Origin of the sequence: Streptomyces sp. NPDC050416 (genome assembly GCF_044458845.1) — a bacterium.
Classification (GTDB): domain Bacteria; phylum Actinomycetota; class Actinomycetes; order Streptomycetales; family Streptomycetaceae; genus Streptomyces.
This window is the reverse complement of the sequence record NZ_JBITII010000002.1, coordinates 730,419-843,720: the sequence shown is the minus strand read 5'-3', so window position 1 is coordinate 843,720 and position 113,302 is coordinate 730,419. Positions and strand designations below refer to the sequence as shown.

Below are 113,302 nucleotides of genomic sequence, written 5' to 3'. Positions count from 1 at the left end.
CCCCGACACCGGCCGCAGCTACCGGGCCGAGCCGGACAAACTGAACGCGGCGTTCTCCCTGGGCGGCCCCGACCTGCTCGTACGGACCGTGGAACGCAACACCGGCGTGCACATCGACCACTACGCGGAGATCGGCTTCGCCGGCTTCGTGGGGGTGGTGGACGCGGTCGGCGGCGTGGACCTGTGCCTGGACAAGCCCGTACGGGACGAGGACTCCGGCGCCGACCTGCCCGCCGGCTGCCAGACCCTCGACGGCGCCGAGGCGCTGGCCTTCGTACGGCAGCGCAAGCAGGAGGCGCAGGGGGACCTGGGACGCACCCGCAACCAGCAGAAGTTCCTCGCCGCCCTCGCCCGCAAGGCGGCCACCCCCTCCACGCTCGCCGACCCGTCCAAGTCCTTCCCGACCCTGCGCGCCGGCCTCGACACGCTCATCGTCGACGAGAGCACGGAGCTGCCCGACCTCATGTCGCTGTTCGAGGCCATGCGCAAGGCCGCGTCGGGCGGGGGCAGACAGCTCAACGTGCCCGTGGCCGACCCGGACCTGCGTACGCCCCAGGGCAGCGCGGTGAAGTGGGACGACCGGCGTGCCCGGGCCCTGTTCACGGCCCTGCGCGAGGACCGGCCGCCCGGCTGATCAACGAGCCCTCCGTCCGGCTGTGCAGCGAGCCCGCCCACCTGGCTGACCAGCAAGCCCTCCGTCCGGCTGAGCAGCGAGCACTCCCACCTGGCTGACCAGCAAGCCCTCCGCCCGGCTGATCAACGAGCCCTGGCGCGACGGGAGGTGAAGCCGTCCAGCAGCGGCATCAGCGACCCGTACCCCGTCGCCGACCACACGCTCCGCCCGGCCGGGAGCTCGAAGTAGGGGACGATACGGCCGTTCCCCGCCCGGTCGGTGAGCACCTCCGGGGCTCGGCGGCCCCGCAGCGCGTCCGCGCAGTCCTGGCACACCACCACGTCGAGCCGGTCCCGGCGGCCCAGCGGACGCCAGCCGGTGCGGAGGGCGGCACGGCCGTGCAGGGGGTTGAAGAAGCAGAGGGGAAGGCCCGGGGAGCCGGCGAGGGCGTCGCGGCCCTCCTGCGCCAGGGCCAGGGCGCCCGCCAAGTCCGGCACGCCCCGGGCCTCGTCGAGGACCGTGCCGGCGGCGGCGTAGGCGTCGAGGGCGCGCTGCAGATCGGGTGTCGTGGTGGCGTCGGCGGCCTGGGTCGCCTCGCCGAGTGCCAGCACCTCCGCCTCGGCCCGGCGCCGCAGCCTCGCCTCGTCGGCGGCCCGGGCCGTCGCGAACACGAGCTGGGGGACGGCCGAGGGGGTCCTGCGGGAACGGACCAGGGCGCGGGTCGCGAGGGCGGTCAGGGCCAGGGCGGGCACGGCGATGAGCGGCCAGAGCCACCACCCCCCGGTGCCGTCCGCAGACGACTCGGACGCCGGTGACCCGGAGGCCTGCGCATCGGGTGCTGCCGAGCCGTCCAGCTCCTTCATCGCCTCCTCGTACCGCTGCCGGCCCTTGCCCTCCGCCACCAGGTCAACTGCCTTCGCGGTCAAGTCCGCCAGCCCCGCGTTCCGCATCTCGTCCAGGAATCCGGTCGTGGCCACGGCATCATGCGCCTGGTGGGTGTCGGCGGGCCACTCGTAGCCCTCCAGGGAGTCGGGGAAGTCGCTGTCCGTCGTGATGAGGATGAGTTCGCGCTGGTCCGGGAACCGGTCACGGACGATTCCCGCCAGCACCTCGGAGTCGCCGTCGAACGCGTCACCCTTGGTGAGCGGTGTGAGAACGACCTTGATGGGCAGGCCCGTGCTGCGGATCCGGTCCGCCAACTGCCGCTGCCGGGACGGTGGTACGGCATCGGTGTAGGCGTCGTCGACGTAGACGGGGGAGGTGCGCAACGCGCTCGCGATGCGCTGCCCGGCGCTCGGGCCGTGGCCGTCGGCCGCCCGGGCGGTGGCCGTGGTGAGCGCCGCCAGCAGCAGCGCCGCGAGGACGGTGATCAGGCGCTTGACGTCAGTGGACACCTGCGGTCTCCCTCACTTTGTCGACGAGCCGGGCGATTCCGTGGGGCAGGGCGGTCAGCGGTCCGTCGGTCACGGCGTAGTACGGCAGGCGGTTGTTGCCCGAGGACGGGTCGGGCAGCTTCAGCAAACTGCCCGGGATGCCGCTCGGGTCGGCGATGGCCGTGTTGCGGCAGAACTCGCAGACGGGGAGCAGGCGGCGGGCGACACCCTCGGTCGAGACGCGGACGTGGTGGCGGCTGACGCCGGGCCCATGCAGGGGGTTGACGCCGCAGCACAGGTCCGTCGTGTCGCCGGCGAGCGCGGCACGGCCCGCTCGAGCGAGCACGATGACCGCGACCAGGGTCGCGGGGTCGGTGCCCGGCTCCCTGACGCGGTCGAGGTCGCCGTCGACGAGGAGCAGCGCCGCGTCGAGGTGGTCCCAGGCGCGACCGCGTTCGTCCCGGTCGGCGAATTCCTCGGTGAGGGCGGTGAGTTCGGCGTAGGCGGTACGCCGGAGGTAGGACACCGACGGCTCGGTCGGGGCCGTGAGGGGCAGGCGGTGGGTCGGCTCGGGGGCGGGAGAGCGCCACCGCAGCAGGCCGCCGAAACCCCACGTCAGTCCGGCCACCACACCGGACAGCAGGAGAGCCAGGAAGGCGCCCACGAACAGGCCGGGCCAGAAGTCGGTGGCGAACAGGGGAGGGAGGGTGTTCTCGTCGGCGGCCCTCGGGGCGGGGGCCGGGGCGGACTCGGATTGCGGCCGGTCAGTGCGTGGGGTCTTGTCGATGAACGTCATGAGCTTGTCGAGGCGCTCGCCGAGGAGGTGGTCGTCGGCCTCGTCCGCCCTGCTGTCGCCCAACGTGACGGAGTCCGGCAGGTCGAAGGAGAGGCGGGTGGAGTCCAGCCGCAGGCCGTGGTTGTAGACGTCGATCGTGCCGTCGTCCGGATCGGCGACGACGTACACCCCGTCCTCGCCCACCTTGGCGTGCACCGCCGCGGCGAACAGCCCCGAGTCGCCGGCCGACTCGCTCTCGGGCGTCTGCGGCACGAGGGAGAGGTACACCGGGCCGCCGCCGTCGGAGCGCCGGAAGTCCCGGATCCGGTCGTGCAGCCGGTCGAGTTGGCGGGAGTCGAGTACGCGAGGGCTCTCCGGGTCCGCATAGACCGGGTCCTGCTTCAGTCCCGACGCGACGCGTTCCACACGGGCGGTCAGATCGGTGGGGGTGGGCGGCTTTGCCGCGCTCGACCTGGTCTGGTCGAAGACGACGGGAGCGGTGAGGGCGATCGCCGTGGCGGTGAGGACGGCCGCCCCGGGTACGACCCACCGGGGGACGCGCCGCTCCGCCCCGGAACGCCGACGGCGGCGCCGCACGTACCAGGCCCCCAGCACGATCAGCAGTGGTACGCCGGTCAGCAGGCTCCCCGTGAGGAACGACTGGTTGCGGCGGTCGGACGGGCCGATGTACATCTCGGCGGGTTCGTCGTCCTGGTATTTCCGGCGAGCGGCCTCCGCACGGGTGGTGGCCTTCTCCTCGCTCTGCGCGATGACGTCGACGAAGCGCTCGAAGCTGCGCAACGGGCCCGCGTCGTAGGGGAGTTCGTACAGAGCGACGGTGGCGGCGGCGTCCGCAGGGGCGCGGACGCCGTAAGCCGTGGCCTCCGCGAGATCCGTCCCCTCGAACAGGACGTACAGCCCATCTCGCCCGAGCCGGTCGTGCACCGCGCCGAGCAGCTGCTTGCCGTCCGTGCTGCTCTGCATGGGCAGGACCAGGACGTAGGTCGGGACGCCGGTCTTCTTCGCGAGCCTGGCGAAGTCGGGGGCGGTGGACCGGGGGACCTCGCGGGGGAGTTGGTCGGTGACGTGGACCGGGTTCTCGCGGAGGCGGTCGGCGAGGTAGGCGGCCTGGGTGGCGGGGATCGTGTCCGCTGCTCGGGCCGGGGTGGCGGTTGCGAAGACGGCCGTCAGCGCCCAGAGGGCGAGAAACAGCCAGAGGACACGCGTCCCGCCACCGCTTCTCGCCCAGGTCTGTCCTGCGTAGGACTCGTTTGCCGTGACTGCCCTCACCGGTGTGGCCCCCCGCGGTCCGATCACTGTCCGCGCGGCACTCTACTCGGGGCTTCGCGAGTGCTACAGGTCGGCTGGTTGCGGCTTCGCCCGGCCCCGGGGCGCCAGGGGGGCGAGGGACTGGTACTGGTGCCCGAGGACTCGTACCGGCGGCCTCAACCCAGCTTCGCGTTCTGCGCCTTCACTACGTTCGTGGGGATCTTGGCGTCGCTGGGCCGGATGCCGTCGGCGATGGCGAAGCCGTTCGCCGAGAAGTAGACGGCGAGCACGTCACCGTGGCGGACGGCTTCGGTGCGCAGAGTGTGGCTGACGCCCTGGAACGTCATCGTCGACCGGAAGGCGACAGCACCGGTCGTCGTGCCCTTCTCGGCGGTGACCGAGTCGTAGGCCGAGGTGTTCTTGCCCGCCTTGGCGGTGAAACCGTCGCCGCACTCGGACACGGCCTTCGCCAAACCGGCCAACACCGACTCGGCCTTGGCCGCCGGCTCGTACGAGGCGAGAGTGATGGACGTGATCTCCTTGCCGTAACCAGCCCCGGCACTGCGCGTGAGGTCGGCCTGCGGTTCACCGAGTGGGAGTTGGTTCATCGCGTAGGCCAGCGGGGTGCAGCCGGGCTTGTCGACCGTGACCTCGTCCGAGGACTTGGCGAAGGCGTACTGGGCGTCGGGCTTGGACACGTTGTATCCGGGCAGGTCGTCCTTCGTCACCATGACCTTCGCCAGCCGCTGCGCCGGGGTGACCGGCTTGGCCTTCGGCGCCGACGGCGAACTGGCGGGCGCGTCCTCGCTGCCCGAGCAGGCGGTCAGTGCGGAGGCCAAGGCCAAGAGGGAGACGGCTGCCAGGGTGACGCGCTTCACGGGGGGATTCCTCCTGGGGGGATGGTGACCGAGACGAGGTCGCCGCCGCACTCTACTGAACCCACTGTCCGCTCCCGACTGGGAACCTCCCGCCTTGTGTGTGAATCGTGCAGGCATGATGGCCGGGAGGTGTTGACCGCCTCAGGGCGGGTGCGCACCCGCTGCCGCGGCGAGTTCGCTGCAGCACACCTGACCTGATAGTTCGCTCCTTGACTCAACGGGCTTTCACATGCCTGAAGTTGCAGATGGATAAAGGTGCGGGTGGTGTGCTCTCCGAGTTCGGACGCGCCTTGAGGGGCTTATGTACGGCTGATACGGTGCCATGGCTTGACACTCACTTCGGCGCTGGCTATTCGGCCAGCTCAGGCACCAATCCAATGGGCCGAGAAGTGCGAAGTGTCCTATTTGGTAAATAACTTCTTGGGTGTACGGGGAGCGGTTGCGTGAAGATCCAAGAGCGTACGGGGGCGGGCGCCGGTCGTTCCGCCGCTCCGGCTCAGCCGTCGGTCGGTGACCGGCTTCCCACACCACCTCGCGAGCGCAAACCGGCACTGGCGGCGCTCGCCGTGCTGCTCATCCTGGTGGGTGCGCTGGGCGCGACGATGCTCGTGCTCCAGGCCGGTGACCGGATCGAGGTCGTCAAGGTGACGGACGACATCCAGGCCGGGGAGTCCGTCGGTAACAACGTGACCTCGGTGATGGTCGCGGCCGACGACAGCATCAACTACATCAAGTGGTCGCAGCTGGGCACGCTGAAGACCCTCAAGGCCAAGTCCACGATCTACAAGGACACGGTCGTGATGGGCCAGATGTTCGCCAAGAAGGCCAGCCTCCCCGCCGGCAAGGCCGCCGTCGGCCTCGCCCTCAAGGAGGGCCAGTACCCGTCCGACATCAAGGCCGGTGACGTCGTCTCCGCCTACCGCGTCGGCACCAGCGGCGCCGGCTCGAACAGCTCCGACGACAGCACCGGTTCGAGCGGCACCTCGTCCTCCGGCGGCGGCATCGTCGACAACGCGCGCGTGAACGCCGTCAACGACGACAGCGACGCCACCGTGAGCACGGGCAACCTCTCGCTCACCCTCCTCGTCGACCAGGCCGACGCGGCCGCGCTCGCCTCCGCGGCGGCCGCGGGCGAGGTCGCCATCGTGCACGTCCCCGGCAACTAGAAGGCGGCACCCGACCCATGGCGCTCATCGCTCTCGCCGCCGACAAGGGTTCCCCCGGCGTCACCACCGCGGCCGTCGCCCTCGCGGCGGTCTGGCCGCGGCGCGTCCTGCTCGCCGAGACGGACCCGGCGGGCGGTGACCTCGTCTACCGCAGTGCCGCCGCGCACGGCGGACCGCTCAACCCCAACACCGGCATGCTGTCCATCGCGGCCACCGCGCGCCGCGGACTCGTGCCTGACCAGCTCTGGGACCACGTACAGCCGCTGAGTGGGGGACTGGAGGTGCTCGTCGGACTCGGCATCGCGGAGCAGGCCGCCGGGCTCGCGGGGCTGTGGCCCACCCTCGGGCACGCCTTCGCCTCCCTCGCCGACTCCCCGAACGCCGCCGCCGACGTCATCGCCGACTGCGGACGCATCAGCGGGGACACCCCTGCTCTCGAGCTGTTCCCGCACGCCTCGCTCGTGCTGCTGCTCTCCCGCACCGAGCCGGAGGCGATCGCGCGGGTGCGTGACCGCGCCGCGGCGCTCGCCGGGAAGCTGCACGGCGGACCGCGCGGTGCCGCGAGCCTCGCCAACCCGGTGATCGGCGTCGTCCTGATCGCCGACACCGGCACCGCCGGCAAGCTCGCCTCGCAGGTCAACGACATGCTCGTGCATGCCCAGACCGGCGCCCGCGTGGTCGGCACCATCGCCGACGACCCGGCCGGCGCCGACCAGCTCGCCGGCCGCAGGCGCGGCCGTCTCGACAAGTCGCTGCTGATCCGTTCGGCCCGCAAGGTCGCCGCCGACCTCTACCAGCAGTACGGCGCCGCCTGGGCCGCCTCCGCACAGGCGAACCAGGCCCACCACGTTCAGCAGGCCCACCACGTCCAGCACGAGCACCCGGGCCAGATGCAGGGCCACGCGGGGGCCGGCACATGACCGCTGTCGACCACCAGTTGGTCAAGCGGTTCCGCCAGGACGCCGGCGACCGCATCGCCGAGCAGCGCCGGCAGGACCAGATCAACAACGTCACTCCGATGTCCACGGAGGACGAACGGCAGTACGCACGCGCCGTCATAGCCCAGATCCTGGAGGAGTACGCCCGCGCCGAGATCAACGCGGGCCGTACGCCGCTGGACGCCGAGACCGAGGAGCAGTACGCGGCCGCCGTGCACGCGGCGCTGTTCGGCGTCGGCCGGCTCCAGCCGCTGCTGGACAACCCCGAGGTCGAGAACATCGACATCAACGGCTGCGACCAGGTGTTCGTCGGCTACGCCGACGGGCGGGAGGTCAAGGGCGACCCGGTCGCCGAGACCGACGAGGAGCTCATCGAGCTCATCCAGGTCCTCGGCGCCTACTCGGGTCTGTCCTCGCGTCCCTTCGACTCCGCCAACCCGCAGCTCGACCTGCGGCTGCCCGACGGTTCACGTCTGTCGGCCGTCATGGACGTCGCCCGGCGCCCCGCGCTGTCCATCCGCCGCGCGCGCATGGGCAAGGTCTTCATCTCGGACCTCGTCGGCAACGGCACGCTCACCCCCGAGGTCGCCCACTTCCTGGCCTGCGCGGTCCGCGCCCGCAAGAACATCATGATCGCCGGTGCCACCAACGCCGGTAAGACGACGCTGCTGCGCGCCCTCGCCAACGAGATCCCGCCGCACGAGCGCCTCATCACCGTCGAGCGCGCCCTGGAGCTCGGGCTCGACACCTTCCCCGACCTGCACCCCAACGTCGTCGCCTTCGAGGAGCGCCTGCCCAACTCCGAGGGCCAGGGCGCCATCTCCATGGCGGAACTGGTGCGCCGCTCGCTCCGTATGAACCCCTCCCGCGTCATCGTCGGCGAGGTCCTCGGCGACGAGATCGTCACCATGCTCAACGCGATGTCGCAGGGCAACGACGGCTCGCTGTCCACGATCCACGCCAACAGCTCCAGCGAGGTGTTCAACCGTATTTCCACCTACGCGTTGCAGGCCTCCGAGCGGCTGCCCATCGAGGCCAGCCAGTTGCTGATCGCGGGCGCGGTGAACTTCGTCGTCTTCATCCAGCGGCGCAACGACTTCGGCAACGGCGGCCGCCTCCAGCGCATGGTCACCTCCGTCCGTGAGGTCAACGGCGTCGACGGACGCGTCCTGTCCAGCGAGGTGTTCGCCGAGGCCCCCGACGGCCGGGTCGTGCCGCACGCCCCACTGGCCTGCCTGGAGGAACTGATGGCACACGGCTACCGGCCGTCCGGGACCTGGGGGTGAGCCGGGGATGAACACGACTCTCGCAGCGATCGGCTCCCTCGGTTCCATGGGCGGCCTGTTCTCCACCACCGTCCTGTACTCGATAGGAAGCGGCGTCGCCGTCGGCGGCGGCCTCGCCCTCCTTCTCATCGCCGTACGCGGGCTGCCCGTCAAGCCCGACCACGAGAAGCAGAAGGCCGCCGAGCGGGCGAGCGAACTCATCCGCTTCGCCGGCCGGCGCGGCTCGCTCGCCGCCATCGTCGGCCTGGTCGTCCTCGTCCTCACCCGCTGGGCGGTCGCGGGCATCGCGGCCGGCGTCCTCGTCTTCTTCTGGGACCGCCTGTTCGGCGGCGCCGGCGAGGAGCGGGCCGCCATGCGCCGCGTGGAGGCCCTGGCGTCCTGGACCGAGTCCCTGCGCGACACCATCGCCGGCGCCGTCGGCCTGGAGCAGGCCATCCCGGCCTCCGCCCGCGCCGCCGCCCCGGTCCTGCGCCCCCACCTCGACGCCCTCGTCGACCGCCTGCGGGCCCGCACCCCGCTGCCCGAGGCGCTCCAGCACCTCGCCGACGAGATCGACGACGCCTCCGCCGACATCATCGTCGCGGCCCTGATCCTCAACGCCCGCCTGCGCGGACCCGGTCTGCGCCAGGTGCTGGGCGCGCTGGCCAAGTCAGCACGCGAGGAAGTGGACATGCGGCAGCGGGTGATGGCGCAGCGCGCCTCGACCCGCCGGTCCGTGCAGATCGTCGTGGCGGTCTCGATCGCCTTCGTCCTCGGCCTGTCGATCTTCAACCGTGACTTCGTCGAGCCGTACGGCACCGCCGTCGGCCAGCTCGTCCTGGCCTGTGTCTGCGGCCTGTTCGCGCTCGGCTTCTGGTGGCTGCGCAAGCTGTCCACCATCGAGACGCCCGAACGCTTCCTGGTCCGCGACGAGGCAGCCGTCCAGTTCGTGCGTCCCAGGACGCCGTCGCAGCAGCAGTCCCAGCAGCGACTGCCGCAGGAAGAGGGGGCACGCTGATGGACCTCACGATGCCGCTCGTCGTCGGCGCCGTCCTCGGCCTGGGCGTCTACGCCCTCGTACGCGCCCTCATGCCCAGCAAGCGCAGCCCGATCTCGCAGGTCGCGCGGATCGACGCGATGCGGGCCCGCGGTTCGGCCTACGAGTCGGCGCGCACCGCACGGGACAAGGGCCGCTTCGGCTCGCTGCGGGCCGAAGTCGGCCTGCGCGTCTCCGAGTTCTACCTCCAGCAGGGCTGGGAGCAGCGCTCGCTGCGCGCGGACCTGGCGGTCCTGGACCGCAGCTGGGAGAAGTTCCTGGCGACGAAGGTGCTGCTGGGTGTGGCAGGCCTGTTCTTCGGCCCGTTCCTGTTCGCCATCGTCTACACGCTGGGGGTCGGCCGCAGCCCGATCATCCCGGTGTGGCTGGCGCTGCTCTTCGCGGTGATCTTCTTCTTCCTGCCCGACCTGGAGGTACGGCGGGACGCGGCCCAGAAGCGGCGCGACCTCAGGCGGGTGATCGGCGCGTACCTCGACCTGGTGTCGATGAGCCTCGCCGGCGGACGCGGTCTGCCCGAGGCTCTGATGGCGGCGGCCGAGATCTCCGACGGCTGGGCCAACCAGCGCATCCGCAACGCCCTGTCGGACGCACGCATCACCGGCGTCAGTCAGTGGCAGGCGCTCGGCCAACTCGGGGAGGAGATCGGCGTGGAGGAACTCAAGGACCTCTCCGCCTCCCTGGCCCTGGTCGCGGACGACGGTGCGAAGGTGCGCGAGTCCCTCGCGTCCCGGGCCGAGACCATGCGGCACCGCGAACTCGCGGAGATCGAGGGCAGCGCGGGTGAGAAGTCCCAGTCGATGCTCGTGGCGCAGCTGCTGCTGTGCGCCGGGTTCCTGGTGTTCCTGATCTTTCCGGCGGCGATGCGGGTGTTCCAGGTGCAGTGAGCCGTGCAGTGAGCGGCGCAGGGCGCCGTGCAATGAGCCGTGCAGTGAGCCGACCTTCACAACTCCAGAACTTCCCGGACTGATTCGACCGGACTGATTTCGAAAGGACAAGTCGTCATGATCGGACGCAACTTCCACACGGGCATCCCGGCCGTGGACTTCCTGGTCACCTTCCTCCAGGCCCGTACCGAGCGCGCCCGCTCCGGCGAGCTGGACCGCGGCGCCTCCGCGGTCGAGTGGGTCATCATCTCGGCGGTCGTCGTGGCGATCGTCGGTGTCGTGGCCGCCATCATCAACGCCGCGCTGAGCGAGGGCGCCAACAAGGTCGGCGACTGCATCAAGGGCGCGGACGCGGGCAAGACCTGCTGATCCGTCACAGGGACGGTCGCAGGGCAGTCACAGGGACAGTCGACGGACAACGGGGTTCACGGGGATGCCGGCAGACGTGAGCAGACGGATACGCCGCAGGGTGCGGGCCGCGCGGAGAGCGGCGGCCGCCCGCGGTGACTCCGGCATGACCGCGATCGAGTTCGTGCTGCTCACTCCCGTACTGTTCTTCATGATCTTCGCGACCGTGCAGTTCGCCCTGTACTTCTTCGCGGACCACGTCGCCCAGGCGGCGGCCCAGGCGGGAGCGCGCAAGGCGCGTGCCACGGCCGACGAACAGCCGGGCGCGTGGCGGGGCGAGGCCCAGGACGTGGTGGACAGCTACATCCGCCAGCTGGGCCCGCAACTGGTGCTGGCGCCGGACGTGAAGATGCTCCAGCCGGACCGGAACACGGTCGGTGTGGAGATCGCGGCGCGGGTGCCGACGGTGTTCCCGGGGCTGGACCTGACGGTGCACGCGCAGTCGGCGGGCCCGGTGGAGCGGTTCGTACAGGAGGAGAACTGATGACTCTCTCTCCTGCGGCGCCGTCGACGGACAACCGACGGGCGGACGACCGGGGCCTGTCCACGATCGAGGTCGTGATCCTCGCCCCGGTGATGATCCTGTTCATCCTCGTCCTGGTGGCCTTCGGCCAGCTCGTCGACGGCCGCGGGGCGCTCGACGGAGCGGCCCGGGACGCGGCCCGCGCGGGCTCGATCCAGAAGGACCACGCCACCGCCATGGCCGAGGCCAAGAAGGCCGCGGAGGCCAACCTGGGGGACGTCTGCTCCGGCCCCGTGTCCGTCGTCCAGACGAGCCAGGGCTTCGAGCCCGACACCATCTTCACGGTCGAGGTGAGCTGCCAGGTGCGGGGCCTCGCCACGCTCGGCCTCGACGTCCCGACGACGCTGTCGTCGAGCTTCAGCTCCCCGCTCGACCCCTTCCGGAGGTCGGCGTGAGACACCTCCCGCCGTACGGGCGGTCGTGGTGGGCGGCCCGTCGCGCACGCCTGGACGACCGAGGCTCCGGAGCCGGCGCGGTCATCATCTTCGCGCTGGTCTTCCTCTCCCTCTCCGCGTTCGTGATCGACGGCGGCCTGTCCATCTCCAAGCGGGAACGGGCGGCCGACATCGCGGAACAGGCGGCCCGCTACGCCGCCCAGGACATCGACCGCGACGCCCTCTACGAGAACGAGGGCGGCCCCGCCCCGATCAACTTCGAGAACTGCAACGCCCGCGTGAAGACCTTCGCCCGCGAGATGGACATGACGGGCGCGGACATCGCGGCGACCCACTGCGTGGCGGCGGACGCCCAGCAGGTGCAGGTCGAGGTGCAGCTCACCTACTCCCCGGTCTTCACGGGGACGTTCTACGGCGGCGACGTGGTGGTCCACGGGCAGGCGGTGGCGGAGAACGAGGTCGGCTGATGCCCGCCGCGCCCGTTTCCCGACCCTCCCGGCTCCGCTGAACACGGAGCACTGAGCACGATTCCCCCCACGGGAGGTACAACTCCATGCGCACACGCACGACCACGGCGGCCGCGACCGCCCTGACCGCGGCGGTGGCGCTGCTGCTGACGGGCTGTGGCGGCTCGGACTCGTCGGACCCGAAGGACTCGGACAAGATCGCGGGAGCGGATGCGGGTTCGGGGTCGTCGAAGCCGTCGGCGTCCGCGCCGGGTGACGGCATCGAACGGCCGGAGATCAAGCTGTCGTCCGACGTGGAGAACGTCTTCGAGGGGGTACGACCGGGAACCCGGTGAAGGATGCGGTGCTGGCGGACAACGAGCGGCGTATCAACTCCATCGACGAGGCGATCACCGTCGACGCCAAGAAGTACCCCGCCCTCAAGTTCTACTCCAAGGGCGACGCGCTGGTGTCGGCGGCCTCCTACATCATGTCCTTCCGTGACGAGAACCGGGGCTTCACCGGCAAGACTCGGTACTACGACCGCGAGGTCACCCTCCACAAGGCCGGCGCCGAGGGCGTCTGGCAGACCACCACTGTCTCGTCCACGGAGGCCGCCAAGAGGTGCATGTGATGCGGCGTACGACTCTGTCGCGCGCAGTCGCGGCATAGGCTCTGGCCCTCGCCGTGGCGGCTGTGCCGTCAACGGCCACGGCTGGTGGCGGTCGTGGCGGCGGTGAGAAGGTCGGCTACGAGGGCAGCGCGGAGGGCTCCGCGAACGACCGTGTGATCAGGGCCCAGACCAAGATCCGGGTCACCACCGACGGCGGTTCCCGACCCTCCACGGGAACCCTGACCCCGACGGTCAACCTGCCCACCTGGATCTGGCTCGACAAGGCCAAGTTCAAGAAGCTCTCGGTGACGGCGAGCCTGCCCGGCACGGGACTGTCCGCGACCACCACCGCCGAACCTGTCTCCCTGCACATCGAACCGGGCACGGCCGACGCCCAGACGTACCCGGCCTCCGGCGAATGCGCGATCAACGCGGACGGCAACATCGGCGCACCGTACGCTGGAAGATCAGCTGGACGAGCACGAACGGCGAGGGCGGCGACCTCCCGGACGGCACATTCGGTACGACCCAGGACGTGACGGTGCAGGAGATTCAGTCGGTGAACCGCTGATCCGGAACATTCGACGGATCTGCACACCGTTCACCGTGAGGTCGTGAGAAAGCACAGCGGGAGCCGAGCACCGCTCGCTCACCCCATCCCGTATTGCACTCCGATACCGCACAGTGGCGGAATATGTGAAGGTGACGGGTATTTCGGTGACCGAAGGTTCACACTCATGACTTCGGTCACCGAATTCCGTCGCACCCCGGTAACCACTGACTGGCCGACCCTTCTCCCCGCGTGCTTTGATCGGTCGCGCTCAAGCACTTCGAATTATTGAAACGAAGGGAACCGCCCTCCATGGCCTTCACCCCGCAGATCCAGACCGCCCCCATGTCCGACGCCGAGCTGGACACCATCGCCGGCGGCCAGGCGGGCGGCACCGCGGGTGCCGGCGCCGCAGCCGGTCTCTACGTCGAGACCTCGGCCGTCGGCGTCAACGCCGGTGTCGGCGGCGGCGTAGGCCTCGCCGTCTCGCCCGAGGGCATCGCGGCGGACCTGCACCTCAACGCCGCGGTCGCTTCCTGACCCCAGGCGCGCGAAAGGCCCCGGATCTCTGGGTCCGGGGCCTTTTCACGTCAGGAACACGGCCTTACTTGCCGCCGCCACCGTTCCCGTTGCCGCTCTTCCCGCCCCGCTTGTCCTCGGTCTTCATGGCATCGTTGACCTGCTTGGCGAGTTCGTCATCAAGCTTCTTGAACTCACGGACAACGGCATCGGACATACTCGCCAGCGCATCGAGCTGCTGCGTGATGTCCTCGCGGCCGTCCTCCCAGTTGGACTCGAAATCCCCGAGCGCGTCATTGACACTGCCGTCGCCGATGTCGTCCCTGTAGGACTCGAAGAGCTTCTTGGTGTGATTCAGACGGGTCTTGATGGAACGCAGCCGGCGGCCGTAACCCTCCAGCTCGCTCAGCGGGAGTGCGAGGTCGCTCTTGCCGTTGCCCATGTGGAGTCCCCCGGCAGGTTCAGACGGTTCAATGAAACGTAACGTACTCCGTACTGGCAAACCAGTTTCCATGAGGGCATCCTGCCGGCCGTACTTCGACGGCGATGATCAAGCTTCACTGCCACAGGACGTCGGAAAGGCGTCCCGGTATCGGTCCCGGACCTCGGCGAGTTGCCGGAAGCCGGCTGACTCGTACGTAGCGACGGCGCCGGCATTGGAGCTCGGGGTGCAGACGATCGCGCTGGACGAGCCCAGCTCCTGGAGCGTGGCCGCCGCGGCGACGCTGATGGCCTTGCCGTAGCCGTGTCCGCGATGTTTCCGGTGCACGCCCATCGGTTCGAGCAACCCGGGCTTACCCGGACCGGCGGACCACACCGTCACCGCCGCCACCGCGTCGCCCTGGCCGTCGTACGCGACCAGACACCGTGCGTCGGCGTACGGCAGTCCGGCCGCCATCGCGTGCCAGCGCTCGTCCGTGAACCTCGACCCGTCCCACGCTGCCCGATGGACGGCCACAAACTCGTGCGCCCGCTCCGGCCCGACCGCCACGATCCGCACGCCTGGGTCCTGCACCGGCACCGTGAGGTCACGGCGTAGCGGCGTCCAGGGCTCGTCGGTGTTCCAGCCGTCCTCGGACAGCAGATCCTGGAGCAGCGCACCCATCGGCGCCTCGATGTTCACGTTCCCCTCGGGCAGTACGCCGCGCTCCGGTTCGGTCACGTCTCGAACCAACTGCTGCGCCAGTTCCTCGTCCTGGTGAGCGTCCGGCGCGATCGTCAGCCGCAACAGCCCTGGACCGTCCAGCAGTCCGACGGCGAGGATCCGTCCGTCCCGGCTCCACGTCCGCACCGCGGCGGCGGTCGCTTCCGCACCGGACCGCCAGAACCAGCCCAGGTCCCCCGGATGCAGTTGCATCGGCGCCCCCTCGTACTGCCAGTCGCGCAGCACGCCCACGGCCTCGCTCAGACCGTCAACTCCCGGCTTGCCCAACACAATCGCCATGCCCTGATCACACAGCACCGCGGAGACAGTCCGCATCCGGGTTTCGGCCGGCGGGTGTGGTCACCTGGAGCATGCCCCTCGCTCGGAGTGCACCGACGCGTTCTGCCACACGCCCTGCTCGTTCTTCGCCAGGGAGACCGAGTAGAGGACGTAGGGGTCCGTGCCTGCCGGGTTCCCCTCGACCTTGCCGGTCTTGCGGCTCCTGGTCTTCGCCGCGCTCTCGTCCGTGCAGTAACTGAGCGATGCTCCCTTGCCGTTCTTCGCCAGGCTGACCTTGGGACTGAAGACGGGCAGTTTGCCGATGACGGTGACGTTCTTGTCCGTGTAGGACTTGATCCACTTCTTGGTCAGCCCGCGGACCCCTTCTGTGTCGTACAAGGCGACAGCCTCGCTGTCGGGGTCGTTCTCGATGATCGCCGCGTACCCGGCCCGGATTTCCTCCTTGCCGTCATTGAGCACGGCCTGCTCGACGGGGTCGCTGTTCGTCCAGTTCTCGAAGGTCAGCCGGAAGGTGCTGGGGAGCTTGATCACAGGGCGCTTGGCCTCGGGCGCCGCAGAGGACGCCGAAGCGGAGGCCGACGGGTTGCTCGACCCGCTGCCCGCTCCCTTGATGTCGTCCGATGGCGAATCGCCACTACCGCACGCGGTCAGAAGCAGCGCCGCCGTCACGGTCAGCAAGGCGGCAGTGGAGGTCAGGGGGCGGCGGGCCACGGTTCATCTCCCCCGGTGTTCGGTGTATGCGGCAGAGAACGAAGTTATTAGAGGTCGGGATGGGGCCTTGAGAGGCTGTGGTGGGTTGTGTGGAGAACGTGAGGCCATGGAACGACTCGCGAAAGGCGTCCGAATGCGCTGGTTGAAGAGTCAGCGGTTGACCGACTGGATCTCCTGGACGTTCATGTCCTGGGTCGTCTCGAAGGTGCCATCCGGGAGATCGCCGTTCGCGCCGCCCGTGCCTTCCCATGAAATCTGCCAGGTGATGCTGGCCTTCAGCTGGTACGGCTCACCGTTCGTGGCGCGCAGGTACCTGATACCGCAAGGCGGGGTCTTGTCGGCGTCGCCCTTGGCGTAGGGCGTTCCGATCGAGCCGTCCTCGTTGATCTCACAGTCACCAGAGGCCGGGAAGGTCTCGGCGTCGTCCGTGCCCGGTTCCAGGTGCAGGGCCACCGGCTTGGCCGTCGTCTCCGCCCACAGCCCCGTGTTCGGCAGTTCGGCTCGGACCTTGACCTCCTTGAAGGTGCCCTTGTCCAACCACACCCAAGTGGGCAGGTTCACCGTGGACTTGGCCTCGGGCTTGACGTCGATCTTGGTCTGGGGCACCTCGATCTTGTCGTAGGCGTAAGCCGCAAGCGTCTCAGGAGTCGGCGCATGCTCGTCGTCCGGGATCGTGCCGGCGTCCTGCCAGAACATGATCCGGCCGCAATCCCAGGCCTTGATGTCGTTCTCGTGACCCTTGCGGACAACACTGCGCCAGAACATGCCCTCCTTGCCGATGTTGTAGTTGTTGTACCCCTCGGCGGTGCTGTTCGTGGGCGACTTGAGATCGAAGTTGTCCTGCGGTTCACCCTTGTCGTAGTGATCGACGAAGATGCCCGAGGTCCACCACTCGTGGGCGTTGACGGCGCCCATCCCGCCGTTCTTCTGCAAGTCCTCGACCGCGGATTTGAGCCCGTCCGGAGTGAAGACCGGCTCGTACCAGCAGACCGGGGGCTCCCAATCGGGGTCGACGGACGTCAGTTCGTCCATGGAATCTTGTTCGGTTCGGCCGTCGGGGTGGCTGACCTGGATGCGGGATTGCGAGACGGACGCCAGCAGGGTGCGACCGTCGGAGTCACCGGAGGGCTTCTCGGCAGGCTGACTGGGCGTCGTGGGCGCCGGTACTTCGTCGGCGAAGGCTGCGCCCGGCGAGCACAAGAGCACGGTGGCGGTCAGCGCGGCTGTCCATGCTGCGCTTCGGCCGGTCCCCGTCACTGCTGACACTCCTTGGCCTTGCCCGCGACCTCGATCTGCTGCGCCTGCCAGATGCCGGGGGAGTCGGCCGAGGGCTGCATCAAGATGCGGTACTTCAGGTAACTGTCGAGGCTTTCCTTCGTGTAATGGATCTTGTTGGTCTTGATGTCCTTGCTGTACGACTTGGCCTGGTTGCGGCAGAAGGTGACGAGGACGGCTTTCGCGTCCTCGGACTTGCTCGTAGCGGCGTCGTAGTACTGGTCCTCGCCTGTCGGGGTCCAGCCGCCCTTCACCCACGCCTCGATCTGTGACTTCGCGTACTTGGCAGCTCCGGCTCGGGAGTAGAACCTGTAAGCCGAGTCGTTCGGGTCCTGGGCGACGACGGCGTGCTTCAGCGCCCGGATGAAGTTGGCGGAGTCGTCCAGCGCAGCCGCCTCATCGCTGTCGGACGGCTTGTCGAAGTCGAAGACCATCTTCAGGTCCTTCGGCAGGCTGAGATCCGGGCGGTCCGCATCCGCGGCCTTCGACGGTGAAGCCGACGGACTCCTCGCCCCCTGGTCCGCCCCCTCGATGTCGTCCGAAGAGTCTCCGCCACCTCCGCCGCAAGCGGTGAGCAGAAGCGCCGCTGTCGCGGTGAGTGCGGCGGCGGTGGTGGTCAGGGCGCGGCGTGCCACGGTTCGTCTCCCCCGGTGTTCGGTGTATGCGGCAGGGAACGAAGCTATCAGGGGCGGGTAATGGGCCCTTGAGAGGCCGTAGGGGATTGCGTGGGGAATGTGAGGAGCGTGCATGGCAATCGCGAAGGGGGCGAACCCTGCCGCCCCGTCGCAGACCGCAAGCGCACGCCACTGCGAGGGCAAAACGGACGTCAACGACCCTCGCCCCCTGCGCCCTTCGACGACCTCAATAAGAGTCAATAAGATCTCTGTAGGCTCAGCACACCTCTCGGCCCCCAGTTCGCCTCACCGCGCTCACACACGACCCCAGGACACCCGCCATGCCGCGACGCCGCACCTCAAGCTCGTCAAGCTCGACGGGAAGTACGTCGGGAACGACGGGAACGACGGCTGCTCCCAGGAACCGGACGCCGCAGCCGGTGAGGATCCGGCGGCGGTCGTTCGGGGACTTCGTCAAGGCGTTCTTCGCGTTCCTCGCCCTGGCCGTGCTCCTCGTCGGCGTGCCCGGCGCGCTGGCAACGCAGATCGGGTGGCCGTTGCCGAGCGGGGTGCCGAGCCTCGACTGGCTCCAGCAAGAGATCACCGTCGAGACGTTCCTGAACATCCTCACCGTCGTGGTGTGGCTGGCGTGGGCCCAGTTCACCGCCTGCGTGCTGGTGGAGATGAAGGCCGCGCTGTCCGGTGTCGGGGTGCCGGGGCGGGTGCCCGGCGCCGGGCCCAGTCAGTTGCTCGCCCGGCAACTCGTCGCCGCGCTGCTGCTCGTCGGCGCCACCGCGGCCAGCTTCACGCCCGGCCTGTCGCAGCTCGGGCAGGGCGGCTACGACGCCCATCAGAAGCCGACCGTCGCCTCGGCCCAGCAGACCCCGGGGTTCTTCGCCCAGCAGCAGGAGCAGGCCGCCGGCACCGCGGCCGCCCTCGCCGAGCAGGCCTCGCACGCCGCCTCGCACGCCGACGCCGGCGGCAGCACCGCCAAGCAGGGCGACACGAAGTACTACCGGATCCAGCCGCCCGAGGGACGTCACCACGACTCCCTGTGGGAGATAGCGGAACGGCACCTCGGTGACGGGCGTCGCTACAAGGAGATCTTCGAGCTCAACAAGGACCGCGTCCAGCCGGACGGGTCCAAGCTCTCCGAGGCCAGTCTCATCCGGCCCGGATGGATCATGGAGATGCCGGGCGACGCGCGCGGCGGCGAGCTCGTGGAGATGCCCGATGAGGCGCCCAACGTGTCGCCCGACGTGCAGCAGCAGATCAGCGACTACGCCCAGACCGGGGACCACGCCCAGGGCGGAGGGGGCTCCGGCGTCCAGGGCGGTGGACACGAGCACGCCGGTGGTGGCGCCACCCAGGTGTCCGTCCCCGAGCAGCGGCCCGCCCCCGACTCCGGTCACCAGCAGGCCACCTCCGTCGACGCCGAGTCCGGCAGCTCCTTCGGTCTGCCCGAGGCCCTGCTCACCGCGCCCCTCCTCGCCGCCGGTCTCCTCGGCGCCCTGGGGCGGCGGCGCCGGCAGGCGCTGTGGCAGTCGGCGTTCGGGGCCGTCGGCGGGCGGCGCGGTATGGAGCCGCCCACGCCGAGCGGGGACGCGCAGGACGTCCAGGACGCGCTGCTTGTCGGCGCCGACCCCGAGGGCGTGCGGCTGCTCGACCGGTCGCTGCGCGGTCTCGCCGCCTCCCTCGCCGAGGAGTCGCGCGCGCTGCCGGTCGTGTACGCCGCCTGGCTGAGCAACGGCGACCTGCACCTCCAGCTCGCCCAGCCCGCCGGGAAGCCGCCCGCCCCCTGGCAGCAGGGGCAGGACCAGACCTTCTGGATGCTGGCCCGGACCGACGCCGAGCGCTACGAGGACGTCGACACGGCCGCGCCCTACCCGGGACTCGTCAGCCTCGGCACCATGGACGACTCGCGGCTGCTGCTCAACCTGGAGGCCGTCCCCGGCATCGTGTCGCTGAGCGGCCGGGAGGCCGACCGGGCCGCCGTCTTCGCGTCCGTCGCCGCCGAGTTGGCGACCAACGGCTGGTCCGACCGCATGACCATCACGCTCGTCGGCTTCGGGCAGGACCTCACCCCCCTCGCCCCCAACCGGATCCGGCACCTGGAGGACGTCGAAGCGCTCGTCGAGACCATGGAGGCCGAGACGCGGCAGCGGCGCGGAGCGCTGGGCGCCGCCGGGCACGACTCCGTCCTCACCGGGCGCACCGGGCCCGCCCAGCACACCCGCTGGGCCCCGCACCTGGTCCTGCTCGCCGCCCAGCCGTCCGCCGAGGACGCCGTCAAGCTCGCCGAACTCGCCGCCGACGCCAGCCGGCTCGGCATCGGCTACCTCGTCGGCACCGAGACCGGCGACCTGCCGGGCGCCGCCTGGGAGATGGAGATCACCGGCCAGGGCAAGCTGCTCGCGCCCCTCCTCGGCCTCGAACTCGACGCCCAGATGCTGCCCGCTGCCCAACAGCAGGCCGTCGTCGAGCTGTTCGTCGACGCGGACCCGGAGCGCGAATCCAACAGGCCCGCGAACACCCCGCCGTTCCTCGTCGACATCAGCGAGCAGGGCCGGCCGGCCGTCTACGCCCGGCTCGTCGGGCCGTACGAGATCATCGGCCTCGGCACCCCGGACGGGGACCGCAGCGCCCTCCTCCACGAGGCGCTCGCCCTGCTGCTCCTGCACCGCGAGGGCGTGCACCCGCGCGTGCTGTCCTCCGCGCTGTGGCCGCGCGGCGTCACCGACGACGTGCGGGGCGCGCTGCTGGACCGGCTGCGCGACTGGCTCGGCGCCGATCCCGACGGCACGCCCCGCCTCGGCACCGACGGCAGCGGCCGGCTCACGCTCGCCAAGTCCGTCGTCTCCGACCTGGACGTGCTGCGGTCCCTCTACCACGAGGCCACGCAGGGCAAGGGCGTCGGCAGCCGGGCCGTGCGCGGGCGGCTGCTCACCGACGCGCTCGTGCTGGTGCGCGGGCCGCTGCTCGCCGACCGGCCCGAGGGCCGCTACCGGTGGCTCACCCACGAGATCGTCGACGCCCAGCTGCCGCTGCTCGTCGCGGACACCGGGCTCGCGCTGTGCGAGTTCCACATGGAGAAGAACCGCGCCGAGAAGGCCATCGAGGCCCTCAACGCCGCCCTGCGCACCGCCCCGGCCGACGAACGCCTGTGGCACGAGCTGCTGCGCGCCACCCACGCCACCGGCGACACGTCCCGGCTGACCTCGCTCGCCACCGACCTCATCGGCCGCAGCGGGGCCCGCGGGCTGCCGCCGCGTACCGAGGCACTGCTCGACGAGCTGCTGCCGACGTGGCGCGACGCGATCGCCGCGGTGGGATGAACACCGGGGTCCTGGTCATCGCCGCCGCGCTGTGGGGCGCGGCGGCGGGCGCGTTCCTGCCGCGCGCGGCCTACCGGTTCTCGGCACCCTCGGGGGAGCCGTGGCGGGAGCGGTGCCCCGGCGGCCACACCCTCAAGGGCTGGCTCAAGGGCTGGCTCGGACGGGCCTCCTGCCCGGAATGCGAGGATCGCGAGGAGGCCGGATACGGGCCGCGTACGACACCCCTGGTGATCGCCACCGCCCTCGTCTGCGCCGCCCTCGCCGCCGCCACCGGCACCCGGCCCGAGCTCGGCGTCTGGCTGCTGCTCGCGCCCGTCGGGGTGCTGCTGACGGCCGTCGACTTCCGGGTGCGGCGGCTGCCCGACCCGCTCACCCTCCCCTTTGCCGCGGCCGCGCTCGTCCTGCTCGGCCTCACCGCGCTCGTGCCCGAGCACGCGGGACAGTGGACGACCGCCCTGCTCGGCTCGCTCGCGCTGGGCGGCGGCTACTTCGTGCTGTTCCTCATCAACCCCGCGGGGATGGGCTTCGGCGACGTCAAGCTCGCCCTCGGCGCGGGGGCGGTGCTCGGCTGGTACGGCTGGCCGACGGTGATGCTCGGCACCTTCGCCGGGTTCCTGCTGGGCGCGCTGTACGGCGGTGCCCTCGTGGTCGCGCGGCGGGCCGGGCGCAAGACGGCCATCCCCTTCGGGCCGTTCCTGATCTCCGGGGCCTTCCTCGGACTCCTGGCCGGGGCGTACGCGGCCTGACGACATCAACGCCCGATTGCCCGCAGGCCCGATTGCCCGCAGGTCCGAATGCGCGAAGGCCCGAAGGCCTGACGTCCAGCGGCCCGAACGGCTGGCGTACGCTGGGCTGGTCCGTCCACAACCCTTACGAAAGGGACGCCCGGTGACCGAGAAGGCCGACCTTCAGCCCATCCTCGACCGTGCAGCCGCCGGTGGGCGGATCACCCCCGACGAGGCGCTCGCCCTGTACCGGGACGCCCCCCTGCACGCGCTGGGCGCCGCGGCCGACGCCGTACGCCGCCGCAGGTACGCCGGCACCGAGCACATCGCGACGTACATCATCGAGCGCAACATCAACTACACGAACGTCTGCGTCACGGCGTGCCGCTTCTGCGCCTTCTACGCCGCCCCCAAGGACACCGCCAAGGGCTGGACCCGCGACCTGGACGACATCCTGCGCCGGTGCGCCGAGACGGTCGAGCTGGGCGGCACCCAGATCATGTTCCAGGGCGGACACCACCCGGACTACGGCGTCGAGTACTACGAGAAGCACTTCGCGGCCATCAAGAAGGAGTTCCCGCAGCTGGTCATCCACAGCCTGGGGGCGTCCGAGGTCGAGCACATGGCCCGGATCTCCAAGGTGAGCGTCGAGGAGGCCATCCGGCGCATCCACGCCGCCGGGCTCGACTCCTTCGCCGGTGCCGGAGCCGAACTGCTGCCCGAGCGGCCCCGCAAGGCCATCGCCCCGCTGAAGGAGTCCGGCGAGCGCTGGCTGGAGATCATGGAGATCGCGCACAACCTGGGCGTCGAGTCCACCTCCACCATGCTCATGGGCACCGGCGAGACCAACGCCGAGCGCATCGAGCACCTGCGGATGATCCGGGACGTCCAGGACCGCACGGGCGGCTTCCGCGCCTTCATCCCGTACACCTACCAGCCCGAGAACAACCACCTGAAGGGCCGCACGCAGGCGACCCTCTTCGAGTACCTGCGGATGATCGCGATCGCCCGGCTGTTCATGGACAACATCGCCCACATCCAGGGCTCGTGGCTGACCACGGGCAAGGAGGTCGGGCAGCTCTCCCTGCACTACGGCGCCGACGACCTCGGCTCGATCATGCTGGAGGAGAACGTCGTCTCCTCCGCGGGCGCCAAGCACCGGTCCAACCGGATGGAGATCATCGACCTGATCCGCAAGGCCGGGCGGGTGCCCGCGCAGCGGTCGACCACGTACGAGCACCTCGTCGTGCACGACGACCCGGCGAACGACCCCGTCGACGACCGCGTGGTCTCGCACATCTCGTCCACGGCCATCGAGGGCGGCACGGCTCACCCCGAGCTGAAGCTGCTCGCCTCCAACTGAGCGGCGCCGGAGAGGTAGTTGGAAACCATTCACACGGCCGACGCCGTCCGCGTCACCTGGGACTCCGAGCCCGTCAAGGGCGGTGCCGTGGCCGTCGGACGGGACCGGATCGGTGCCGTCGGCACACTCGACGACGTACGTGAGGCGTTCCCCCGGGCCCGGGTCCGCAGGTGGCCCGGGACCCTCGGTCCCGCCCGGGTCCACGAGGGCCCGCTGCCGGACGCCCCGAGCCCGCGCGAACGCGTCCACGAGGTGCTGAAGCTCGGCGCGGTCGCGGTGCTGGAAGAGTACGTCGACTCGCCGGAACTGCGGTCCGCCGCCGAGCGCAACGACGTCGTCGTCCTGCCGCGTGCGCGCAGCACCGCGATCGTCCCGACCGGCCGCGCCGACCTCGCCGTCTTCGACGACGCGGGGGAGTGCGTCGCGACGGTGTGCGCGGGACGGCTCGTACACCGGCGGCGCTGATCAGCGCCCCCTGTTGGTCAGCGACACCTGCTCATCAGCGACCCCTGTTCATCAGCGACCCTCGCTGATCAGCAGGCCTCGCCGATCAGCCCTGTGATCCGTCAGCCCGCGAACGCTTCCGCGAACGCCCCCGGACTCTGCCGCACACCACTGCAATCGGTCGCCGGCCGGTCCCGCTTCGAGCCGTCCACACACTGCCGGTCCCGCGCGGCCGACCACATCGACACCCACCCGATGCCCTTCTCCTCGGCGAAGGCCCGGACCTCGGCCGCGTCGGCGAGCGTGAAGGTCTCGCCGTCGACGTCGTTGACGCCGATCATCGAGGTGAGCGCCATGCCCTGCCAGGCCGCCGCGTCCGAGGTGCCGAAGACCTTCTTCAGCTGGGTGTGCGCTGCCCTGGCGGCCGCGCGGGCGTAGCCGCCCATGTCGCCGTCGAACGACGTGCCGTAGTTCATCGTCATCAGGTTGACCGTGGCGACCTGGACGCCGTTGTCGTCGGCGGAGCCGAGCAGCGCCAGGCTGTCCTCGCCCAGGCCCGAGGGCATGACGGGGAGCGTGAACGAGACCTCCAGATCCGGACGTTCCTTCTGGAGCAGCGCGATCGCCTTCGAACGCAGGGCGACGGAAGCGGAGTCGGCCAGCTCGTCGCCCTCGACGTCGAAGTCGGCCCGGGTGGCACCGGCCGCGTCGAGGGCCGCGCCGTACGCCGCCGCCAGTTCCGGTGCGCTGTCGCACACGGCCGCCAGTTCCTTGCCGGAGGCGCCGCCGAAGGAGACCCGGACCTGGCCGCCGTTCTTCATCAGCCGCGCTATGCGGGACTTCACCGCGGAGTCGCCGATCGCACGGCCGCCGTCCCAGCGCGGGGCGCAGTCGTCGCCGTCGGCCAGGACGAAGGCCAGGTTGTACGTCGTCGGGGAGCCGGCCGAGTCGGTGCCGGCGGCATCCGTTGCGCTGACGTACGGGGCGTAGGCGGTGCCGGCCCCGGCAGGGGGCGAGGTGCCGGGGGCGGCTGTCGCCGAGGGGGCCGGGCGTGCCCGGTCGACCGGTTCGGCCTGTTCGGAGCACCCCGTGGTGACCAGGGCGGTCAGGCAGCCCAGTCCGACCGCCGCAGGCTTCCGGTAACTCCTCATGACGTGTGCTCCCGTTCTCTTGAGCCCTCAGGGGTACACACACCCAGTACGTTTCCCGGCAGCGGACGTCTCCCGAGGCAGGGAAGACCGTGTCACGGCCGCCGCCGCGCCTTCTCCCGGGCGGGCCTTCTCCCGGACGGGCGTACTGCAACAATGGGCCCGTGACCCGCGCATCCCTGGACAAGCAACCGCACGAAGTCGCCTCGATGTTCGACGACGTGGCGGAACGGTACGACCTGACCAACGACGTGCTGTCCCTCGGCCAGGACCGGCGATGGCGCAAGGAGGTCGCCAAGGCCGTCGACGCGCGCCCCGCGCAGAAGGTCCTCGACCTGGCGGCGGGCACGGGCACGTCCTCGCTGCCCTTCGCCCGCACCGGCGCCTACGTCGTCCCGTGCGACTTCTCCCAGGGCATGCTCCGGGTCGGCAAGCAGCGCCAGCCCTGGCTGCCCTACACGGCCGGGGACGCGACCCGGCTCCCCTTCAAGGACGACACCTTCGACGCCGTCACCATCTCCTTCGGGCTGCGAAACGTGCAGGACACGGACGCCGCCCTGCGCGAGATGTACCGGGTGACCCGGCCCGGCGGGCGGGTCGTGATCTGCGAGTTCTCGCATCCCACCTGGGCGCCGCTGCGTACCGTCTACACCGAGTACCTGATGCGCGCCCTGCCGCCGGTGGCGCGGGCCGTGTCCTCCAGCCCCGACGCCTACGTCTACCTCGCCGAGTCCATCCGGGCCTGGCCCGACCAGCCCGCGCTGGCCGGGCGGCTGGGCAAGGCCGGCTGGTCGCGGGTGGCCTGGCGCAACCTCAGCGGCGGCATCGTCGCCCTGCACCGGGGCTTCAAGGAGAGCTGATCCCTACGGGGAGCCGATCTCTACGGGGCCGATCCCTACGGCGAGATGAGGGCCATGTGAGCCATGCTCGGGTCGCCGGGCTCGTCCAGCTCGCGCTGGAGCCCGCCCCTGGGCGGCCTCGGCATCCGCGGCTCGTGCACGCCCCCGCCGCCCTCGCCGGGGCCGAAGTCGAACCACACGTAGACCATCGAGTCCCGCGGCACCTCGGCACCGGGCCGCGGGTACTGGCGTACGACGTGGTCGACGACGGCGCGCGTGAGGTCGGGCCGGTCCGGTGCGGTGAGCAGCAGGCCCTGCGCCCGGGCCGTCTCCCGCGCGTCCACGGCCATCAGGCCGACCAGACGCGGTACCCGCACTCCGGGTGTTTTGCGGGATATGTGCACAGATGTCACCCCTAGCGGTAGGGGAAGAGTAACTCCCGCTCCACACCGGCCGGAAGCGACAGATGTCTTTCTGTGACACTCGGCTACGGAACGTCACCGATGGGGTGCGGTGTGGCAGCCCTTCAGCGGGGTGATCAAGAGCGCTGAATAGACTGCCCCTGTCCAGTGCCGGTCGGCACGCAGATTTCGAACCTTGGGGAGATCCCGCCGTGACCGAGCCCCTCTCCGAAAACACCGCCGATGTCATCGTCGTCGGCGCGGGGCCAGCCGGCTCCACCACCGCGTACCACCTCGCCAAGGCCGGACTCGACGTACTGCTCCTGGAGAAGACCGAGTTCCCGCGCGAGAAGGTCTGTGGCGACGGCCTCACCCCACGCGCCGTCAAGCAGCTGGTGGCGATGGGCATCGACATCTCGGAGGAAGCCGGCTGGCTGCGCAACAAGGGCCTGCGCATCATCGGCGGCGGGGTGCGGCTCCAGCTCGACTGGCCGGATCTCGCCTCCTTCCCCGACTACGGCCTCGTCCGCAAGCGTGACGACTTCGACGAGCAGCTCGCCCGGCAGGCCCAGAAGGCGGGCGCCCGGCTGTTCGAGCGCTGCAACGTGGGCGCGCCGATCCTGGACGACCGCACGGGCCGTATCACCGGCGTGCACGCCAAGCTCGGCGAGGAGAAGCGCGAGGTCACCTTCCGCGCCCCGCTCGTGGTGGCCGCCGACGGCAACTCCACGCGCCTGTCCCTCGCGATGGGCCTGCACCGCCGCGAGGACCGCCCGATGGGCGTGGCCGTACGGACGTACTTCACCAGCCCGCGCCACGAGGACGACTACCTGGAGTCCTGGCTGGAACTGTGGGACCGCCGCGGCGCCGTGGACCGTCTCCTGCCCGGCTACGGCTGGATCTTCGGCATGGGCGACGGCACGTCCAACGTCGGTCTGGGCGTCCTCAACACCTCCGACTCCTTCAAGGAGCTGGACTGGCGCGAGGTCCTGAAGGCCTGGTGCGCGTCCATGCCGGAGGACTGGGGCTACACCCCCGACAACATGACCGGGCCCATCCGCGGCGCCGCCCTCCCCATGGCCTTCAACCGCCAGCCCCACTACACCAAGGGGCTGTTGCTGGTGGGCGACGCCGGCGGCCTGGTGAACCCCTTCAACGGCGAGGGCATCGCCTACGCCATGGAGTCCGGCCAGCTCGCCGCCGACGTCATCGTGCAGGCGCACGCGCGGGCGACGCCGGCCGGCCGTGAGATGGCCCTCCAGCGCTACCCGCGCGTCCTCAAGGACACCTACGGCGGCTACTACACGCTCGGCCGGGCCTTCGTGAAGCTCATCGGCAACCCGAAGGTCATGCAGATCGCGGCCCAGCGCGGACTCACGCACCCGATGCTGATGAGGTTCACGCTGAAGCTCCTCGCGAACCTCACCGACCCGACCGGCGGCGACGCGATGGACCGCATCATCAACGGCCTGAGCAAGGTGGCACCGAAGGCCTGATCAGGCCGGGCACTCGGGTACTCAGGCACCCGGGCCTTCGGCACCGAAGGCCCGGTCCGCCATCTGCCGCGCGCGTCCTTGCGTTCCCCTCACGACGTGCCCGACGTGCCGCACCCCGTCGTCGTCCGGGCAGTCGTACACGAACAGCCGCAGGTCGACCCCGACCTGGTTCGCCGCGAGTCCGGCACCGTCCGCGATGTACATCGTCAGGAACATGTCATCGATCAGCGCGGCCAGGTCCGGACCGAATTCGGTGACGGCATCGCAGCAGATCACCCACGGCGGTCCCAGGCGCCGTCCGGCCGCGCCCGCAGACGCCTCTCACGGCCGCCAGGAGAGCCGCCGGGGCCCGTGCCCAGGGGCCGGGCTTCGCGAGGGCCGCGGCGGCCTCCTGGGGCCGCCAGGCGCGTCGCTTCTCCTTCCGGACATGCCGGGAGGGCCGCTGCCCCCGAGTGGCAACGGCCCTCAAGCCCGTATACGTGCGGTCAGAGGACGCGTACGGCGCCCGACGCCGGGTAGCCCGACAGGTCCTGGATGACGACGCCCTTGGACGGGTTGGCCGCGTCCAGGTACTGGCCGTCGCCGATGTAGACACCCACGTGGTACGCGGAGCCCTTGCCGCCCCAGTACAGGATGTCGCCGACCTGGACGTCGGACAGCGGCACGTCCGTGCCGGCCATCGACTGGTCCTGCGAGACGCGCGGCAGGTCCACACCAACCTGCTTGTACGCGGCCTGCACGAGGGAGGAGCAGTCCCAGGCGTTGGGACCGGTGGCGCCCATGACGTAGGCGTCGCCCACCTGAGCCTTCAGGAAGGCGATGACGGTCGCGACGCTGCCGCTGGAGGGCGCCGACACCGACGTGGAGGCGGACGCGGAGGCGGAGGTGGAGAGCGTGGCGCGCTCGGCGCTGCGCGCGGCGCGCTCGGCGGCGGCCTTGCGGGCGGCCTCGGCGGCCTTCTTCTTGGCCTCCGCCTTCTTCTTGGCCTCGGCGAGGTCCTTCTTGGCCTCCGCGGCGGCCTTGGCCGCGGCGGCGTCACGCTCGGCGCGCAGTTCGTAGTTCGCGGCCGCCTGCTGGGTGGCGGCGGCGGACTGGGCGACCTGAGCGGACATATCGGCCGTCAGGGTGGGCAGTTCGATGGTCTGGGTGACCGGCTCGGCGGCGTTCGCCGAGGCCGACGCACCCGCCGCTGCCATGCTGAGAACGCCACCGGCAACTCCGGCACGCAGGGCGATCGAAGACGTCGCGCTGCGGCGGGGTTTCCGGTGGCTGCGTATGTGAGCGGTGTGGGACATGGGAACAACCGGTACCAGGGGCTCCTTCATATCTTCAAGAAACGTGTGCTGCGCCACAGTTGTTCAATCGGGCCCCCAAAACCACCTCGCGACGCCCTTTATTGACGCCGTAACGGACATTGCGGGCTCACCGTAACCGGCCTGTGATCACGGCCTTTGATCAATACGCCCGAATTGCCCCGCACCTACCATCGGTTGGGTTGATTGGCCAAGCCCCGTTCTCATGGACCTCTCATGCGTGTGACGGAGGTCACGGAACGGCTGCCGGGACGGACGCGTCCGACGCGGGAGATCACGCCCGGATCACGACCTCGCGAAGATCGTGAACGGATGCACGCGTCCACACCCCGCCCCGCACGCCCCTCGATGTGTGAACGCGCCTCTATCAAGAGATCGACTCCCTCGCGAATTTGCATGCAAGGGAACCCTCTTGATATTGAGACGCCCCCTCCAGCCTGCACTGACGAGCCAAAATGTCACCTCTCGTGATCACTCGGACGCTTCGCGTGTGAAGATCACCGCTCATCCGACTTCATGATCGATCGTCAGGTGGTAGAGATCACAAAGCTTGTGCAATACCCCGTGTCGCAGATCACAGAGCGTCGGGCATAAGATGCACGCGGTTGGGCTTGTGACATGCTTCACATGTTCCCGATCTTCGCCGGGGCAGGCGGGGTTCGAGCGACATGGGGGGCGGAAGTGAGCCCGATGCAAACCGCCAGCAGTCAGTGCCGACTGAGAGGAGCGAGGAGCGGTGAACGCTTATGCGCCCATCCTCGTACTGGGAGCCCTCGGGGCAGGCTTTGCGATCTTCTCCGTGGTCATGGCCACGTTGATCGGGCCCAAGCGGTACAACCGGGCCAAGCTCGAGGCCTACGAATGCGGGATCGAGCCGACCCCCACGCCGGCCGGCGGCGGGCGCTTCCCGATCAAGTACTACCTGACGGCGATGCTCTTCATCATTTTCGATATCGAGATCGTCTTCCTCTACCCCTGGGCCGTCACCTTCGACGCCCTGGGGATTTTCGGGCTCGTGGAGATGCTGCTCTTCGTGCTCACCGTCTTCGTCGCGTACGCGTACGTATGGCGGCGCGGCGGCCTGGAATGGGACTGAGGGGCCACACGTCATGGGACTCGAAGAAAAGCTGCCGAGCGGCTTCCTGCTGACCACCGTCGAGCAGGCCGCGGGCTGGGTGCGCAAGTCGTCCGTCTTCCCCGCCACGTTCGGCCTCGCCTGCTGTGCCATCGAGATGATGACCACCGGCGCCGGCCGCTACGACCTGGCGCGCTTCGGCATGGAGGTCTTCCGGGGCTCGCCGCGCCAGGCGGACCTGATGATCGTCGCCGGCCGGGTCAGCCAGAAGATGGCGCCGGTGCTGCGGCAGGTCTACGACCAGATGCCGAACCCCAAGTGGGTGATCTCCATGGGGGTCTGCGCCTCCTCCGGCGGCATGTTCAACAACTACGCCATCGTCCAGGGCGTCGACCACATCGTGCCGGTCGACATCTACCTCCCCGGCTGCCCGCCACGGCCGGAGATGCTGATGGACGCCATCCTCAAGCTCCACCAGAAGATCCAGAGCTCCAAGCTCGGCGTGAACGCCGAGGAGGCGGCCCGCGAGGCGGAGGAGGCGGCGCTCAAGGCCCTGCCCACGATCGAGATGAAGGGGCTGCTGCGGTGAGCGACGTCAGCGACAACGGGGTCAACCCCGAGAAGGACCTCAGCGCGTCGAACCTCCCGGGCCAGCGCGGCCAGGGCGGCGAGGAGATCCGCGTCCAGCGCGGCATGTTCGGCGCGAACAACGGCGGCGACACCTCCGGCTACGGCGGCCTGGTCCGCTCGGTCCGCCTCCCGGGACCGGCGACCCGCCCCTACGGCGGCTGGTTCGACGAGGTCGCCGACGAACTGGAGGGCGCCCTGGAGGAACAGGGCCTGCTTCCCGAGAACGCGATCGAGAAGACGGTCGTCGACCGCGACGAGCTGACCTTCTACATCGAGCGCGAGCACCTGGTGCGGGTCGCTCGCACCCTGCGCGACGACCCGGCCCTGCGCTTCGAGCTGTGCACCGGCGTCAGCGGTGTCCACTACCCGAACGACAAGGGCCGCGAGCTGCACGCCGTCTACCACCTGCGCTCGATCACCCACAACCGGCTGATCCGCCTGGAGGTCAGCTGCCCCGACAGCGACCCGCACATCCCGTCGCTGTTCTCCGTCTATCCGACGAACGACTGGCACGAGCGCGAGACGTACGACTTCTTCGGCATCGTCTTCGACGGTCACCCGGCCCTGACGCGGATCATGATGCCGGACGACTGGCAGGGCTTTCCGCAGCGCAAGGACTATCCCCTCGGCGGCATCCCCGTCGAGTACAAGGGCGCCCAGATCCCGGCTCCGGACCAGCGGAGGTCGTACTCATGAGCACTTCGCACGCCTCTCCTCGGGAGACCACGGAGGGCACCGTATATACGGTCACCGGCGGCGACTGGGACGAGGTCGTCCAGTCCGCGGCCCGCGCCGACGACGAGCGCATCGTCGTCAACATGGGCCCGCAGCACCCGTCCACGCACGGCGTGCTCCGTCTGATCCTGGAGATCGACGGCGAGACCGTCACCGAGGCCCGCTGCGGCATCGGCTACCTCCACACCGGCATCGAGAAGAACCTCGAGTACCGGACGTGGACGCAGGGCACCACGTTCGTGACGCGCATGGACTACCTGACGCCGTTCTTCAACGAGACGGCGTACTGCCTCGGCGTCGAGAAGCTCCTCGGCATCGAGGACCAGATCCCGGACCGCGCCTCGATCATCCGCGTGCTCCTCATGGAGCTGAACCGGTTGTCCTCGCACCTGGTGTGCATCGCCACCGGCGGCATGGAACTCGGCGCCACCACGATCATGATCTACGGATTCCGTGATCGTGAACTCATTCTCGACATCTACGAGCTGATCACCGGCCTGCGGATGAACCACGCGTACATCCGCCCCGGCGGACTCGCCCAGGACCTGCCGCCCGGCGCGGTGGACCAGATCCGCGAGTTCGTGAAGAAGATGAAGAAGAACCTCCCGGAGTACGACAAGCTCGCCACCGGGAACCCCATCTTCAAGGCCCGCATGCAGGACATCGGCTACCTCGACCTGGCCGGCTGCATGGCCCTCGGCGCCACCGGCCCGATCCTGCGCTCCACCGGCCTGCCCCACGACCTGCGCAAGGCGCAGCCGTACTGCGGCTACGAGACGTACGACTTCGACATCCCGACCGCCGACACCTGCGACGCCTACGGCCGCTTCCTCATCCGCCTGGAGGAGATGCGCCAGTCGCTCAGGATCGTCGAGCAGTGCCTCGACCGGCTCCAGCCCGGCCCGGTCATGGTCGCCGACAAGAAGATCGCCTGGCCGGCCCAGCTCGCCCTGGGGCCCGACGGCCTCGGCAACTCCCTCGACCACATCAAGAAGATCATGGGCACCTCCATGGAGGCCCTGATCCACCACTTCAAGCTGGTCACCGAGGGCTTCCGCGTCCCGCCGGGCCAGACGTACGCGGCGGTCGAGTCACCCAAGGGCGAACTCGGGGTGCACGTCGTGTCCGACGGCGGCACCCGCCCCTACCGGGTCCACTTCCGCGACCCGTCCTTCACCAACCTGCAGGCCATGGCGGCGATGTGCGAGGGCGGCCAGGTCGCCGACGTCATCGTCGCCGTCGCGTCCATCGACCCCGTGATGGGAGGCGTCGACCGGTGACCACCTCTTCTTCCGAGCGGGGCGTCAGCCTGGGCATGCCCGAACTGCCCGCACCCGCCTACCCGGACGACGTCCGGGCCCGCCTGGAGACCGACGCGCGCGAGATCATCGCCCGCTACCCGGACTCCCGGTCCGCCCTCCTGCCGCTGCTGCACCTCGTGCAGTCCGAGGAAGGCCATGTCACGCGCACGGGCATGCAGTTCTGCGCGGACATGCTCGGCCTCACCACGGCGGAGGTCACCGCGGTCGCCACCTTCTACACCATGTACCGGCGCAAGCCGAGCGGTGACTACCAAGTCGGTGTGTGCACCAACACCCTGTGCGCCGTCATGGGCGGGGACGCGATCTTCGAGGAGCTCCAGGAGCACCTGGGCGTCGGCAACGGCGAGACCACCGGCGACGGCAAGGTCACCCTGGAGCACATCGAGTGCAACGCCGCCTGCGACTTCGCGCCGGTCGTGATGGTCAACTGGGAGTTCTTCGACAACCAGACCCCGACGAGCGCCAAACGCCTCGTCGACGACCTGCGCGCCGGCCGGCCGGTCACCCCTACGCGCGGGGCACCGATGTGCACCTTCAAGGAGACCGCCCGGGTCCTGGCCGGTTTCCCCGACGAGCGGGACGGGGCCGTCGAGTCCGGGGGAAGCGCGGGACCCGCCTCCCTGGTCGGCCTGAAGCTCGCCAAGGGCGAGTCCGCTCCCGCGCGCGTGGTGCATCCGCGCGGCGAGGCGCCCCGGGACGACAAGCCGCACGAGCCGTCACCGACGGAGCACTTGAGCTCGCACGACGCGCCGCAGGACACGTCGGCCTCCGACCCGGCCCACCCGGCCGGGCCCACCGCCGAGGAGGGGGAGTGATGACCTTGGCACCCGAGCTGAAAGACATGAGCCCCGAGAAGCTGCTCGCACCGGTGCTGTCGGCCTTCTGGGACGAGGACAGGTCCTGGACGCTGGACGTGTACCGGCGGCACGACGGGTACGAAGGGCTTCGCAAGGCGCTCGCCATGTCACCGGACGACGTGATCGCGTACGTCAAGGACTCCGGTCTGCGCGGGCGCGGCGGCGCGGGCTTCCCCACGGGGATGAAGTGGCAGTTCATTCCCCAGGGAGACGGAAAGCCGCACTATCTGGTTGTCAACGCCGACGAGTCGGAGCCGGGGACGTGCAAGGACATCCCGCTCCTCTTCGCGAACCCGCACAGCCTCATCGAGGGCATGATCATCGCGTGTTACGCCATCAGGTCTTCGCATGCGTTCATCTATCTGCGTGGTGAAGTCGTCCCAGTGCTGCGGCGGTTGCACTCGGCCGTCCGCGAGGCCTACGAGGCGGGCTTCCTCGGCGAGAACATCCTGGGCAGCGGACTCGACCTCGACATCACCGTGCACGCGGGCGCGGGCGCGTACATCTGCGGTGAGGAGACCGCACTGCTGGACTCGCTCGAAGGCCGCCGGGGTCAACCGCGGCTCCGTCCCCCCTTCCCTGCCGTCGCGGGCCTCTACGCATGCCCGACTGTGGTGAACAACGTCGAGTCGATCGCGTCGGTTCCCGCGATCATGCACCGGGGCAAGGAATGGTTCCGGTCGATGGGGAGCGAGAAGTCGCCCGGCTTCACGCTCTACTCCCTGTCCGGCCACGTCGCCAGCCCCGGCCAGTACGAGGCGCCGCTCGGGATCACGCTCCGCCAGCTCCTCGACATGAGCGGCGGGATGCGCCCCGGGCACCGCCTCAAGTTCTGGACGCCGGGCGGCTCCTCGACCCCGATGTTCACCGACGAGCATCTCGACGTCCCTCTTGATTACGAGGGAGTGGGCGCCGCGGGTTCCATGCTCGGCACAAAAGCTCTCCAGTGCTTCGACGAGACGACCTGCGTGGTGCGGGCCGTGACGCGCTGGACCGAGTTCTACGCCCACGAGTCCTGCGGCAAGTGCACGCCCTGCCGCGAAGGGACCTACTGGCTCGTGCAGCTGCTGCGCGACATCGAGGCCGGCAAGGGACGGATGTCCGACCTCGACAAGCTGAACGACATCGCCGACAACATCAACGGCAAGTCCTTCTGCGCCCTCGGCGACGGCGCCGCCTCGCCGATCTTCTCCTCGCTCAAGTACTTCCGCGAGGAGTACGAGCAGCACATCACGGGCCGGGGCTGCCCCTTCGACCCGGCCAAGTCGACGGCCTGGGCCGACCGCACGGAGGTGAACGCATGACCGTGACGACCAGCTCTCCCTCCGGTGGGGGAGAGGCGGCGGTCCCGCCGGAGGACCTCGTGACGCTGACGATCGACGGCATCGAGATCAGCGTGCCCAAGGGCACCCTGGTCATCCGGGCCGCCGAACAGCTCGGCATCGAGATCCCCCGGTTCTGCGATCACCCCCTCCTCGATCCGGCCGGCGCCTGCCGGCAGTGCATCGTCGAAGTCGAGGGCCAGCGCAAGCCCATGGCGTCCTGCACCATCACCTGCACCGACGGGATGGTGGTCAAGACCCACCTCACCTCGCCGGTCGCCGAGAAGGCCCAGAAGGGTGTGATGGAGCTCCTGCTCATCAACCACCCGCTGGACTGCCCGGTCTGCGACAAGGGCGGCGAGTGTCCCCTGCAGAACCAGGCGATGTCGCACGGCGACGCCGAGTCCCGCTTCGAGGGCCGCAAGCGGACCTACGAGAAGCCCGTACCCATCTCCACGCAGGTGCTGCTCGACCGCGAGCGGTGCGTGCTGTGCGCGCGCTGCACCCGGTTCTCCAACCAGGTCGCGGGCGACCCGATGATCGAGCTGATCGAGCGGGGCGCGCTCCAGCAGGTCGGCACCGGCGAGGGCGACCCGTTCGAGTCGTACTTCTCCGGCAACACCATCCAGATCTGCCCGGTCGGCGCGCTGACCTCGGCGGCGTACCGATTCCGCTCCCGCCCCTTCGACCTGGTCTCGTCCCCGTCGGTGTGCGAGCACTGCTCCGGCGGCTGCGCCACGCGCACCGACCACCGGCGCGGCAAGGTCATGCGGCGGCTCGCCGCCAACGACCCCGAGGTCAACGAGGAGTGGATCTGCGACAAGGGGCGCTTCGCGTTCCGGTACGCGCAGCAGCGGGACCGGCTGGAGACCCCGCTGGTGCGCAACGCCGAGGGCGAGCTGGAACCGGCCTCCTGGCCCGAAGCGCTCCAGATCGCGGCCCAGGGGCTGCTGGCCTCCCGGGGCCGCACCGGCGTGCTGACCGGCGGCCGGCTCACCGTCGAGGACGCCTACGCGTACAGCAAGTTCGCGCGCGTGGCGCTCGACACCAACGACATCGACTTCCGGGCGCGCGTGCACAGCGGCGAGGAGGCCGACTTCCTCGCCGCCCAGGTCGCCGGGCGCGGCCGGGACCTCGACGGCACGGGCGTCACGTACACCGCGCTGGAGAAGGCCCCGGCCGTCCTGTTGGTCGGTTTCGAGGCGGAGGAGGAGGCGCCCGGCGTCTTCCTGCGGCTGCGCAAGGCCTGGCGCAAGCACGGGCAGAAGGTCTTCTCGCTGGCCACGCACGCCACGCGCGGCCTGGAGAAGGCCGGCGGGACGCTGCTGCCGGCCGCCCCCGGCACCGAGACCGAGTGGCTGGACGCGCTCGCGGGCAACGTCGACCTGGAGGGCGACGGCGCAGCGGCCGCCGAGGCGCTGCGCGCCGAGGGCGCCGTGATCGTCGTCGGTGAGCGGCTGGCCGCCGTGGCCGGCGGGCTGACCGCCGCCGTACGCATCGCCTCCGCGACCGGAGCCCGGCTGGCGTGGATCCCGCGCCGGGCCGGGGAACGCGGCGCCGTCGAGGCGGGCGCGCTGCCGTCGCTGCTGCCGGGCGGGCGCCCTGCCACCGACCCACGCGCGCGTGACGAGGTCGCCGGCGTCTGGGGCGTCGCAGGTCTCCCGCACCGATACGGCCGCGACACCGGCCAGATCGTGGAGGCCGCCGCGACCGGCGAACTCCAGGCGCTGCTGGTGGCGGGCGTCGAGATCGCCGACCTGCCCGACCCCGCACGCGCGCGTGCGGCGCTCGACGAGGCCGGCTTCGTGGTCTCGCTCGAACTGCGGCCCAGCGAGATCACCCGCAAGGCCGATGTCGTCCTGCCGGTCGCCGCGGTCGCCGAGAAGGCCGGCACCTTCCTCAACTGGGAAGGCCGGGTCCGCTTCTTCGAGGCCGCGCTCAAGCCCGACCACATGACCCGCCGCCTCGCGCCCACCGACGCGCGCGTGCTGCAGATGCTGGCCGACGCCATGGACGTCCACCTCGGACTGCCCGATCTGCGCACCGTGCGCGCGGAGATCGACCGGCTCGGTGCCTGGGACGGCCCGCGAGCCACCGAACCCCTGGAGACGGCGGGCGCCCTGCCCCGTCCGGCCGTCGGGGAGGCCGTGCTCGCCGGGCACCGGCTGCTGCTCGACCAGGGCGTCCTCCAGCAGGGCGACGAGGCACTCGCCGGCACCCGGCACGCCGCACGCGCGCGCGTGTCGCCCGCGACGGCCGCCGAGGCGGGCGTCAAGGACGGCGACCTCCTCGCGGTGACCGGCCCCGAGGGAGTGGTCGAACTGCCGCTCCAGATCAGTGAGATGCCCGACCGGGTGGTGTGGCTCCCGCTGAACTCCGCCGGCGGCGGCGTCGCCTCCGACACCGGGGCGCGGCCCGGCTCCCTCGTCCGCATCGGACCGGCGACGCTCGCCGGCGAGGCCCCCAAGGAGGTGGAGGCATGAGCCCGTACTTCGCCGCTGAAGACCTCTCGATGTTCGGCCACGACCCGTGGTGGCTGGTCGTCATCAAGGCGGTGTTCTGCTTCGCCTTCCTGATGGTGACCGTGCTGATCTCCATCGTCATGGAGCGCAAGGTCGTGGCCTGGATGCAGCTGCGCATCGGCCCCAACCGGCACGGCCCCTGGGGCATGCTCCAGTCGCTCGCCGACGGCATCAAACTGATGCTCAAGGAAGACGTCATCGTCAAGCGCGCGGACAAGGCCGTGTACGTCCTCGCGCCGATCGTCGCGGCCATCCCGGCCTTCATGGCGATCGCGGTGATCCCCTTCGGCCCGGCCGGCAACGAGATCTCGATCTTCGGCCACCGCACCACGATGCAGCTCACCGACCTGCCGATCGCGATGCTCTACATCCTCGCGGTCGCCTCCGTCGGCATCTACGGCATCGTGCTGGCGGGCTGGAGCTCCGGATCCACCTATCCGCTGCTGGGCGGCCTGCGCTCCTGCGCGCAGATGATCTCGTACGAGATCGCGATGGGCGCCGCCTTCGCCTCCGTGTTCCTCTACTCGGGGTCGATGTCGACCTCGACGATCGTGGAGCAGCAGGCCGACCGCTGGTACATCCTGCTGCTGCCGCTCTCCTTCGTCCTCTACATCGTGACGATGGTCGGCGAGACCAACCGCGCCCCCTTCGACATGCCGGAGTCCGAGGGCGACCTGGTCGGCGGCTTCAACACCGAGTACTCGTCGATCAAGTTCGCGATGTTCATGCTCGCCGAATACGTCAACATGGTGACCGTCTCGGCCGTCGCCACGACGCTGTTCCTCGGCGGCTGGCGGGCCCCCTGGCCGGTCAGCACCTTCTGGGAGGGCGCGAACCACGGCTGGTGGCCGATGCTCTGGTTCACGGTCAAGGTCCAGTTGCTCCTGTTCATGTTCATCTGGATCCGCGGCACGCTCCCACGCGTCCGCTACGACCAGCTGATGAAGCTCGGCTGGAAGGTCCTCATCCCGGTCTCGCTGGTCTGGCTGATGCTCGTCGCCACCGTGCGGGCCTTCAGGAACGAGGGCTACGACTTCGCCGACATCGCCCTCTACGTCGGCGGCGGCGTGCTGGCCCTGCTGGTGCTCTCCTTCGTCGTCGACATGTTCCGCGAGAAGGCGAAGGAGGCCGAGCAGCCGGCCGAGACCCCGGCCGCCTTCGACCCGATGGCGGGCGGATTCCCCGTACCGCCCTTGCCGGGGCAGGAACTCCCACCGGTCCCGCGGCGCCGCTCGCGCAGTGAGCGGGAGCTGATTGTCAGTGGTGGGCCCGATACTCAGAGTGACGGATCTCTGGGCGGAACTACGGATGGAAAGGAGGCGTCCGATGGCTGAGGAACCGAAGGACACCAAGCCCGGGTTCCAGAACCCGGTGGCCGGCTTCGGCGTGACCTTCAAGGCCATGTTCAAGAAGCGGCTGACCGAGCAGTACCCGGAGCAGCAGAAGACCACGGCTCCGCGCTTCCACGGACGGCACCAGCTCAACCGCCATCCCGACGGCCTGGAGAAGTGCGTCGGCTGCGAACTGTGCGCGTGGGCCTGCCCCGCCGACGCCATCTACGTCGAGGGCGCGGACAACACCGACGAGGAGCGCTACTCGCCGGGCGAGCGGTACGGCCGCGTCTACCAGATCAACTACGCCCGCTGCATCCTGTGCGGCCTGTGCATCGAGGCGTGCCCCACACGCGCGCTGACGATGACGAACGAGTTCGAGCTGGCCGACTCCAGCCGGGCCAACCTCATCTACACCAAGGAGCAGCTGCTCGCCGGTCTGGAGGAGGGCATGGTCGACACGCCCCACGCCATCTACCCGGGGATGGACGAACAGGACTACTACCGGGGCCTGGTGACGGAAGCCGCGCCCGGCACCGAGCGGCAGGTCGCCCACTCCAAGGGCGAGGTCGTCCAGGAGGCCGACTCGACCTTCGGCGGGACGGAACCGGCGTCAAAGAAGGTGATCGGCCGATGACCACCCAGCTCGCCGCCTACTCCACCTCCACCGGAGAGGCCGTCCAGTTCTGGATCCTCGGCACCATCGCGGTGATCGGCGCCCTGTGCACCATCCTCATGAAGAGGGCCGTGCACAGCGCGCTCTGCCTCGCCGGGACCATGATCATCCTGGCGGTGTTCTACCTCGCCAACGGCGCCTACTTCCTGGGCGTCGTCCAGATCGTCGTCTACACCGGCGCGATCATGATGCTGTTCCTGTTCGTGGTGATGCTCGTCGGCGTCACCGCGGCGGACTCCCTGAAGGAGACCATCAAGGGCCAGCGCTGGCTGGCCCTGCTGTGCGGGCTCGGCTTCGGCGTCCTGCTGATCGCCGGCATCGGCAACGCCTCCCTCAGCGAGTTCAACGGCATCGGCCAGGCGAACGCCGGGGGCAACGTGGAGGGCATCGCCGCCCTCCTGTTCACCAGGTACGTTTTCGCGTTCGAGATCACCGGCGCCCTGCTCATCACGGCCGCCGTCGGCGCCATGGTGCTCACGCACCGCGAGCGCACCGAGCGTGCCAAGACGCAGCGCGAGCTCTCCGAGCAGCGGGTCCGCGAAGGCAAGCAGCTGCCGCCCCTGCCGGCCCCCGGTGTGTACGCCCGGCACAACGCGGTCGACATCGCGGGCCTGCTGCCCGACGGCACGCCCTCCGACCTCACCGTCAGCAAGACGCTGCGGGAGCGGGGCCAGATCCGGGACGTGTCGCAGGAGGCGCTCAACGACCTGCGGGCCCTGGAGCAGCGTGCCGAGGAGCGCCTGGAGCGGAAGGCCATCGAGCCGGCCACGTTCAAGCGGCCCGAGGAGGCATCGAAGTGAACCCGGTCAACTACCTCTATCTCGCGGCCCTGCTGTTCACGATCGGTGCCACCGGCGTGCTGATCAGGCGCAACGCGATCGTCGTGTTCATGTGCATCGAGCTCATGCTCAACGCCTGCAACCTCGCGTTCGTCGCCTTCTCCCGGATGCACGGCAACCTCGACGGCCAGATCATCGCCTTCTTCACGATGGTCGTCGCCGCCGCGGAGGTCGTGGTCGGGCTCGCGATCATCGTGTCCCTGTTCCGCGCCCGCCACTCGGCCTCGGTCGACGACGCCAGCCTGATGAAGCTGTAAGGGGTCGGAAGAATCGTGGAGAACCTCATCGCGCTGCTGGTGGTGGCGCCCCTGCTCGGAGCGGCGGTCCTGCTGTGCGGCGGACGCCGGCTGGACGCCGTGGGCCACTGGCTCGGCACGCTGCTCGCGGCCGCCTCCTTCGTGCTCGGCCTGGTGCTGTTCAGCGACATGCTCGCCCAGGACCCCGAACACCGCGTCATGTCCCAGCACCTGTTCAGCTGGATCCCCGTCGAGGGCTTCCAGGCGGACGTCGCCTTCCAGCTCGACCAGTTGTCCATGACGTTCGTGCTGCTGATCACGGGCGTCGGATCGCTGATCCACCTCTACTCCGTCGGGTACATGGAGCACGACGAGCGGCGCCGCCGCTTCTTCGGCTACCTGAACCTGTTCCTCGCGGCGATGCTGCTGCTCGTCCTCGCCGACAACTACCTGCTGCTGTACGTCGGCTGGGAGGGCGTCGGTCTCGCCTCCTACCTGCTGATCGGCTTCTGGCAGCACAAGCCCAGCGCCGCGACGGCCGCGAAGAAGGCCTTCCTGGTCAACCGCGTCGGCGACATGGGCCTGTCTATCGCGATCATGCTGATGTTCCTGTGGTTCGGCACCTTCGCCTTCGGGCCGGTGCTCGGCGACCACGCGGAGGCCGGGCTCGCCGGTGCCGCCGGTGAGGACAAGCTGACCGCGATCGCGCTGATGCTGCTGCTCGCCGCCTGCGGCAAATCCGCCCAGGTGCCGCTGCAGTCCTGGCTCGGGGACGCGATGGAGGGCCCGACCCCGGTCTCGGCCCTCATCCACGCCGCGACCATGGTGACGGCGGGCGTCTATCTGATCGTCCGCTCCGGGGCCGTCTTCAACGGCGCGCCGGACGCGCAACTCGTCGTCACGATCGTCGGCGCGGTCACGCTCCTCTTCGGTGCGATCGTCGGTTGCGCGAAGGACGACATCAAGAAGGCCCTGGCCGGTTCGACCATGTCGCAGATCGGCTACATGATCCTCGCCGCGGGCCTCGGCCCCATCGGCTACGTCTTCGCGATCATGCACCTCGTGACGCACGGCTTCTTCAAGGCCGGGCTGTTCCTCGGTGCCGGTTCGGTCATGCACGGCATGAACGACGAGGTGGACATGAGGAGGTACGGTGGCCTGCGGAAGTACATGCCGGTCACCTTCGTCACCTTCGGTCTCGGTTACCTGGCCATCATCGGCTTCCCGGGCCTGTCCGGCTTCTTCTCCAAGGACAAGATCATCGAGGCGGCGTTCGCCAAGGGCGGCACCGAGGGCTGGATCCTCGGCGCCTGCGCCCTGCTCGGCGCGGCCATCACCGCGTACTACATGACGCGCGTGATGCTGATGACGTTCTTCGGCGAGGAGCGCTGGCGCAACGCCCCGACGCCGTCCCCGGCCGAACCGGACGTGGAGCCCGCCGCCGAGACCCGCGGCGAGTACACCCCGCCGCACCCGCACGAGTCGCCCAAGGTCATGACGATCCCCATGATCGTGCTGGCCGTCGGGTCGGTGGCCGGCGGTGCGTTCTTCAGCATCGGCGACCGCTTCCTGCACTGGCTGGAGCCGATCACCGGGCACAGTCACGGCAACCCGCCGATCAGCGCGGGTGTGGTCACCGGCGCGACCGTCGCGTGCATGATCATCGGTGTCGCCCTCGCCTGGGCGCAGTACGGCCGCCGCCCGGTCCCGGCCGTCGCCCCGCGCGGCTCGCTGCTCACCCGGGCCGCCCGGCGCGACCTGCTCCAGGACGACTTCAACCACGTCGTCCTGGTCCGCGGCGGCGAGCACCTCACGCGGTCCCTGGTCTACGTCGACCACACCCTGGTCGACGGCGTCGTCAACGGCACGGCGGCCTCGGTCGGCGGCCTCTCCGGGCGGATGCGCAAGCTGCAGAACGGCTTCGCCCGCTCCTACGCGGTCTCGATGTTCGGCGGCGCGGCGGTCATCGTCGCCGCGACCCTGCTGATGAGGGCGGTCTGATACCGATGTCCTTTCCTCTGCTGACAGTGACAGCGGCGCTCCCGGCCGTCGGAGCGATCGCCGCGGCCGCCGTACCGGCCGCGCGGCGCACCGCCGCCAAGTGGCTGGCGCTGCTCTTCTCGCTCGCCACGCTCGTCCTGGCGATCACCGTCCTGGTGCGCTTCGACCCGGACGGCGACCGCTACCAGCTCACCGAGTCCCATGCCTGGATCGCGGACTTCGGTGTCCGCTACGAACTGGGCGTGGACGGCATCGCGGTCGCGCTGATCGCGCTCACGGCCCTGCTGATCCCGTTCATCATCCTCGCGGGCTGGCACGACGCCGACCCGCTGGAGACCGGCAGCACCCGGTGGCGGCCCACGCAGGGCTTCTTCGCCCTGATCCTCGCCGTCGAGGCGATGGTGATCCTCTCCTTCGAGGCCACCGACGTCTTCCTCTTCTACATCTTCTTCGAAGCCATGCTGATCCCGATGTACTTCCTCATCGGCGGCTTCGGGGACCGTGCCCACGAGCACGGCGAGAAGACGGCGGCGACACAACGGTCGTACGCGGCGGTGAAGTTCCTCCTCTACAACCTGGTCGGCGGCCTGATCATGCTGGCCGCGGTGATCGGCCTGTACGTGGTCGCCGGGAACTTCTCCCTCCAGGAGATCGCCGCCGCCCGCGCCAACGGCTCGCTCGACATGGCGACCAACACCGAACGCTGGCTGTTCCTGGGCTTCTTCTTCGCCTTCGCGGTGAAGGCGCCGCTGTGGCCGCTGCACACCTGGCTGCCCAACGCGATGCAGGAGTCCACCGCCCCGGTCGCCGTACTGATCACGGCGGTCGTCGACAAGGTCGGCACCTTCGCGATGCTCCGCTTCTGCCTCCAGCTGTTCCCGGAGGCCAGCAAGTGGGCGACGCCCGCGATCCTCGTCCTGGCCCTGATCAGCATCATCTACGGGGCGCTGCTCGCGGTCGGCCAGCGGGACATCAAGCGGCTGATCGCCTACGCGTCGATCTCCCACTTCGGCTTCATCATCATGGGCATCTTCGCGATGACCAGCCAGGGCCAGTCCGGTGCGACGCTCTACATGGTCAACCACGGCATCTCGACCGCCGCGCTGATGCTGGTGGCGGGCTTCCTGATCTCCCGGCGCGGCTCGCGGCTCATCGCCGACTACGGCGGAGTGCAGAAGGTCGCTCCGGTGCTGGCCGGCACGTTCCTGATCGGCAGCCTCGCGACCCTCTCCCTGCCGGGACTGGCGCCGTTCGTGAGCGAGTTCCTGGTCCTGGTCGGCACGTTCACGCGCTACCCGGTGATCGGCATCATCGCCACCTTCGGCATCGTCCTCGCCGCGCTCTACACCCTCGTTCTCTACCAGCGGACGATGACCGGGCCGGTGAAACCCGAGGTCAGCGCGATGCCGGACCTCAGGGTGCGTGAACTCGTGGTCGTCGCCCCGCTGGTCGCACTGCTGATCTTCCTGGGCGTCTACCCGAAGCCCGTCACGGACATCGTCAACCCCGCGGTCAAACAGACCATGTCCGACGTACAGAAGAAGGACCCCCAGCCCGAGGTGGAGGCGGCCAAGTGAGCGCAACAGCCGTCCACAGCCTGTGGACAACCGCGGCCGAGCCGATCACCAAGATCGACGCGCCGAAGTTCGAGTACGGACAACTGGCGCCCACGCTGATCGTCGTCGGAGCGGCGATCGTCGGGATCCTCGTCGAGGCGTTCGTACCGCGCACATCGCGTTATTACGTCCAGATGTTCGTGTCCGTCGTCGCGCTCGCGGCCGCCTTCGCCGCGGTCGTCGCCCTCGCGGCCGACGGCTACGGCACGACCAAGGCGCGCATCGCGGCGATGGGCGCGATCGCCGTCGACGGACCGGCCCTCTTCCTCCAGGGCACGATCCTGCTGGCGGCCCTGGTCGGCCTGTTCACCTTCGCCGAGCGGCGGCTCGACCCGGTGGTGCACGGCAACCGGGTCGACTCCTTCGCCGCGCAGCCCGCGTCCGTGCCGGGCAGCGAGAGCGAGAAGGCGGCCGTCAAGGCCGGGTTCACCACCACCGAGGTGTTCCCGCTGCTGCTGTTCGCCGTCGCCGGCATGCTGATCTTCCCGGCGGCCAACGACCTGCTGACGCTCTTCGTGGCGCTGGAGGTCCTCTCGCTCCCGCTGTACCTGCTGTGCGCGCTGGCCCGCCGCAAGCGGCTGATGTCACAGGAGGCGGCGGTCAAGTACTTCCTGCTCGGCGCGTTCGCCTCCGCGTTCACCCTGTTCGGCATCGCCCTGCTGTACGGCTACGCGGGCTCGATGTCGTACGCGACGATCGCGCGGGTCGTCGACGGTACGGTCGCGGACGTCAACCCGGCGCTCGCGGACACCATGGGCAACGACGCGCTGCTGCTGATCGGTGCCGCGCTGGTGGTGATGGGCCTGCTGTTCAAGGTGGGCGCGGTGCCGTTCCACATGTGGACGCCGGACGTGTACCAGGGCGCGCCGACGCCGGTGACCGGATTCATGGCGGCGGCGACGAAGGTGGCGGCGTTCGGCGCGTTGCTGCGGTTGCTGTACGTGGTCCTGCCGGGCCTGCGCTGGGACTGGCGGCCGGTGATGTGGGCCGTGGCGATCGTCACCATGCTGGGCGGTGCGATCGTCGCGATCACGCAGACCGACATCAAGCGGCTGCTGGCGTACTCGTCGATCGCGCACGCCGGGTTCATCCTCGCGGGTGTCATCGCGACCACGCCCGACGGTGTCTCGTCGGTGCTGTTCTACCTGGCCGCGTACTCGTTCGTGACGATCGGCGCCTTCGCGGTGGTCACGCTCGTGCGCGACGCGGGCGGCGAGGCGACGCACCTGTCCAAGTGGGCGGGGCTCGGCCGGCGTTCGCCGCTGGTGGCGGCCGTGTTCGCGGTGTTCCTGCTGGCCTTCGCGGGCATTCCGCTGACCTCCGGCTTCGCCGGGAAGTTCGCCGTGTTCAAGGCGGCGGCGGAGGGCGGGGCCGCCCCGCTCGTCGTGATCGGTGTGATCTCGTCGGCGATCGCGGCGTTCTTCTACATCCGCGTCATCGTGCTGATGTTCTTCAGCGAGCCGCGGCCGGAGGGGCCGACGGTGGCCGTGCCGTCGCCGCTGACGATGACGGCGATCGGGGTCGGTGTGGCGGTCACGCTGGTGCTCGGTGTGGCGCCGCAGTACTTCCTGGATCTGGCGGGGCAGGCGGGGGTGTTCGTGCGCTGACGCTCCGCTTGCTGTGAGACAGCGGCCCGGTTCCCCTCAGGGGGTGCCGGGCCGCTGACATGTGGGTAGTGGCGGTTACTCGCCGCTCTTGCGGCGCGGTTTGATGCCGGTGAGATCCAGATCCACGGGGAACGGGGCGCTGACCTTCATCCGCTCACGGAAGATCCCGGTGCTGGTGTACGCACCTGTGGTGGGCTCCAGCTCGAAGGCGTGCACCGCGGCGAGGCCCTTCTCGTTCTCCACACGCCAGTAGTGGGGGATACCGGCCCGGGCGTACTTCAGCGGCTTGGTCTCGCGGTCCCGGGAGACGGAGTCCGCCGAGACGACCTCGATGGCGAGCAGGACGGACTCCGCCGGATAGCGGGTCTGCTCGGGATCCTCCACCACGTCGCCGCGTACCACGATCACATCCGGCCCGGGGCGGTTCTGGCGGTCGATATCGATGGTGAATTCGCGAATGACCTCGAATTCCGAGGGGGCCAGAGACTGGAGCTGCCATTCGAAGAAACTCACAGCGCGCGAGTGGAACAGGGTCTGCGGACTCACGAAGACCAGGCTCCCGTCGATCAGTTCCGTGTGCGGAGGCAGATTCGGGAGGCGGTCCAGGTCGTCGGCGGTCCAGCCGCCTTCCGGCGGGGTCGGCCAGGTGGGCGTGGACGCCTTCGGTGCGACGCTCATCAGTGCTCCCATGGGACGGAGTCTCGCCGGGTCTTTCAGACTATCGGGCGGAAACGGGCGGGGTCTCCCGCGAACGTGTGAACGACGATCGTGTCCTTGACGCAGGCGTTCGGGGCGGCCTGTGGATAACTCCGGGGCTGTCGGTGCGGGCGCCTATGGTGGACGCAGTGGTCGAGGCGCGACGCACGGGGGACGCAACGATGGGCGCTACGGGCGGGACGGTGTGATGACGGAACTGGACGCGGTGACCGGGAGCGGGACCGGGATCGGTGCGGGCGGCGGCCCCGCCGGGCCCCTCGGCGCCGACGCGAGCGAGGCGGTGGCCGCGCTGCGCCGGGTCTTCGGCTATGAGGCCTTCCGCGGTGAGCAGGAAGCCGTCATCGACCATGTCGTGGCGGGTGGCGACGCTGTCGTGCTCATGCCGACCGGCGGCGGCAAGTCGTTGTGCTACCAGATCCCGTCCCTGGTCAGGCCCGGTACGGGTGTGGTCGTCTCCCCGCTCATCGCCCTCATGCAGGACCAGGTGACCGCGCTGCGGGCCCTGGGCGTGCGGGCCGGGTTCATGAACTCCACGCAGGACTTCGACGAGCGGCGGATGGTCGAGGCCGAGTTCCTCGCCGGCGAGCTGGACCTGCTGTACCTGGCGCCGGAGCGGCTGCGTCTGGAGAACACGCTCGACCTGCTCTCACGCGGGAAGATCTCCGTCTTCGCGATCGACGAGGCGCACTGCGTGTCCCAGTGGGGCCACGACTTCCGGCCGGACTACCTGACGTTGTCGCTGCTCGGGGAGCGCTGGCCGGACGTACCGCGGATCGCGCTCACGGCGACGGCCACGCGGGCGACGCACCAGGAGATCACCGAGCGGCTGAACATGCCGGCGGCCCGGCACTTCGTGGCCAGCTTCGACCGGCCCAACATCCAGTACCGGATCGTGCCGAAGGCGGACCCGAAGAAGCAGCTGCTGAGCTTCCTGCGCGAGGAGCACGCGGGCGACGCGGGCATCGTCTACTGCCTGTCGCGCAATTCGGTCGACAAGACCGCCGAGTTCCTCAGCCGCAACGGCATCGAGGCGGTGCCGTACCACGCGGGGCTGGACGCGGGGACGCGCGCGGCCCACCAGTCCCGCTTCCTGCGGGAGGACGGCCTGGTCGTGGTGGCGACCATCGCCTTCGGCATGGGTATCGACAAGCCGGACGTACGTTTCGTCGCCCACCTCGACCTGCCCAAGTCGGTCGAGGGCTACTACCAGGAGACGGGCCGGGCCGGGCGTGACGGGCTGCCGTCGACGGCCTGGATGGCGTACGGACTGAACGACGTCATACAGCAGCGCAAGCTGATCCAGTCGGGCGAGGGCGACGAGGCGTTCCGGCGGCGGGCCCAGGCCCACCTGGACTCGATGCTGGCGCTGTGCGAGACGGCCCAGTGCCGCCGGGGCCAGCTCCTCGCCTACTTCGGCCAGGACCCGGACCAGCCTGCCTGCGGCAACTGCGACACCTGCCTGACCCCGCCGGAGACCTGGGACGGCACGGTCGCGGCACAGAAGGTGCTCTCGACGGTGGTGCGGCTGCAGCGGGAGCGCGGGCAGAAGTTCGGCGCGGTGCAGATCGTCGACATCCTGCTGGGGAAGCGGACCGGCAAGGTCATCCAGTTCGACCACGACCAGCTGTCGGTGTTCGGCATCGGTGACGATCTGACCGAGGGCGAATGGCGGGGCGTGATCCGGCAGTTGCTGGCCCAGGGGCTGCTCGCGGTGGAGGGCGAGTACGGCACGCTGGTGCTGACCGAGGCGAGCGGGGCGGTGCTGCGGCGGGAGCGGGAGGTGCCGCTGCGCAAGGAGCCGAAGAAGCCGGTGACCTCCCGGTCGGGGTCCTCGTCGTCCTCGGGCCCGGGGCGGGGCGAGCGCAAGGGCAAGACGGTCGCCGCCGAGCTGCCCGAGGAACTGCTGCCGGCCTTCGAGGCGCTGCGCGCCTGGCGGGCCGAGCAGGCTCGCGAGCAGGGCGTCCCGGCGTATGTCATCTTCCACGACGCCACGCTGAGGGAGATCGCCACGGTGTGGCCGGGCTCGGTGCCTGAACTGGGCGGGATCAGCGGCGTGGGGGAGAAGAAGCTCGCGACGTACGGGGAGGGCGTGCTGGAGGTACTCGCGTCGCTGGGCGGGCCGGCAGGCTCCGCTCCCGCGGGCGACTCACCCTCGGCCCAGGCGTCCGGCCGGGCTCCGGCTCGCGCCGCCGCCGGTCAGGACGCGGGGGAGCCGGATCACTGGCCGGAGATGGACGCGGAGCCTGAGCCCGACGACTGGATATAGAGCCGGGCTCCGGCCACGTCATAGGGAGTGGTGAGCCGGGCCGGTCACAACGCCCGTGCCGCGTACGCCCTGACATCCGCGTCGGAGTCCGTCGTGGCCGTGGCGAGGGCCGCGTGGGCCTCCTCGGTGGCGCGGTGCCGGGTCAGGGCCAGCACGGCGGCCTTGCGGACATCGGCGTTGGCGTCCGCGAGGGCCTTGGCGAGGGCGGGGACGGCCGGCGCGGGGTCGGCGACGGACAGGGCTGTTGCCGCTCCGGCCCGCACCTGCCAGGCCTGCTCGGACAGGGCGGCCAGGGCGCGCGCGGTGAGGTGTGCCGGGCAGCCGGTGGCACCCAGTGCTCCGTAGGCCGCTGCGCGGACCAGGGCGTCGGGGTCGTCGAGGAGGCCCGTGAGGGCCGTGGCGATCGCGTCGGCGGCGGGGTCGGCGCTCGACGGGAGGTCATCCGCCAGACGCTCCGCACCCACCGTGGCCAGTCCCTTGGCGATCGCCACCCGGATCTCGCGGGACGGGTCGGTGGCCGCCGCTCGGGCCAGTTCGCCGGCGGCGTCGACCGACACCAGTGCGCGCACGGCCTCGATGCGGACGGCGATATCGGAGTCGGTCAGGGCGTGGGCGAACAGGGCGGTGTCGCCGAGGCGCAGGGCGCGCAGGACGTCCAGTGCGGCGGCGCGGACCACCGGGTCGGGCTCGGCCAGGGCGGCGGCGAGGCCGTCGCGCAGGTCGGGCTCGGGCGGGAGCGTCTCGACGAGCTCGCGCAGTGACGCGGCCGCGGTGGCACGGACCTCGGCGGCGGTGTCGCGCAGGGCGGCGGCGAGGGCGGGGCCGGTCCCCGGCGGCAGCGTCTCGGTGAGCACGGCGACCGCCTCACGCCGGACCGCGGGCACGGGGTCGGTCAGGTAGGGCTGGAGGGCGGCGAGTTCGGGCTCCTCATCGGCGAGCGCGACGAGTTCGAGGAGGCGGGCGGAGGACTGCCCCGGGGTGGGATCGGAGGATTGCTCCAGGGCGGGATCGGAGGACCCGCACCGCTCACCCGGGGTCCCCTCCTGCTCAGCGCCTTCCGCCCCGTCCCGCGCCGCCACCGGTGCCAGATCCCGCGATCCCGCCGTCGCCACGTCCTCGGCGTGGACCTCGCCGAGGAAACGGGACTGGCCGCCGACGGGGGTGAAGCCGTCGACCGGGACGAGATAGGGAGCCACGGGACGGGCCGTGAACTCCATCGCACCAGAGGGGGACTTGTGCAGATCGAGATGGTGGAACCAGGACGCGTCGTCGCGAGCGGGATGGTCGAGGCGGTCGTGGTAGAGACCCCAGCGGGACTCCGTGCGGGCCAGGGAGGACCGCGCGGCCATCTCCGCGCAGTCGCGGATGAAGGTGACCTCCGCGCAGCGCATCAGCTCGTGCGCGGTGCGGGCGCCCATCGCGGCGATGTCGGCGCGCATCCGCTCGAACGCCTCCAGGGCCAGCGACAGCCGGGCACCGGACTTCGGCGGGGCCACGTAGTCGTTCACGAAGCGGCGCAGCTTGTACTCGACCTGGGGCTGCGGCGGGCCGTCGGGGTTGCGCAGCGGGCGGTAGATCAGCTCGTGCGCCTCCCGGAGCTGTTCATCGGGCAACTCCCCTTCGTACGCGGAGTACTGGGACGCGTCCGCGCCGGCCAGGTCGCCGAAGACGAACGCGCCGATCATGTAGTTGTGCGGGACGCAGGCCAGGTCGCCGGCCGCGTACAGGCGGGGGACGGTCGTGCGGGCGTGGTCGTCCACGCGGACGCCGGAGGCGGAGTGGCCGCCGCACAGGCCGATCTCGGAGATGTGCATCTCGACGTCGTGGGTGCGGTAGTCGTGGCCGCGGCCGGAGTGGAAGGTGCCGCGGGTCGGGCGTTCGGTCGAGTGGAGGATCGTCTCCAGGGCGGAGACGGACTCCTCGGGGAGATGGCTCAGCTTCAGGTAGACCGGGCCCCGGTCGGACGCCACCTCCGCCGCGAACTCGGCCATCATCTGGCCGGACCAGTAGTCGGAGTCGACGAAGCGTTCACCGTGCCGGTTGACCTGGTAGCCGCCGAAGGGGTTGGCGACATAGGCGCAGGCGGGCCCGTTGTAGTCCTTGATCAGCGGGTTGATCTGGAAGCACTCGATGCCGGTGAGCTCGGCGCCCGCGTGGTAGGCCATGGCGTAGCCGTCGCCCGCGTTGGTGGGGTTCTCGTAGGTGCCGTAGAGGTAGCCGGAGGCGGGCAGGCCGAGGCGGCCGCAGGCGCCCGTCGCGAGGATCACCGCGCCCGCGCGGACCTGGACGAACCGCCCTGTACGGGTGTTGAAGCCGGCCGCCCCCACGGCCCGCCCCCCGGCCGTGAGCACGCGCACCGGCATCACCCGGTTCTCGATGCGGATCCTCTCCCGCATCTCGCGCCGCCGCAGCTGCCGGTAAAGGACCTTCTTGACGTCCTTGCCCTCCGGCATCGGCAGGACGTAGGAGCCGGAGCGGTGGACCTGGCGGACCGCGTAGTCGCCGTGCTCGTCCTTCTCGAACTTCACTCCGTACGACTCCAGCCGCTGCACCATGGCGAAGCCGCGCGTGGCGGTCCGGCGGACGGTGGACTGGTCGACGATGCCGTCGTTGGCGCGGGTGATCTCGGCGACGTAGTCGTCGGGCTCGGCGCGGCCCGGGATGACCGCGTTGTTGACGCCGTCCATGCCCATGGCGAGCGCGCCGGAGTGCCGGACGTGGGCCTTCTCCAGCAGCAGCACGTTCGCGCCGTGCTCGGCGGCGGTCAGGGCCGCCATGGTGCCGGCGGTGCCGCCGCCGATGACGAGGACGTCGCAGGTCAGTTCCTCGGCGTCGCTCAGGGACGGGACGGCCAGGGGAGTGTCCGCAGGGCGGTTCACGGAGGTGGTCACCGGGGTGCCTTTCACGTACCGAGCGAGGTGAGGACGTCGCGCCGCAGGGCCAGGCGCGCCGGGTCGTCGTGCGCGCCGCGCTCGCGCGGGCGTGGCACGTCCCGTACGGCGACGAGGCCGCCCGCGCCGAGCAGGGCCACGCGGTCGCCGAGGAAGAGCGCCTCGTCCACGTCGTGGGTGACGAAGACGACGGTCGCGCCGGTGCCGTGCAGCACCTCGACCAGCAGGTCCTGCATGCCCGATCGGGTCTGCGCGTCGAGCGCGCCGAACGGCTCGTCCATCAGGACGGCGCGGGGGCGGGCGGCCAGGGCGCGGGCCAGCTGGACGCGCTGGCGCTGGCCACCGGAGACCCGGTGCGGCAACTGCCGTGCCTGCGTGCCGAGCCCGACCCGCTCCAGCCAGGCCTGGGCCTGTTCCCGGCGCTCGGCGCGGGTCACGCCGCGGATGGCGAGGGGGAGTTCGACGTTGGCGCGCAGAGTGCGCCAGGGGAGCAGGGCGTCCTCCTGGAAGACCAGGGCGCGGTCGGCCGAGGGACCGGTCAGCGGGTGCCCGTCCTGGGTGATCTCCCCGGCGAGCGGCGGCAGCAGGCCGGCCAGGGTGCGCAGGAGGGTCGACTTGCCGCAGCCGGAGGGGCCCACGACGGTGAGGATCCCGCCGGGGGCGATGTCCAGGTCGACGCCGTCCAGGGCGGGCGCGCCGGGGCGGCCGAGGGAGGCGCCGGACAGGGTGAGCCGGGTGCCGCGGACCGGCGCGGCGGCGGCTCCGGGCGAGGTGTTCAGGGCGGTGTCAGACGAGGTGCTCATCGCGTGCCTCCTCGGATGCGGGCCCGCCCGTTACGGCGGCGGGGGCGTCCGGCGCGGGTTTCGCGGACCGGACGGGCAGGGCGGACCGGGCGGGCCTGGGCGGCCGGACGCCGGGGACGTACGCGGTGCGGGGCAGCCAGCGGGTGAGGCGGCGGCCGAGCAGTTCCACGGCCGTGGAGGTGACCCAGCCGAGCAAGCCGATGGTGACCATGCCGACGAACACGCCCGGGTAGTCGACGACGGTGTAGTCCTGCCAGGTGCGGTAGCCGACGCCGTACTGGCCGGAGATCATCTCGGCGGAGATCACGCAGATCCAGGACACACCGATACCGACGGACAGGCCGCCGAACACCCCGGGCAGCGCGCCCGGCAGGACGACGGAGCCGAGGATCCGCCACCGGCCGCCGCCCATGGTGCGCACCGCCTCCTCCCACGTGGGGGTCAGCGCGCGCACCGCGTGCCGGGTCGAGACCAGGACCGGGAAGAAGGCGGCGGCACAGGTGATGAAGACGATGCCCTGTTCGTTGGAGGGGAAGAGCAGGATCGCGACGGGGACGAGCGCGATGGCCGGGATCGGGCGGACCACCTCCAGCAGCGGGCCGAGCAGGTCCTCGGCGAGACGCGAGCGGGCCACGAGCACGCCCGTGGCCACGCCCAGGACGGCGGCCAGCAGGAAGCCGGTGAGGATCCGGGTGAGGCTGTCGGTGAGGTCCGTCCAGTAGTCCGGCCCGGACAGCCGGGCGGCGAAGGCCCGGGCCACGTCGGTGACCGTCGGGAACTGCGAGAACCGCAGCCACAGGTCGATGTTCAGGCTGGTCAGCGCCTGCCACAGGCCGAGGGCGGCGGCCAGCGACAGCATGCGGAGCACAGAGCGCCTCACGACGCCCGCTCCAGGGCGTCGGCGTACGGGACGACCCGCGCCCCGCCGTGCCCGGCGACGTAGGCCTGCGCGGTGTCGGGGGCGACGAAGGGCAGCAGCTTGTCGCCGTCGGCCACCCACACGGCCTTGTCGGCGAACCAGAGGGTTCCGGTGGTGGTGTCGGGGACGTAGGCGGCGCGCAGGGCGTCGCGGTGCCCGGCCGCGTAACGCAGCAGCTGAGAGGGGGAGTTGAAGGTGAGGGTCTTCGAGGCGCCCTTGGGCCAGGCCTCGCTCGCGGCCGGTGCGGGCTTCGTGGCGAGACGCCCGGCGTACGCCGTCGGCCCGAGGGCCTTCTTCACGTACTGGTCGTCGACGAAGGAGTCGACGTCCACGTCGCCGGTGAGTTTCGCCGACTTGAGGACCGAGACGTCCTGCTTCAGCGCGGAGACGAGCTGGGGCTTGATCGCCGGGTCGAAGGTGGCGATGCCGTGAGCGCCGTTGTAGAGGTAGACGACCTCGGCGGGCAGCCCCGTCGCCTTCGCGACCTTCTCGGCGGCGTCCACCGGGTGGTCGTTCAGGTAGTCCGTCGCCTCCGCCTGGGCCTTCAGGAACGCCTCCAGCACGGCCGGCCGCTCTTTCGCGAACTCCTCGCGGGAGGTGACGCCGTGGAACGTGGGCAGGTCCAGCCGGGCGCCGTCGTAGATCGCCTTCGCCTTGCCCTGGTAAGTGAGCAGGCCCGGCCAGGCGACGAACTGCGACAGCGCGTTCGTGCTGCCCGCCGCGAGGGCGGAGGCGCCGACGGAGGGCTGCTGGTTGAGTTTCTCGATGCCGCTGTCCGGGTCGATGCCGGCGCGCTGGAGGGCCCGTACGAGGGTGCCGTCGGCGGCCGAGCCGACGCTCGTGGAGACCTTCTTGCCCTTCAGGTCCTTCAGCGAGCCCAGCTTCGAACCGGGCGCGGTGACGATGGTGTTGAGGCCGCCGCGCAGGTTGTAGCCGGTGACCGAGACCAGCCGGGTCGGGCTGTTCAGCTGCTTGCCGCGGGCCGCGTTGATGAGCAGCGGGAAGTCGCCCATCGAGCCGATGTCGATCTTCCCGGCGGTCATCTGGGCGGTGATGGGTGCGCCGGTGGCGTAGTCCTGCCAGTCCACCTTGTACCGGACGCCGTCGTGCAGGGAGTTCAGCTGCTTCTCGAAGGAGCCGAGGGAGCGCAGGAGGGTGCCCGCCGTGACGGTGTTGATCGTCCTGGACTGGTAGCCGACGGTGACGGTGACCGTGGAGCCGCTGCCGGCCTCGGCGTCACCGCCGCAGGCGCTGAGCGGGAGCAGGAGGACGACGGCGGATATCGCGACTGCTGTGCGTTTCATGGCGGTTCGGGCCTCTCACCGGAGCAGATAGGGCATGTTGACCGTGACGGCTCCGGTGGGGCAGCGGGCCGCGCACGGGCCGCAGTACCAGCACTCGTCGACATGCATGTACGCCTTGCCGTTGCGCTCGTCGATGGCGAGGGAGTCCAGCGGGCACATGTCCACGCAGAGCGTGCAGCCGTCGATGCACTTCGACTCGTCGATGGTCACGGGCACGTCGGCCCGCTGGGGCGCCAAGGGCATGGCTGTCTCCAGGAGTGTGCGCGAACGGGTGGGTCAGACGGACCGGTGCAGCAGGCCGCTCATGGTGATGCGGTCGCCGCGGAACCGGATGAACTCCAGGTCGACCGGGCGGCCGTCCGCGAGGTGGGTGAGGCGTTCCAGCATGAGGACGGCGGCACCGCGCGGGGCCTCGAGCACGGCGGCCGAGTGGGTGTCCGCGCTGACCGCTTCCAGGGTGATCTCGGCGTGGCCGAGGGGCCGGCCGGTGACGGCTTCCAGGAGGCGGAAGACGTCGGTGTTCTCCAGGTCGGCGCCGAGCAGTTCGGTGCCGATGTCGAGGGGGATGTAGGTGAGGTCGAGGGACAGGGGGAGGCCGTTCAGGCGGCGCAGGCGTTCGATGTAGAGGACGTCGGTGCCGGGCGCGAGGTGGAGGCGTCCGGCGACGGGCGCGGGTGCCGGGGCGGGGCCCATGGTGCGGACCTCGTTGGTGACCCGGCCGTGTTCGCGGAGGGTTTCCGCGAGACCCATCAGACGGTCGAGGCCGTGGGGGTACTTCTGGGCCACGACCACGGTGCCGACGCCGGGCCGGCGTGCCACGAGGCCCTCGGCCCGCAGCAGGTCGAGCGCCTCGCGGACCGTGTTGCGGCTGGTGCCGTAGTCGGTGGCGAGGGCCGACTCGTGGGGGAGGGTGCCGTCGGGGAAGGCGTCCGTGAGCAGTTGCCGGCGGAGCAGGTCGGCCAGTTGCCGGGCCCGGTCGGCGCGCATCCGGCGCCGCGCGCGGTGGGCGGCGACGGTGGTCGCGGCTCCCTGGCCGGCGTGGTCTCGGATGCGGTCGCTGGGCATGGCTCGGACCATACCTACCCGATAGGAAAAGTGGTGTTGCGGGAATGTTGCGCCATCGGGAGCGCGACCGGGTGGGCTGCTGAGCTGGACTTCCGGCGTGCAGATCAGGAGATCCGCCACCGGCCGCCGCCCCGGTACGGCTACGACAGGGCGGTCAGACCCGGCGCGAACACGATGAGCAGGGGCAGCAGCGGCACCAGCGCGGCCGTGGTGGTCGTCAGGGCGCGGTGCCGGCGGCCCAGCCGGGGCGGCGGTTCCAGGAGTCGGTCGACCCGCTCGCCCAGCAGGCGGTGGCTGGAGGCGCAGGACAGGACGCCGCGGTGCTGGTTGAGCTCGATCAGGGCCAGGGCCGTGGTCAGGTGGCCGCAGCGGCGGGACGCCGTGTCGTCGGCGGCCAGTTCGACCAGGCGGTGCGTCTGGTCGCAGAAGTGGGCGAACAGCGGGATGCGGGGGAAACCGGTGGCCAGGGCGGTGGACAGGTGCAGCAGCCAGTCGTGGCGGGCACGGGCGTGCCCGCGCTCGTGGGTGAGGACGGCGTCGAGCTGGTGGTCCGTGAGGCGGTGCAGGGCGCCCGTGGTGACGATCAGCTGGGGCGGGTTGCCGGGCATCCACCAGGCGTCGGGGTATTCGTCCTCCAGGACCAGGAGGGGGCCGCGGGCGGCGGGCAGTCCGGCCGGCAGGTCGGGGGCGCGTTCGCGGAGGTGTGCGCGGGCCTGGGCACGGCGCCGGCGCGCCTCGACGAGTTCCCGCGCGAGCATCGCGGTCGTCCAGGCGGCACCGCAGGCCAGCAGCAGGGTGAGGGCGGCGGCCCCCGGCGGGGCGGTGGACAGGTCGTACGCGGCCGTCACCGCGGGCGGGGCCGGGGCGAAGAGCTGGGCGCGGACCGTGCCGAAGACGGCGGCTGCGCCCAGGGCGAGTGCCGTCACGCAGCACAGCAGGACGGTGGCGACCAGGCACTGCCACACCCACAGCGCGACCACCGGTTCCCGCTCGGGCCAGTCGGCCCGGGTCAGCGCACGGGGAACGGGTACGGCGGCCGTCACGGCGACAACGCTCAGCAGGAGCAGGCAGACGGTCATGGCCACGGGCTCCGGTTGGTCGGAAGAGGGGCGGCTACGGGTCGTGCGGGGTAGGGCGGCTGCCGAACGCACCGGTGACGCGGCTCACGTGCACACCGGCGAGCGCCCCGAACGTGCCGTGCACCGCGCACGTGCGGGCACACCGCCCGAGCCCAGTATGACGGTGCCGGGCGGTGTGAGTCAGGAGTCGAGCGGCATCACAGGCGCCGGGAGGGGCGACTGTCGGCCAGACCCGGGCCGCTGTCGGCCAGATCCGGGCGGCCCCGCGGGCGCACGGCGGGATGTCGCGCACGCCCCTTGGAGCGCCGTCAGGCCGGCACCACCCGCCCCGTCACCTCGCCCAGCCCCACCCGCACCCCGTCCGGCCCCGGGGCCCAGGCGGACAGGGTCACCACATCGCCGTCCTCCAGGAACGTCCGCTTGCCGTCGGGCAGTTCAAGCGGGTCGCGGCCGTTCCAGGTCAGTTCGAGGAGGGAGCCGCGTTCGCGGTCCGCCGGGCCGCTGACCGTGCCCGAGCCGTAGAGGTCGCCGGTGCGCAGGGAGGCGCCGTTGACGGTCATGTGGGCCAGTTGCTGGGCGGCCGTCCAGTACATGGTGGAGAAGGGCGGCTCGGAGACGACGTGGCCGTTGACGGCGACGCTGATCCGCAGGTCGTAGCCGCCGGGTTCCTCGTCGCTGTCGTCCAGGTAGGGCAGCAGCTCGTGCGTCCGCTCCGGCGGGGCCACCCGGGCCTCCTCCAGGGCGTCCAGCGGGGTGATCCAGGCCGACACCGACGTGGCGAAGGACTTGCCGAGGAACGGGCCGAGCGGGACGTACTCCCAGGCCTGGATGTCACGCGCGGACCAGTCGTTGAGGAGGCAGAGGCCGAAGACGTGCTCGCGGAAGCCGTCGAGGGACACCGGCGCGCCCATCCGGGACGGCACGCCGACCACGAAGCCGACCTCCGCCTCGATGTCCAGGCGCACGGACGGGCCGAAGACCGGAGCCGGGTCCGCCGGCGCCTTGCGCTGGCCGGAGGGGCGTACGACGTCCGTGCCCGAGACGACGACCGTGCCGGAGCGGCCGTGGTAGCCGATCGGCAGGTGCTTCCAGTTGGGAGTCAGGGAGTCCTCGGCGTCGGGGCGGAAGATCCGGCCGACGTTCCGGGCGTGGTTCTCGGACGCGTAGAAGTCGACGTAGTCCGCGACCTCGAAGGGGAGGTGCAGCGTCACCGAGGACAGGGGGTGGAACATCGGTGCGACGGTCTCGCGGTGGGACGGCACGGTCACCCACGCCGTCAGCGCCCGGCGGACGTCCGACCAGGCCGTGCGGCCCGCGGCCAGCAGCGCGTTGAGGGTCGGCCGCGCGAGCAGGGAGGCGTACGGGGAGCCGAGGGCGTGGGCCGCCGCGCCGGCGTCCAGGACGTGGTCGCCGAGCCGGACGCCCACGGTCCGGTGGGAGGAGCCGGGGAGGGAGAACACGCCGTACGGCAGGTTGTGCGGGCCGAAGGGGTCACCCTCGGGGACATCGAAGGGGGGCATCGGGTGCTGCCTCGCTTTCGGGTGTGCCGTGTCGTCGCCACGTGTTCGTGGTCCTGCCACACGTTACGGGTGGCACACCCGTCCTGGGCAGTGTCCGAGGAGGCGGATACGGGCGAACGGGGCAGGTGGGCGCGGGTGGGACCGGGCGGTGCGGCTCGGGCGCGGCGGACGGGACGGCACATCCGTACGAGCCGGAAGTTATCCACAGGACGCGACGCAATCTTGACGGAGCGGTGCGAACGGGGCGACTCTGGGCGGGTGCCGGAAGGCCTCGGGGAGGGGGCGTTCCGATGGCACACCAGGGGGGCGGATGGCCATTGGGGAGGCCGGTCCGGGCTCGGTGCGGCATGGCGTGCAGCCGAAGCGGCTGGAAGAGGCCATGCGCGTGCGGCTCGGCCGGGAATGCGTGTATGTACCGTCGTGCCGTTTCGGGCTGTACGTGGCGCTGCGCCACTGGTGCCCGCCCGGCGGACGGGTGCTGATGTCACCGGTCAACGACGACGTGATCTTCTTCGTCGTGCTCGCGGCCGGACTGCGACCGGTGCAGGCGCCGTTGAACCCGCTCGACGCGTCCATCGACATCGATGCCGTGCCGGACGAGACGTGGAGATCGGTGTCCGCCGTGCTCACGACGAACCTGTACGGGAACCCTGACCCGGCACCGGGTCTCAGGCAGAAGTGCGACGCGCTGGGGATCCCGCTGTTCGAGGACGCGGCGCACGCCATCGGCAGCCGGGTGGGGGACCGGCCGGTCGGGGCGTGGGGCGAGGCCTCCGCGTTCAGCCTGTCCAAGCACGTCGGGGCCAAGGCCGGGGGCATGCTCTCCCTGGCCGACCCGGGGCTGCGGGACGCGGTGGAGAAGACCTGCGCGGAGCTGCTCACGCCGCGCCGGCCGGGCTCCGAACTGGCCTATGCGATCCGGCCGTACGCGGAGGCGACGGTGCGCGGGCTGCGGCTGCGGCGCGCCGCCTGGGCCGCGATCCGGCTGCTGGGGCTGGCGGACCGCGAGGAGATCCGGATGCCGCTGCGCCCGGACGAACTCGCGCGGGCCGCCCGCCATGCGCCCGGGCTCGACGCCCACCACCCCTGGGTTCGCGTCGACATGCACGACTACCGCCAGGAGTCCGGCCGGCTGCGCCTGCGGCGCGTCGGGCACAAGCTCGACCGGCTGGACGAGGTGCTGGACGCCTGCCGGGCGGGCACCGAACTGCTGCTGTCCACACCCTGGGCCAGGCCCCGTGACGGGCACGGCACCCAGCCGCTGTTCCGCGTCCCGCTGTTCGTGGCGGACCGCGACGCGGCGATCGCGGCACTGGCACGGCGGGGCATCGTCGTCGGCTACCTCTACGACCCGCCGCTGGACGACTACGCCGGCGAGAGGTTCACCGACCTCTCACCCGCCCCGGAGGCGGCCCGCTGGTTCGCGCGGCACGCGCTGCCCGTGGACCCGCTGCGGGCCCGGACGGTCGTGGAGGTGCTGGAGCGGTCCGGGGCACGGCCGGCCGGGGCACCGGGAGAACCACCCCGCGGCAGGCCGGCACCGGGAGGGCTGGGTCAGTCCCGTGGCTGAGATCCAGGTGCACGAGCCCGCCACCACGCGCGCCGACGGCGGCGGACCGAAGCCTGCCGCCGACGAGCACACGCACGACTCGCTGTTCAAGAACGCCTACTTCCTCATGCTCAGCACCGGCGTGTCCGCCGTCCTGGGCCTGGGCTTCTGGCTGGTGGCCGCCCGCTACTACTCAGAGGAGGCCGTCGGCCAGGGCTCCGCCGCCATCGCGGCGATGCGGCTGCTCGCCAGCATCACGGCGACGACGATGATCGGCGCCGTCGTACGTTTCGTCCCGCGCGCGGGCCGGGAGACCGGGCGCCTGGTGTGGGGCATGTATGCGGCCAGTTCGCTGGTCGTGGCGCTCGCCGCCGCGGTCTTCCTGCTCACGATCGACGCGTGGGGAGCGTCGTACGCCCCGCTGGGCACGCCCATGGCGGGCGCGGTGTTCGTCGCGGCGTCCGTGGCCTGGGCGCTGCTCACACTGCAGGACGGGGTGCTCACCGGACTGCGCAAGGCGGAGTGGGTGCCGGCCGGGAACGCGGTGTTCTCGGTCGGGAAGCTGGCCCTGCTGGCCGTCTTCGCCGGCACGCTGCCCGTCCTCGGCATCTTCGTCTCCTGGGCGGTGGCGATCGCGTTCTCCACCCTGCCGCTGGGCTGGCTGATCTTCCGCCGGCTCATCCCGCGCCAGGCCGAACTCGACCGCGACAAAGAGCCTCCGAAACTCCGCGACATGGGCCGCTTCCTGGCCGGGGACTCGCTGGGCGCGCTGTTCAGCCTGGCGATGATCAACCTGCTGCCGGTGATGGTCGCGGTCCGCTTCAGCGCCGCGGAGAACGGCTACTTCTACGTGGCGTACACCGTCGGCGGCACGATGGAGTTCATGGCCATCAACATGGCCTCGTCCCTCACCGCGCACGCCTCACACGACCCCCGGCAGCTCGCCGACGGCGTCCGGGGCGCCCTGCGGCGCATGACGCTGCTGCTGGTCCCGGTCGTGCTGGTGCTGGTCCTCTTCGCCCCGTACATCCTCACGCCGTTCAGCCCGGACTACGCCGAGCACGGCTCGACCGTGCTGCGGCTGCTCGCCCTCGGCGCGCTGCCGCGGGTCGTGGTGGAGCTGTACATCGGGGTACTGCGCGTGCAGGGGCGCACGGGTGTGCTCGCCGCGCTCCAAGGCGCCATGTGCGCCCTGGTGCTGGGCAGCGCGGCCGTGCTGTTCACCCCGGCCGGGATCGCGGGCGCCGGCTGGGCGGTGCTGCTGAGCATGACGCTGATCGCCGTCGTCTCCACGGTCGGGCTGCGAGCGGCACTGCGGCACAACGAGAGCGCGCCCGCGGCCCGTACGCCCGCCGACTCCTCCTACGGCACGCGCTGGGCGAAGCTGAACGCCACCGCCGGGTACGGCACGACCTGGGCCCGCCGGGCCGCCTACCAGCCCCCGGACGGCGACCAGGACACGGTCACGCTGTTCATAGGGCGCCCCGGATACGAACGGGAGGCGCTCCAGGCGGACACGCTGGCGCTGATCGTGCGGCCGGAAGGGCCGACCAGGGAACCACCGCGCCAGGAGTCCGCGGAACCGGACCAGGAGCCGCAGGAGCGGCGGCTGAGAGGCGCCCTGTGGAGCCTGCTCGGCGTCGCCACCATCTTCTTCTGGGCGCCGTTGCGCGATCTGCCCTGGCTCGACCACGCCACCGAAGAGGCGCTGACAGGGCGCCAGTTGCTGGAGGGCCTGCCGCTGCCGTCGCTCACCGCGGGAGGCCTGCTGCTCGTGGTGTTCGCCGCCGCCGTGACGCTGTGCGCCCGGCGCGACCCGTGGTTGCCCGGTACGACGCTGTGTGCCGCCCTGCTCGCCCTGTACGCCGCACCGGCCGCCCTCGGGCGGGAACCGCGGCCGGTGGACGGGGCGTTGTATGTGAAGACGGCCGGCTTCCTCGCGGACGCGGTCGGGCTCGACGGGCCCGAGCCGCTGCTTCGCTGGGCGCCGCCGGTCTGCCAGCTGCTGTGTCTCGTGCCTCTGTGGCTGCTGCTCGCGAGCGCGGGCGGACGGCTGCCGTGGCCGGGGCGCTGGGGGGTTCTGTATCTCGTCGCGGTCGGCGGCTGGGTATGGCGTGAGGCGCTCGCACCGGTCGCGCCGCCCCTGCTCGCCGTACTCGTCGCACTCGTCCTGCTTCTGCCGCTCTGCCGCCGTGCCGCGTCGGCCCTGGGGCGAGGGCTCTTCTGATGGATCTCCGCAGCGTCACGACGCCCGGCACGCACTCCCCCACTCTCGGTTTCGCTCGAGCGGGGGCACCCCCATGCACCGCACGCCGATCGCACGCACCGAACGCCGCTCCTTCTCCTGCGGATATCCATCAGAAGGGCCCTACCGCACCGCAGAAGTCCGAACGGCCGACCCAGCGCCTGATCAAGCCCAAGAGCCGAACAGGGCCCGAAGAGAGCCGAACAGAGCCGAACCGCCAGGGGGAAACCACCGTGCGTCCGCCAGTCACTCCGAGGGAGAGATCCACGCCAGAACCCACACCGGCAGGGGACGGCGCGAGCACCCCCGGCGGCAGCCCCGAGACCGCCGGCCAGTCCTCCGGTTCCTCGTCCTCGGAGTCGTCGAGCCCGGCCCACGAGCCCGTGACGGACCTGTCCGACCTGCCCCCCGCCTGGTCCGGGCGGCGCGCCCTGGCCTGGCCCGGCGTTCCGCTGCTCGTCGCGCTCGCCCTGTGGGCGTACGCCGTGCGGCACACCGACGTCTCGCGGCTCGACGACTACGGGCTGGTCACGGCGCTGCACCCGGCCTTCTGGGCCGGCCTCGCGGTGCTCACCACCGGCTTCTGGTTCACGGTCCGCGATCCGCGCCGGCCGGGCGCCTGGGCGTTGGCGTACGTCCTCGGGCTGCTGGTGATGGAGCGGGTCACGCAGGCCGTGGTCTACCCGACCCCGCTGTACGCGTGGGCGTGGAAGCACGAGGCGGTCATCGACCACCTGCTGACGGCGGGCGGTCTGCAGACGGCCGACCAGGTCGGCGACATGGCGGTGTACGACCAGTGGCCCGGCTTCTTCGCCGCACAGGCCGCCCTGATGCGGCTGCTGGGCGTGGAGTCGGCGGCGATGTTCATGGCCTGGTGGCCCCTGGTCTCCAGCCTGATGCTGCTGCTCCCGCTGCTGCTGATCTACCGCACCTTCACGGAGGACCGGCGGCTGATCTGGACCGCGGTCTGGCTCTTCTGCGTCGCCAACTGGGTCGGGCAGGACTACTTCTCCCCCCAGTCCGTGGCCTACGCGCTGCATGTCGGCGTCCTGGCCCTGGTCCTGCGCCGTTTCGGCCGGTCCGCCGTGCGGGGCGGGCGGCCCCGGCAGGCCGTGTGGACGGTGATGCTCGTCGTCATGGTCGTGGCGATCGTCATCTCCCACCAGCTCACACCGGGCATGCTGGTCGTCTGCCTGCTCGCCCTGTGCCTGAGCCGCCGCTACCGCGACTGGGTCCCGGTGGTCACGACCGTCGTGATCTTCCTGGCCTGGTGCCTCACGGCCGCGCTGCCCTTCCTGTCCGCGGCGATGCCGGACATGATCCGCTCCGTCGGCGACATCGGAGCCAACGTGGAGACGGGGTACGGCGCCACCCCGACCGGCACCGGAGCGATCGCCACCTCCTGGGCCGCCCGGCTGCTGTCCGCCTCCGTCCTGCTGCTCGCGGCCGTCGGCGTCCTGCGCCAGAGGGTGCTGCGGCACCGGGCCCGGCCCCTGCTGCTGCTCGCGGCGGCCCCGCTGCCGATGTTCGCGGCGAGCAGCTACGGCAGCGAGATGATCTTCCGGGTGCTGCTGTTCATGCTGCCCGGAGCGGCGTTCTTCGCCGCCGCCGCGCTGCTGCCCAAGGTCGGCACGCTGGCCGCCGACGCCGTCGCGAAGGAGGCCGGCAGCAGGCAGGCCGCCCCCGTGCAAGCCCGCAGGCGAGGGCTCGGCACGTGGGTGGGGCTGGCCGCACTGCTCGGCGGGACGCTGGCGTTCGTCCCGGCCTACTCGGGCAAGGACCGGATCAACTACTTCCCGCCGCAGGAAGTGGCCCTCGTACGGCAGCTCTTCGACCAGGCGCCCGACGGCTCGCTCGTCGTGGCCGCCAACCGCAACTACCCGCTCGCGTACGCCTCCTACTGGAGCGTCGACCACTACTGGTTCCTCGACGACGCCCGCAGCCACGTCGACCGGATCGTCGAGAACCCGGCCGGCACCCTCGCCAGTGACATGGCCGGCGTGGAGCGGCCGGCCCGGGCCTACTTCCTGCTCACCCAGGGGCAGTCGGCCAACTCCGAGATGAACGGACAGCTCGACGAGGCGCAGCTGGACCGCATCCAGAAGTCCGTCGCCGCCTCACCACGCTTCCAGCTCGTGGCGGAGAACAGCGCCGGGTGGCTCTACGTACTGAAACAGGCCCAAGGAGCGGAGCGATGACACCGCAGGAGCTCGTGGCCCGGATGCTGCCGCCGTTCAGTGGCTGGCTCGCGCTCGCCGCCCTCGCGCTGCCCGGCGGATCGCCGCTGCGGGGCGCCGCCGTCGCCCTCTTCCTGGCGGCGGGCCCGGGCGCGGCCATGGTCAGAGTCTGCGCTCCCGCGCTTGGGGAGCCGCCCGCAGAAGGCCCCGTCGAGCGCCGCGACCCGGACTTCGCCCGCCATTCCGACCTGCTGGAGCGGCTGATGCTGGTGCTCTTCGTGAGCATCGGCGCCGTGATGCTCGTCGCGACCGTCCTGATCGCCACGCACGCCTTCAGCGCGCAGCGGGTGCTGCTGACGTTGACGCTGCTGACCACCGTCGCCGCGTTCTGTCCGCCGCTGCGCGCCTCCCCGCCGCCGAGGACGACACCGAGGACACCGAAGGGTTCTGCTCAGTGAGGTTCAACCGTCCCCACCGTCCCTTTCGCCGCACGCCGGCCCCGACCCCGACCCCGACCGGACAGCACCGCAGGAGGCCACAGCCGCACCAGGAGAAGCCGTCCGCCGGCCCGTTCACATCGGGCCGGCGCCGACTGCTGATCACGTCCGCGACGGTCGTCAGCGCGGTCCTGGTCGGCGTACTCGCCCTCCGGAACGCCTCCGGACCGGATGAGAGCGGAGCCGCCGGTTCCCCGGCGGACTGCCGCCCCACGGCCCTCCTGGAACCGCCCTGCGGCGCCTGGTTCGGGGCGTTCGTGCCCCACGAGCGGGACGACCTGCCGGAGAAGGTGCGCGCCTACGAGAAGCGCGTCGGCCGCGAGCTCGACATCGTGTACACGTACCACGACATGTCCCTGCCCCAAGGCACGCGCCGGGAGGGCCAGTTACTCACCCCGGAGGAGCGGCGCGTCGGTGAGGACCGCCTGCTGCTGCTGTCCTGGGAGAGCAAGTGGTGGGGCGGCACGAAGGAGCAGCAGCCGACCTGGAAGCAGATCGCCTCCGGTGAGCTGGACAGGACCGTCATCGACGTCCAGGCCGAGCGCGTCAAGGACTACGGCAAGAAGGTGTTCCTCTCCTTCGACCTGGAGATGGACACCCGCACCCCGGCCAACGGCACCCCCGCCGAGTACGTGAAGGCGTACCGGCACATCCACGACCGGTTCCGCGCCCTGGGCGTCGACAACGTGGTGTGGACGTGGATCACGACCGGCTACCTCGACCACGCGGACGAGATGAAGGCGATGTATCCCGGCGACGAGTACGTCGACTGGATCGGCTACAACCAGTACAACTACTACCGCTGCCACAACACGGGCTGGCGCACCTTCGCGCAGACGCAGCACTCCGTGCACGACTGGATCCGTGACAACATCTCCGACGACAAGCCGTTGATGCTCTCCGAGTTCGGCACCGCCGCGGACCCGTCCCGCCCGCAGCGGCAGGCCGAGTGGTACGTGCAGGTGCCCGGGGTGCTGAAGGGCCTGGACGGCGTGAAGGCGGCCCTCCAGTGGAACTACCGCGACCCCGGACCGCACTGCGACCTGGCCCTGGCGAACGACGCGGCCTGGGACAGCCTGCGCGAGGCGGTCGCCGACCCCTACTTCAACCAGCCGCTCAAGTAACCCGGGCAGGGATCAGCCCGCGAACTCGGGCCCGTGCAGCACCGCGCGGGCCCGCCGGTACCACCGCCACGCGATCGTCTTCGGCCCGTCCCGGTAGGGCGCGACCCGGGCGCCCGCACCCGCCAGCCAGGCCTCGACGTCGGCGACGGTGTGGGTGCGCCGGACGATGAGCCGGGCGATGCGGTAGCGCTCGTCGCGGTCGGAGCTGAGCGCGTGCCGCACGGCGGTCGCCGTCTCGTAGCCGGCCCGGGCCGACATCGCCCGCACACGCGGGCTGTTGTAGCCGTGCGGATAGGCGAGGTGGCGGATCTCGTGCCCGAGGGCGTCCTCCAGCACGGCCTTCGACGAGCGCAGTTCGTACGCCAGGTGCTCGCGGGACAGGGTGTCGAGCTGCGCGTGCGTGACCGTGTGGCTGCCGATCTCCATGCCGTAACGTTCCAGCTCCGCCGCCCGGTCCAGGGTCATCATCGGCGCGGGCGGCAGCAGACTGCGGCCGCCCGGGGCGATGGCGCCGGTGGTGAGATAGGCGGTGGCGGGCAGCGCCCGCTCGGCCAGCGCCTCGGCGGTGGGGCCGGGCAGATCGGCGAAGCCGTCGTCGAAGGTGAGCAGCACGGGCCGGGGCGGCAGGGGCGCACGCCCGGCCAGATGGTCGGCGACCGCGCTGATCGTGACGGGGGTGCGGCCGCTGCGGACCACGGCGTCGAGATGCGCGGCGAACTGCTTCGGCGTGACCGTGAACTCGGCGATCCAGGCAGGCGGATCGTCCATCACGGAGTGGTACAGGAAGACCGGGACGGCCGGGGAGCCGGCCGCACCCGGTGCCGATATCGGCCCCTCACCCTTCTGCGCACCCCGCTCCGTCCGGCCTCTGCCATCTCCCTGGCCCTCGTCCCGCGTACGTGCCGACGTCCTCATCTCGCCCCCTCACCACGCGCCCGCAGCGCCCGCCGCGCGCGCAGATAGCCGACAGGCCCGTACACCATCCCCCGGCGCTGCAACCGCGACAGCCGCCGCGGCCAGGGATGCGTCCGCGTGTCGTGGTCGCCCGGCGCCCCGCCGCCCTCCGTCTCGCGTACGGCGGTCAGCGCGCGGGCGTGGGCGAGGCCCCGGGGCAGTCTCGCGAGGAACGAGGGCAGCAGCGCGGGGCGGTTCACGAGCACCGCGGTGAGATACGCGGTGAGCCCGGCACCGTAGCCGTACGCCTGCGACTCCAAGTCCTGCCAGGTCTCCCGGTGGTGGTGCCACACCAGTGCGGACGGGGTGTAGCGCAGCCGGTGGCCTTCGGCGAGGACGCGGACGAAGCCGTAGAGGTCGTCGCCGCCCCGGGCGGCCGTGCCGGCACCGGTGGCCGGGTCGAAACCGCCGACGGAACGCAGGACGGCCGTCCGGAAGGCCATGTTCGCACCGGAGCCGAACCGCCCCGCCGTGAACGGGAACAGCGGCTCGTCACCCGGTGGCCGCGCCGGGTCGTACGTCCTTGGAGTGAAGCCTTTCGCGAAGCCGCCGTGGCTCTCCAGCAGCACCTGGGCCGGGGTGGTCAGCCGCGCGGGCAGGATCAGCCCGGTGCCGCACCCCAGTCCGGGGTCGGCGGCGAAGGGCGCGGTCAGTTCGGTCAGCCAGCGTGGATCGGCGACCACGTCGTCGTCCGTGAAGGCGACGACCTCGCCGCGCGCGGCCGCGAGACCCGTGTTGTGCGCGACCGCGAGGCCGGGCACCCGCTCGCAGACGTACCGCACGCGCTCGGCGTACTTCCGCTCGATGAGCTCCCGCGTCTCGCTCGTCACCGGAGCGTTGTCCACGACGACGATCTCGAACCGCGGATGGTCCTGCGCCAGCAGCGAGTCCAGCGCCCGGGCCAGCTGCCCGGCCCGCTCCCGGGTGGCGACGACGACACTCGTGTACGGCAGCTCACCGGCCTCAGGAGCCTGCCGCGCCTTCTCCGGCTCCGCGAGCACGGTCTTCACCCGCTCTGCGAGCAAGACCTTCGCCCGCTCCGCGAGCACCGCCCTCGGGTCCGCCCCCTCCGGCACCCGCCCGAGCAGCGTCCCCACGGGCCGCCCGACCCGTCTGACCAGCACGAACACCTCGCCGTGCGTCACCGGCGGGCTCCCCGGGCCCGGTCTGAGCACCGCCTCGTCACCGTCGAGGTCCAGCTCGGCGACCTGTACCGCCTCGATGTCCAGGAACCGCCGTATCTCCTCCTGCGCATGTCCCGAACGGGCCATGGGCCCCTCCCCCCTCGTCGTCAGGATCGTCGTCAGGTACGGCGCAGCCGGGCCGCGCCCTTCAGGGTCCGCGCGGCCAGCGCCGCGAGCCGTGGCCTGCCGCGGACGAAGCTGTGCGCGCGGCGCGCCGGCTCGCGGCTCAGCCAGTGCAGTGCCGCGCCCGCCCCCGGTCGCGTCACCGCACCCTCGTACACGGGCAGTTCGCCCGTCTTCAGCGCGTCCTTGTACTCGGCCGCGCCCCGTCCCAGGTCGAGCATGCCGATGCCTTCGGCGGCCGCCGCCTCGGCCATGCGCAGGTGCAGCACCAGACCCGGCGAGTACTTCGCGAACTCCGGGTCGTAGGCCGGGAACCAGCAGGCCAGGACCGATGCCGAGCGCAGTCCGAAGTGCGCGGCCAGCGGGCGCCGGCCGGCGTACAGCACGGACAGCGTGCCGCTGCACTCGGGCGCCCGGGTCTCGGCCAGCCGCCCCACGAGCCGGGTGATCCACTCCCGGGCGAACCGGTCCCGGCGGCCCGTCCTGCGGTACTGCGCCGACTTCCACTCCATGAGCGTGCGCAGCGCGGCCGGCTCGCGTTCGTCGAAGACGAACCGCAGCTCGCCGACCTGCCGGCCCAGCCTGCGCTCCTTGGCCAGGGTGGTCTTCAGGAACTTAGGCGACTGGGCGCGCAGCACCGACTCGTACGTCTCGTAGCCCTTCTCCACGTCGATGACGTAGGTGGCGTGCTCCTCGGCCGCGTACCGGACGAACAGCCGCTGCTCGGCCTCCAGGTTGTCGAAGGCGAAGCTCGACAGCGAGCAGGCCCGCAGCAGTTCGCCTGTGTCCAGACGCAGGCCGGGCCGCAGGATCGCGCCCTGCGCGTCCGAGACGCCCAGGCCGATCGCCCGTCCTTGCCCCAACGGGCCCCGTTCATGGGGCAGGAAGCCGGCCGGCTCCAGCCCCTCGTACACCACCGCTACCCGCGCCTGCGGCTTCACCAGGCCGACGGCTTCGGTGAACTCCGGTTCCATGAAGGGGTTGCGCGGTGTCTCCGACGCCGCGCGCAGCGCGCGCCAGCGCTCCTTCTCCCCCTCGCCGAGCTCCCCGGGCACACCCACACGAACACGCCCACTGCTCAACCCGACCCCCCGATCAAGTCCCCCTGGACACTTGGAAGGTACCGCCCGAGACGGCCTCGACGGTAGGTAGCGGACCATGTTGTTGCCAACTGGTGCAGAGGCCTTCAACCGGGCAATCGGCGTGCGCCGTGCGATGAAACGAAGGGGCGCGTTGTCCGTATTCTCTGATCATGGCCGCACCCCTCGCGTATTCACTCATCGCCACCGACCTGGACGGGACGCTGCTGCGCGGCGACGACACCCTGTCCGACCGGTCCCTCGCCGCGCTCACGCGGGTGGTGGACGCCGGTGCCCGGCACCTCGTGGTGACGGGCCGGCCGGCGCCGAGAGTGCGGCCGCTCCTGGACGACCTCGGCTGTACGGGGCTCGCGGTGTGCGGACAGGGCGCGCAGGTGTACGACGCCGGCGCGGACCGGCTGCTGTGGTCCATCACGCTGGACCGGGAGCTGGCGGAGACCGCCCTCGGGAAGATCGAGGCCGAGGTGGGACAGGTGTACGCCGCGGTCGACCAGGACGGGGTCGACGGCCTCACGCTCATCGAGCCGGGTTACCTGATGCCGCACCCGACCCTGCCGGCGGTGCGGGTCGACCGGCGCGACGACCTGTGGGGCGAGCCCATCAGCAAGGTGCTGCTGCGCCATCCCCACCTGTCGGACGACGAGTTGGCGGCGACGGCCCGCTCGGTGGTCGGTTCACTGGCGACGGTGACGATGTCGGGGCCCGGCACGGTCGAGCTCCAGCCGTGCGGCATCACCAAGGCCACCGGCCTGGCGCTGGCCGCCGAGCACCTGGGGCTGCGGCCGGCGGACACCCTCGCCTTCGGTGACATGCCCAACGACATCCCGATGTTCGACTGGGCCGCCCACGGCGTCGCCATGGCCAACGCCCATCCCGAGCTCAAGGCCGTGGCCGACGAGGTCACCCTGTCGAACGAGGACGACGGCATCGCCGTCGTCCTCGAACGGCTGCTGGGCGGGACGGATCAGTACGGGCCGTTGACGTTGTCGATCGAGCCGTAGCGCGCCGCCGCGTAGTTGCAGGCCGCCGTGATGTTGGCGACCGGGTCGTACGGGTCCCACGACGTGCCGTCCACGTGGTAGGCCTGGAAGGTCGGGTCGATGGTCTGGAGCAGACCCTTGGACGGCGTGCCCTTGGCGGCGTTCGAGTCCCAGTTGTTGATCGCCTGGGGGTTGCCGGACGACTCGCGCATGACGTTGCGGTAGATGCCGTCGTACGAACCCGGGATCCCCTTCTGCGCCATGATGTCCAGCGCCTCGCGGATCCAGCCGTCCAGGTTGTTCGCGTAGGTCTTCGCGGAGGCCTGGGTGGCCTGGGCGACGCCACCGGCGGGCTTCGCGGCCGGCTTGGCGGGGGCGGAGGACTTGGTCGCCGTCTTCTTCCCGGCGTCCGCCTTGGCCGTCTTCACCGTGAGCTTCAGACCCGGGTGGATCAGCTGCGGGTTGTCGCCGACCGCGGCGCGGTTGTCCTTGTAGAGCTGCTTCCAGCCGCCCGACACGTCGTACTTGTCCGCGATGCGGGCGAGCGAGTCGCCCTTGGCGACGGTGTACGTGAGGGACTTGGCGGTCTTGGCCGCCTGCGGCACGGACTGCGCGACGGTGGGTGCGCTCTGGGCCGGCTGGGCGGCGCTGGCCTGCGTCGCGCCGATCAGCGGCAGGACGAGCGCCGCTCCGCCGGTGCCGGCGGCCATGACGCGACGGGTGAACTGACTGGTTCTGGGACGACGGTGCTTGCCTCGGGGCATGGGGATGTTCCTCTCCGGCGCCTGCGAGGTGAGCTGTCGGGTTCGGGCCGGGAGGTGCCCGGCCGCCTACGGCGCTGTGTGCCGTACGCGGCTTCACCCCGAGCCGTTCCGCTGCGCGGACCGGCGACTTACCTGGGTCCCCCGCTCCTGCCCTGCGTGAGTGAGTGGGTTCGTGTGGGGTGTCCGGGCGGTGGCAGGATTCGGCGATCCGCCGGACAGGCCCGGAACGTATGCGAGAGCACATGTCGGGAACAAGCACCGGAGTCACATATCGAGCGATTGACCTTGGTCAGGGGCGTATGGGGCACTTGATCCTTTGCTGAAGCCAAGGCTCAACTTGCGTGCGGCGGAAGGAGGTACGGGTCGGTGCCGGAGTGGGATGTCACAGGGGATAACGTGACTCAACTCACTGATCACGAGTCCGTGGGGCGATTTGCACTTAGGGGAATTCGCTTATCCAACGCCGCAAATCGTGCATAGCTCGCTATTGACGGGTAAGTCGATAAATGTCTGCTCTTATGAGCTGATCGAAAACATTGCGGTCCTGATCGGATACCACCCGGCCTGTAACCCTGGGCGCTGGCGGTGATCGAAACGTGACCGGATACGCTGACTCGAGTGATGGCAGCGACCTATCGACAAACCGCGTAATCACCGGCAGACACCAGCAGACAGGAGACCCCTCGTGACCGACGTCGGGCCGTTCGGGCTGAGCGTGCGGGACCAGGCTCTGGAGGCCGATGTCCAGGCCGGGATGGCGGCTGTCGAGGAAGGCTTGCTCGAGGCCACCAAGAGTGAGGTGCCCTTCATCACGGAGGCCGCCCAGCACCTGGTCCGGGCCGGTGGCAAGCGGTTCCGTCCGCTGCTCGTGATGCTCGCCGCCCAGTTCGGCGACCGGTACGCGCCCGGGATCGTGCCCTCGGCCGTCGTCGTGGAGCTGACCCACCTCGCCACGCTGTACCACGACGACGTGATGGACGAGGCCACGGTGCGGCGCGGGGTGGCGAGCGCGAACGCCCGCTGGGGCAACTCCGTCGCGGTCCTCACCGGAGACTTCCTCTTCGCCCGCGCCTCGCACATCCTGGCCGACCTCGGCCCGGAGGCGGTGCGGGTGCAGGCCGAGGCGTTCGAGCGGCTGGTGACCGGGCAGATCCTGGAGACGGCCGGACCGCAGGACGGCCGCGACCCGGTCGAGCACTACCTGGACGTGCTGGGCGGCAAGACCGGCTCGCTGGTGGCGGTGTCGTGCCGGTTCGGGGCGATGATGTCCGGCGCCGACGACACGGTCGTGGACGTGCTGACCCAGTACGGCGAGCGGCTCGGTGTCGCCTTCCAGCTCGCGGACGACGTCCTGGACATCGCCTCCGACTCCCACGAGTCCGGCAAGACGCCCGGCACCGACCTGCGCGAGGGCATCCCCACGCTCCCCGTGCTGCGGCTGCGCGAGCGCGCGGCCCGGCTCGGACTCGCGGAGGACATCGCCCTGTGCGAGCTGCTGGACTCCGACCTCACCGACGACGACCGGCACGCCGAGGCCCTGCGCCTGCTGCGGGCCCACCCGGCGCTGGAACAGGCCCGGCGGGACACCGTCCGCTACGCCCAGGACGCCCGCTCGGCGCTGGCGCCGCTGCCCGACTGCACCGCGAAGACGGCGCTGGTGGAGCTGTCCGACGCGGTGGTGCACCGGGCCGGTTAGCGCGTTTTCCCCCACGACCCCTACGGGTCGGGGGAGATGCGGCCCTCTCGTGTCATACCGCAGCAGTACGTGGAGTTGAGCCCGGGGTCTGACGTATCTCGCCGGCCGATTTGGTCAGATGGTCACCACGGAAAGCACCACTCCTCACCAGTTCGGGTGAGAATGGCGGCTCAGGGACGAGTGCGTGCACGACACGGACAGCCGCCGCCGATCACGGAGGTAGGGCACACATGGCACCGTACGCATCCGACGACAGCACGACCGCCGGGGAGGCCGACGAGCAGCGCTCCGGGCGGCGCAAAGCCGCGCGGTACGTCGTCCCGGTCACGGTGGTGGGGGTGGCGGCCGCGACGATCGGGCTGGTCCCCGCACTCGCCGATTCCGGTGACCCCGACCTCCCGAAGATCACCGCACAGCAGCTCATCGAGAAGATCGCCCAGTCGGACATCCAGCAGCTGTCCGGCACGGTGAAGATCAGCACGGACCTCGGCCTGCCGGACCTCGGCGGGCTGGAGAGCAGCCTGATGTCCGGTGCCGCGAGCCGGGGCCAGGGCGGCTCCTCCGCCGACCCGACGGCCAAGCTCACGGAACTGGCCTCCGGCACGCACACCCTGCGTGTCGCGGCCGACGGCCCGGACAAGCAGAAGCTGTCGCTGCTGGAGAACGCCGCCGAGTACAGCATCGTCCACAACGGCAAGGACGTCTGGGGCTACGACAGCAAGTCGAACGAGGTCTACCACGGCACCGCCTCCGACAGCCCGGAGCGCGGGAAGGACCAGCAGCCGCCGGCCGCGCCGAAGGACTTCGCCGAGGAGGCGCTGAAGGCCACCGACGACACGACCGCCGTGACCGTGGACGGCACCGCCCAGGTCGCCGGCCGGGACGCCTACAAGCTGGTCATCAAGCCGAAGCAGTCCGGCTCGACCGTCGGCGCGGTCACCGTGGCCGTGGACGCGAAGACCGGCATGCCGCTGAAGTTCACGCTGACCCCGGCGAGCGGCGGCGCCGCCGTCGTCGACGCGGGCTTCACCCAGGTCAGCTTCGCCAAGCCGGCCGCCTCGGCCTTCGACTTCACCCCGCCCAAGGGCGCGAAGGTCACTGAGGAGAAGGACGCCGCCAAGGACTTCGGCAAGGGCTCCGACAAGCACTTCGGCAAGGGCTTCGACAAGGGCGGGGCGCGCGAGCACGCCCCCAAGGCCGGGGAGGGCCCCGGCAAGGGCCACGACGGCATGAAGACCATCGGCGAGGGCTGGAGCTCCATAGCCACCTTCGACACCGGCGGCGAGGGCATGCCCTCGGGCAAGGCCGGCGGCGAGTTCGGCGGCTTCATCGACTCGCTCGGCGACAAGGTCACCGGCAAGTTCGGCTCGGGCACGGTCTTCTCGACCCGCCTGATCAACGCCCTGATCACCGACGACGGCAAGGTCTACGTGGGCGCCGTCACCAAGGACGCGCTCGTGAAGGCGGCCGACGCCGGGAAGTAAGTCCCGAACTCCCGCGGGACTCGGAGAGAACGAGGAAGCCGATGGGCGAACCGTCCGCCACGGAGCCGGAGCAGCGGGGCGATCAGGCCGGGGACCCGGTCATCGCCACGCGCGCGCTCACCAAGCGCTACCGCGGCGGACAGCTCGCCGTCGACGGCCTCGACCTGACCGTCCCGGCGGGCAGCGTCTTCGGCTTCCTCGGTCCCAACGGCTCCGGCAAGACCACCACCATCCGCATGCTGATGGGCCTCATCGAGCCCACCTCCGGCACGGCGACGGTGCTCGGGCAGTCCATGCCCCGGGCCACCCGCGCCGTCCTGCCCCACGTCGGCGCCCTCATCGAGGGGCCGGCCCTGTACGGCTTCCTCTCCGGCCGCGACAACCTCGTCCGCTACGACTCCGCCGACCCGGCCGCAGATCCGCGCACCCGGAAGGCCCGGGTCGCCGCCGCGCTGGACCGGGTGGGCCTGACGGCCGCCGCGGGCAAGAAGGCCAAGGCGTACTCACTGGGCATGAAACAACGCCTGGGCCTGGCGGCGGCGTTGCTCCAGCCGCGCCGGCTGCTCGTGCTCGACGAGCCGACCAACGGCCTCGACCCGCAGGGCATGCGCGAGATCCGCACGCTCATACGGGAACTGGCCTCGGACGGCACGACCGTCTTCCTCTCCTCCCACCTGCTCGACGAGATCGAGCAGGTCTGCACCCACGCGGCCGTGATGACACAGGGCCGTCTGATCACCCAGGGCCCGGTCGCCGAGCTGTCCGCCGGGGCGCGCGGCCGGCTGGTGGTGACCACGCCGGATCCGGCGGAGGCGGCCCGGGTGCTGAAGGAGCAGGGCGTCGGCGACGTCGTCGTCACGGACGACCGGGTGACCGGCGAACCGCCGGAGCGCGACCTCGCCGAGGTGAACGCCGCGCTGGTCACGGCCGGGGTGCGGGTCCGCGGCTACACGGTCGAACGGGCCTCGCTGGAGGACGCGTTCGTGGCGCTGACCGGGGAGGGTTTCGATGTCGCAGGCTGAAGCGGCCAAGGCTGTACGGCCGGTGAGCCCGCTGTGGACCTTCGGGCTGCTGCGCAGCGAGCTCACCACCACCTTCCGGCGCTGGCGCACCCTCGCACTGCTGGCCGTGCTGGCGGGCGTGCCCGTCCTGGTCGGCATCGCCGTCAAGATGGAGACGAGCGACGGTTCCTCGCCGGGCGGTGGTGGCGGCGGGGGACCGGCGTTCATCTCGCAGATCACGAACAACGGCCTGTTCCTCGTCTTCACCGCGCTGGCCGCCACCCTGCCGTTCTTCCTGCCGATGGCGATCGGCGTCGTCGCGGGCGACGCGATCGCCGGCGAGTCGAACGCCGGCACGCTCCGCTACCTGCTGGTCGCCCCGGCCGGCCGCACCCGCCTGCTGCTCACCAAGTACGCGACCGTCGTCATCTTCTGCCTGGCCGCCACCCTCGTCGTGGCCGTCTCGGCGCTGACGGTCGGCGTGCTGCTGTTCCCGCTCGGCGACTTGACCACCATCTCCGGCACGCAGATCAGCTTCGCCGAGGGTCTGGGCAGAGCCCTGCTGATCGCCCTGGCCGTCGCCGCGTCACTGATCGGCGTGGCGGCGCTCGGACTGTTCGTCTCGACGCTCACGGGCAGCGGCATCGCGGCGATGGCGACCACCGTCGGCCTGCTGATCACGGTCCAGATCCTCGACCAGATCCCGCAACTGCACGCCCTCCAGCCCTACTTCTTCTCGCACTACTGGCTGTCCTTCGCCGACCTGATGCGCGAACCCGTCTACTGGGACGACCTGGCGAAGAACCTCGGCCTCCAGGCCCTGTACGCGGCGGTGTTCGGCTCGGCGGCCTGGGCGCGCTTCACGACGAAGGACATCACCGCGTAGCGCCAGTACTCCTGGCCCTCGGTTCTCGTAGCACTCAGTTCTCGTAGCCCTCAGTCCTCGTAGCCCTCAGTCCTCGTACACGAACCGGGCCAGGGGCGCCTCCCGCGCGAAGAACGTCTTGGCCCGGGCCATTGCCTCGGTGTCGTTCCGTACGTCACCGGGCTTGCTGCCGTTGCCGAGCAGCACCCCGCCGAACCGCATCCCCATGTACGCGGCCGAGTTGTTGAGCGTGCCGACCAGCGGGTCGGCCACCTCGGGCTGCGTGTGCGCGAGCGCGGTGACTCCCCACAGGGTGCGTCCGGCCAGGGTCGCCTTGAAGTCGAGGCCGGGCGTGCGCAGCCAGCCCGACCAGTAGTCCAGGTAGCGCTTGGTGTGCGCGGAGACCGAGTACCAGTACAGGGGCGAGGCGATCACGATGTCCGTGGCCGCGAGGGTGGCGTCGAGCAGCAGTGCCACGTTGCCCTCGGTCGGGCGCACGTGGTCGCTGTCGTGCCGCAGGTCCTCGAAGTCGGGCACCGGATGCTCGGCGAGGTCGATCCACTGCTGTTCGACGTCCGGGGGCAGTTGCTCGGCGGCCGCGCGGGCCAGCAGCTCGGTGTTGCCGTCGGCACGGGCGCTGCCCAGGACGAAGAGGAAACGACGGGTCATGAGGGTCCCCCAGAAAGTAGGTGCGGGTCAATTACACGCGCTTGCATCATATGCGTGCGCATCTAAATCCGCCAGGGGTGTCCTCGGCTCCCGACGCGCACCTCCGCCTCCCGTGCCACGGCCAGCAGCAGTGCCTCCCGGCCCTGCGGCGCCACCAGCTGCAGCCCGGCCGGGCAGCCGTCGCCGCCGAAGCCCGCCGGCAGGCTCAGGGCCGGATGCCCGCTGAGGTTGAACGCCCAGGTGAGAGAGGTGGAGTAGCGGTCGCCCGGGCCGTCGTGACCGTGCGGCGGGGTGGGCGTGGTCGGCGTCAGCAGCAGCTCGGCCTCGGCGAACAGCGCGGCCAGCCGCCGGTCGTTCTCCGCCCGGACACGGTGGGCTTCGCCCGGATCGGCACCGGGGGTGCGCAGGGCGAGCCAGGCGGGCCCGGGGTCCGTGAGCCGCAACGGCACCCGCGGCCGTACGAGCCGTACGACACCCGCCGCCGCGAGCCGTTCGACCGCCGCCCGGGCGAGCGTGACGGGCTCCGGGTCGGGCCTGGCGAAGCCCAGGTCGGACGACCAGACGGCGGTGACGGGGAGCGGCGTGCCGGTCGGCACCTGCTCCTGGGACACCACCCGCCACCAGGCCGCCGCGTCCGACGCCGAGCGGGCGAGGACACCGGGGACCGCGAGTCCCGTACGGTCGGCGGAGGGCAGTCGTCCGGCCGTGGTCTTCAGGCCGGTCACCCCGCACCACGCCGCCGGGATCCGCACCGACCCGGCACCGTCGCCGCCCGTCGCCAGCGGGACCAGCCCGGCCGCCACCGCCACCGCGGCCCCGGCCGACGAGCCGCCCGGCGTACGGTCCGCCCGCCACGGGTTGACCGTCCGGCCACGGGCGCCCAGCCCCCAGGTCTGCCAGGGCGTTCCCGGCCCGGGCACGGAGGTCGCGCCCACGGCGACACAGCCCGCCGCGAGCAGCGGCCCCGCCGCACGCAGCCCGTGCCGCCCCTTCACGGCGATCGGCACCCCGGCGAGCGACAGCGCTTCCCCCTTTCGGGCGACATCCCCGGCCCGCCGGCCGAGGCACGCGTCCACCTCGCCCGCCCGCCGCAACGCCTCCTCGCGCCACACCTCGACGAACGCGCACAGCTCGGGATCGGCCCGCTCGATCCGCTCCAGCGCCGCCTCGACCACCTCGACCGCGCGCAGCTCCCCGGCCCGTACGCCCGCCGCGATCTCCCCGGCCGACAGGGGCACCGCCGTCAGTGCGCCGCTCCCGTCAGCCGGACCAGGGCCGAGGTCTCGCGCGGCGGGCGACCCAGCTCGCCCAGCCGCCAGGCCGGCACCCACGGCACCCGGTACACGTCGATGACCGACTCCAGCGACTTGACCCGCTGGGCGAGCGGACGCGGCAGCCGGCCCGGGGCGTCCGCCACGAGGACGACGGCGTCGAGGTCGAGCCCGGGCGGTGCCTGACCGCGCCGGAAGATCTCCACGGCACCGGCGACCGTGTCCAGCCCGGCCGCGTGCGTCCGCGCGACCAGCAGCACCGACGCCGGATCGCCCGGGCCGGGCCAGACGCGGCCGCTGTCATGACCGCCGTAGACCGCGGCGAGGGTGGAGACGCCCGCCCCGCCGTGGGTGCCGACCCAGGAGAAACGCCGTGCCGCGGCATGGGCGTGAGCGGGCTCCGGCGGCCCCGGCTCCTGGCTGGTCACCGGGCCGCGGATCCAGATCTCCGGCCCCTGTCGCATGCCTGTCTGCATGCCCCTCTCCTCCCTCGTACGCCCGATCCTCATGCCAAGCGGAACGATCCATGCCGGGACCTGGAACCCTTGGGACGAGCCTGTGACACCGCGGTGACGTGAGAAACGGGAGCGAGCGGACACACTCGACAGTAGGACGACGCCGAATGAGGGGACGATGGCCCGACTCAGCCGCGAGAAGAAGCGGGAACAGAAGCAGGCCGCGCACGCGGCGACCCCGGCGGCGCCGATCGACGTCCGTGTCCCCGGGACCGGAGCGGACCCGGCGGGAGCGGCTCCGGCCGGAGGGGTCCCGTCAGGAGCCGTCCCGTCAGGAGCGGTCCCGGGAGCCGGCGCGGGGGGTGTCTGCGACGGCGCGTCGGTCGGCGGCGTCCCCGTCTTCGCGGCCCCCGGCGAGGAGATCCAGCAGGCCGTCCTGAACCGACTTCACCACATCGCCCTGGCCACCGGCCATCCCGTCCTCGCCACGATCCACGACGAGCGCATCGGCTACGTCGTGCCGCTCCAGGTCGACCCGGACGGCTCCAGCCGCTTCACCGCCGAGCCGGTCCGCACGGTCCCGCAGGAGGACGCCGTCACCGCCGCAGGATCGCCCTCGGTGGAGGCGGCGACGGAGCCGCCCGCGCCGGAGCGGCAGCACCCGCAGGAGGACAGGGCCACGCACGTCCTGCGCCCCGTACCGGAGCCCGCCCGTGGCACGGCCCCGACGTTCCCGCTGCGAGCGGTACCCGAGCCGCAGCCGGCCGATCAGCCCTCGCCGACGTTCGAGCTGCGAGCCGTACCGGAGGCGCCGCGCCCCGAGCCGGAGGACACCCCGCCCGGCACCGTCGCACCCCCGACCGGCGAGTTCGGGCCGCCTCCGCTCATGGACGTCCAGCCGCTCCCCGTCCCCGGAACCACCCCGGCCCCGCACCGCAGGCGGGAACCCGAGCCGATGTCCGAAGCGGAGCTGCTCGCGGCCGAAGCCGACGCCAAGCCGACTCCCGCCCGGGGCTTCGACGCCGTCGCGGAGGCCGTGCTCGGCGACGAACCCCTCGGCGCCCCGGGCGACCCCGCCGCGCCCGCCCTCCTCGCGGAGCCGGTCGCGCGGATCAACGAGGCCGTCAAGGAGGGCCGGATCGACGCGGCCGCCGGGCTGGCGGACCAGACCGTCGCGGAGGCGTCGGGGACGCTCGGGCCGGAGCACCCCGAAGTGCTCCGGCTGCGCGAACTGACCGCGTACATCTCCTACTTGGCCGGCGACCCGCTCCGTGCCTTCCACCTCTCGCTCGACCTGGCCGGCGCCCGCCGCCGCTCGGGCGACGCGGAGGCCGCCTACGGCAACGTGCGGAGCGCGGCCACCGCCTGGCGCGCCGTGCGCGACCCGGCGGTCGGCCTGGAGCTGGGGCGGGACCTGATCGGCCTGTGGACCGAACTCGCCGCCGAGGACGGTCCCGCCGCCGAGGAGATCGAGCAACTGGAGGCGGCCCGCGCCCGCATGGGCCGCCTGACCGAACGCGCCCGCAACCAGTAGGCGCCGCTACTCCGACAGCTCCCACACCGCGTACGCGACGGCGTCGCTGTTGCGGTCGAGGGCGGTGTCGTCGATGTTGGCGGTGGTGTCGCAGGAGGAGTGGTAGCAGCGGTCGAAGGCCCGCCCGGCCGTACCGCCCCACTTGGCCGCCTGCGCCGCCGTCTTCGTCCTGCTCGCCCCGGTGAACAGGCCGCCCACCGGCACGCCCGCGCTCTTGAAGGGCGCGTGGTCGGAGCGGCCGTCGCCCTCGGTCTCGATCTCGGTCGGGACACCGAGGCCGCTGAAGTACTCCTTGAAGGTCTTCTCGATCGCCGGGTCGTCGTCGTAGACGAAGTAGCCGGGGTTCGGGGAGCCGATCATGTCGAAGTTCAGATAGGCACTGATCCTCGAACGGTCGCCGGTGGCCAGCCGGTTGACGTAGTGGCGGGACCCGACCAGGCCGAGCTCCTCCGCCCCCCACCAGGCGAACCGCAGGTGCTTGGTGGGCTTGTACTGCGCCCGGGACACGGCGAGGGCGGTCTCCAGGACGGCGGCCGAGCCGGACCCGTTGTCGTTGATGCCGGGCCCGGAGGAGACGCTGTCGAGGTGCGAGCCGGCCATCACGACCTGGTTCGCGTCACCGCCGGGCCAGTCGGCGATCAGGTTGTAGCCCGTTCGGCCGGAGGCGGTGAACTGCTGGACCGTGGTGGTGTACCCGGCCGCGTCCAGCTTCGCCTTGATGTGGTCGACCGAGGCCTTGTAACCGGGTCGGCCGTGCGCGCGGTTGCCGCCGTTGGCGGTGGCTATGGACTGCAGCTGGGACAGGTGGGCCTTGACGCCCGCCAGGGGTATGTCGGGCGCGGCGGCAGGTCTCGGGGGAGTCGACGCGGCGTCCGCCACGGCACCGCCGGTCAGGAGCATGGCGGTCGCCACGACACCCGACGCCACGGCACGCGCGGAAACGGAGAGCTTCATGTGGGGGCTCCGAATTCCATGGGGAAGCCCGTGGGGTGTCCACGGGCGGCCCACAGTGAATGGGGTGCCTGGATGGTGAAGCTGGTACTGACTCTCCGTCAAGGGTCATATCGGGACAGGGCGTTGCCGGACACCGGACCGCCGCCGCTCATGGCAGGGTCATTGCACGCAGAACTCGTTCCCCTCCGGGTCCGCCATCACGACCCACTCACCGCCCTGCTCCGCCACCCGCCGCAGCACCCGCGCACCGAGCCCCTCCAGCCGCGCGACCTCCTCCTCGCGACGCCCCTCGCCCGGGTGCAGATCGAGGTGGAGCCGGTTCTTGACCGTCTTCGCCTCCGGCACCCGCTGGAACAGCAGCCGTCGCCCCAGCCCCGTCCCGCTCTCCTCCTCGAACGGGTCCTCGGGGTGCCGCACGGCGACCAGGTCCCGGAAGGCTCGCCGGCCGTGGAAGTCGACCGTGGCCTCCTCGGGCAGGGCCCCGAAGCCGAGCAGCTTCTCGATCAGGGCGCTGTTGTCCTCGGCCTCGTACCGGAGGGCGGCGGCCCAGAAGTCGGCCTGCGCGTGCGGATCGTTCGCGTCGATGACGATCTTCCAGTGCACGGGGGCGGATGGTGCCGGGGTCTGTGTCATGTAACCACTTATACTGGTTAGGTGAGTGGACGCGCAGGGGAAACGCCGGACCGGACGCCCGGCCTGACGCTGGTCTCGTACCAGGGGAAGGCCTTCCGCTTCGACCCCGGCGCCCTGTGCCTGGAACTGCTGACGACGGGCGGCCCCGGTGAGTTCGCGCGGTACGAAGTGCTGCACGAGCCCGCCGACCTGGTCGCCTGGACCGCCCGCAGCCGCCTCCCGGACGGCCTGGACGTCACCGTCACCGAGGACGAGCTGGAGCGCGTCCGCGCCCTGCGCGACGCCGTGTTCCCCCTCGCCGCCGACCGCGCCCACGGCCGCCCGCTGCAGGCCGCCCGCCTGGACGTCGTCAACGCCGCCGCGGCCGGGCCCCCGTTGGTCGCCCGCATCGAGCCGGACGGCACCCGCGCCTGGGCCCCGGGCGCCACCGGAGCCCAGCTGCTCTCCACGGTCGCCCGGGACGCGATCGACCTGTTCACCGGCCCCTACGCCCACCGCGTCCGTGAGTGCGGCGCCCACAACTGCCGGCTGCTCTTCGTGGACACCTCCCGCCCGGGCCGCCGCCGCTGGTGCGCGATGGAGCACTGCGGCAACCGTGAGAAGGCCCGGGCGCACCGGTCCCGGGCCCTGTCTAGGGAGCCGTAGCCTCCGCCTCGCGGGCGTCGTACGCGCTGCGGGCCGCCGCGATCTCCTCCTGGTGCCGCTCCGTCCAGGTCACCAGGGACTGGATGGTGGTGTGCAGCGTCCTGCCGAGGGAGGTCAGTTCGTACTCGACCCGCGGCGGCACCACCGGGTGCACCGTGCGCTTCACCAGGCCGTCCCGCTCCAGCGACCGCAGGGTCACCGTCAGCATCCGCTGGCTGACACCGTCGATCTCCCGGCGCAGCTCGGTGAAGCGCAGCCGCCGGTTCTCCAGCAGCGCGATGACGAGCAGCGACCACTTGTCGGCGATCCGGTCGAGGATCTGCCGGACCTGGCAGTCCTCGCGGGTGTCCCACTGGAAGGGGTCGGCGTCGCCGTGGTCCACGGTGCTCTGGCAGTTACTCGGTGACTTCGAAGTGCCTACTTCCATGTCTGTCGATGCTGCCGCAGGGTGGTCGTGGTTACAAGAGGGAACCGACCCTCGCTTGCGTAACCGACCTTCACCAGAGGAGTGTTGATTCATGGGCACGCGTGCCTGGGCGTTGCTGCTCGTCCTGTGCGGGACGATCTTCCTCGAGGGTGCCGACGTCGCGATGATGGCGGTGGCGATCCCGGCCATCCGCTCCGATCTGGGCCTTGCCACCGGCACGGCGGCCTGGGTGCTGAGCGCCTACGTGCTCGGGTATGCCGGCTTCACCCTCCTCGGCGGCCGGGCCGCCGACCTGCTCGGCCGGCGGCGGATGTTCCTGCTCTGGCTGACCGTCTTCCTCGCCTTCTCCGGACTCGGGGGCCTCGCGACGGACGGCTGGATGCTGATCGTCGCCCGGTTCGTCACCGGTATCGCCGCCGCGTTCATGACCCCGGCCGCGCTCTCCCTGATCACCACGTCCTACGAGGAGGGGCCGAAGCGCAACAAGGCCCTGCTGGTCTTCGCCGGGACCGGCGCGGCCGGCTTCTCCCTCGGCCTGGTCATCGGCGGCCTGCTCACCGAGTTCGGCTGGCGCTGGGTGTTCTTCGCGCCCGTACTGCTGACCGCCGCCCTGCTCGTCGCGGCCGTGCGCCTGGTGCCCCGGCAGGACGCCCCACCCGCGCGGGGGCGCACCTTCGACCTGCCCGGCGCGATCACCGCCGCCGGCGCCATGCTGCTGGCCGCCTACACCGTCGTACGCCTGGAACACGGCCTGCACGACTGGCCGCTCACCCTGGTCTCGGGGCTCGCGGCTCTGCTCGTGGCCGGTGCCTTCGTCGCGCTCGAACGCCGCTGCCCGGACCCGCTCGTCCGCCTCGGGATCCTGCGCCAGGGCCCGGTCGTGCGCGCCGACCTGGGAGCGCTGCTCTTCCTCGGCGCCTTCTTCGGTTTCCAGTTCATCGTCACGCTCTACCTTCAGGAACTGCGCGGCTGGTCGCCCCTGATGACGGCGGTGGCCCTGATCGTCATGGGCGTCGACGCCGTCCTCGCCCCGACGCTCACCCCGAGGCTGGTCGCCCGCTTCGGCAACGCCCAGGTGATCGTCGGCGGCTTCGTCCTGGCCGTGATCGCGTACGGGCTGTTCCTGCCGGTCGGCATGGACTGGTCCTACGCCGCGATGTTCCCCACCCTGTTCCTCTCGGGCCTCGCCTTCGCCCTGGCCTACGGGCCGCTGACGATCGCGGCCACGGACGGGGTCACCGGGTCGGAGCAGGGCCTGGCCGGCGGGCTGCTGACCACCGCCACCCAGTTCGGCTCCGCCATCGGCATCGCGGCGGTGACCGCGGTCTATGGCCTGGCGTCCACCGGATCCGGCCCCGAGGCCACGCTGTCGGCGTTCCGCGTGGCGCTGATCGTGCCGGTGGTCCTGGTGGTGCTGGGCGCGCTGATCTCGGTGGTGAGTGCGCGGGAGGCCCGGCGGGCGGTGCGCAGGGCGTCCCAGGTGAGCAGCGCCAGCGCCATCCACACCAGCGCGAACCCGGCCCAGCGCTCGGGCGGCATCTCCTCGTGGAAGTAGAAGACGCCGAGCAGGAACTGGAAGACCGGCGTCAGGTACTGCAGCAGGCCGATCGTGGACAGGGGCACGCGGATGGCGGCGGCGCCGAAGCAGACCAGGGGCAGCGCGGTGACGATCCCGGCCGAGGCGAGCAGCGCCGCGTGCCCCGCGCCCTCGGCGGCGAAGGTGGACTCGCCCCGCGCGCTCAGCCACACCAGGAAGCCGAGCGCGGGCAGGAACTGCACCACGGTCTCGGCGGCCAGCGACTCCACGCCGCCGAGGTTCAGCTTCTTCTTCACCAGCCCGTACGTGGCGAAGGAGAAGGCGAGGCCGAGGGAGATCCACGGGGGCCGGCCGAAGCCGACGGTCAGCACGACGACCGCCGCGGCGCCGGTCCCGACCGCAAGCCACTGCACCGGCCGCAGCCGCTCCTTCAGCAGCAGCACACCCATCGCGATGGTGACCAGCGGGTTGATGAAGTACCCGAGCGAGGCCTCGACGACGTGCCCGGAGTTCACGGACCAGATGTACAGGCCCCAGTTGAGGGTGATGAACGTCGCGGCGACCGCGACGAGACCCAGCCTGCGCGGCTGCCGCAGCAGCTCACCGGCCCAGGCCCAGCGGCGCAGCACGAGCAGGGCGGCGCCCACGAAGACCAGCGACCACACCATCCGGTGGGCCAGGATCTCCAGCGCCCCGGCGGGTTTCAGCAGGGGCCAGAACAGCGGGACGAGGCCCCACATCCCGTAGGCCGCGAAGCCGTTCAGCAGTCCTATGTGCCGCTCACCCCTCGGCTTGCCGCTCACGGGCCCCTCCTCCGTACGTGTGCTCCGCGTCCACGACGGTAACGCCGAGCGCCCCCGGTTGTCATGCCCGTATCGGCATACGGTCATGACAGCCGGGGTGGTGGCGGCTCAAGGGGGTGTCCGCCGGGGGAGTTCAGCCCTTGAGCGCCGCGGCGATGGCATCGGAGAACGGGGTGGTCGGGCGGCCGGTCAGCCGGGACAGGTCGCCGGTGGAGACGACCAGCTCGCCCTTCTCGATGGAGGCGTCCACGCCCGCGAGCGTCTGCGCCAGAGGCTCGGGCAGGCCGGCGCCGGTCAGGATCCCGGTGAGCACGTCGGTCGAGACCGCGTTGTAGGTGATCTCCTTGCCGGTCTGACGACTCAGCTCGGCCGCGTACTCGGCGAAGCTCCACGCGGTGTCGCCGCCCAGCTCGTACGTCTTGTTCTCATGCCCCTCGCCGGTCAGCACGGCGACGGCGGCAGCGGCGTAGTCGGCGCGGGCGGCGGAGGAGACCTTGCCCTCACCGGCGGCGGCCACGACCGCGTTGTGCTCCAGCACCGGGGCGAGGTTCTCGGTGTAGTTCTCGTGGTACCAGCCGTTGCGCAGCAGGGTGTAGGGCACGCCGGAGTCCAGGAGCAGCTCCTCGGTGCCGCGGTGGTCGTCGGCGAGCGCGGCGGTCAGCGTGCCCGGGGCGCTGGTGTAGGCGAGCAGGGCGACACCCGCCGCCTTGGCGGCGTCGATGACGACCTTGTGCTGCTGCACGCGGCCCTTGTCGAACTCGTTGCCGGAGACCAGCAGCACCTTGTCACCGGCGGAGAACAGTCCGTCGAAGGACGCGGGCGCGTTGTAGTCGGCCAGTGCGATCTTCACACCGCGCTCCGCGAAGTCGGCGGCCTTCTCCGCGTTGCGGACGACCGCGGTGATCTGCTCGGCGGGGACCTTCTCCAGCAGCTGCTCCACGACGTGACGGCCGAGGTTTCCGGTGGCTCCGGTGACGATGATGCTCATGAGGGCGACTCTCCTTGTGGGGTGCGATGGCACTAACCCTACGGGAGGCGCTAACTCTTGGAAAGTACCCACTTTGAAGTAAGGTACTGGCATGGCAGTAAGTAACGGCGACGCCGAGGCCCTGTGCCCGTACCGGCTGGTGCTGGAGCACGTCACCAGCCGGTGGGGCGTGCTCGTGCTGATCGAGCTCCTGGACCGCCCGCACCGGTTCAGCGAGCTGCGCCGGGCGATCAACGACTACGGGGGCCGGGGCGTCAGCGAGAAGATGCTCACGCAGACGCTCCAGACCCTGGAGCGTGACGGCCTGGTCCATCGCGACGCCAAGCCCGTGATCCCGCCCCGCGTCGACTACTCCCTCACCGACCTCGGCCGCGAGGCCGCCGAGCAGGTGCGGGCCCTCACCCAGTGGACGCACCGGCGCATGGACGACGTGGACAAGGCCCGCCGGGCGTACGACGAGGCCCGGGCCGCGTCCTGAGACGGTCCCGGGCCTCGGTCCCCGAGGGGCATGCTCAGCCGACGACCGTCCAGGTGTCGCCGCCCGCCAGCAGCGCCGCCAGGTCGCCCTTGCCGTGCTGCTCGATCGCCTGGTCCAGCTGGTCGGCCATCTGCGTGTCGTAGACGGGCCGGTCGACGGAGCGCAGGACACCGATCGGCGTGTGGTGCAGGGTGTCCGGGTCGGCGAGGCGGGACAGCGCGAACGCCGTGGTCGGGGACGCGGCGTGCGCGTCGTGGACGAGCACCTGGTCCTCGTTGTCCGGCGTCACCGCCACCACCTTCAGATCACCCGTCGCCGGGTCCCGGACGACACCCTTGGCCAGGCCGCTGCCGAAGCGGATCGGCTTGCCGTGCTCCAGTCGGATCACGGCCTCCTCGGCCTGCTGTCTGTCCTTCAGGGCGTCGAAGGCGCCGTCGTTGAAGATGTTGCAGTTCTGGTAGATCTCGATCAGGGCCGTGCCCTGGTGCGCGGAGGCCTGGCGCAGCACCTCCGTCAGGTGCTTGCGGTCGGAGTCGACCGTCCGCGCCACGAAGGACGCCTCCGCGCCGATCGCCAGCGACACCGGGTTGAAGGGCGCGTCCAGCGAGCCCATCGGCGTCGACTTGGTGATCTTGCCGACCTCGGAGGTCGGCGAGTACTGGCCCTTGGTCAGACCGTAGATCCGGTTGTTGAACAGCAGGATCTTGAGGTTGACGTTGCGGCGCAGCGCGTGGATCAGGTGGTTGCCGCCGATGGACAGCGCGTCACCGTCACCCGTGACGACCCACACCGACAGGTCGCGGCGGGAACTCGCCAGACCCGTGGCGATGGCCGGGGCGCGGCCGTGGATGGAGTGCATCCCGTACGTGTTCATGTAGTACGGGAAACGGGAGGAGCAGCCGATGCCCGAGACGAAGACGATGTTCTCCTTCGCCAGCCCCAGCTCGGGCATGAAGCCCTGCACCGCGGCGAGGATGGCGTAGTCGCCGCAGCCAGGGCACCAGCGCACTTCCTGATCGGACTTGAAGTCCTTCATCGACTGCCTGCCCTCGGCCTTGGGGACGAGGGAAAGCGCTTCGATGGTGCCCGTGCCGTGCGTGGACGTCTCAGCCATCGATGGCCTCCTTCAGAGCCGCGGCGAGCTGCTCCGCCTTGAACGGCATACCGTTGACCTGGTTGTACGAGTCGGCGTCCACCAGGTACTTCGCCCGGATGAGCGTGGCGAGCTGCCCGAGGTTCATCTCGGGGATCACCACCTTGTCGTAACGCCCGAGGACCGCGCCGAGGTTCTTCGGGAAGGGGTTGAGGTGGCGCAGATGCGCCTGTGCGATCGACTCCCCGGCCCGGCGCAGCCGCCGCACCGCGGCCGTGATCGGCCCGTACGTCGAGCCCCAGCCGAGGACCAGGGTCCGGGCGCCGTCCGGGTCGTCCACCTCGACGTCCGGGACGTCGATGCCGTCCACCTTCGCCTGCCGGGTGCGCACCATGAAGTCGTGGTTGGCCGGGGCGTAGGAGATGTTGCCCGTGCCGTCCTCCTTCTCGATGCCGCCGATCCGGTGCTCCAGACCCGGCGTGCCCGGGATCGCCCACGGCCGGGCGAGTGTCTGCGGGTCGCGCTTGTACGGCCAGAACACCTCGGTGCCGTCGTCGAGCGTGTGGTTCGGCCCCTGCGCGAACTGCACCCGCAGGTCCGGCAGCTCCTCCAGATCCGGGATGCGCCACGGCTCGGAGCCGTTGGCCAGATAACCGTCGGAGAGCAGGAACACCGGCGTGCGGTACGTCAGCGCGATCCGGGCGGCCTCCAGCGCGGCGTCGAAGCAGTCCGCCGGCGTACGGGGCGCGACCACCGGGACCGGGGCCTCGCCGTTGCGCCCGTACATCGCCTGGAGCAGGTCGGCCTGCTCGGTCTTGGTCGGCAGACCGGTCGACGGGCCACCGCGCTGGATGTCCACGATCAGCAGCGGCAGCTCCAGCGAGACGGCCAGACCGATCGTCTCCGACTTCAGCGCCACACCCGGGCCGCTCGTCGTCGTCACGGCCAGCGAACCGCCGAAGGCAGCGCCCAGCGCCGCCCCGATACCGGCGATCTCGTCCTCGGCCTGGAAGGTCCGCACCCCGAAGTTCTTGTGCTTGCTCAGCTCGTGCAGGATGTCCGACGCCGGCGTGATCGGGTACGACCCCAGGTACAGCGGCAGATCCGCCTGCCGGCTCGCGGCGATCAGGCCGTACGACAGGGCGAGGTTGCCGGAGATGTTGCGGTAGACACCCGGCGGGAACGCCGTGGCCGCCGGGGCGACCTCGTAGGAGACGGCGAAGTCCTCGGTGGTCTCGCCGAAGTTCCAGCCGGCCCGGAAGGCGGCGATGTTGGCCGCCGCGATGTCGGGCTTCTTCGCGAACTTCGACTTCAGGAATCTCTCCGTGCCCTCGGTGGGCCGGTGGTACATCCAGCTCAGCAGGCCCAGCGCGAACATGTTCTTGCTGCGCTCGGCCTCCTTGCGGCTGAGGTCGAACTCCTTCAGCGCCTCCACGGTGAGCGTGGTCAGCGGCACAGGGTGGACGTGGTAGCCGTCCAGCGACCCGTCCTCCAGCGGACTGGTGTCGTAGCCGACCTTCTGCATCGCCCGCTTGGTGAACTCGTCCGTGTTGACGATCACCTCCGCGCCGCGCGGCAGGTCGCCGACGTTCGCCTTCAGCGCGGCCGGGTTCATCGCCACCAGCACGTTCGGCGCGTCACCGGGCGTGAGGATGTCGTGGTCGGCGAAGTGCAGCTGGAAGGACGACACGCCCGGCAGGGTCCCGGCGGGCGCCCTGATCTCGGCCGGGAAGTTCGGCAGCGTCGACAGGTCGTTGCCGAACGACGCGGTCTCCGAGGTGAAACGGTCACCGGTGAGCTGCATGCCGTCACCCGAGTCCCCCGCGAACCTGATGATCACCCGGTCGAGGCGACGAACGTCCTTCGTGCCCGCCGCTTTGCGCTGCTCTCCTACGACAGTTTCGTCGGCCTGCTCCGCTGGGCTACTGACCTGGCTGGTCACTGAACTGGACCTCCCTCGAGGCGGCTGTCCTGGGAAGGCCTTCCCGCAGGCGTTCCCAGGATCAACACTACGACCGTAAGGGTCGCCTTCTTCGGGTCATTCGCATGTTGGACACGACTTTGAGACGATCGAGCGTCCTGACCTTCATGTCGGGAGTTTCACGAATTGAGGTATGTCAGCACGGCCAGCACCCGGCGGTGGTCCCCCTCGCTCTGGGAGAGCCCCAGCTTCAGGAAGATGTTGCTGACGTGCTTCTCGACCGCTCCGTCGCTGACCACGAGCTGCCGGGCGATGGCCGAGTTCGTCCGGCCCTCGGCCATCAGCCCCAGCACCTCCCGCTCCCGCGGGGTCAGTCCCGCGAGCACGTCCTGCTTGCGGCTGCGGCCCAGCAACTGCGCGACGACCTCCGGGTCGAGGGCCGTACCGCCCTCGGCCACCCGCACCACCGCGTCCACGAACTCCCGGACCTCGGCCACCCGGTCCTTCAGCAGATAGCCGACGCCCCGGCTGGATCCCGCGAGCAGCTCCGTGGCGTAGCGCTCCTCCACGTACTGCGACAGCACCAGCACACCGAGCTCCGGGTGCGCCTTGCGCAACTGCACCGCCGCCCGCACGCCCTCGTCGGTGTGCGTCGGCGGCATCCGCACATCGGCGACCACGACGTCCGGCAGCTCGCCCTGCGCGTCCAGCTCCGTGATGGTCTTGATCAGTGCCACGCCGTCACCGACCCCGGCGACCACCTCGTGCCCCCGGTCGGTCAGCAGCCGGGTCAGGCCCTCCCTGAGCAGCACTGAATCCTCGGCGATGACCACCCGCACCCTGTCCTCCACGATGTTCGGCCCCCCACAGCCCGACGCCGCCCGTCCGCAGCCCACAACGGCTCCGCGCCCACCCGTGCGACGGGTCCAGCATTTCAGGTACGGGCGCCGGATGGGGGTGGACCGGCTCGCTGTCCGACCGATCCGACCGGTTGGGGGGTGGTGGGATAGCCGATGGTGGCGTTGGGGAGCCGTTGGGGGTGGTGGGGAAGCCGATGGTCACCTCACGTGCGCGCCCCGCCACGGCAGCTCCGCGGTCACCCGGGTCGGCCCGCCCACCGGCGAGTCCACCACCAGGATCCCGTCCACCGCGTCGAGCCGCTCCGCCAGCCCCGCGAGACCGGAGCCCTGCGACACGTCGGCCCCGCCCACGCCGTTGTCCACGACCTGGAGCATCAGCCGGTTCTCCGTCCGCCACACCTCCACGCCCGCCCAGGTCGCCCGCGCGTGCTTGCTGACGTTCTGGAGCAGCTCCGACACCGTGAAGTACGCGATCCCCTCGATCGCCGGCGCCGGCCGCTCCGCCAGGTCGACCTCGACCTGCACCGGCACCGTGCAGCGCGAGGAGACCGCGGACAGGGCCGCGTCCAGACCGCGGTCGGTCAGCACCGCCGGGTGGATGCCCCGGGCCAGGTCCCGCAGCTCCTGGAGCGCCGTCTTCACCTCTCCGTGTGCCTCGTCCACCATCCGCGCGGCCGTCTCCGGGTCCTCGTGGAGCTTCTCCTTCGCCATCCCCAGATCCATGGCCAGTGCCACCAGCCGGGCCTGCGCCCCGTCGTGCAGGTCCCGCTCGATGCGCCGCAGGTCCGCCGCCGCCGTGTCGACCACGACCCCCCGGTCCGACTCCAGCTCCACCACCCGCGAGGCCAGCCGCGACGGCCCGAGCAGCCCGTGCACCAGCAGCCGGTCCACCATCGTCAGCGCCCGCACGATCCACGGCGTGGCGATCGTCAGCAGCAGACCCACCAGCGCGGTCACCGTGATCTCGAAGGGGTTGTCGAGATAGATCCGGTGCGTCTCGTCGCCGTACAGCTGGATCCCGTCCTGCCCGGCGTACATCGGGAAGACCCAGAACCACAGCGGGTACGTCAGCAGCGCCCAGCCCAGCACCCAGAGGTTCACGGCGACGACGAACGAGAACACCGCCCACGGCAGGTGCAGCACCGCGTACAACAGCGCCCGCCACGACGCGCCGCTCTTGAGGACGGCCCCCATCCACGCCATCGCGCCCGGCTTCTTCATCCGCAGCGGCTCCGGGCCGGCCACGTCCAGGTCCAGCAGCGCCCGCGCCCGCCCCCGCTCCAGCGCCCCGAGGCCACGGCATCCCGCGAGCCCCGCCGCGAGCACCGGGATGCCGAGGAACGTCACCAGCAGTCCCGCCCCCAGCGACACCATCGTGACCGCGTAGGTGAACAGCAGGATGCTGATCGGCAGGCTCAGCAGCACATATCCGAGCTCCCGCCAGGTGCGGCCCTCGACCGGCGCCCGCAGCGCGGCGGGCAGCCGGTGCCGCCGGTCGGTGCTCCCGGGGAACCCGGGCCTGCCGTCGAGCCCGTATCCCTGTCCGTACTCCGTGGCCATCGGCGTCGTCCTTCTCCCTCGTCCTGCGGCTGTCTTCCCGTACCTCCACCCTGCTCCGCCGCAGGTCGGCGGACCATGGAGTCCGTCGGCGTCTTGGACGGGGGGTTTTCCCTACCTCAGGGCGCCGCTCAGGGGGTGCCGGAGCCGGAGTCGTCCGTGCGGTCGCGCCAGGGCAGTTCCGCCGTGACCGTCGTCGGGCCGCCCTCGGGGGACTCCAGGACGAACAGCCCGTCGACGGCGTCCAGCCGCTCGGCCAGGCCCCGCATCCCCGTACCGCCGTCGAGGCTCGCGCCCCCGCGGCCGTCGTCCCACACCTGGATGAGCAGCCGGTCGTTCGTCCGCCACACATCCACCGACGCCGACTTCGCCGCGCTGTGCTTGCTGACGTTCTGCAGCAGCTCCGAGACCGTGAAGTAGGCGATGCCCTCGATGGCCGCGGCCGGCCGCGCCGGCAGGTCGACCGTCACCTTGACCGGGACCGTGCAGCGCGAGGAGACCGCGGACAGGGCCGCGTCCAGGCCGCGGTCGGTCAGGACCGCCGGATGGATGCCGCGGGCCAGGTCGCGCAGCTCCTGCAGCGCCAGCTTCACCTCGCCGTGCGCCTCCTCGACCATCGCCGCCGCCGCGTCGGGGTCCTCCAGCACCTTCTCCTTGGCCAGGCCCAGCCCCATGGCCAGGTTGACCAGCCGGGCCTGCGCTCCGTCGTGCAGGTCCCGTTCGATGCGCCGCAGGTCGGCGGCGGCCGTGTCGACCACGACGCCCCGGTCCGACTCCAGCTCGGCGATGCGCCGCTCCAGCTCGTCGGAGGGCGACAGCAGCCCGCGCACCATGGCCCGGTCGGCGTTGGTCAGGCCCCGCGCGATGAACGGCAGCACCGGCCACAGCACGAACAGCGAGGTCAACGTGATGGCGAAGGTGACGACACCCCACGGCAGCCGTATGAACTCGTACAGCACCGTGCGCCAGCCCACCGGGTCCTTCAGCGACATCCACAGCTTCTGGAGGAAGCCGCCCCGGCCGCGCAGCGGCAGCCGGCTCGGCTCGTCCACCCGCACCCCGAGCAGCGCCCTGGCCCTCGCCCGCTCCATCCGGCCCAGCAGCCGAGCGCCGCCCAGACCGGCCGCGAGCAGCGGGAACCCGATCACCGTGACCGTCAGCCCGAAGCTGGTGAACATCGCCGTCACGACATAGGTGAAGCCGACCAGCGCCACCGGAAGGTTCGCCAGGAGATGCGCGATCTCCTTCCAGGTGTGCCGGTCGTAGGCGAGCCGGGGCGGCGGCGGGCGGTCGTCCGGCCCGGCCGCCGTCGGGGCCGCGCTGGTGCCCAAGGGCGGGATGCGTTCGGTCATATGCGTTAGCGTGCCCGGCGGCGGGCACCCGCGCCATGAGGCAGACCGCCAGGATCGACTGAGGTAAACCCCACCCCCGCATGCCAGGGCGTGACAGGCTGCTTACCCTGCCTTTATCAGGGCCTAGACTCCCGTGCGTACAGATCGTCGAACGGCGGCACGTCCGTTGTTCGCCGAACGGCGGCGTCCGTTGTTCCCGGCCGTGCCCCGGAGCCGCGGACCGTCGCAGGATCCAGTCCGAGTTTCAGGGAGCGAGGGACGGACGTGCCGGAACCGACCGTCGTCACCACGACCGTCGTCGCGGCGGACTACTTCCAGTCCTATTCGGTCGTCGGCCTGCTCGCCGTCGTCGGCGTGCTGTTCGTCGCCGTCGCCTTCGGGGCCGGCCGCCTGCTGCGGCCCGTGGTCCCCACACCCGAGAAACTCCTGACGTACGAGTGCGGCGTCGACCCCGTCGGCGAGGGCTGGGCACACACCCAGGTCCGCTACTACGTCTACGCGTTCCTGTACGTGATCTTCGCCGTCGACTCGATCTTCCTGTTCCCCTGGGCGACCGTCTTCGCAGCCCCCGGCTACGGCGCGACGACCCTGGTGGAGATGTTCATCTTCCTCGGCTTCCTGGCCGTGGGCCTGCTCTACGCATACAAGAAGGGCGTCCTGGCATGGACGTGACCCCCGCCGACACCGAGCCCGTGCTGCTTCCCGAGCCGAAGCGGCTCGGCGCCCTGGCGCGCCTCGCACCCGAGCCGATGAAGGTGATCCTCAACTGGGGCCGCCGCTACTCGCTCTGGGTCTTCAACTTCGGCCTCGCCTGCTGCGCGATCGAGTTCATCGCCGCGTCGATGGCCCGCCACGACTTCATCCGGCTCGGCGTCATCCCCTTCGCGCCGGGGCCGCGCCAGGCCGACCTGATGGTCGTCTCCGGCACGGTCACGGACAAGATGGCGCCGGCGGTGAAGCGCCTCTACGAGCAGATGCCGGAACCCAAGTACGTCATCTCGTTCGGCGCGTGCAGCAACTGCGGCGGCCCCTACTGGGACTCGTACTCCGTCACCAAGGGCGTCGACCAGATCATCCCCGTCGACGTCTACGTCCCCGGCTGCCCGCCCCGGCCCGAGGCGCTTCTCCAGGGCATCCTCAAGCTCCAGGAGAAGATCGCCCGCGAGTCGCTGGGGGAGCGGTACGGCAGCGGCGCCGCCCGTCCCTCGGCAGCGGCGCTGCAGAGCGGTCTGGTGCAGCCGCCGGCCCCCGCCCCGGGCACCGACTCGACGCCGGGGGAGGGACGATGACCGCGGTCGGCTGGCTCCCCGCCGACGCCGAGGAACTCTTCGGTACGGACGCCACGGCCGAGGAGTCGTACGAGGTCCTGACGGTCGACGTACCGCCAACGGCCTGGATCTCCGCCCTGGAGACCGCACGCGACCGCCTGACCTGCACGTACTTCGACTGGCTGAGCGCGGTCGACGAACCGGGCACGGGCTTTCGCGTCACGGCCCACGTCGCGGCGCTGTCCCCGCTCCGACGCCTCCTCCTGCGTACGACGGTCCCGCACGAGGCCCCCACCCTGCCCTCGGCGGTCGGTGTCTACGCGGGCGCCGCCTGGCACGAACGCGAGACGCACGAGATGTTCGGCATCACCTTCGAAGGCCACCCGGCGCTGGACCACCTGCTCCTGCCCGAGAACTTCGAAGGCCACCCCCTGCGCAAGGACTTCGTCCTGGCCGCCCGCGTCGCCAAGGCCTGGCCCGGCGCGAAGGAACCCGGCGAGTCGGAACACGGGGGCCCCAAGCGCCGCCAGATGCTTCCGCCCGGCGTCCCCGACCCGAACGAATGGGGCCCCCTGAAGGGCCAGCTCCCCCCGGCCCCGACCCGCGGCGCCGGCCGCGCGGCAGCCGACCGCCCGCCCCGGGGCACCGCCCGCCCGGCAGGCGAACGCCCGGTCCGGCGAACCCGCTCGGCGGGGGAGGGTTCGGCGAGCCAGGGCGCGCCCGGGGAGCCTGCTCCGGCTTCGGAGCGACCGCGTCGTAGCCGCTCGGCGGCGGAGGGTTCGGCCAGTCAGGCTGCTGCCGGCGACGCGGCGACTTCGTCTGCGGCTGCCCCGCGCCGTGCGTGGACGGCGGGGGAGGGGGCGGTGAGCCCGCCCGGGGAGTCGGCTGCTCCGGCTTCGGAGCGACCGCGTCGTAGCCGCTCGGCGGCGGAGGGCTCAGCGAGCCAGACGCCCAACGGTTCCGAAGGCACGAGCTCCGGCCCTGAAGCCGCGACCTCCGGCCCGGAAGGCACGAGCTCCAGCCCGGAAGGCACGAGTTCCGGCCCCGAAGCCGCGACCTCCGGCCCGGAAGGCACGAGCTCCGGTTCCGGAGACACGAGTTCCGGCCCGGAAGGCACGAGCTCCGGCCCCGAAGCCGCGACCTCCGGCCCCGAGTCGGTGACCCCCGGTCCCGAAGCCACGGCCTCGGGCCTCGAGTCCGCAACCTCTGGTTCCGAATCCCGGGCGACCGAAGCCGGAGCAGCGGCGACCGCGGCCGGCTCTCCACCACCGGCCACCGAGCCGGAGCCGTCGGACGCCGGGCCGGAGCCGTCGGACGCCGGGCCGGAGCCGTCGGACGCCGGGCCCGGAACGCCGGCCGCCTCGGTGGAGCCGCGCCGGGCGCGAAGCGCGAGTGACGGCTCGGCGCCGCAGCAGGCCCCGTCCGACCCCGGCGGCAGTCGGCCGGGCAGGGCAGCACGGCCCCCGCGCAGCTCGGACGCCCCCTGGCACCACGCCCGCCCGGCATTCGAGGAGCCGGCTCCCGAACCGTCCCCCGAGGCCGGCGCGCTGCCGACTCCGGAGCCGTCCGACAACCCGAAGACCCCGAACACCACCTCGGAGTCACCGGACACCCAGGGGTCCGCTGACGGCCCTGAGCCCTCCGACACCCCTGAGCCCTCGGAAACCACCGAACCCTCAGACACCGCAGAACCCTCAGAACCCTCAGAACCCTCAGAACCAGCGAACAACCCGCAGCCCACCGACAACCCCGACGACCCCTCAGGAGGCCAGCGGTGAACGACGTGCTCGACGTCATCCTGCGACTCCTGATCGTCTTCGTCGTCTTCCTCACCTTCCCCTTGATCATCGGCCAGACCGAACACAAGGTCATGGCCCACATGCAGGGCCGCCTCGGCCCCATGTACGCCGGCGGCTTCCACGGCTGGGCCCAGCTGATCGCCGACGGCGTCAAGTTCGCGCAGAAGGAGGACGTCGTCCCCGCGGGCGCGGACCGCCGCATCTTCCAACTGGCCCCCGCCGTCGCCCTCCTGCCGTACCTCCTCGTCCTGCTCGCCATCCCCATCGGCCCGGACGAGGGAGCCGTCGGCCAGGTCATCGACGCCGGTGTCTTCTTCGTCCTGGCCGTCATGGGCGTCGGCGTCCTCGGCTCGCTCATGGCCGGCTGGGCGTCCGCGAACAAGTTCTCCCTCCTCGGGGGCCTGCGCACCGCCGCCCAGCTCCTCGCCTACGAACTGCCGATGCTGCTGACCGCCGCCTCGGTGGCGATGGCGGCCGGCACCGTCTCGATCCCCGGCATCCTCGACGCCTTCGAGTGGTGGTGGCTGCCCTGGCAGATCGTCGGCGCGATCGTCTTCTTCGTGGCCGGCCTCGCCGAACTCCAGCGCCCGCCCTTCGACATGCCCGTCGCCGACTCGGAGATCATCTTCGGCGCGTACACCGAGTACACCGGCCTCCGCTTCGCCCTCTTCCTCCTCGCCGAGTACGCCGGGATCGTCGTCCTGTGCGGCCTGACCACCGTCCTCTTCCTGGGCGGCTGGCACGGCCCCTGGGGCGCCGACGGCCTCGGCTGGGTCTGGACCCTGCTGAAGACCGCCGTCCTCGCCTTCCTCGTCATCTGGCTGCGCGTCACCTACCCCCGCCTGCGCGAGGACCAGCTCCAGAAACTGTCCTGGACCCTCCTCGTCCCCCTCTCCCTCGCCCAGATCGCCCTCACCGGCATCGTCAAGGTGGTGATCAACTAACCATGGCCCCCATCCCCGGCTCCGGCCTCGCCAAGGGCCTGGCCGTCACCCTCCGCACGATGACGAAGAAGTCCGTCACCGCGCAGTACCCGGACGCCCAGCCCGACCTCCCGCCCCGCACCCGCGGTGTGATCGGCCTGTTCGAGGAGAACTGCACGGTCTGCATGCTGTGCGCCCGCGAGTGCCCCGACTGGTGCATCTACATCGACTCCCACAAGGAGACGGTCCCGGCGGCGACCCCCGGCGGCCGCGAACGCAGCCGCAACGTCCTCGACCGCTTCGCCATCGACTTCTCCCTGTGCATGTACTGCGGTATCTGCATCGAGGTCTGTCCTTTCGACGCCCTGTTCTGGTCCCCGGAGTTCGAGTACGCCGAGACCGACATCCGCGACCTCACCCACGAGCGCGACAAGCTCCGCGAGTGGATGTGGACCGTCCCGGCCCCGCCGGCCCTGGACCCCGGCGCGGAGGATCCGAAGGAGCTCGTCACCGCCCGCAAGACCGCCGACAAGCTGGCCGCCCAGCAGGCCCCGCCCGCCACCGAACCGCACGCCGACGAGCAGGCCCGGGCAGCCGAGCGCCCGACCCGCCCGCAGGGCGACTCCAAGCAGCAGACGGATCAGCCGGCCCCGCAGACGGATCAGCCGAAGCCGGGGCAGGAGGGCCGGGAATGACCGCGTTCACCACGGCCGCCGAAACCCACGGGTTCCTCTCCCCGACCGGCGTCGAGATCGCCTTCCTCCTCGTCGGCCTGGTCACCTTCGGCGCCGCGCTCGTCACCGTCACCACCCGGCAACTGGTGCACGCCGCCCTGTGGCTGGTGGTCACCCTCGGCGGCCTGGCCGTCGAGTACCTCCTGCTCACCGCCGAGTTCATCGCCTGGGTACAGGTCCTCATCTACGTCGGTTCCGTCGTCGTCCTCCTCCTGTTCGGACTGATGCTCACGAGGGCCCCCATCGGCCGCTCCCCGGACGCCGACTCCGGCAACCGCTGGGCCGCCCTCATCGTGGCCGTCGCCGCCGCTGCCGCCCTGGTCTGGGTCGTCGTCGACGCCTTCCGCACGACCTGGATCGACCTGGACGGCCCCGCCGCCGGCTCCACCGAGGCCACCGGCGCGAGCCTCTTCCAGAACTGGGTCCTCCCCTTCGAGGCCCTCTCCGTCCTCCTCCTCGCCGCCCTGGTCGGCGCGATCGTCCTGTCCCGCAAGGCGAAGGCCGCGTCGGCGACCGCGACCGAGAACACCCCGGCCGCCCGGAGCGAGCAGGACCGGAGCGAGCAGGACCGCGGCGAGAAGGAAGGGACCCGCTGATGCACCTCGCCTATCCCGCCGTGCTCTCCGCCCTCCTCTTCTGCACGGGCCTGTATGGCGTCCTCGCCCGCCGCAACGCGATCCTGGTCCTGATGTCGGTCGAGCTGATGCTCAACGCCGTCAACCTCAACCTGGTCGCCTTCGACGTCTGGCTCAGCAGGACCGCCGAGGAGACCCTGCACTCCGGCCAGGCCCTCACCCTGTTCACCATCGCCATCGCCGCCGCCGAGATCGGCATCGGCCTGGCGATCGTCCTCGCCGTCCACCGCAACCGCGGCACCGCGGACATCGACAAGCTCCGCGACACCGCCGAACGGCACGACCCCGACGGCACCGACCACGACGCCCTTACGGCCGAGCAGTCCGGCGAGGCCCAGAAGGCTGAGGCCACCGCGTGACCACGACCACCCTCGCCGTCCTCGTCCCCCTCCTTCCGTTCCTCGGCGCCGTCGCCGGCCTGCTCCTGGGCCGCACGGCACCCGGCTTCGTCCGCCCGCTCGCCGTCCTGCCGACGCTCACCTCCCTGGTACTCGCCGCGCTGGTCGCCGTGCGGCAGGGCGGTGACGCGGCCGTCAACGCGGCCACGGAACTCACCCCCACCGGCTCCGTCCCGATCGAACTCGCCCTGCACATCGACGGTTTCGCCGCCCTCGTCGCCGTCCTGGTCGGCCTGGTCGCCTCCTGCGTGCAGATCTACTCGACGGGCTACCTGCGCGACGACCCGCGCTACCCCTCGTACGCCGCCCTGGTCTCCCTGTTCACCTCCGCGATGTTCCTGGTCGTCTACTCAGGCGACCTGATCGTGCTGCTGGTCGGCTGGGAAGTCATGGGCATCTGCTCCTACTTCCTGGTCGGCCACTACTGGGAGACCCCTCAGGCCCGCGCCGCCTCCCTCAAGGCCTTCCTGGTCACCAAGCTCGGCGACGTTCCCTTCCTCATCGGCCTGTTCGCCCTGGCCGCCGACGCCGGCTCCTTCCGCATCACCCGGGTCCTGAGTACCGTCGCGAGCGGCGGACTCGACCACCCGACGCTGATCGCCCTGCTCCTCCTGGCGGGCGTGGCGGGCAAGTCCGCGCAGTTCCCGCTGCACACCTGGCTCCCCGACGCGATGGCGGGCCCGACCCCCGTCTCCGCGCTGATCCACGCCGCGACGATGGTCGCCGCCGGTGTCTACTTCATCGCCCGTCTCCTCCCGGTCTTCGAGGCCTCCCAGGCCGCGATGGTCGTCCTCGCCGTCATGGCCGCCGTCACGATGACCGGCTCGGCGCTCGCCGCGCTGGCCCAGGACGACATCAAGCGTGTCCTCGCCTACTCGACGATCGGTCAGCTCGGCTACATGACCGGCGCCCTCGCCGTCGGCGACCGTGGTGCCGCCGTCTTCCACCTCCTGTCCCACGGCGCCTTCAAGGCGCTGCTGTTCCTCGCGGCCGGCGTGATCATCCACGCCGCCGGCACCAACTCGCTCGCCGCCATGTCCCGTATGCGGAACCTGCGCGACCGCGTCCCCGACGCCTACTGGACGATGACCGTGGCGCTGCTCGCGCTCGCCGCGATCCCGCCGTTCAGCGGCTTCTTCTCCAAGGAGGCCGTCCTCGGCGTCGCCGAACACGTCGTCACCGGACACACCGAGCACGCCCCCGCCGCCGCGGGCTGGATCGTCCTCGTCGCCGGTCTGCTCACGGCCGTGCTCACCGCTGCCTACGCGATGCGCCTGTGGCTGCTGGCCTTCCGCGGCCGGGGCGCCGAAGCCCCAGACCACGGCCGCCAGCCTCTGACGATGACCGTGGTGCTGTGGGTGCTCGCCGCCCCGTCCCTGGCCCTCGGCGGATTCGCGTTCCGCCTGCTGCCCGACTGGTTCGACGGCCGCGACCTCAGCCCGACCCTCACCACCTCCGTGCTCGGCACGGGCGTGGCCCTGGTCGGCGGCATCGTCACCTACGGCGCCTGGCGGCACACCACCGCGCTCACCGCACGCGTCCCGCTGGGAGCGGTCGCGGCCCACCCCGAGGGCGACGCCGCCCAGGTCGAGGCGGAGGCCATCGCCACCCACGAGCCGGCCTACGGCGACATCGCCTACGCGCCCGACCCCGCCGACCCCGGACGGCTCCTGCTCGGCCCGCTGCACCGCCACGCGGCCGCCGGCTTCCACATGGACGCCCTGTACAGCGCCCTCTTCGTCCGGCCGGTCCAGGCCGGGGCGAGCCTCGTCCGGTTCCTCGACCGGGAGGTCGTCGAGACCTACGTACGCGGCGCGGGTGCGCTGCCCCGCTGGCTCGGCGCCGCCGTACGGCGCGCACAGACCGGCAACGTCCAGACCTATGTGAGCGCGCTGCTCGCCGGCACCGTCGTCCTCGCGGTCGCCGTCGTCCTCGTCGCCACGGGAGCGTGAGCAGGCGTGATCGATATCAACGAGTCCGTGATGCAGTTCCTTCTGGCATTCGTCGTCGTCGGCCCGCTCCTCGGCGCCGCCGCGGCTCTCCTGCCGGCCCCGCCCGGGCTGAAGGGGAAGTCACCCGAGCAGGCCGTGCTCCGGCACGGCGTCACCGTCACCGGCGCGGTCCTCATCGCGGCGATCGTCCTCGCGCTCGGCTTCGACCACGGCCAGCCGTCGAAGATGCAGGCCAGCACGGACATCAGCTGGATCCCCGCACTCGACGTACGCATCAACCTCGGCGTCGACGGCATCTCCCTCCCCCTTCTGGTCCTGACCGCGCTGCTGACCTTCCTCTGCGCGCTCTACTCGTACTTCAAGATGCCTGAAGGCCCGAGCCCGAAGGCCTTCGTCGCGCTGCTGCTCGTCCTCGAGTCCGGCACGCTCGCGACCTTCGCCGTCCTCGACCTGCTGCTGTTCTTCCTCGCCTTCGAGATGGTCCTCATCCCGATGTACTTCCTCATCGCCCGCTGGGGCGGCGAGGGCCGGAGCCAGGCCGCGTGGCGGTTCATCCTCTACACGCTGCTCGGCTCCGTGGTCATGCTGCTCGGCCTGCTCCTGATCGGGCTCAAGGCGGGCACGTTCGACATGATGGCACTCGCCACTGACAACGGCCGGTCGCTGACCACATCAGTGCAGGTCATCGCCGTTCTGGCGATCGGGATCGGCCTCGCGGTCAAGACGCCGATGTGGCCGCTGCACAGCTGGCTGCCCGACGCCCACACCGCCGCGCCGACCGTCGGCTCGGTCCTGCTGGCCGGTGTCCTGCTGAAGATGGGTACGTACGGGTTCGTCCGGATCCTCCTCCCCATCGCCCCGGACGGCTTCCGCACCTTCGCGCCCTACCTCGCGGCGCTCGCCGTCGTCGGCATCATCTACGGATCCCTGGCCTGCCTGGCCCTCGCCAAGCAGGGCGCGAAGGGCGACCTCAAGCGCCTCATCGCCTACTCCTCCGTCGGCCACATGGGCTTCGTCCTGCTCGGCATCTCGACGATGACGCCGACCGGCGTGAACGGCGCCCTGTTCGCCAACATCGCCCACGGCCTCATCACCGGCCTGCTCTTCTTCCTGGTCGGCGCCCTGAAGGACCGCACCGGCACCACCGACCTCGACACCCTCGCCGAGGAGACCGGAGCGGCGCTCTACGGCAGGGCCCCGCGCCTCGGCGGCCTGCTCGCCTTCGCCGCGGTCGCCTCGCTCGGCCTGCCGGGCCTGGCCGGGTTCTGGGGCGAGATGCTGTCCCTGTTCGGGGCGTTCCAGCCGGCAGCGGGCCTCAGCCGTCCCGCCTTCCTCACGTTCATGGCGATCGGCGCGTTCGGGACGCTGCTGACGGCCGCGTACCTGCTGGTCGTGGTCCGCCGCGTGTGCATGGGCGCCCTGCCGCAGGACGCCCCCAGGCTCACCGACGTCCGCAGTTACGAGTTCGCGGCCTGGACCCCGCTCGTCGTCCTCACCGTCGTCGCGGGTCTGTGGCCCAAGGCCCTCCTCGGCCTGAGCGACCCGGCCGTCCAGCAGCTCCTCGCAGGAGGCACCCGATGAGCTCCCCGGCCCAGCCCCTGGCCGCGTCGCTGGTCCAGTCCGTCGACTGGCTCGCGATCGCACCGCCCACCATCGCGGCGGTCGTCGGCCTCGTCGTCCTGGTCGCCGACCTGTTCGTCGCCGAGCACCGCAAGGCGCTGCTCGGCTGGACGTCCGTGGCCGGTCTGGCCGCCGCCACGCTGATGCTGCTGCCCCTCCTGGACGGCGACCGCGGCACCTTCTGCCTGACCGGCGACGCCACCGTGTGCAGCTACACGGCCGACCGCTTCACCCTGGTCATCCAGTTCCTGGTCCTCGGCGGCGCCCTCCTCGCCGCCCTTCTGTCGGTCACCGCCCTGAAGGACGCCCGCAAGGAGCTGCCCGAAGGGGAGTACTGGTTCCTGCTGCTGTCCTCCGCGGCCGGCGCCGCCCTCCTGCCCGCCTCCCGCGATCTCGCGACCCTGATCGTCGCCCTGGAGGTCGCCTCCCTGCCCGCCTTCGCGCTGGTCGGCCTCAGGCACGGCGATCGCAAGTCTTCCGAGGCGGCCCTGAAGTTCTTCCTGTCCTCGGTCACCGCGACCGCGGTCAGCCTCATGGGCATCAGCTTCGTGTACGCCTCCACGGGCACCCTCTACCTGACCCAGGTCGCCGACCGTATCCAGAACGTCGACGGGCAGCTCCACACGCTCGCCCAGACCGGCGTCGTCCTCACCCTCGTCGGCTTCGCCTTCAAGACGGCCGCCGTGCCCTTCCACTTCTGGGTGCCCGACACCTACGTGGGGGCGCCCCTGCCCATCGCCGCCTATCTGTCGGTCATCGGCAAGGCGGTCGGCTTCAGCGGCCTGATCCTCGTCACGGTCGTCGCCCTCCCCTCGTACGCCGACGTCTGGGGCCCGGCCCTGTCCGTCCTGGCCGCGCTCACCATGACCGTCGGCAACGTCGGCGCCCTGCGCCAGCAGGCCACGCGCGCGTACAGCGCGGTACGCCTGCTCGCCTGGTCGTCCGTCGGCCAGGCCGGCTACCTCCTGGTGCCGATCGCGGCCGCCGCGTACTCCGGAGACGCCGAGAAGTCGATCGGCTCCACCGTCGCCTACGCCCTGATGTACGGCGCCGTGAACCTCGGGGCCTTCGCCGTGGCCGCGCTCGTCGGCCGGACGAAGTTGCTCAACCGCGTCTCCGACTACCGCGGCCTGTACGCGTCGAGCCCGCTGTCCGCGCTGCTCCTGGCGTTCTTCCTGCTCTGCCTCGCCGGGCTGCCGCCGGGCATCATCGGCCTCTTCGCCAAGGTCACCGTCTTCTCGGCGGCCGTCGACGCCGGCCTCGGCTGGCTGGCCGTGATCATGGCCGTCAACGTCGTCATCGCGCTGTTCTACTACCTCCAGTGGACGGCCCTGCTCTTCCGCGCCCCCGAGGGCGAACCCGACAAGCACCGCGTCCCCGCCCCGCTCACGGCCGCGATCGCGCTGACCGGAGTCCTCGGTATCGCCCTGTCCGGCGCACCCCAGTTGGTCCTGCGCTTCACCGACACGGCCCTCTTCTGAACCACCGGCGCATTCGCCACGCGCGCGTGGGGCACCCGGCCCTCCACGCGCGCGTGCCGCGTCCGGGAGCCGTTCACCCGGACGGTCCACACCCGCCGCCGCGCGCACAAGGGAACTAGTGCCTCCCGCCTGGCGTTGACCAGTACGGGAGGGTCCACTGGACGTGACATCACGGCACCAGTGGCACCGCAGATCAGCAAGCAAGGGTCCCCCTGCCGCACCACTTGGAGGGCGTACCGTGCACCGCCGGCACAACGGGCTCAGGACAGCAGTCCTCCTCGGGGGACTGTCCGCACTCATCATCGTCATCGGCAGCTTCTTCGGCCGCACGGGGCTCGTCATCGCCGTCCTGGTAGCGCTGGCCACCAACGCGTACGCGTACTGGAACAGCGACAAGCTGGCCCTCCGCGCGATGCGTGCCCGCCCGGTGAGCGAGTTCGAGGCCCCGGGGCTCTACCGCATGGTCCGCGAGCTCTCCACGCAGGCCCGCCAGCCGATGCCGCGCCTGTACATCTCCCCGACGGAAGCGCCCAACGCGTTCGCCACGGGCCGCAACCCGCGCAACGCCGCCGTGTGCTGCACCGACGGCATCCTGCGCCTGTTGGACGAGCGTGAGCTGCGCGGCGTCATCGGCCACGAGCTCAGTCATGTCTACAACCGCGACATCCTCATCTCGTCGGTCGCCGGCGCCCTCGCCTCCGTGATCATGTTCCTGGTCAATTTCGCCTGGCTGATCCCGATCGGGCGCTCGGACGACGACGACGGCCCCGGGCTGCTCGGCATGCTGCTGATCATGATCCTGGGCCCGCTGGCCGCCTCTCTCATCCAACTGGCCATCAGCCGTTCCCGGGAGTACCAGGCGGACGCCTCGGGCGCCCAGCTCACCGGCGACCCGCTCGCCCTGGCCAGCGCCCTGCGCAAGCTCGAACTGGGCACGAAGCAGCTCCCGCTGCCGCCCGAGCCGCGCATCGAGACCGCCAGCCACATGATGATCGCGAACCCGTTCCGGCCCGGCCAGGGCCTGTCGAAGATGTTCTCCACACACCCGCCGATGGCGGACCGCATCGCCCGGCTCGAGAAGATGGCAGGTGGGAACCCGTGAAGACCATCCTGAACGTCATATGGCTCCTCTTCAGCGGCTTCTGGCTGTTCCTCGCCTACATCCTCGCGGGCTTGCTCCTCTGCATCACCGTCATCGGCATCCCGTTCGGCGTCGCGGCCTTCCGCATCGGCGTCTACGCCCTGTGGCCCTTCGGGTACACGACGGTCGAGCGCCGCGACGCGGGCGCGCCGTCCTGCCTCGGCAACGTGCTCTGGCTGGTCCTGGCGGGCTGGTGGCTGGCCCTCGGCCACATCGTCACCGGCGTCGCGCTGTGCGTCACGATCATCGGCATCCCGCTCGGCGTCGCGAACTTCAAGCTCATCCCGGTCTCGCTGCTCCCGCTGGGCCGCGACATCGTGCGGACGAACGAGCCGTTCGCGATGCGCTGACGGCGGGACAGCGGGGCCCGGTGTGCACAGGCCCGGGGTTATCCACAGGCCGGCCCGGCTGTCAGCGGCGGCCTGCATCATGAACCCATGACCGCGATCGAGCACTTGCCGACACGAGCGTAGGCCCAGGCCCACAACACCAGCCCACCCAGTGTGACTTCACGTCCCGAGCCGGCGGACGACCCGGTGAGATGCCCCTGACGGACCCAAGAGGGCAGCCCTACCCCCTCCCGGCCCTCGCCCGCACCCCCCGCCGCACTCCGTACGCAATCGCCCCCACCACCAGCACTCCCGCGCCCGCGACCATCGAAATCCCCGGCAGCGAGAAGGCCAGCACGGCGCACCCGAGCAGCCCGACCACCGGAACCAGCCGTGCTCTCAGCGCCGAATCGAGCGTCCAGGCCGAGGCATTGGCCACGGCGTAGTACGCCAGCACCCCGAAGGAGGAGAACCCGATCGCGCCCCGGACGTCCACCGTGGCGGCCAGGACCGTGACCACCGCACCCACGGCCAGCTCCGCCCGGTGCGGCACCTGGAAGCGCGGATGCACGGCCGCCAGCGCGCCCGGCAGATGCCGGTCCCGGGCCATGGCCAGCGTCGTCCGTGAGACGCCCAGGATCAGGGCGAGCAGCGACCCCAGCGCGGCAACGGCCGCACCGACCCGCACCACCGGCCCGAGCCAGGGCATCCCGGCCGCCCGCACCGCGTCGGCCAGCGGCGCCGTCGCGTCCCCGAGACCGTCCGAACCCAGCACCGAAAGGACAGCCACCGCCACACCCGCGTACACCACGAGCGCGATGCCCAGCGCCAGCGGGATCGCCCGCGGAATGGTGCGCGCCGGATCCCGTACCTCCTCACCGAGGGTCGCGATCCGGGCGTACCCGGCGAACGCGAAGAACAGCAGACCGGCGGCCTGAAGCACACCGCCCGCACCGCCCGAGGCCCCGATGTCCAGCCGCCCGGCATCGGCCTCGCCCGACACCAGACACCCCACCACCGTGGCAGCGAGGACAGCCAGGACCACCGCCACGATCACCCGCGTCAGCCATGCGGACTTCTGGACACCGCCGTAGTTCACCGCGGTCAGCGCCACCACGGCCGCGACCGCCACCGCGTGCGCCTGCCCCGGCCAGACGTACGTGCCCACGGTGAGCGCCATCGCCGCACAGGAGGCCGTCTTCCCGACCACGAACGACCAGCCCGCCAGATATCCCCAGAACTCCCCGAGCCGCTCACGCCCGTACACATACGTCCCGCCCGAGGCCGGATACAGGGCGGCGAGGCGCGCCGACGACATGGCGTTGCAGTACGCGACCACGGCGGCGACGGCGAGCCCGAGGAGCAGTCCCGAGCCGGCCGCGTGCGCCGCGGGCGCGAGGGCGGCGAAGATCCCGGCTCCCACCATCGAGCCGAGCCCGACGACGACGGCGTCCCCGACGCCGAGGGTGCGGCGCAGACCGGAAGTGGAGGCTGTCATGCGTCGCACCCTACTGATCAGTGCAACCGGCGGGCGCCGCCAGGGCGTCCTTCCCCCCAAGACGGCGTGAACGCGCGCGGCAAGGACGTCGTACGCGGAACGCCCGGCGTACGACGCACGAGCACGGTCTGCCGGGAGCAAGATCACATGGCCGGGACAGGGCGGGCACAGCGTGAAAGGGCAGGTTCACGGCATGACCATCATCAGCTGGATCATCCTGGGACTGTTGGCCGGCGCCATCGCGAAGTTCCTGCTGCCGGGGCGCGACCCGGGCGGCCTCATCGGCACGACCCTGATCGGCGTCGCGGGCGCGTTCATCGGTGGCTGGATATCGGCCCGCTGGATGGACCACCCGATCAGCAAGGACTTCTACGACGGCGCGACCTGGGCCGCGGCGATCGGCGGATCGCTCGTCCTCCTGATCGCTTACCGCCTCCTGTTCGGCAATTCCCGAAACTGACGACGCCGACGGTCGGCATACGACGTACCACCTCGCCCTCCGGCCCCCATCGACCGCGGCCAGCAGGCGAGAAGGGTGGGCACCCAGCAGGTGCCCACCCTTTCTCGTCCCCGTGCAGACCGGGAGCCCGCCGGCGCGGACCGGGAGCCCCGCGGACCCGGCCGGGCCTACCGGTAGTTCACGAACTGCATGGCGAAGTCGAAGTCCTTGCCCTTCAGCAGGGCGATGACGGCCTGGAGGTCGTCCCGGCTCTTGGAGCTGACCCGCAGCTCCTCACCCTGCACCTGCGCCTTCACGCCCTTGGGGCCCTCGTCACGGATGGTCTTCGCCACCTTCTTCGCGTTCTCCTGGGAGATGCCCTCCTTGATCGACGCGAAGATCTTGTACTCCTTGCCGGAGAGCTGGGGCTCGCCCGCGTCCAGAGCCTTCAGCGAGATGCCACGCTTGATCAGCTTGGACTGGAAGACGTCGAGGATCGCCTTGACCCGGTCCTCGGAGTTCGCCTCCATGAGGATGTTCTCGCCGGACCACGAGATCGAGGCACCCACGCCCTTGAAGTCGTAGCGCTGCGAGATCTCCTTGGCGGCCTGGTTGAGTGCGTTGTCGACCTCCTGCCGCTCGACCTTCGAGACGATGTCGAAACTGGAGTCGGCCATGTCCTGTGGCTCCTTGTATCGGGGTGCGAATCGTGCGTACCGGCGTACGTGGGCGGCCGCCGGGCCTGTTCAGATCCCGGGCCGCATCCGGACAAGCCTAGCCACCCCCCGCCCTGCGGGCCCCGATCAATCGGGTGGCGGAGCACCCCTCGGCATCAGGTATTGTTTACGTCGTTGCCACGGAGCACCGCCGAAAAAAGCGGTTCGACGGGCAGCAACCCCGGCGGTGTGCCCGAGCGGCCAAAGGGAGCAGACTGTAAATCTGCCGGCTCAGCCTTCCCAGGTTCGAATCCTGGCGCCGCCACACGGGAAAACAAAGGACCCGTGACCTGCGAACACAGCAGGTCACGGGTCCTTTGTCATGCTGTCGGACGCTCGGTCATCGGACAGGGGCGGTGGTGACGGTGCAGTGCCCCGTCCATAGAATCGAACGTGTGAACGATGAACCGTCTTCCCGGCTTGATCTGCTGCGATTCGCGCGCCGCGTGGTCGTTCAGCAGGCGAAGGCGGCCATCACCCAGATCGACCGGTGGATCGCGGTGGAGGAGCGCCGCGAGGCTGAACAGCGGCGGGGGATGGAAGCCCGGCCGCCTGCGCCCGCATGGTTGCTCGAACAAGGTCTGTCCGGGCGGGACGCGGTGTACGTCCACGTCGGTGACTGCTGGAACGCGGGGAAGCGCTCGAAGGGGATCGAGCGGGACGAGGCGCGGCGGGCTCTCGCCGACGGAGTCAAGCCCTGTCCCCAGTGCCGGCCGGACAGCGTGCTGGGATTCCTCGACTAGTCGTCCCCGCTGCTCTGCTGTGAGCGGGAGTTCCGGCTTGCGCTGCGGGCCAGTTCGCTGCCGAGCAGCGTCACCTTGGCCACACCACGTGCCCAGCGCGGAGCGTCGCCCCGGGCCGCCCAGAAAACGCAGACGCAGCCGCCGATGACGAGCAGGACGACGACCGACAGTACGAGCACGAGCATGCTCGCCCCCCCCATTTCGTGTGATGAACCACGCCATCTTCTCAGGTCGGCCTCACTCACGGGCCAGGACGACATCCAACGGTGCCCCGACACCAGCCGAGGCACCGGTCGCACCATGCCGGCAACGGCAACGGCAACGGCAACGGCAACGGCAACAGCAACAGCAGTGGCAACGGCTACGGCGCCGGTGTGTACGTGACGTCCGTGTCCGGGCACGCCTCGGCGAGGCGGGTCAGGGACTCGCGCTCCTCCGTGTCCGCGGTGAGGCTCCAGCGCAGTTTCACGGCCGTCCATTCGACGATGTAGCGGCACGTGTCCTTGGTGTTGGCGGCGTGGGTGGGGCAGACAGGGCGATGGTGCAGGCGGTGCCGAGCAGGGCGGCAGCACAGGCTCGTGCCAGGGAAACGATCACGCCCAGCAGGATGAGCGAACGACTGTCGACCGGTCCGGTGGGACGGGACGGACGACGCGGGGATCACCCGGCGGCCGTATGCAGAAAACGATGCCGCTGGTGCCGGGCGTCAGCCGGAGGTTGACGGCGGGGGAAAGAACAGCCGGTCCCGCCGCGCCATGCAGCCGTCTGACCTCCGCTGTCGCGCCCCGCTCCCCAACTCGTCGGTGCCATGGCCCGATTGTCAGCTAGGTGCACCGTAGTAGGGCTGGTCCGGCCAAGTGATCTTTCCGTGGGCGGTGCGCTGCGGCTTCTCCAGGATGTCGGGCCGCCGCTTGACCGAGGCGGGTACGTGACCAGGCAGTCATGCCGGACGCGGTCCCCGTTCGCAGTCTTGAGGAGCAGTACATGTCGCAGACCACCGACCCGGCCCCGGTCGGCACGTTTCCTCATCCGAGCTGGGTCGACGACCTGCTGAATCCCGCCCTCCGGTCGGCCGTCGGCGCACTGCCGGCGGCCGAGAGCCGGGTGGCCGGGTAACACCGCGGCTGGTGCGAGGCCGACGGCACGCCGACGGCGACGGTGTCCCGGACGGGCAAGTCGGTCCGCCCGGCCCTGGTGCTGCTGTCCGCGGCGGCGGTCGGGGGCAGTGCGGAAACCGCCGTACCGGGTGCGGTCGCGGTGGAGTTGGTGCATGGCTTCACCCTGCTGCACGACGACGTCATCGACGGCGACGCCCTGCGCCGGCACCGCCCGGCGGCCTGGTCGGTGTTCGGCACGCCGGCGGCGGTGCTGACGGGCGACGCCCTGCTGGTATCGGCGCTGCGGGCCCTCGCGGACGTACCCCGCAAGCGGGCCGCCGAAGCGGTGAAGGAGCTGGTCGATGACCCTGCTGGAGCTCGTCGAGGGACAGAGCCGCGACGTGGCGTTCGAGAAGGCGACCCAGGTGTCGGTGGCCCAGTACCTCGCCATGGCGGAGGGCAAGAGGGGGTCGCTGATGGCGGTGTTCGTGCGCTCTTGGTGGCGTACTGGCCGGGGCGGACGGCGAACGGATCAGCGGACTGCGGGAGTTCGGCCGGCGACTGGGCGTGGCCTTCCAGTGCGCCGACGACGTCCTCGGCATCCGGGGCCGTACCGCACGCAGCGGCAGGCCGGTGGGGGCCGACCTCGCGGCGCGGAAGAAGTCGCTGCCCGTCGTGGCAGCTCTCAGCGGTGAGGGCGCCGCGGCCGAGCGGCTCCGCGCGCTGTACGCCGCCACGCACCCCCTGGACGAGCAGGAGGTCGACCTGGCGCGCGAACTGGTCGAGGAGGCCGCCGGGCCGCCGAGCAGGAGGCCCGCGTCAGGCGTCGGCCGCGCTGCGCGCCCTGTCGTGGGCGCAGCCCACCCCGACGCCTACCGGCAACTCCGTGACATGACGTCTTGGTCGTCCCAGCGGACGGTGCTTGGGGAAGTTGGCCGCGAGGGTCACCGGGCCCCGGCGCCAGGTCGGTGACGGTGAACTCGATCACCCCGGCAATGAGGCACAGGCATACGCGAGCCGCTCGCGCGGCACACTGGCCCCATGTCCTCCCGTCGCAGAACCTGCCCCGAGTGCCGTCGCGAGATCGCCGTCGTCGCCGGGCGGTACGCGCGCCACGACCCGCCCGGCGCCCGGGAACACGGCGAACTCACCTCGTGTCCCGGGTCCCGCCGCCAGGCGAGGCCCGGCCCGGAACAGCCTTCCCTGGACGGCTACGTGGTACCCGACTTCCCCGGTCAACTGCCCCTGTTCTAGGGCGGGTTCACGGCGTCGTCAGTTCCCCGCCACCGACTTCACCGCCACGGAGACCGGAGCCGGCCCGCTGATCAGCTCCAGCGTGAGGCCGGCCGTCGCGGGCGTGTCCACCAGCTCCGCCAGCACGGCGGCCACGTCGTCACGCGGAATCGGGCCGCGGCCCGTGTGCGCCTCCAGGCGTACGAGGCCGGTGCCGGCGTCGTCGGTGAGCTGACCGGGGCGCAGAATCGTCCAGTCCAGGGCGTCCAGACCGCTGACGTACGCGTCCGCCTCGCCCTTGGCGCGCAGGTACACGTCGAAGATCTCGTCGCCCTCGTGCCGCGGGTCGGCGCCCATGGACGACACGATCACGAAGCGCCGTACGCCCGCCCTCACCGCCGCGTCCGCGAAGAGGACCGCCGCGGCCTTGTCCACCGTGTCCTTGCGGGCCGCCCCGCTGCCCGGGCCCGCGCCCGCCGCGAACACCGCCGCGTCGGCGCCCCGCAGCCGCTCCGCGACCTCGTCCACGGACGCCGACTCCAGGTCGAGCACGACCGGTTCGGCACCGGCCGCCCGCAGATCGTCGGCCTGTTCGGCCTTGCGGATGATCCCCGCTACCTCGTCCCCGCGCGCGGCGAGCAGCCGCTCCAGCCGCAACGCGATCTGACCATGACCACCAGCGATGACAGTACGCATGCCTTCGACCGTACGCCCGTACAGCACCGTCCGCCGCACGACTTGAGCCACGCCCGGACGCCGCACCACCCGCAGGCCCTACGACAACTGCCCCCGCCCCTGCCGCGGCAGCCCCAGCTCCACCGAGGCCGCCGAACTGCAGTACTCCCGCACCGCGCTGGTCCGCGCCACCACACGCCCCCGGTGCACCACCACCCGGCTGTACGCCAGCGACAGCGCCCCCGCGAGCCCGTCCCCGCGCACGGCGAGCAACTCGGCCGGGAAACCCGCCTCCACCCGCACCTCCGGCAGCCCCAGCACCACCCGCGCCGACCCGCTCACCGCGTCGTACGCCTCCCCGGGCGACAGGCCGTAGCGCGAGGCCAGCAGGAACGCCGCCTCCAGCGGGTCGCCGCGCCCCACGGGGTTCGACACGTCCCGCAGCGCCCCGCTCCCGGCGGCCACCCGCACCCCGGCCGCGCGCAGCAGCCGGACCGGAGCCGCACCCCGCCGGTCCACGCCACCGCAGCCGCCCTGCGGCAGGCACACCACCGTCACCCCGGCCGCCGCCAGTTGGTCCGCGGTCCGCGAGGCCACCTCGGAGGGCAGCCGGCCGAGATCGCCGCACGGGCTCAGGGTCACCCCGGGACGCAGCCCGCCCGCCATCGCCGCGAGCCGGGCCAGCCGCGCCGGATCCCCGGCGTCCGTGTGCAGGTCGACGGGACAGCCGTGCTCGGAGGCCACCTCCAGGACCGCCTCCACGTACCCCGTCGGATCCGGGTCGAGATCCGGCCGGCCGCCCACCACCGAGGCGCCCATCTTCACCGCGTCCCGCAGCACCGCCAGCCCGTCCGCCCCGGCCACCCCGGTCAGCACCCGGGGCATCGCCACCGCCGTCAGCTCGGCCAGCCCCCGCAGCGCCCGCCGCGCCTGCAACACGGCCGCCAGCGCGCCCAGCCCCTGCACGTCCCCCACGCGCACGTGGGCCCGCACCGCCGTCGCCCCGTGCCCGAGCTGGAGCAGCGCGGACTCGGTCGCCCGCCGCTGGACGTCCTGGGGCTCGTACGAGACCGGGCCCTGGGCGTCGGCCGACAACGCCGTGTCGGCGTGGGCGTGCGGCTCGGCCGGGGCGGGCAGCAGCAGATAGCCGCCGAGATCCACTCGCGCCCCGCACGCGCGCGTGCCGCCCGCCGCCAGGCTGCCGGCCGTGCCGACCGCCTCGATGCGCCCGCCGACCAGCCGTACGTCCACGGTCCGGCCGTCGGTGAGCCGCGCCCCGCACAGCAGCAGCGACGACGGGTCGGCCGGACCCGGCGAGGACGACGGGGGCGGTTGCTGCGGCTGGCTGTCGGGCATCGCGCTCCTGGGGCTCGGCTGCGCACGCGAGGACGCATGATCACTCAGAGTGAGTCGAGCCTAGGACGGCCTCCCGTCCGTCGCGGGGAGGAGCGCAATAGTCGTACCGGCGTGGCCCGCCGTGCGGAACGAGAGGCACGCGCGAGGCTGCCGTGCGGACGGTGGTGCGGCCCGGGCGGGTACCCCGAAACGGATTTGGGCGAACGGCCGCGGAGCGTGTAATGTCTTCATC

106 protein-coding genes, 1 tRNA gene, 5 pseudogenes and 1 riboswitch (1 of these 113 running past the window's edge) are annotated in these 113,302 nt (G+C 71.2%); of the genes and pseudogenes, 69 read left to right on the top strand and 43 right to left on the bottom strand.

Annotation, left to right across the window (positions count from 1 at the left end; all coding sequences use genetic code 11):
- Positions 1–634, top strand: a pseudogene (locus ACIBL4_RS08990) (LCP family protein) (its annotated part extends 197 nt beyond the left edge of the window); the annotation flags it as partial.
- Positions 635–756: 122 nt separating this feature from the next.
- Here ACIBL4_RS08990 and ACIBL4_RS08985 read toward each other — a convergent pair.
- From ACIBL4_RS08985 to ACIBL4_RS08975, 3 genes are all read right to left on the bottom strand, one after another.
- Positions 757–2,007 (bottom strand): hypothetical protein, encoded by a 1,251-nt coding sequence (locus tag ACIBL4_RS08985; protein ID WP_399407855.1) that lies wholly within the window; start codon positions 2,005–2,007, stop codon positions 757–759.
- Positions 1,997–4,051: a hypothetical protein gene (locus ACIBL4_RS08980; protein WP_399407853.1), complete on the bottom strand. Its 2,055-nt coding sequence runs from the start codon at positions 4,049–4,051 to the stop codon at positions 1,997–1,999. The genes ACIBL4_RS08985 and ACIBL4_RS08980 overlap by 11 nt, the downstream gene beginning before the upstream one ends.
- Positions 4,052–4,206: 155 nt before the next feature.
- Positions 4,207–4,908 carry a hypothetical protein gene (locus ACIBL4_RS08975; protein ID WP_399407851.1) on the bottom strand — a complete coding sequence of 234 codons (702 nt, stop codon included), beginning with the start codon at positions 4,906–4,908 and terminating at the stop codon, positions 4,207–4,209.
- Between the two features lie 443 nt (positions 4,909–5,351).
- Between ACIBL4_RS08975 and ACIBL4_RS08970 the strand changes: the two genes are divergently transcribed.
- The 13 genes and pseudogenes from ACIBL4_RS08970 to ACIBL4_RS08910 all read left to right on the top strand — a co-directional run bounded on the left by ACIBL4_RS08970 (position 5,352) and on the right by ACIBL4_RS08910 (position 13,693).
- Entirely contained in the window at positions 5,352–6,074 is a 723-nt protein-coding gene (locus ACIBL4_RS08970; RefSeq protein WP_399407848.1) for a hypothetical protein, read from the top strand.
- Positions 6,075–6,091: 17 nt separating this feature from the next.
- Positions 6,092–6,994 (top strand): hypothetical protein, encoded by a 903-nt coding sequence (locus ACIBL4_RS08965; protein WP_399407846.1) that lies wholly within the window; start codon positions 6,092–6,094, stop codon positions 6,992–6,994.
- Positions 6,991–8,298 (top strand): CpaF family protein, encoded by a 1,308-nt coding sequence (locus tag ACIBL4_RS08960; RefSeq protein WP_392045551.1) that lies wholly within the window; start codon positions 6,991–6,993, stop codon positions 8,296–8,298. Before ACIBL4_RS08965 ends, ACIBL4_RS08960 begins: the two co-directional genes overlap by 4 nt.
- Positions 8,299–8,344: 46 nt before the next feature.
- On the top strand, positions 8,345–9,295 hold the full coding sequence (locus ACIBL4_RS08955) for a type II secretion system F family protein (protein ID WP_399408138.1): 951 nt from the start codon (positions 8,345–8,347) through the stop codon (positions 9,293–9,295).
- Entirely contained in the window at positions 9,295–10,218 is a 924-nt protein-coding gene (locus ACIBL4_RS08950) for a type II secretion system F family protein (RefSeq protein ID WP_399407844.1), read from the top strand. Before ACIBL4_RS08955 ends, ACIBL4_RS08950 begins: the two co-directional genes overlap by 1 nt.
- A 117-nt stretch (positions 10,219–10,335) precedes the next feature.
- A complete protein-coding gene (locus ACIBL4_RS08945; protein WP_020272654.1) occupies positions 10,336–10,587 on the top strand; it encodes a hypothetical protein in 252 nt (83 codons plus the stop codon).
- A gap of 64 nt (positions 10,588–10,651) precedes the next feature.
- Positions 10,652–11,110 (top strand): TadE family protein, encoded by a 459-nt coding sequence (locus tag ACIBL4_RS08940; RefSeq protein WP_399407841.1) that lies wholly within the window; start codon positions 10,652–10,654, stop codon positions 11,108–11,110.
- A complete protein-coding gene (locus tag ACIBL4_RS08935; protein ID WP_399407839.1) occupies positions 11,110–11,544 on the top strand; it encodes a TadE/TadG family type IV pilus assembly protein in 435 nt (144 codons plus the stop codon). The genes ACIBL4_RS08940 and ACIBL4_RS08935 overlap by 1 nt, the downstream gene beginning before the upstream one ends.
- The gene (locus tag ACIBL4_RS08930) at positions 11,541–12,011 is read left to right on the top strand and encodes a TadE/TadG family type IV pilus assembly protein (protein WP_399407837.1); all 471 of its coding nucleotides are present in this window, start codon (positions 11,541–11,543) and stop codon (positions 12,009–12,011) included. The genes ACIBL4_RS08935 and ACIBL4_RS08930 overlap by 4 nt, the downstream gene beginning before the upstream one ends.
- Before the next feature lie 86 nt (positions 12,012–12,097).
- On the top strand, positions 12,098–12,346 hold the full coding sequence (locus ACIBL4_RS08925) for a hypothetical protein (RefSeq protein ID WP_399407835.1): 249 nt from the start codon (positions 12,098–12,100) through the stop codon (positions 12,344–12,346).
- Positions 12,343–12,624 carry a hypothetical protein gene (locus ACIBL4_RS08920; protein WP_399407833.1) on the top strand — a complete coding sequence of 94 codons (282 nt, stop codon included), beginning with the start codon at positions 12,343–12,345 and terminating at the stop codon, positions 12,622–12,624. The genes ACIBL4_RS08925 and ACIBL4_RS08920 overlap by 4 nt, the downstream gene beginning before the upstream one ends.
- 221 nt (positions 12,625–12,845) lie before the next feature.
- A pseudogene (locus ACIBL4_RS08915) lies at positions 12,846–13,174 on the top strand (hypothetical protein); the annotation flags it as partial.
- A 291-nt stretch (positions 13,175–13,465) separates the two neighbouring features.
- On the top strand, positions 13,466–13,693 hold the full coding sequence (locus tag ACIBL4_RS08910) for a hypothetical protein (RefSeq protein ID WP_356029668.1): 228 nt from the start codon (positions 13,466–13,468) through the stop codon (positions 13,691–13,693).
- A 64-nt stretch (positions 13,694–13,757) separates the two neighbouring features.
- Here ACIBL4_RS08910 and ACIBL4_RS08905 read toward each other — a convergent pair whose 3' ends face one another.
- From ACIBL4_RS08905 to ACIBL4_RS08885, 5 genes are all read right to left on the bottom strand, one after another.
- Complete coding sequence (locus ACIBL4_RS08905) at positions 13,758–14,114, bottom strand: hypothetical protein (RefSeq protein WP_356029671.1); 357 nt, start codon at positions 14,112–14,114, stop codon at positions 13,758–13,760.
- 108 nt (positions 14,115–14,222) lie between these two features.
- Positions 14,223–15,116 carry a GNAT family N-acetyltransferase gene (locus ACIBL4_RS08900; RefSeq protein WP_399407830.1) on the bottom strand — a complete coding sequence of 298 codons (894 nt, stop codon included), beginning with the start codon at positions 15,114–15,116 and terminating at the stop codon, positions 14,223–14,225.
- 60 nt (positions 15,117–15,176) lie between these two features.
- Positions 15,177–15,827 carry a hypothetical protein gene (locus ACIBL4_RS08895; protein ID WP_399407828.1) on the bottom strand — a complete coding sequence of 217 codons (651 nt, stop codon included), beginning with the start codon at positions 15,825–15,827 and terminating at the stop codon, positions 15,177–15,179.
- A 150-nt stretch (positions 15,828–15,977) separates the two neighbouring features.
- On the bottom strand, positions 15,978–16,859 hold the full coding sequence (locus tag ACIBL4_RS08890) for a hypothetical protein (RefSeq protein WP_399407826.1): 882 nt from the start codon (positions 16,857–16,859) through the stop codon (positions 15,978–15,980).
- A gap of 221 nt (positions 16,860–17,080) precedes the next feature.
- Positions 17,081–17,737, bottom strand: a complete 657-nt coding sequence (locus ACIBL4_RS08885) for a hypothetical protein (protein ID WP_399407824.1) — start codon at positions 17,735–17,737, stop codon at positions 17,081–17,083.
- Between the two features lie 320 nt (positions 17,738–18,057).
- On the opposite strand from ACIBL4_RS08885, the gene ACIBL4_RS08880 reads away from it, so the two are divergent.
- The 4 genes from ACIBL4_RS08880 (at position 18,058) to ACIBL4_RS08865 (ending at position 23,604) form a co-directional block, all read left to right on the top strand.
- Positions 18,058–21,051 carry a BTAD domain-containing putative transcriptional regulator gene (locus tag ACIBL4_RS08880; RefSeq protein ID WP_399407822.1) on the top strand — a complete coding sequence of 998 codons (2,994 nt, stop codon included), beginning with the start codon at positions 18,058–18,060 and terminating at the stop codon, positions 21,049–21,051.
- Positions 21,048–21,797, top strand: coding sequence for a prepilin peptidase (locus ACIBL4_RS08875; protein WP_399407820.1), 750 nt, complete (start codon positions 21,048–21,050; stop codon positions 21,795–21,797). The genes ACIBL4_RS08880 and ACIBL4_RS08875 overlap by 4 nt, the downstream gene beginning before the upstream one ends.
- Positions 21,798–21,939: 142 nt before the next feature.
- Positions 21,940–23,139, top strand: a complete 1,200-nt coding sequence (gene mqnC / locus ACIBL4_RS08870; protein ID WP_356925234.1) for a cyclic dehypoxanthinyl futalosine synthase — start codon at positions 21,940–21,942, stop codon at positions 23,137–23,139.
- Between the two features lie 18 nt (positions 23,140–23,157).
- Positions 23,158–23,604 carry a hypothetical protein gene (locus ACIBL4_RS08865; protein ID WP_399407817.1) on the top strand — a complete coding sequence of 149 codons (447 nt, stop codon included), beginning with the start codon at positions 23,158–23,160 and terminating at the stop codon, positions 23,602–23,604.
- A 101-nt stretch (positions 23,605–23,705) separates the two neighbouring features.
- On the opposite strand, the gene ACIBL4_RS08860 is transcribed toward ACIBL4_RS08865, so the two are convergent.
- Positions 23,706–24,734, bottom strand: coding sequence for a chitinase (locus ACIBL4_RS08860; RefSeq protein WP_399407815.1), 1,029 nt, complete (start codon positions 24,732–24,734; stop codon positions 23,706–23,708).
- A 161-nt stretch (positions 24,735–24,895) separates the two neighbouring features.
- On the opposite strand from ACIBL4_RS08860, the gene ACIBL4_RS08855 reads away from it, so the two are divergent.
- Positions 24,896–25,591 (top strand): demethylmenaquinone methyltransferase, encoded by a 696-nt coding sequence (locus tag ACIBL4_RS08855; protein WP_399407813.1) that lies wholly within the window; start codon positions 24,896–24,898, stop codon positions 25,589–25,591.
- 35 nt (positions 25,592–25,626) lie between these two features.
- On the opposite strand, the gene ACIBL4_RS08850 is transcribed toward ACIBL4_RS08855, so the two are convergent.
- Positions 25,627–25,947 carry a PASTA domain-containing protein gene (locus ACIBL4_RS08850; protein ID WP_399407811.1) on the bottom strand — a complete coding sequence of 107 codons (321 nt, stop codon included), beginning with the start codon at positions 25,945–25,947 and terminating at the stop codon, positions 25,627–25,629.
- Positions 25,948–26,183: 236 nt separating this feature from the next.
- Here ACIBL4_RS08850 and ACIBL4_RS08845 point away from each other — a divergent pair, with 236 nt between their 5' ends.
- Entirely contained in the window at positions 26,184–27,467 is a 1,284-nt protein-coding gene (locus ACIBL4_RS08845) for a geranylgeranyl reductase family protein (protein WP_399407809.1), read from the top strand.
- A gap of 24 nt (positions 27,468–27,491) precedes the next feature.
- On the opposite strand, the pseudogene ACIBL4_RS08840 reads toward ACIBL4_RS08845, so the two are convergent.
- Both ACIBL4_RS08840 and ACIBL4_RS08835 read right to left on the bottom strand, forming a co-directional pair.
- Positions 27,492–27,734, bottom strand: a pseudogene (locus ACIBL4_RS08840) (peptide deformylase); the annotation flags it as partial.
- Positions 27,735–27,952: 218 nt separating this feature from the next.
- Positions 27,953–28,792: a C40 family peptidase gene (locus ACIBL4_RS08835; protein WP_356925227.1), complete on the bottom strand. Its 840-nt coding sequence runs from the start codon at positions 28,790–28,792 to the stop codon at positions 27,953–27,955.
- A gap of 724 nt (positions 28,793–29,516) precedes the next feature.
- Here ACIBL4_RS08835 and ACIBL4_RS08830 point away from each other — a divergent pair.
- From ACIBL4_RS08830 to nuoN, 14 genes are read left to right on the top strand one after another with little or no spacing between them, the layout of a single operon-like run.
- Complete coding sequence (locus ACIBL4_RS08830; RefSeq protein ID WP_003974383.1) at positions 29,517–29,876, top strand: NADH-quinone oxidoreductase subunit A; 360 nt, start codon at positions 29,517–29,519, stop codon at positions 29,874–29,876.
- A gap of 13 nt (positions 29,877–29,889) precedes the next feature.
- The gene (locus tag ACIBL4_RS08825; protein ID WP_018528252.1) at positions 29,890–30,444 is read left to right on the top strand and encodes an NADH-quinone oxidoreductase subunit B family protein; all 555 of its coding nucleotides are present in this window, start codon (positions 29,890–29,892) and stop codon (positions 30,442–30,444) included.
- Entirely contained in the window at positions 30,441–31,181 is a 741-nt protein-coding gene (locus tag ACIBL4_RS08820; RefSeq protein WP_399407807.1) for an NADH-quinone oxidoreductase subunit C, read from the top strand. The genes ACIBL4_RS08825 and ACIBL4_RS08820 overlap by 4 nt, the downstream gene beginning before the upstream one ends.
- A complete protein-coding gene (locus ACIBL4_RS08815; protein WP_399407806.1) occupies positions 31,178–32,500 on the top strand; it encodes an NADH-quinone oxidoreductase subunit D in 1,323 nt (440 codons plus the stop codon). The genes ACIBL4_RS08820 and ACIBL4_RS08815 overlap by 4 nt, the downstream gene beginning before the upstream one ends.
- The gene (nuoE, locus tag ACIBL4_RS08810; RefSeq protein WP_399407804.1) at positions 32,497–33,357 is read left to right on the top strand and encodes an NADH-quinone oxidoreductase subunit NuoE; all 861 of its coding nucleotides are present in this window, start codon (positions 32,497–32,499) and stop codon (positions 33,355–33,357) included. Before ACIBL4_RS08815 ends, nuoE begins: the two co-directional genes overlap by 4 nt.
- Complete coding sequence (nuoF, locus tag ACIBL4_RS08805; protein ID WP_356925223.1) at positions 33,357–34,703, top strand: NADH-quinone oxidoreductase subunit NuoF; 1,347 nt, start codon at positions 33,357–33,359, stop codon at positions 34,701–34,703. Before nuoE ends, nuoF begins: the two co-directional genes overlap by 1 nt.
- A complete protein-coding gene (locus tag ACIBL4_RS08800) occupies positions 34,700–37,204 on the top strand; it encodes an NADH-quinone oxidoreductase subunit G (protein WP_399407802.1) in 2,505 nt (834 codons plus the stop codon). Before nuoF ends, ACIBL4_RS08800 begins: the two co-directional genes overlap by 4 nt.
- Positions 37,201–38,577, top strand: a complete 1,377-nt coding sequence (gene nuoH, locus ACIBL4_RS08795) for an NADH-quinone oxidoreductase subunit NuoH (protein WP_399407800.1) — start codon at positions 37,201–37,203, stop codon at positions 38,575–38,577. Before ACIBL4_RS08800 ends, nuoH begins: the two co-directional genes overlap by 4 nt.
- Positions 38,570–39,211 (top strand): NADH-quinone oxidoreductase subunit NuoI, encoded by a 642-nt coding sequence (gene nuoI, locus ACIBL4_RS08790; RefSeq protein WP_399407798.1) that lies wholly within the window; start codon positions 38,570–38,572, stop codon positions 39,209–39,211. Before nuoH ends, nuoI begins: the two co-directional genes overlap by 8 nt.
- Positions 39,208–40,050, top strand: a complete 843-nt coding sequence (locus ACIBL4_RS08785; RefSeq protein WP_399407796.1) for an NADH-quinone oxidoreductase subunit J — start codon at positions 39,208–39,210, stop codon at positions 40,048–40,050. Before nuoI ends, ACIBL4_RS08785 begins: the two co-directional genes overlap by 4 nt.
- Positions 40,047–40,346 (top strand): NADH-quinone oxidoreductase subunit NuoK, encoded by a 300-nt coding sequence (gene nuoK, locus ACIBL4_RS08780; RefSeq protein WP_003992252.1) that lies wholly within the window; start codon positions 40,047–40,049, stop codon positions 40,344–40,346. Before ACIBL4_RS08785 ends, nuoK (ACIBL4_RS08780) begins: the two co-directional genes overlap by 4 nt.
- A 15-nt stretch (positions 40,347–40,361) precedes the next feature.
- A complete protein-coding gene (gene nuoL / locus ACIBL4_RS08775; protein ID WP_399407794.1) occupies positions 40,362–42,326 on the top strand; it encodes an NADH-quinone oxidoreductase subunit L in 1,965 nt (654 codons plus the stop codon).
- A gap of 5 nt (positions 42,327–42,331) precedes the next feature.
- Positions 42,332–43,903: an NADH-quinone oxidoreductase subunit M gene (locus ACIBL4_RS08770; RefSeq protein WP_399407792.1), complete on the top strand. Its 1,572-nt coding sequence runs from the start codon at positions 42,332–42,334 to the stop codon at positions 43,901–43,903.
- The gene (gene nuoN / locus ACIBL4_RS08765) at positions 43,900–45,549 is read left to right on the top strand and encodes an NADH-quinone oxidoreductase subunit NuoN (RefSeq protein WP_399407790.1); all 1,650 of its coding nucleotides are present in this window, start codon (positions 43,900–43,902) and stop codon (positions 45,547–45,549) included. Before ACIBL4_RS08770 ends, nuoN begins: the two co-directional genes overlap by 4 nt.
- 75 nt (positions 45,550–45,624) lie before the next feature.
- On the opposite strand, the gene ACIBL4_RS08760 is transcribed toward nuoN, so the two are convergent.
- Positions 45,625–46,227 (bottom strand): Uma2 family endonuclease, encoded by a 603-nt coding sequence (locus ACIBL4_RS08760; protein ID WP_399407788.1) that lies wholly within the window; start codon positions 46,225–46,227, stop codon positions 45,625–45,627.
- Positions 46,228–46,453: 226 nt separating this feature from the next.
- Here ACIBL4_RS08760 and recQ point away from each other — a divergent pair, with 226 nt between their 5' ends.
- A complete protein-coding gene (gene recQ / locus ACIBL4_RS08755) occupies positions 46,454–48,532 on the top strand; it encodes a DNA helicase RecQ (protein WP_399407786.1) in 2,079 nt (692 codons plus the stop codon).
- A 44-nt stretch (positions 48,533–48,576) separates the two neighbouring features.
- On the opposite strand, the gene ACIBL4_RS08750 is transcribed toward recQ, so the two are convergent.
- The 8 genes from ACIBL4_RS08750 to fahA all read right to left on the bottom strand — a co-directional run bounded on the left by ACIBL4_RS08750 (position 48,577) and on the right by fahA (position 58,113).
- The gene (locus ACIBL4_RS08750; RefSeq protein WP_399407784.1) at positions 48,577–51,423 is read right to left on the bottom strand and encodes a fumarate reductase/succinate dehydrogenase flavoprotein subunit; all 2,847 of its coding nucleotides are present in this window, start codon (positions 51,421–51,423) and stop codon (positions 48,577–48,579) included.
- 11 nt (positions 51,424–51,434) lie between these two features.
- Positions 51,435–52,226, bottom strand: a complete 792-nt coding sequence (locus ACIBL4_RS08745; protein WP_399407782.1) for an ABC transporter ATP-binding protein — start codon at positions 52,224–52,226, stop codon at positions 51,435–51,437.
- A complete protein-coding gene (locus ACIBL4_RS08740) occupies positions 52,210–53,106 on the bottom strand; it encodes an ABC transporter permease (RefSeq protein WP_399407780.1) in 897 nt (298 codons plus the stop codon). Before ACIBL4_RS08740 ends, ACIBL4_RS08745 begins: the two co-directional genes overlap by 17 nt.
- Positions 53,103–54,449, bottom strand: coding sequence for an ABC transporter substrate-binding protein (locus ACIBL4_RS08735; RefSeq protein ID WP_399407778.1), 1,347 nt, complete (start codon positions 54,447–54,449; stop codon positions 53,103–53,105). The genes ACIBL4_RS08740 and ACIBL4_RS08735 overlap by 4 nt, the downstream gene beginning before the upstream one ends.
- A gap of 15 nt (positions 54,450–54,464) precedes the next feature.
- The gene (locus tag ACIBL4_RS08730) at positions 54,465–54,692 is read right to left on the bottom strand and encodes a ferredoxin family protein (RefSeq protein ID WP_003992261.1); all 228 of its coding nucleotides are present in this window, start codon (positions 54,690–54,692) and stop codon (positions 54,465–54,467) included.
- Between the two features lie 33 nt (positions 54,693–54,725).
- Entirely contained in the window at positions 54,726–55,514 is a 789-nt protein-coding gene (locus ACIBL4_RS08725; protein WP_399407775.1) for a GntR family transcriptional regulator, read from the bottom strand.
- A 140-nt stretch (positions 55,515–55,654) separates the two neighbouring features.
- Entirely contained in the window at positions 55,655–56,593 is a 939-nt protein-coding gene (locus ACIBL4_RS08720) for a M56 family metallopeptidase (RefSeq protein WP_399407773.1), read from the bottom strand.
- Between the two features lie 308 nt (positions 56,594–56,901).
- Positions 56,902–58,113: a fumarylacetoacetase gene (gene fahA / locus ACIBL4_RS08715; RefSeq protein WP_399407771.1), complete on the bottom strand. Its 1,212-nt coding sequence runs from the start codon at positions 58,111–58,113 to the stop codon at positions 56,902–56,904.
- A gap of 310 nt (positions 58,114–58,423) precedes the next feature.
- Between fahA and ACIBL4_RS08710 the strand changes: the two genes are divergently transcribed.
- From ACIBL4_RS08710 to ACIBL4_RS08690, 5 genes are all read left to right on the top strand, one after another.
- Positions 58,424–59,683, top strand: coding sequence for a DegT/DnrJ/EryC1/StrS family aminotransferase (locus tag ACIBL4_RS08710; RefSeq protein ID WP_399407769.1), 1,260 nt, complete (start codon positions 58,424–58,426; stop codon positions 59,681–59,683).
- The gene (locus ACIBL4_RS08705) at positions 59,676–61,889 is read left to right on the top strand and encodes a lipopolysaccharide biosynthesis protein (RefSeq protein ID WP_399407767.1); all 2,214 of its coding nucleotides are present in this window, start codon (positions 59,676–59,678) and stop codon (positions 61,887–61,889) included. Before ACIBL4_RS08710 ends, ACIBL4_RS08705 begins: the two co-directional genes overlap by 8 nt.
- Before the next feature lie 401 nt (positions 61,890–62,290).
- A complete protein-coding gene (locus ACIBL4_RS08700) occupies positions 62,291–64,105 on the top strand; it encodes a glycosyltransferase (RefSeq protein ID WP_399407765.1) in 1,815 nt (604 codons plus the stop codon).
- The gene (locus tag ACIBL4_RS08695) at positions 64,102–64,542 is read left to right on the top strand and encodes a hypothetical protein (RefSeq protein ID WP_399407763.1); all 441 of its coding nucleotides are present in this window, start codon (positions 64,102–64,104) and stop codon (positions 64,540–64,542) included. The genes ACIBL4_RS08700 and ACIBL4_RS08695 overlap by 4 nt, the downstream gene beginning before the upstream one ends.
- Positions 64,539–65,705: a glycosyl hydrolase gene (locus ACIBL4_RS08690; RefSeq protein ID WP_399407761.1), complete on the top strand. Its 1,167-nt coding sequence runs from the start codon at positions 64,539–64,541 to the stop codon at positions 65,703–65,705. Before ACIBL4_RS08695 ends, ACIBL4_RS08690 begins: the two co-directional genes overlap by 4 nt.
- A 12-nt stretch (positions 65,706–65,717) precedes the next feature.
- Here ACIBL4_RS08690 and ACIBL4_RS08685 read toward each other — a convergent pair whose 3' ends face one another.
- The 3 genes from ACIBL4_RS08685 to ACIBL4_RS08675 form a co-directional block, all read right to left on the bottom strand.
- Positions 65,718–66,473, bottom strand: a complete 756-nt coding sequence (locus ACIBL4_RS08685; RefSeq protein ID WP_399407759.1) for a polysaccharide deacetylase family protein — start codon at positions 66,471–66,473, stop codon at positions 65,718–65,720.
- A 143-nt stretch (positions 66,474–66,616) separates the two neighbouring features.
- Positions 66,617–67,930 carry a glycosyltransferase gene (locus ACIBL4_RS08680; RefSeq protein ID WP_399407757.1) on the bottom strand — a complete coding sequence of 438 codons (1,314 nt, stop codon included), beginning with the start codon at positions 67,928–67,930 and terminating at the stop codon, positions 66,617–66,619.
- Between the two features lie 32 nt (positions 67,931–67,962).
- Positions 67,963–69,027 carry a GNAT family N-acetyltransferase gene (locus ACIBL4_RS08675; RefSeq protein ID WP_399407755.1) on the bottom strand — a complete coding sequence of 355 codons (1,065 nt, stop codon included), beginning with the start codon at positions 69,025–69,027 and terminating at the stop codon, positions 67,963–67,965.
- A gap of 191 nt (positions 69,028–69,218) precedes the next feature.
- Between ACIBL4_RS08675 and ACIBL4_RS08670 the strand changes: the two genes are divergently transcribed.
- Positions 69,219–70,067, top strand: a complete 849-nt coding sequence (locus ACIBL4_RS08670; protein WP_356925197.1) for an HAD family hydrolase — start codon at positions 69,219–69,221, stop codon at positions 70,065–70,067.
- On the opposite strand, the gene ACIBL4_RS08665 is transcribed toward ACIBL4_RS08670, so the two are convergent.
- Positions 70,031–70,810: a transglycosylase SLT domain-containing protein gene (locus ACIBL4_RS08665; RefSeq protein WP_399407753.1), complete on the bottom strand. Its 780-nt coding sequence runs from the start codon at positions 70,808–70,810 to the stop codon at positions 70,031–70,033. The genes ACIBL4_RS08670 and ACIBL4_RS08665 overlap by 37 nt on opposite strands.
- Before the next feature lie 3 nt (positions 70,811–70,813).
- Positions 70,814–70,987: riboswitch (cyclic di-AMP (ydaO/yuaA leader) on the bottom strand.
- Positions 70,988–71,495: 508 nt separating this feature from the next.
- Between ACIBL4_RS08665 and ACIBL4_RS08660 the strand changes: the two genes are divergently transcribed.
- From ACIBL4_RS08660 to ACIBL4_RS08645, 4 genes are all read left to right on the top strand, one after another.
- Entirely contained in the window at positions 71,496–72,506 is a 1,011-nt protein-coding gene (locus ACIBL4_RS08660) for a polyprenyl synthetase family protein (RefSeq protein WP_399407751.1), read from the top strand.
- 230 nt (positions 72,507–72,736) lie between these two features.
- On the top strand, positions 72,737–73,990 hold the full coding sequence (locus ACIBL4_RS08655) for an outer membrane lipoprotein carrier protein LolA (protein ID WP_399407749.1): 1,254 nt from the start codon (positions 72,737–72,739) through the stop codon (positions 73,988–73,990).
- A gap of 41 nt (positions 73,991–74,031) precedes the next feature.
- Positions 74,032–75,012, top strand: a complete 981-nt coding sequence (locus ACIBL4_RS08650) for an ABC transporter ATP-binding protein (RefSeq protein WP_399407747.1) — start codon at positions 74,032–74,034, stop codon at positions 75,010–75,012.
- Complete coding sequence (locus ACIBL4_RS08645; protein ID WP_399407745.1) at positions 74,999–75,877, top strand: ABC transporter permease; 879 nt, start codon at positions 74,999–75,001, stop codon at positions 75,875–75,877. The genes ACIBL4_RS08650 and ACIBL4_RS08645 overlap by 14 nt, the downstream gene beginning before the upstream one ends.
- A 66-nt stretch (positions 75,878–75,943) precedes the next feature.
- Here the strand turns inward: ACIBL4_RS08645 and ACIBL4_RS08640 are convergent, their stop codons facing one another.
- From ACIBL4_RS08640 to ACIBL4_RS08630, 3 genes are all read right to left on the bottom strand, one after another.
- Complete coding sequence (locus ACIBL4_RS08640) at positions 75,944–76,525, bottom strand: flavodoxin family protein (protein ID WP_399407743.1); 582 nt, start codon at positions 76,523–76,525, stop codon at positions 75,944–75,946.
- Positions 76,526–76,587: 62 nt separating this feature from the next.
- The gene (locus ACIBL4_RS08635; RefSeq protein WP_399407741.1) at positions 76,588–77,763 is read right to left on the bottom strand and encodes an amidase; all 1,176 of its coding nucleotides are present in this window, start codon (positions 77,761–77,763) and stop codon (positions 76,588–76,590) included.
- A 5-nt stretch (positions 77,764–77,768) separates the two neighbouring features.
- Complete coding sequence (locus ACIBL4_RS08630) at positions 77,769–78,272, bottom strand: DUF6668 family protein (protein WP_399407739.1); 504 nt, start codon at positions 78,270–78,272, stop codon at positions 77,769–77,771.
- 157 nt (positions 78,273–78,429) lie between these two features.
- Here ACIBL4_RS08630 and ACIBL4_RS08625 point away from each other — a divergent pair, with 157 nt between their 5' ends.
- Positions 78,430–79,785 (top strand): tetratricopeptide repeat protein, encoded by a 1,356-nt coding sequence (locus tag ACIBL4_RS08625; RefSeq protein ID WP_399407737.1) that lies wholly within the window; start codon positions 78,430–78,432, stop codon positions 79,783–79,785.
- A gap of 6 nt (positions 79,786–79,791) precedes the next feature.
- Here the strand turns inward: ACIBL4_RS08625 and ACIBL4_RS08620 are convergent, their stop codons facing one another.
- A complete protein-coding gene (locus tag ACIBL4_RS08620; protein ID WP_399407735.1) occupies positions 79,792–80,739 on the bottom strand; it encodes a M28 family metallopeptidase in 948 nt (315 codons plus the stop codon).
- A gap of 159 nt (positions 80,740–80,898) precedes the next feature.
- Complete coding sequence (locus ACIBL4_RS08615) at positions 80,899–81,372, bottom strand: VOC family protein (RefSeq protein ID WP_399407733.1); 474 nt, start codon at positions 81,370–81,372, stop codon at positions 80,899–80,901.
- Positions 81,373–81,393: 21 nt separating this feature from the next.
- On the opposite strand from ACIBL4_RS08615, the gene ACIBL4_RS08610 reads away from it, so the two are divergent.
- Positions 81,394–82,017, top strand: coding sequence for a CGNR zinc finger domain-containing protein (locus ACIBL4_RS08610; RefSeq protein ID WP_399407731.1), 624 nt, complete (start codon positions 81,394–81,396; stop codon positions 82,015–82,017).
- On the opposite strand, the gene ACIBL4_RS08605 is transcribed toward ACIBL4_RS08610, so the two are convergent.
- Positions 82,004–82,444, bottom strand: a complete 441-nt coding sequence (locus ACIBL4_RS08605; RefSeq protein ID WP_399407729.1) for a winged helix-turn-helix transcriptional regulator — start codon at positions 82,442–82,444, stop codon at positions 82,004–82,006. The genes ACIBL4_RS08610 and ACIBL4_RS08605 overlap by 14 nt on opposite strands.
- A 91-nt stretch (positions 82,445–82,535) precedes the next feature.
- Between ACIBL4_RS08605 and ACIBL4_RS08600 the strand changes: the two are divergent.
- Positions 82,536–83,690 (top strand): annotated as a pseudogene (locus ACIBL4_RS08600) (MFS transporter); the annotation flags it as partial.
- 80 nt (positions 83,691–83,770) lie between these two features.
- Here the strand turns inward: ACIBL4_RS08600 and rarD are convergent.
- Together rarD and ACIBL4_RS08590 are read right to left on the bottom strand one after the other, a co-directional pair.
- Positions 83,771–84,784, bottom strand: a complete 1,014-nt coding sequence (gene rarD / locus ACIBL4_RS08595; RefSeq protein WP_399407727.1) for an EamA family transporter RarD — start codon at positions 84,782–84,784, stop codon at positions 83,771–83,773.
- Positions 84,785–84,917: 133 nt separating this feature from the next.
- On the bottom strand, positions 84,918–85,772 hold the full coding sequence (locus tag ACIBL4_RS08590) for an SDR family oxidoreductase (RefSeq protein WP_399407725.1): 855 nt from the start codon (positions 85,770–85,772) through the stop codon (positions 84,918–84,920).
- A 91-nt stretch (positions 85,773–85,863) separates the two neighbouring features.
- On the opposite strand from ACIBL4_RS08590, the gene ACIBL4_RS08585 reads away from it, so the two are divergent.
- Positions 85,864–86,250: a winged helix-turn-helix transcriptional regulator gene (locus ACIBL4_RS08585; RefSeq protein WP_399407723.1), complete on the top strand. Its 387-nt coding sequence runs from the start codon at positions 85,864–85,866 to the stop codon at positions 86,248–86,250.
- A gap of 34 nt (positions 86,251–86,284) precedes the next feature.
- Here ACIBL4_RS08585 and ACIBL4_RS08580 read toward each other — a convergent pair whose 3' ends face one another.
- From ACIBL4_RS08580 to ACIBL4_RS08560, 5 genes are all read right to left on the bottom strand, one after another.
- The gene (locus ACIBL4_RS08580; RefSeq protein WP_399407721.1) at positions 86,285–87,364 is read right to left on the bottom strand and encodes a 2-oxoacid:ferredoxin oxidoreductase subunit beta; all 1,080 of its coding nucleotides are present in this window, start codon (positions 87,362–87,364) and stop codon (positions 86,285–86,287) included.
- Entirely contained in the window at positions 87,357–89,285 is a 1,929-nt protein-coding gene (locus tag ACIBL4_RS08575; RefSeq protein WP_399407719.1) for a 2-oxoacid:acceptor oxidoreductase subunit alpha, read from the bottom strand. Before ACIBL4_RS08575 ends, ACIBL4_RS08580 begins: the two co-directional genes overlap by 8 nt.
- Before the next feature lie 158 nt (positions 89,286–89,443).
- Positions 89,444–90,103, bottom strand: a complete 660-nt coding sequence (locus ACIBL4_RS08570; RefSeq protein ID WP_399408136.1) for a LuxR C-terminal-related transcriptional regulator — start codon at positions 90,101–90,103, stop codon at positions 89,444–89,446.
- Positions 90,104–90,322: 219 nt separating this feature from the next.
- Positions 90,323–91,684: a sensor histidine kinase gene (locus ACIBL4_RS08565; RefSeq protein WP_399407717.1), complete on the bottom strand. Its 1,362-nt coding sequence runs from the start codon at positions 91,682–91,684 to the stop codon at positions 90,323–90,325.
- 128 nt (positions 91,685–91,812) lie between these two features.
- Positions 91,813–93,033: a sensor histidine kinase gene (locus tag ACIBL4_RS08560; protein WP_399407715.1), complete on the bottom strand. Its 1,221-nt coding sequence runs from the start codon at positions 93,031–93,033 to the stop codon at positions 91,813–91,815.
- 264 nt (positions 93,034–93,297) lie between these two features.
- Between ACIBL4_RS08560 and ACIBL4_RS08555 the strand changes: the two genes are divergently transcribed.
- From ACIBL4_RS08555 to ACIBL4_RS08500, 12 genes are all read left to right on the top strand, one after another.
- Complete coding sequence (locus tag ACIBL4_RS08555; protein ID WP_010041427.1) at positions 93,298–93,705, top strand: NADH-quinone oxidoreductase subunit A; 408 nt, start codon at positions 93,298–93,300, stop codon at positions 93,703–93,705.
- The gene (locus ACIBL4_RS08550) at positions 93,696–94,322 is read left to right on the top strand and encodes an NADH-quinone oxidoreductase subunit B (protein WP_399407713.1); all 627 of its coding nucleotides are present in this window, start codon (positions 93,696–93,698) and stop codon (positions 94,320–94,322) included. The genes ACIBL4_RS08555 and ACIBL4_RS08550 overlap by 10 nt, the downstream gene beginning before the upstream one ends.
- The gene (locus tag ACIBL4_RS08545; protein ID WP_399407711.1) at positions 94,319–96,079 is read left to right on the top strand and encodes an NADH-quinone oxidoreductase subunit C; all 1,761 of its coding nucleotides are present in this window, start codon (positions 94,319–94,321) and stop codon (positions 96,077–96,079) included. The genes ACIBL4_RS08550 and ACIBL4_RS08545 overlap by 4 nt, the downstream gene beginning before the upstream one ends.
- Entirely contained in the window at positions 96,076–97,044 is a 969-nt protein-coding gene (locus ACIBL4_RS08540; RefSeq protein ID WP_399407709.1) for an NADH-quinone oxidoreductase subunit H, read from the top strand. The genes ACIBL4_RS08545 and ACIBL4_RS08540 overlap by 4 nt, the downstream gene beginning before the upstream one ends.
- Positions 97,045–97,046: 2 nt before the next feature.
- Positions 97,047–97,718 (top strand): 4Fe-4S binding protein, encoded by a 672-nt coding sequence (locus ACIBL4_RS08535; protein ID WP_399407707.1) that lies wholly within the window; start codon positions 97,047–97,049, stop codon positions 97,716–97,718.
- Positions 97,715–98,353 (top strand): NADH-quinone oxidoreductase subunit J, encoded by a 639-nt coding sequence (locus ACIBL4_RS08530; RefSeq protein WP_399407705.1) that lies wholly within the window; start codon positions 97,715–97,717, stop codon positions 98,351–98,353. Before ACIBL4_RS08535 ends, ACIBL4_RS08530 begins: the two co-directional genes overlap by 4 nt.
- Positions 98,353–98,751, top strand: a complete 399-nt coding sequence (gene nuoK / locus ACIBL4_RS08525; protein ID WP_020275039.1) for an NADH-quinone oxidoreductase subunit NuoK — start codon at positions 98,353–98,355, stop codon at positions 98,749–98,751. The genes ACIBL4_RS08530 and nuoK (ACIBL4_RS08525) overlap by 1 nt, the downstream gene beginning before the upstream one ends.
- Positions 98,748–100,742 (top strand): NADH-quinone oxidoreductase subunit L, encoded by a 1,995-nt coding sequence (locus ACIBL4_RS08520; RefSeq protein ID WP_399407702.1) that lies wholly within the window; start codon positions 98,748–98,750, stop codon positions 100,740–100,742. The genes nuoK (ACIBL4_RS08525) and ACIBL4_RS08520 overlap by 4 nt, the downstream gene beginning before the upstream one ends.
- 6 nt (positions 100,743–100,748) lie before the next feature.
- Positions 100,749–102,323, top strand: a complete 1,575-nt coding sequence (locus ACIBL4_RS08515; RefSeq protein WP_399407700.1) for a NuoM family protein — start codon at positions 100,749–100,751, stop codon at positions 102,321–102,323.
- Positions 102,320–103,843, top strand: a complete 1,524-nt coding sequence (locus tag ACIBL4_RS08510; protein WP_399407698.1) for an NADH-quinone oxidoreductase subunit N — start codon at positions 102,320–102,322, stop codon at positions 103,841–103,843. Before ACIBL4_RS08515 ends, ACIBL4_RS08510 begins: the two co-directional genes overlap by 4 nt.
- A 238-nt stretch (positions 103,844–104,081) precedes the next feature.
- Positions 104,082–104,945: a zinc metalloprotease HtpX gene (gene htpX / locus ACIBL4_RS08505; RefSeq protein ID WP_399407696.1), complete on the top strand. Its 864-nt coding sequence runs from the start codon at positions 104,082–104,084 to the stop codon at positions 104,943–104,945.
- Complete coding sequence (locus ACIBL4_RS08500) at positions 104,942–105,334, top strand: YccF domain-containing protein (RefSeq protein WP_399407694.1); 393 nt, start codon at positions 104,942–104,944, stop codon at positions 105,332–105,334. The genes htpX and ACIBL4_RS08500 overlap by 4 nt, the downstream gene beginning before the upstream one ends.
- A gap of 220 nt (positions 105,335–105,554) precedes the next feature.
- Here ACIBL4_RS08500 and ACIBL4_RS08495 read toward each other — a convergent pair whose 3' ends face one another.
- The gene (locus ACIBL4_RS08495; RefSeq protein WP_399407692.1) at positions 105,555–106,811 is read right to left on the bottom strand and encodes an APC family permease; all 1,257 of its coding nucleotides are present in this window, start codon (positions 106,809–106,811) and stop codon (positions 105,555–105,557) included.
- Between the two features lie 193 nt (positions 106,812–107,004).
- Here ACIBL4_RS08495 and ACIBL4_RS08490 point away from each other — a divergent pair, with 193 nt between their 5' ends.
- On the top strand, positions 107,005–107,271 hold the full coding sequence (locus ACIBL4_RS08490; protein WP_356929587.1) for a GlsB/YeaQ/YmgE family stress response membrane protein: 267 nt from the start codon (positions 107,005–107,007) through the stop codon (positions 107,269–107,271).
- 167 nt (positions 107,272–107,438) lie between these two features.
- Here the strand turns inward: ACIBL4_RS08490 and ACIBL4_RS08485 are convergent, their stop codons facing one another.
- On the bottom strand, positions 107,439–107,927 hold the full coding sequence (locus tag ACIBL4_RS08485) for a YajQ family cyclic di-GMP-binding protein (protein WP_086563244.1): 489 nt from the start codon (positions 107,925–107,927) through the stop codon (positions 107,439–107,441).
- A gap of 222 nt (positions 107,928–108,149) precedes the next feature.
- On the opposite strand from ACIBL4_RS08485, the gene ACIBL4_RS08480 reads away from it, so the two are divergent.
- Both ACIBL4_RS08480 and ACIBL4_RS08475 read left to right on the top strand, forming a co-directional pair.
- Positions 108,150–108,231, top strand: a tRNA-Tyr gene (locus tag ACIBL4_RS08480).
- Positions 108,232–108,361: 130 nt separating this feature from the next.
- Positions 108,362–108,709: a DUF6233 domain-containing protein gene (locus ACIBL4_RS08475; protein WP_399407689.1), complete on the top strand. Its 348-nt coding sequence runs from the start codon at positions 108,362–108,364 to the stop codon at positions 108,707–108,709.
- Here the strand turns inward: ACIBL4_RS08475 and ACIBL4_RS08470 are convergent.
- On the bottom strand, positions 108,706–108,894 hold the full coding sequence (locus ACIBL4_RS08470) for a hypothetical protein (RefSeq protein WP_399407687.1): 189 nt from the start codon (positions 108,892–108,894) through the stop codon (positions 108,706–108,708). The genes ACIBL4_RS08475 and ACIBL4_RS08470 overlap by 4 nt on opposite strands.
- 81 nt (positions 108,895–108,975) lie before the next feature.
- Here ACIBL4_RS08470 and ACIBL4_RS08465 point away from each other — a divergent pair, with 81 nt between their 5' ends.
- The 5 genes and pseudogenes from ACIBL4_RS08465 (at position 108,976) to ACIBL4_RS08445 (ending at position 111,060) form a co-directional block, all read left to right on the top strand.
- Complete coding sequence (locus ACIBL4_RS08465; RefSeq protein ID WP_399407685.1) at positions 108,976–109,200, top strand: hypothetical protein; 225 nt, start codon at positions 108,976–108,978, stop codon at positions 109,198–109,200.
- Between the two features lie 493 nt (positions 109,201–109,693).
- Positions 109,694–109,825 carry a hypothetical protein gene (locus ACIBL4_RS08460; protein ID WP_399407683.1) on the top strand — a complete coding sequence of 44 codons (132 nt, stop codon included), beginning with the start codon at positions 109,694–109,696 and terminating at the stop codon, positions 109,823–109,825.
- Between the two features lie 42 nt (positions 109,826–109,867).
- Positions 109,868–110,104: pseudogene (locus ACIBL4_RS08455) on the top strand (polyprenyl synthetase family protein); the annotation flags it as partial.
- 209 nt (positions 110,105–110,313) lie between these two features.
- Positions 110,314–110,778 (top strand): polyprenyl synthetase family protein, encoded by a 465-nt coding sequence (locus ACIBL4_RS08450; RefSeq protein ID WP_399408134.1) that lies wholly within the window; start codon positions 110,314–110,316, stop codon positions 110,776–110,778.
- 69 nt (positions 110,779–110,847) lie between these two features.
- Positions 110,848–111,060, top strand: a complete 213-nt coding sequence (locus ACIBL4_RS08445; protein WP_356929583.1) for a hypothetical protein — start codon at positions 110,848–110,850, stop codon at positions 111,058–111,060.
- A gap of 18 nt (positions 111,061–111,078) precedes the next feature.
- Here the strand turns inward: ACIBL4_RS08445 and ACIBL4_RS08440 are convergent, their stop codons facing one another.
- Both ACIBL4_RS08440 and ACIBL4_RS08435 read right to left on the bottom strand, forming a co-directional pair.
- Complete coding sequence (locus tag ACIBL4_RS08440; protein WP_399407681.1) at positions 111,079–111,735, bottom strand: NAD(P)H-binding protein; 657 nt, start codon at positions 111,733–111,735, stop codon at positions 111,079–111,081.
- 78 nt (positions 111,736–111,813) lie between these two features.
- On the bottom strand, positions 111,814–113,070 hold the full coding sequence (locus ACIBL4_RS08435; protein WP_399407679.1) for an amidohydrolase family protein: 1,257 nt from the start codon (positions 113,068–113,070) through the stop codon (positions 111,814–111,816).
- Positions 113,071–113,302 lie beyond the last annotated feature (232 nt).

Coding starts and splice junctions, on each gene's coding strand:
- ACIBL4_RS08965 (WP_399407846.1), top strand. CDS start 6,092: ATGGCGCTCATCGCTCTCGCCGCCGACAAGGGTTCCCCCGGCGTCACC.
- ACIBL4_RS08960 (WP_392045551.1), top strand. CDS start 6,991: ATGACCGCTGTCGACCACCAGTTGGTCAAGCGGTTCCGCCAGGACGCC.
- ACIBL4_RS08955 (WP_399408138.1), top strand. CDS start 8,345: ATGGGCGGCCTGTTCTCCACCACCGTCCTGTACTCGATAGGAAGCGGC.
- ACIBL4_RS08950 (WP_399407844.1), top strand. CDS start 9,295: ATGGACCTCACGATGCCGCTCGTCGTCGGCGCCGTCCTCGGCCTGGGC.
- ACIBL4_RS08945 (WP_020272654.1), top strand. CDS start 10,336: ATGATCGGACGCAACTTCCACACGGGCATCCCGGCCGTGGACTTCCTG.
- ACIBL4_RS08940 (WP_399407841.1), top strand. CDS start 10,652: ATGCCGGCAGACGTGAGCAGACGGATACGCCGCAGGGTGCGGGCCGCG.
- ACIBL4_RS08935 (WP_399407839.1), top strand. CDS start 11,110: ATGACTCTCTCTCCTGCGGCGCCGTCGACGGACAACCGACGGGCGGAC.
- ACIBL4_RS08925 (WP_399407835.1), top strand. CDS start 12,098: ATGCGCACACGCACGACCACGGCGGCCGCGACCGCCCTGACCGCGGCG.
- ACIBL4_RS08910 (WP_356029668.1), top strand. CDS start 13,466: ATGGCCTTCACCCCGCAGATCCAGACCGCCCCCATGTCCGACGCCGAG.
- ACIBL4_RS08905 (WP_356029671.1), bottom strand. CDS start 14,114: ATGGGCAACGGCAAGAGCGACCTCGCACTCCCGCTGAGCGAGCTGGAG.
- ACIBL4_RS08900 (WP_399407830.1), bottom strand. CDS start 15,116: ATGGCGATTGTGTTGGGCAAGCCGGGAGTTGACGGTCTGAGCGAGGCC.
- ACIBL4_RS08890 (WP_399407826.1), bottom strand. CDS start 16,859: ATGGACGAACTGACGTCCGTCGACCCCGATTGGGAGCCCCCGGTCTGC.
- ACIBL4_RS08880 (WP_399407822.1), top strand. CDS start 18,058: ATGCCGCGACGCCGCACCTCAAGCTCGTCAAGCTCGACGGGAAGTACG.
- ACIBL4_RS08875 (WP_399407820.1), top strand. CDS start 21,048: ATGAACACCGGGGTCCTGGTCATCGCCGCCGCGCTGTGGGGCGCGGCG.
- ACIBL4_RS08860 (WP_399407815.1), bottom strand. CDS start 24,734: ATGAGGAGTTACCGGAAGCCTGCGGCGGTCGGACTGGGCTGCCTGACC.
- ACIBL4_RS08835 (WP_356925227.1), bottom strand. CDS start 28,792: ATGAAGGAGCCCCTGGTACCGGTTGTTCCCATGTCCCACACCGCTCAC.
- ACIBL4_RS08825 (WP_018528252.1), top strand. CDS start 29,890: ATGGGACTCGAAGAAAAGCTGCCGAGCGGCTTCCTGCTGACCACCGTC.
- ACIBL4_RS08815 (WP_399407806.1), top strand. CDS start 31,178: ATGAGCACTTCGCACGCCTCTCCTCGGGAGACCACGGAGGGCACCGTA.
- nuoF (WP_356925223.1), top strand. CDS start 33,357: ATGACCTTGGCACCCGAGCTGAAAGACATGAGCCCCGAGAAGCTGCTC.
- ACIBL4_RS08800 (WP_399407802.1), top strand. CDS start 34,700: ATGACCGTGACGACCAGCTCTCCCTCCGGTGGGGGAGAGGCGGCGGTC.
- nuoH (WP_399407800.1), top strand. CDS start 37,201: ATGAGCCCGTACTTCGCCGCTGAAGACCTCTCGATGTTCGGCCACGAC.
- nuoI (WP_399407798.1), top strand. CDS start 38,570: ATGGCTGAGGAACCGAAGGACACCAAGCCCGGGTTCCAGAACCCGGTG.
- ACIBL4_RS08785 (WP_399407796.1), top strand. CDS start 39,208: ATGACCACCCAGCTCGCCGCCTACTCCACCTCCACCGGAGAGGCCGTC.
- ACIBL4_RS08770 (WP_399407792.1), top strand. CDS start 42,332: ATGTCCTTTCCTCTGCTGACAGTGACAGCGGCGCTCCCGGCCGTCGGA.
- ACIBL4_RS08760 (WP_399407788.1), bottom strand. CDS start 46,227: ATGAGCGTCGCACCGAAGGCGTCCACGCCCACCTGGCCGACCCCGCCG.
- recQ (WP_399407786.1), top strand. CDS start 46,454: ATGACGGAACTGGACGCGGTGACCGGGAGCGGGACCGGGATCGGTGCG.
- ACIBL4_RS08745 (WP_399407782.1), bottom strand. CDS start 52,226: ATGAGCACCTCGTCTGACACCGCCCTGAACACCTCGCCCGGAGCCGCC.
- ACIBL4_RS08735 (WP_399407778.1), bottom strand. CDS start 54,449: ATGAAACGCACAGCAGTCGCGATATCCGCCGTCGTCCTCCTGCTCCCG.
- ACIBL4_RS08730 (WP_003992261.1), bottom strand. CDS start 54,692: ATGCCCTTGGCGCCCCAGCGGGCCGACGTGCCCGTGACCATCGACGAG.
- ACIBL4_RS08725 (WP_399407775.1), bottom strand. CDS start 55,514: ATGCCCAGCGACCGCATCCGAGACCACGCCGGCCAGGGAGCCGCGACC.
- ACIBL4_RS08720 (WP_399407773.1), bottom strand. CDS start 56,593: ATGACCGTCTGCCTGCTCCTGCTGAGCGTTGTCGCCGTGACGGCCGCC.
- fahA (WP_399407771.1), bottom strand. CDS start 58,113: ATGCCCCCCTTCGATGTCCCCGAGGGTGACCCCTTCGGCCCGCACAAC.
- ACIBL4_RS08710 (WP_399407769.1), top strand. CDS start 58,424: ATGGCCATTGGGGAGGCCGGTCCGGGCTCGGTGCGGCATGGCGTGCAG.
- ACIBL4_RS08695 (WP_399407763.1), top strand. CDS start 64,102: ATGACACCGCAGGAGCTCGTGGCCCGGATGCTGCCGCCGTTCAGTGGC.
- ACIBL4_RS08685 (WP_399407759.1), bottom strand. CDS start 66,473: ATGGACGATCCGCCTGCCTGGATCGCCGAGTTCACGGTCACGCCGAAG.
- ACIBL4_RS08680 (WP_399407757.1), bottom strand. CDS start 67,930: ATGGCCCGTTCGGGACATGCGCAGGAGGAGATACGGCGGTTCCTGGAC.
- ACIBL4_RS08670 (WP_356925197.1), top strand. CDS start 69,219: ATGGCCGCACCCCTCGCGTATTCACTCATCGCCACCGACCTGGACGGG.
- ACIBL4_RS08665 (WP_399407753.1), bottom strand. CDS start 70,810: ATGCCCCGAGGCAAGCACCGTCGTCCCAGAACCAGTCAGTTCACCCGT.
- ACIBL4_RS08655 (WP_399407749.1), top strand. CDS start 72,737: ATGGCACCGTACGCATCCGACGACAGCACGACCGCCGGGGAGGCCGAC.
- ACIBL4_RS08650 (WP_399407747.1), top strand. CDS start 74,032: ATGGGCGAACCGTCCGCCACGGAGCCGGAGCAGCGGGGCGATCAGGCC.
- ACIBL4_RS08645 (WP_399407745.1), top strand. CDS start 74,999: ATGTCGCAGGCTGAAGCGGCCAAGGCTGTACGGCCGGTGAGCCCGCTG.
- ACIBL4_RS08640 (WP_399407743.1), bottom strand. CDS start 76,525: ATGACCCGTCGTTTCCTCTTCGTCCTGGGCAGCGCCCGTGCCGACGGC.
- ACIBL4_RS08630 (WP_399407739.1), bottom strand. CDS start 78,272: ATGCAGACAGGCATGCGACAGGGGCCGGAGATCTGGATCCGCGGCCCG.
- ACIBL4_RS08625 (WP_399407737.1), top strand. CDS start 78,430: ATGGCCCGACTCAGCCGCGAGAAGAAGCGGGAACAGAAGCAGGCCGCG.
- ACIBL4_RS08620 (WP_399407735.1), bottom strand. CDS start 80,739: ATGAAGCTCTCCGTTTCCGCGCGTGCCGTGGCGTCGGGTGTCGTGGCG.
- ACIBL4_RS08615 (WP_399407733.1), bottom strand. CDS start 81,372: ATGACACAGACCCCGGCACCATCCGCCCCCGTGCACTGGAAGATCGTC.
- ACIBL4_RS08605 (WP_399407729.1), bottom strand. CDS start 82,444: ATGGAAGTAGGCACTTCGAAGTCACCGAGTAACTGCCAGAGCACCGTG.
- ACIBL4_RS08590 (WP_399407725.1), bottom strand. CDS start 85,772: ATGAGCATCATCGTCACCGGAGCCACCGGAAACCTCGGCCGTCACGTC.
- ACIBL4_RS08585 (WP_399407723.1), top strand. CDS start 85,864: ATGGCAGTAAGTAACGGCGACGCCGAGGCCCTGTGCCCGTACCGGCTG.
- ACIBL4_RS08580 (WP_399407721.1), bottom strand. CDS start 87,364: ATGGCTGAGACGTCCACGCACGGCACGGGCACCATCGAAGCGCTTTCC.
- ACIBL4_RS08565 (WP_399407717.1), bottom strand. CDS start 91,684: ATGGCCACGGAGTACGGACAGGGATACGGGCTCGACGGCAGGCCCGGG.
- ACIBL4_RS08560 (WP_399407715.1), bottom strand. CDS start 93,033: ATGACCGAACGCATCCCGCCCTTGGGCACCAGCGCGGCCCCGACGGCG.
- ACIBL4_RS08550 (WP_399407713.1), top strand. CDS start 93,696: ATGGACGTGACCCCCGCCGACACCGAGCCCGTGCTGCTTCCCGAGCCG.
- ACIBL4_RS08545 (WP_399407711.1), top strand. CDS start 94,319: ATGACCGCGGTCGGCTGGCTCCCCGCCGACGCCGAGGAACTCTTCGGT.
- ACIBL4_RS08535 (WP_399407707.1), top strand. CDS start 97,047: ATGGCCCCCATCCCCGGCTCCGGCCTCGCCAAGGGCCTGGCCGTCACC.
- ACIBL4_RS08530 (WP_399407705.1), top strand. CDS start 97,715: ATGACCGCGTTCACCACGGCCGCCGAAACCCACGGGTTCCTCTCCCCG.
- nuoK (WP_020275039.1), top strand. CDS start 98,353: ATGCACCTCGCCTATCCCGCCGTGCTCTCCGCCCTCCTCTTCTGCACG.
- ACIBL4_RS08510 (WP_399407698.1), top strand. CDS start 102,320: ATGAGCTCCCCGGCCCAGCCCCTGGCCGCGTCGCTGGTCCAGTCCGTC.
- ACIBL4_RS08495 (WP_399407692.1), bottom strand. CDS start 106,811: ATGACAGCCTCCACTTCCGGTCTGCGCCGCACCCTCGGCGTCGGGGAC.
- ACIBL4_RS08490 (WP_356929587.1), top strand. CDS start 107,005: ATGACCATCATCAGCTGGATCATCCTGGGACTGTTGGCCGGCGCCATC.
- ACIBL4_RS08485 (WP_086563244.1), bottom strand. CDS start 107,927: ATGGCCGACTCCAGTTTCGACATCGTCTCGAAGGTCGAGCGGCAGGAG.
- ACIBL4_RS08470 (WP_399407687.1), bottom strand. CDS start 108,894: ATGCTCGTGCTCGTACTGTCGGTCGTCGTCCTGCTCGTCATCGGCGGC.
- ACIBL4_RS08460 (WP_399407683.1), top strand. CDS start 109,694: ATGTCGCAGACCACCGACCCGGCCCCGGTCGGCACGTTTCCTCATCCG.
- ACIBL4_RS08445 (WP_356929583.1), top strand. CDS start 110,848: ATGTCCTCCCGTCGCAGAACCTGCCCCGAGTGCCGTCGCGAGATCGCC.
- ACIBL4_RS08440 (WP_399407681.1), bottom strand. CDS start 111,735: ATGCGTACTGTCATCGCTGGTGGTCATGGTCAGATCGCGTTGCGGCTG.
- ACIBL4_RS08435 (WP_399407679.1), bottom strand. CDS start 113,070: ATGCCCGACAGCCAGCCGCAGCAACCGCCCCCGTCGTCCTCGCCGGGT.